At 27.7% G+C, this 100,217-nt stretch carries 107 protein-coding genes, 2 pseudogenes, 2 riboswitches and 2 other annotated features (1 of these 113 only partly in view); of the genes and pseudogenes, 91 read left to right on the plus strand and 18 right to left on the minus strand.

Annotated elements, in window-relative coordinates; genetic code table 11:
• Both QOZ84_RS10845 and hcp read left to right on the plus strand, forming a co-directional pair.
• Positions 1–122, plus strand: the end of a protein-coding gene (locus QOZ84_RS10845) for a vWA domain-containing protein (protein ID WP_284132986.1). The gene continues 1,633 nt to the left of window position 1, outside the view; 122 of the gene's 1,755 nt are visible here — the last part of the coding sequence; its start codon lies off the left edge, out of view; its stop codon occupies positions 120–122.
• A 107-nt stretch (positions 123–229) separates the two neighbouring features.
• On the plus strand, positions 230–1,885 hold the full coding sequence (hcp, locus tag QOZ84_RS10850; RefSeq protein WP_284132987.1) for a hydroxylamine reductase: 1,656 nt from the start codon (positions 230–232) through the stop codon (positions 1,883–1,885).
• A gap of 190 nt (positions 1,886–2,075) precedes the next feature.
• Here the strand turns inward: hcp and QOZ84_RS10855 are convergent, their stop codons facing one another.
• Positions 2,076–3,098 (minus strand): hypothetical protein, encoded by a 1,023-nt coding sequence (locus tag QOZ84_RS10855; protein ID WP_284132988.1) that lies wholly within the window; start codon positions 3,096–3,098, stop codon positions 2,076–2,078.
• 186 nt (positions 3,099–3,284) lie between these two features.
• On the opposite strand from QOZ84_RS10855, the gene QOZ84_RS10860 reads away from it, so the two are divergent.
• The 3 genes from QOZ84_RS10860 to QOZ84_RS10870 all read left to right on the plus strand — a co-directional run bounded on the left by QOZ84_RS10860 (position 3,285) and on the right by QOZ84_RS10870 (position 7,786).
• Entirely contained in the window at positions 3,285–4,196 is a 912-nt protein-coding gene (locus QOZ84_RS10860; protein WP_284132989.1) for a hypothetical protein, read from the plus strand.
• Between the two features lie 262 nt (positions 4,197–4,458).
• Positions 4,459–6,051, plus strand: a complete 1,593-nt coding sequence (locus QOZ84_RS10865) for a hypothetical protein (RefSeq protein ID WP_284132990.1) — start codon at positions 4,459–4,461, stop codon at positions 6,049–6,051.
• A gap of 163 nt (positions 6,052–6,214) precedes the next feature.
• Complete coding sequence (locus tag QOZ84_RS10870) at positions 6,215–7,786, plus strand: IS1182 family transposase (RefSeq protein WP_416390351.1); 1,572 nt, start codon at positions 6,215–6,217, stop codon at positions 7,784–7,786.
• A 178-nt stretch (positions 7,787–7,964) separates the two neighbouring features.
• Here QOZ84_RS10870 and QOZ84_RS10875 read toward each other — a convergent pair whose 3' ends face one another.
• Both QOZ84_RS10875 and QOZ84_RS10880 read right to left on the minus strand, forming a co-directional pair.
• Positions 7,965–8,735, minus strand: a complete 771-nt coding sequence (locus QOZ84_RS10875; protein ID WP_284132992.1) for a CotA family spore coat protein — start codon at positions 8,733–8,735, stop codon at positions 7,965–7,967.
• A gap of 295 nt (positions 8,736–9,030) precedes the next feature.
• Positions 9,031–9,693, minus strand: coding sequence for a CotA family spore coat protein (locus QOZ84_RS10880; protein WP_284132993.1), 663 nt, complete (start codon positions 9,691–9,693; stop codon positions 9,031–9,033).
• Between the two features lie 206 nt (positions 9,694–9,899).
• Between QOZ84_RS10880 and QOZ84_RS10885 the strand changes: the two genes are divergently transcribed.
• The 34 genes from QOZ84_RS10885 to QOZ84_RS11045 all read left to right on the plus strand — a co-directional run bounded on the left by QOZ84_RS10885 (position 9,900) and on the right by QOZ84_RS11045 (position 37,642).
• A complete protein-coding gene (locus tag QOZ84_RS10885; RefSeq protein ID WP_284132994.1) occupies positions 9,900–10,832 on the plus strand; it encodes a DUF362 domain-containing protein in 933 nt (310 codons plus the stop codon).
• Between the two features lie 99 nt (positions 10,833–10,931).
• Positions 10,932–11,159, plus strand: coding sequence for a hypothetical protein (locus tag QOZ84_RS10890; protein ID WP_284132995.1), 228 nt, complete (start codon positions 10,932–10,934; stop codon positions 11,157–11,159).
• A 150-nt stretch (positions 11,160–11,309) separates the two neighbouring features.
• A complete protein-coding gene (locus QOZ84_RS10895; RefSeq protein WP_284132996.1) occupies positions 11,310–12,440 on the plus strand; it encodes a 1-propanol dehydrogenase PduQ in 1,131 nt (376 codons plus the stop codon).
• A gap of 211 nt (positions 12,441–12,651) precedes the next feature.
• Complete coding sequence (eutS, locus tag QOZ84_RS10900) at positions 12,652–13,002, plus strand: ethanolamine utilization microcompartment protein EutS (RefSeq protein ID WP_026901044.1); 351 nt, start codon at positions 12,652–12,654, stop codon at positions 13,000–13,002.
• A 2-nt stretch (positions 13,003–13,004) separates the two neighbouring features.
• The gene (locus QOZ84_RS10905) at positions 13,005–13,433 is read left to right on the plus strand and encodes a EutP/PduV family microcompartment system protein (RefSeq protein WP_284132997.1); all 429 of its coding nucleotides are present in this window, start codon (positions 13,005–13,007) and stop codon (positions 13,431–13,433) included.
• Between the two features lie 56 nt (positions 13,434–13,489).
• Positions 13,490–14,065: an ANTAR domain-containing response regulator gene (locus tag QOZ84_RS10910; RefSeq protein WP_284132998.1), complete on the plus strand. Its 576-nt coding sequence runs from the start codon at positions 13,490–13,492 to the stop codon at positions 14,063–14,065.
• Positions 14,058–15,473 (plus strand): sensor histidine kinase, encoded by a 1,416-nt coding sequence (locus QOZ84_RS10915; RefSeq protein ID WP_284132999.1) that lies wholly within the window; start codon positions 14,058–14,060, stop codon positions 15,471–15,473. Before QOZ84_RS10910 ends, QOZ84_RS10915 begins: the two co-directional genes overlap by 8 nt.
• A 182-nt stretch (positions 15,474–15,655) precedes the next feature.
• Complete coding sequence (eutA, locus tag QOZ84_RS10920) at positions 15,656–17,089, plus strand: ethanolamine ammonia-lyase reactivating factor EutA (RefSeq protein ID WP_284133000.1); 1,434 nt, start codon at positions 15,656–15,658, stop codon at positions 17,087–17,089.
• Between the two features lie 16 nt (positions 17,090–17,105).
• Positions 17,106–18,470, plus strand: coding sequence for an ethanolamine ammonia-lyase subunit EutB (locus QOZ84_RS10925; RefSeq protein ID WP_026901049.1), 1,365 nt, complete (start codon positions 17,106–17,108; stop codon positions 18,468–18,470).
• A gap of 12 nt (positions 18,471–18,482) precedes the next feature.
• Positions 18,483–19,364, plus strand: a complete 882-nt coding sequence (gene eutC, locus QOZ84_RS10930; protein ID WP_284133001.1) for an ethanolamine ammonia-lyase subunit EutC — start codon at positions 18,483–18,485, stop codon at positions 19,362–19,364.
• Positions 19,365–19,384: 20 nt separating this feature from the next.
• Positions 19,385–20,038, plus strand: a complete 654-nt coding sequence (gene eutL, locus QOZ84_RS10935; RefSeq protein WP_284133002.1) for an ethanolamine utilization microcompartment protein EutL — start codon at positions 19,385–19,387, stop codon at positions 20,036–20,038.
• Between the two features lie 9 nt (positions 20,039–20,047).
• Complete coding sequence (locus QOZ84_RS10940; protein WP_284133003.1) at positions 20,048–20,632, plus strand: BMC domain-containing protein; 585 nt, start codon at positions 20,048–20,050, stop codon at positions 20,630–20,632.
• A gap of 2 nt (positions 20,633–20,634) precedes the next feature.
• Positions 20,635–22,104: an acetaldehyde dehydrogenase (acetylating) gene (locus QOZ84_RS10945; RefSeq protein ID WP_284133004.1), complete on the plus strand. Its 1,470-nt coding sequence runs from the start codon at positions 20,635–20,637 to the stop codon at positions 22,102–22,104.
• Between the two features lie 64 nt (positions 22,105–22,168).
• Positions 22,169–22,456 (plus strand): ethanolamine utilization microcompartment protein EutM, encoded by a 288-nt coding sequence (eutM, locus tag QOZ84_RS10950; protein WP_026901054.1) that lies wholly within the window; start codon positions 22,169–22,171, stop codon positions 22,454–22,456.
• Positions 22,457–22,595: 139 nt separating this feature from the next.
• Complete coding sequence (locus QOZ84_RS10955) at positions 22,596–23,363, plus strand: cobalamin adenosyltransferase (RefSeq protein ID WP_284133005.1); 768 nt, start codon at positions 22,596–22,598, stop codon at positions 23,361–23,363.
• A 13-nt stretch (positions 23,364–23,376) separates the two neighbouring features.
• Entirely contained in the window at positions 23,377–24,003 is a 627-nt protein-coding gene (gene eutD, locus QOZ84_RS10960) for an ethanolamine utilization phosphate acetyltransferase EutD (protein ID WP_284133006.1), read from the plus strand.
• Between the two features lie 19 nt (positions 24,004–24,022).
• A complete protein-coding gene (locus QOZ84_RS10965; protein WP_284133007.1) occupies positions 24,023–24,697 on the plus strand; it encodes a TIGR02536 family ethanolamine utilization protein in 675 nt (224 codons plus the stop codon).
• Between the two features lie 13 nt (positions 24,698–24,710).
• Entirely contained in the window at positions 24,711–24,983 is a 273-nt protein-coding gene (locus QOZ84_RS10970; protein WP_284133008.1) for a EutN/CcmL family microcompartment protein, read from the plus strand.
• Entirely contained in the window at positions 24,976–25,524 is a 549-nt protein-coding gene (locus QOZ84_RS10975; RefSeq protein ID WP_284133009.1) for a BMC domain-containing protein, read from the plus strand. The genes QOZ84_RS10970 and QOZ84_RS10975 overlap by 8 nt, the downstream gene beginning before the upstream one ends.
• Before the next feature lie 14 nt (positions 25,525–25,538).
• Positions 25,539–26,630 (plus strand): ethanolamine utilization protein EutH, encoded by a 1,092-nt coding sequence (gene eutH / locus QOZ84_RS10980; protein ID WP_284133010.1) that lies wholly within the window; start codon positions 25,539–25,541, stop codon positions 26,628–26,630.
• 1 nt (position 26,631) lies between these two features.
• Positions 26,632–27,105 carry a cupin domain-containing protein gene (locus QOZ84_RS10985; RefSeq protein ID WP_026901061.1) on the plus strand — a complete coding sequence of 158 codons (474 nt, stop codon included), beginning with the start codon at positions 26,632–26,634 and terminating at the stop codon, positions 27,103–27,105.
• A gap of 196 nt (positions 27,106–27,301) precedes the next feature.
• Entirely contained in the window at positions 27,302–28,285 is a 984-nt protein-coding gene (locus QOZ84_RS10990) for a sulfurtransferase (protein WP_284133011.1), read from the plus strand.
• 8 nt (positions 28,286–28,293) lie between these two features.
• Entirely contained in the window at positions 28,294–29,010 is a 717-nt protein-coding gene (locus tag QOZ84_RS10995; protein WP_331496564.1) for a TVP38/TMEM64 family protein, read from the plus strand.
• A gap of 55 nt (positions 29,011–29,065) precedes the next feature.
• Entirely contained in the window at positions 29,066–29,887 is an 822-nt protein-coding gene (locus QOZ84_RS11000) for a heterodisulfide reductase-related iron-sulfur binding cluster (RefSeq protein WP_284133012.1), read from the plus strand.
• A complete protein-coding gene (locus QOZ84_RS11005) occupies positions 29,880–30,533 on the plus strand; it encodes a TVP38/TMEM64 family protein (protein WP_284133013.1) in 654 nt (217 codons plus the stop codon). Before QOZ84_RS11000 ends, QOZ84_RS11005 begins: the two co-directional genes overlap by 8 nt.
• 16 nt (positions 30,534–30,549) lie before the next feature.
• The gene (locus tag QOZ84_RS11010) at positions 30,550–31,134 is read left to right on the plus strand and encodes a CDP-alcohol phosphatidyltransferase family protein (protein ID WP_284133014.1); all 585 of its coding nucleotides are present in this window, start codon (positions 30,550–30,552) and stop codon (positions 31,132–31,134) included.
• A 250-nt stretch (positions 31,135–31,384) separates the two neighbouring features.
• On the plus strand, positions 31,385–31,888 hold the full coding sequence (locus tag QOZ84_RS11015) for a QueT transporter family protein (RefSeq protein WP_284133015.1): 504 nt from the start codon (positions 31,385–31,387) through the stop codon (positions 31,886–31,888).
• 29 nt (positions 31,889–31,917) lie between these two features.
• Positions 31,918–32,664 carry a cell division protein gene (locus tag QOZ84_RS11020; RefSeq protein ID WP_284133016.1) on the plus strand — a complete coding sequence of 249 codons (747 nt, stop codon included), beginning with the start codon at positions 31,918–31,920 and terminating at the stop codon, positions 32,662–32,664.
• A 69-nt stretch (positions 32,665–32,733) separates the two neighbouring features.
• A complete protein-coding gene (gene yqeC / locus QOZ84_RS11025; protein ID WP_284133017.1) occupies positions 32,734–33,465 on the plus strand; it encodes a selenium cofactor biosynthesis protein YqeC in 732 nt (243 codons plus the stop codon).
• A gap of 2 nt (positions 33,466–33,467) precedes the next feature.
• Positions 33,468–34,046, plus strand: a complete 579-nt coding sequence (gene mocA / locus QOZ84_RS11030) for a molybdenum cofactor cytidylyltransferase (RefSeq protein WP_284133018.1) — start codon at positions 33,468–33,470, stop codon at positions 34,044–34,046.
• Positions 34,033–34,200, plus strand: a complete 168-nt coding sequence (locus QOZ84_RS16595) for a hypothetical protein (RefSeq protein ID WP_331496565.1) — start codon at positions 34,033–34,035, stop codon at positions 34,198–34,200. Before mocA ends, QOZ84_RS16595 begins: the two co-directional genes overlap by 14 nt.
• 15 nt (positions 34,201–34,215) lie before the next feature.
• Positions 34,216–35,052 (plus strand): molybdopterin-binding protein, encoded by an 837-nt coding sequence (locus QOZ84_RS11035; protein WP_331496566.1) that lies wholly within the window; start codon positions 34,216–34,218, stop codon positions 35,050–35,052.
• 119 nt (positions 35,053–35,171) lie between these two features.
• Complete coding sequence (locus tag QOZ84_RS11040) at positions 35,172–36,800, plus strand: ABC-F family ATP-binding cassette domain-containing protein (protein ID WP_284133019.1); 1,629 nt, start codon at positions 35,172–35,174, stop codon at positions 36,798–36,800.
• Between the two features lie 290 nt (positions 36,801–37,090).
• On the plus strand, positions 37,091–37,642 hold the full coding sequence (locus QOZ84_RS11045) for a hypothetical protein (RefSeq protein ID WP_284133020.1): 552 nt from the start codon (positions 37,091–37,093) through the stop codon (positions 37,640–37,642).
• A 115-nt stretch (positions 37,643–37,757) separates the two neighbouring features.
• On the opposite strand, the gene QOZ84_RS11050 is transcribed toward QOZ84_RS11045, so the two are convergent.
• Complete coding sequence (locus tag QOZ84_RS11050; protein ID WP_284133021.1) at positions 37,758–38,015, minus strand: hypothetical protein; 258 nt, start codon at positions 38,013–38,015, stop codon at positions 37,758–37,760.
• A gap of 219 nt (positions 38,016–38,234) precedes the next feature.
• Here QOZ84_RS11050 and QOZ84_RS11055 point away from each other — a divergent pair, with 219 nt between their 5' ends.
• The 4 genes from QOZ84_RS11055 (at position 38,235) to QOZ84_RS11070 (ending at position 42,016) form a co-directional block, all read left to right on the plus strand.
• On the plus strand, positions 38,235–38,369 hold the full coding sequence (locus tag QOZ84_RS11055) for a hypothetical protein (RefSeq protein ID WP_284133022.1): 135 nt from the start codon (positions 38,235–38,237) through the stop codon (positions 38,367–38,369).
• A gap of 422 nt (positions 38,370–38,791) precedes the next feature.
• Complete coding sequence (locus tag QOZ84_RS11060) at positions 38,792–39,406, plus strand: YitT family protein (protein WP_284133023.1); 615 nt, start codon at positions 38,792–38,794, stop codon at positions 39,404–39,406.
• Positions 39,407–39,613: 207 nt separating this feature from the next.
• The gene (gap, locus tag QOZ84_RS11065; protein ID WP_284133024.1) at positions 39,614–40,645 is read left to right on the plus strand and encodes a type I glyceraldehyde-3-phosphate dehydrogenase; all 1,032 of its coding nucleotides are present in this window, start codon (positions 39,614–39,616) and stop codon (positions 40,643–40,645) included.
• 198 nt (positions 40,646–40,843) lie between these two features.
• Complete coding sequence (locus tag QOZ84_RS11070; protein ID WP_284133025.1) at positions 40,844–42,016, plus strand: CD0519/CD1768 family membrane protein; 1,173 nt, start codon at positions 40,844–40,846, stop codon at positions 42,014–42,016.
• Positions 42,017–42,113: 97 nt separating this feature from the next.
• Here QOZ84_RS11070 and QOZ84_RS11075 read toward each other — a convergent pair whose 3' ends face one another.
• From QOZ84_RS11075 to QOZ84_RS11085, 3 genes are read right to left on the minus strand one after another with little or no spacing between them, the layout of a single operon-like run.
• Positions 42,114–42,443, minus strand: coding sequence for a tyrosine-type recombinase/integrase (locus QOZ84_RS11075; protein ID WP_284133085.1), 330 nt, complete (start codon positions 42,441–42,443; stop codon positions 42,114–42,116).
• On the minus strand, positions 42,421–42,618 hold the full coding sequence (locus tag QOZ84_RS11080) for a tyrosine-type recombinase/integrase (protein WP_284133026.1): 198 nt from the start codon (positions 42,616–42,618) through the stop codon (positions 42,421–42,423). Before QOZ84_RS11080 ends, QOZ84_RS11075 begins: the two co-directional genes overlap by 23 nt.
• Positions 42,615–43,217 (minus strand): N-terminal phage integrase SAM-like domain-containing protein, encoded by a 603-nt coding sequence (locus QOZ84_RS11085; RefSeq protein ID WP_284133027.1) that lies wholly within the window; start codon positions 43,215–43,217, stop codon positions 42,615–42,617. The genes QOZ84_RS11080 and QOZ84_RS11085 overlap by 4 nt, the downstream gene beginning before the upstream one ends.
• Positions 43,218–43,367: 150 nt before the next feature.
• Between QOZ84_RS11085 and QOZ84_RS11090 the strand changes: the two genes are divergently transcribed.
• From QOZ84_RS11090 to QOZ84_RS11115, 6 genes are all read left to right on the plus strand, one after another.
• On the plus strand, positions 43,368–43,547 hold the full coding sequence (locus QOZ84_RS11090; RefSeq protein ID WP_284133028.1) for an AbrB/MazE/SpoVT family DNA-binding domain-containing protein: 180 nt from the start codon (positions 43,368–43,370) through the stop codon (positions 43,545–43,547).
• A gap of 131 nt (positions 43,548–43,678) precedes the next feature.
• Complete coding sequence (locus tag QOZ84_RS11095) at positions 43,679–43,825, plus strand: hypothetical protein (RefSeq protein WP_284133029.1); 147 nt, start codon at positions 43,679–43,681, stop codon at positions 43,823–43,825.
• Between the two features lie 82 nt (positions 43,826–43,907).
• Positions 43,908–44,216 (plus strand): hypothetical protein, encoded by a 309-nt coding sequence (locus tag QOZ84_RS11100; protein WP_284133030.1) that lies wholly within the window; start codon positions 43,908–43,910, stop codon positions 44,214–44,216.
• A gap of 266 nt (positions 44,217–44,482) precedes the next feature.
• Entirely contained in the window at positions 44,483–45,154 is a 672-nt protein-coding gene (locus tag QOZ84_RS11105; protein WP_284133031.1) for a helix-turn-helix domain-containing protein, read from the plus strand.
• Complete coding sequence (locus tag QOZ84_RS11110) at positions 45,154–45,462, plus strand: IS3 family transposase (protein ID WP_284133032.1); 309 nt, start codon at positions 45,154–45,156, stop codon at positions 45,460–45,462. Before QOZ84_RS11105 ends, QOZ84_RS11110 begins: the two co-directional genes overlap by 1 nt.
• Before the next feature lie 6 nt (positions 45,463–45,468).
• A complete protein-coding gene (locus QOZ84_RS11115) occupies positions 45,469–46,041 on the plus strand; it encodes an IS3 family transposase (RefSeq protein WP_284133086.1) in 573 nt (190 codons plus the stop codon).
• A gap of 106 nt (positions 46,042–46,147) precedes the next feature.
• Here QOZ84_RS11115 and QOZ84_RS11120 read toward each other — a convergent pair whose 3' ends face one another.
• The 5 genes from QOZ84_RS11120 to QOZ84_RS11140 all read right to left on the minus strand — a co-directional run bounded on the left by QOZ84_RS11120 (position 46,148) and on the right by QOZ84_RS11140 (position 48,702).
• Positions 46,148–46,315, minus strand: a complete 168-nt coding sequence (locus QOZ84_RS11120) for a DUF1540 domain-containing protein (protein WP_284133033.1) — start codon at positions 46,313–46,315, stop codon at positions 46,148–46,150.
• Between the two features lie 349 nt (positions 46,316–46,664).
• Entirely contained in the window at positions 46,665–46,925 is a 261-nt protein-coding gene (locus QOZ84_RS11125) for a hypothetical protein (RefSeq protein ID WP_284133034.1), read from the minus strand.
• A 311-nt stretch (positions 46,926–47,236) separates the two neighbouring features.
• Positions 47,237–47,488: a hypothetical protein gene (locus QOZ84_RS11130; protein WP_284133035.1), complete on the minus strand. Its 252-nt coding sequence runs from the start codon at positions 47,486–47,488 to the stop codon at positions 47,237–47,239.
• 297 nt (positions 47,489–47,785) lie between these two features.
• Positions 47,786–48,187: a hypothetical protein gene (locus tag QOZ84_RS11135; protein WP_284133036.1), complete on the minus strand. Its 402-nt coding sequence runs from the start codon at positions 48,185–48,187 to the stop codon at positions 47,786–47,788.
• Between the two features lie 2 nt (positions 48,188–48,189).
• Positions 48,190–48,702, minus strand: coding sequence for a hypothetical protein (locus QOZ84_RS11140; protein ID WP_284133037.1), 513 nt, complete (start codon positions 48,700–48,702; stop codon positions 48,190–48,192).
• Between the two features lie 337 nt (positions 48,703–49,039).
• Between QOZ84_RS11140 and QOZ84_RS11145 the strand changes: the two are divergent.
• Positions 49,040–49,293 (plus strand): annotated as a pseudogene (locus QOZ84_RS11145) (hypothetical protein); the annotation flags it as partial.
• Positions 49,294–49,374: 81 nt separating this feature from the next.
• Here QOZ84_RS11145 and QOZ84_RS11150 read toward each other — a convergent pair.
• Positions 49,375–49,539: a hypothetical protein gene (locus QOZ84_RS11150; protein ID WP_284133038.1), complete on the minus strand. Its 165-nt coding sequence runs from the start codon at positions 49,537–49,539 to the stop codon at positions 49,375–49,377.
• Positions 49,540–49,704: 165 nt separating this feature from the next.
• Here QOZ84_RS11150 and QOZ84_RS11155 point away from each other — a divergent pair, with 165 nt between their 5' ends.
• The 7 genes and pseudogenes from QOZ84_RS11155 to QOZ84_RS11185 form a co-directional block, all read left to right on the plus strand.
• A complete protein-coding gene (locus QOZ84_RS11155; protein ID WP_284133039.1) occupies positions 49,705–51,300 on the plus strand; it encodes a Na/Pi cotransporter family protein in 1,596 nt (531 codons plus the stop codon).
• Positions 51,301–51,513: 213 nt separating this feature from the next.
• On the plus strand, positions 51,514–55,755 hold the full coding sequence (locus tag QOZ84_RS11160; RefSeq protein ID WP_284133040.1) for a 2-hydroxyacyl-CoA dehydratase: 4,242 nt from the start codon (positions 51,514–51,516) through the stop codon (positions 55,753–55,755).
• A gap of 126 nt (positions 55,756–55,881) precedes the next feature.
• Complete coding sequence (locus QOZ84_RS11165) at positions 55,882–57,180, plus strand: hypothetical protein (protein ID WP_284133041.1); 1,299 nt, start codon at positions 55,882–55,884, stop codon at positions 57,178–57,180.
• 75 nt (positions 57,181–57,255) lie between these two features.
• Positions 57,256–57,517 (plus strand) — a binding site (T-box leader).
• 116 nt (positions 57,518–57,633) lie between these two features.
• Positions 57,634–58,431, plus strand: coding sequence for an amino acid ABC transporter substrate-binding protein (locus tag QOZ84_RS11170; protein WP_284133042.1), 798 nt, complete (start codon positions 57,634–57,636; stop codon positions 58,429–58,431).
• Positions 58,432–58,458: 27 nt separating this feature from the next.
• A complete protein-coding gene (locus QOZ84_RS11175) occupies positions 58,459–59,073 on the plus strand; it encodes an amino acid ABC transporter permease (protein WP_284133043.1) in 615 nt (204 codons plus the stop codon).
• A gap of 5 nt (positions 59,074–59,078) precedes the next feature.
• On the plus strand, positions 59,079–59,738 hold the full coding sequence (locus QOZ84_RS11180; protein WP_284133044.1) for an amino acid ABC transporter ATP-binding protein: 660 nt from the start codon (positions 59,079–59,081) through the stop codon (positions 59,736–59,738).
• A 106-nt stretch (positions 59,739–59,844) separates the two neighbouring features.
• A pseudogene (locus QOZ84_RS11185) lies at positions 59,845–60,156 on the plus strand (Spx/MgsR family RNA polymerase-binding regulatory protein); the annotation flags it as partial.
• A gap of 57 nt (positions 60,157–60,213) precedes the next feature.
• Here QOZ84_RS11185 and QOZ84_RS11190 read toward each other — a convergent pair.
• Positions 60,214–60,441, minus strand: coding sequence for a hypothetical protein (locus QOZ84_RS11190; protein WP_284133046.1), 228 nt, complete (start codon positions 60,439–60,441; stop codon positions 60,214–60,216).
• Between the two features lie 141 nt (positions 60,442–60,582).
• Here QOZ84_RS11190 and larE point away from each other — a divergent pair, with 141 nt between their 5' ends.
• From larE to argH, 10 genes are all read left to right on the plus strand, one after another.
• On the plus strand, positions 60,583–61,392 hold the full coding sequence (larE, locus tag QOZ84_RS11195) for an ATP-dependent sacrificial sulfur transferase LarE (RefSeq protein WP_284133047.1): 810 nt from the start codon (positions 60,583–60,585) through the stop codon (positions 61,390–61,392).
• Between the two features lie 9 nt (positions 61,393–61,401).
• Positions 61,402–62,547, plus strand: coding sequence for a THUMP domain-containing class I SAM-dependent RNA methyltransferase (locus tag QOZ84_RS11200; protein ID WP_284133048.1), 1,146 nt, complete (start codon positions 61,402–61,404; stop codon positions 62,545–62,547).
• Between the two features lie 69 nt (positions 62,548–62,616).
• Positions 62,617–63,390: a hypothetical protein gene (locus QOZ84_RS11205; RefSeq protein WP_284133049.1), complete on the plus strand. Its 774-nt coding sequence runs from the start codon at positions 62,617–62,619 to the stop codon at positions 63,388–63,390.
• A 138-nt stretch (positions 63,391–63,528) separates the two neighbouring features.
• Positions 63,529–64,152, plus strand: coding sequence for an HD domain-containing protein (locus QOZ84_RS11210; protein ID WP_284133050.1), 624 nt, complete (start codon positions 63,529–63,531; stop codon positions 64,150–64,152).
• A gap of 10 nt (positions 64,153–64,162) precedes the next feature.
• The gene (locus tag QOZ84_RS11215) at positions 64,163–65,557 is read left to right on the plus strand and encodes an FG-GAP repeat domain-containing protein (RefSeq protein ID WP_284133051.1); all 1,395 of its coding nucleotides are present in this window, start codon (positions 64,163–64,165) and stop codon (positions 65,555–65,557) included.
• Between the two features lie 22 nt (positions 65,558–65,579).
• A complete protein-coding gene (gene walR, locus QOZ84_RS11220) occupies positions 65,580–66,278 on the plus strand; it encodes a cell wall metabolism DNA-binding response regulator WalR (protein ID WP_284133052.1) in 699 nt (232 codons plus the stop codon).
• Positions 66,279–66,280: 2 nt separating this feature from the next.
• Positions 66,281–67,711, plus strand: coding sequence for a sensor histidine kinase (locus tag QOZ84_RS11225; protein ID WP_284133053.1), 1,431 nt, complete (start codon positions 66,281–66,283; stop codon positions 67,709–67,711).
• 163 nt (positions 67,712–67,874) lie between these two features.
• On the plus strand, positions 67,875–68,612 hold the full coding sequence (gene truA / locus QOZ84_RS11230; RefSeq protein ID WP_284133054.1) for a tRNA pseudouridine(38-40) synthase TruA: 738 nt from the start codon (positions 67,875–67,877) through the stop codon (positions 68,610–68,612).
• A gap of 80 nt (positions 68,613–68,692) precedes the next feature.
• Positions 68,693–68,904, plus strand: a binding site (T-box leader).
• A 331-nt stretch (positions 68,905–69,235) separates the two neighbouring features.
• On the plus strand, positions 69,236–70,459 hold the full coding sequence (locus QOZ84_RS11235) for an argininosuccinate synthase (RefSeq protein WP_284133055.1): 1,224 nt from the start codon (positions 69,236–69,238) through the stop codon (positions 70,457–70,459).
• Positions 70,460–70,471: 12 nt separating this feature from the next.
• Entirely contained in the window at positions 70,472–71,788 is a 1,317-nt protein-coding gene (argH, locus tag QOZ84_RS11240; protein ID WP_284133056.1) for an argininosuccinate lyase, read from the plus strand.
• A gap of 176 nt (positions 71,789–71,964) precedes the next feature.
• On the opposite strand, the gene QOZ84_RS11245 is transcribed toward argH, so the two are convergent.
• Positions 71,965–72,345, minus strand: a complete 381-nt coding sequence (locus QOZ84_RS11245) for a DUF4363 family protein (protein ID WP_284133057.1) — start codon at positions 72,343–72,345, stop codon at positions 71,965–71,967.
• Between the two features lie 20 nt (positions 72,346–72,365).
• Positions 72,366–73,022, minus strand: coding sequence for a DUF421 domain-containing protein (locus QOZ84_RS11250; protein WP_284133058.1), 657 nt, complete (start codon positions 73,020–73,022; stop codon positions 72,366–72,368).
• Between the two features lie 193 nt (positions 73,023–73,215).
• On the opposite strand from QOZ84_RS11250, the gene miaB reads away from it, so the two are divergent.
• The 18 genes from miaB to QOZ84_RS11340 all read left to right on the plus strand — a co-directional run bounded on the left by miaB (position 73,216) and on the right by QOZ84_RS11340 (position 92,689).
• A complete protein-coding gene (miaB, locus tag QOZ84_RS11255) occupies positions 73,216–74,649 on the plus strand; it encodes a tRNA (N6-isopentenyl adenosine(37)-C2)-methylthiotransferase MiaB (protein WP_284133059.1) in 1,434 nt (477 codons plus the stop codon).
• Between the two features lie 417 nt (positions 74,650–75,066).
• Positions 75,067–76,989 carry an OPT family oligopeptide transporter gene (locus QOZ84_RS11260; RefSeq protein ID WP_284133060.1) on the plus strand — a complete coding sequence of 641 codons (1,923 nt, stop codon included), beginning with the start codon at positions 75,067–75,069 and terminating at the stop codon, positions 76,987–76,989.
• Complete coding sequence (locus QOZ84_RS11265) at positions 76,982–77,326, plus strand: hypothetical protein (RefSeq protein ID WP_331496570.1); 345 nt, start codon at positions 76,982–76,984, stop codon at positions 77,324–77,326. Before QOZ84_RS11260 ends, QOZ84_RS11265 begins: the two co-directional genes overlap by 8 nt.
• 174 nt (positions 77,327–77,500) lie before the next feature.
• Positions 77,501–77,601: riboswitch (TPP riboswitch) on the plus strand.
• A gap of 90 nt (positions 77,602–77,691) precedes the next feature.
• Positions 77,692–77,982: an MTH1187 family thiamine-binding protein gene (locus QOZ84_RS11270; RefSeq protein WP_026901102.1), complete on the plus strand. Its 291-nt coding sequence runs from the start codon at positions 77,692–77,694 to the stop codon at positions 77,980–77,982.
• Positions 77,957–78,721: an ABC transporter permease gene (locus QOZ84_RS11275; RefSeq protein ID WP_284133062.1), complete on the plus strand. Its 765-nt coding sequence runs from the start codon at positions 77,957–77,959 to the stop codon at positions 78,719–78,721. The genes QOZ84_RS11270 and QOZ84_RS11275 overlap by 26 nt, the downstream gene beginning before the upstream one ends.
• Positions 78,722–78,731: 10 nt before the next feature.
• Complete coding sequence (locus QOZ84_RS11280) at positions 78,732–79,733, plus strand: ABC transporter substrate-binding protein (protein WP_284133063.1); 1,002 nt, start codon at positions 78,732–78,734, stop codon at positions 79,731–79,733.
• Complete coding sequence (locus QOZ84_RS11285; RefSeq protein WP_284133064.1) at positions 79,714–80,460, plus strand: ABC transporter ATP-binding protein; 747 nt, start codon at positions 79,714–79,716, stop codon at positions 80,458–80,460. Before QOZ84_RS11280 ends, QOZ84_RS11285 begins: the two co-directional genes overlap by 20 nt.
• 196 nt (positions 80,461–80,656) lie before the next feature.
• The gene (locus tag QOZ84_RS11290) at positions 80,657–81,721 is read left to right on the plus strand and encodes a hypothetical protein (RefSeq protein WP_284133065.1); all 1,065 of its coding nucleotides are present in this window, start codon (positions 80,657–80,659) and stop codon (positions 81,719–81,721) included.
• A 301-nt stretch (positions 81,722–82,022) separates the two neighbouring features.
• A riboswitch (cobalamin riboswitch) is annotated at positions 82,023–82,193 on the plus strand.
• Positions 82,194–82,355: 162 nt separating this feature from the next.
• Positions 82,356–83,381, plus strand: a complete 1,026-nt coding sequence (locus QOZ84_RS11295; protein WP_284133066.1) for a FecCD family ABC transporter permease — start codon at positions 82,356–82,358, stop codon at positions 83,379–83,381.
• A gap of 4 nt (positions 83,382–83,385) precedes the next feature.
• Positions 83,386–84,141 (plus strand): ABC transporter ATP-binding protein, encoded by a 756-nt coding sequence (locus tag QOZ84_RS11300; RefSeq protein ID WP_284133067.1) that lies wholly within the window; start codon positions 83,386–83,388, stop codon positions 84,139–84,141.
• A 17-nt stretch (positions 84,142–84,158) separates the two neighbouring features.
• Positions 84,159–84,809: a Dph6-related ATP pyrophosphatase gene (locus QOZ84_RS11305; RefSeq protein WP_284133068.1), complete on the plus strand. Its 651-nt coding sequence runs from the start codon at positions 84,159–84,161 to the stop codon at positions 84,807–84,809.
• A gap of 209 nt (positions 84,810–85,018) precedes the next feature.
• The gene (locus tag QOZ84_RS11310) at positions 85,019–86,413 is read left to right on the plus strand and encodes a 5'-3' exonuclease (RefSeq protein WP_284133069.1); all 1,395 of its coding nucleotides are present in this window, start codon (positions 85,019–85,021) and stop codon (positions 86,411–86,413) included.
• A gap of 161 nt (positions 86,414–86,574) precedes the next feature.
• Positions 86,575–87,147 carry a beta-class carbonic anhydrase gene (locus QOZ84_RS11315; protein WP_284133070.1) on the plus strand — a complete coding sequence of 191 codons (573 nt, stop codon included), beginning with the start codon at positions 86,575–86,577 and terminating at the stop codon, positions 87,145–87,147.
• 186 nt (positions 87,148–87,333) lie between these two features.
• A complete protein-coding gene (locus tag QOZ84_RS11320) occupies positions 87,334–88,806 on the plus strand; it encodes a protein adenylyltransferase SelO (RefSeq protein WP_284133071.1) in 1,473 nt (490 codons plus the stop codon).
• 167 nt (positions 88,807–88,973) lie between these two features.
• The gene (locus QOZ84_RS11325) at positions 88,974–89,687 is read left to right on the plus strand and encodes a M48 family metallopeptidase (RefSeq protein ID WP_284133072.1); all 714 of its coding nucleotides are present in this window, start codon (positions 88,974–88,976) and stop codon (positions 89,685–89,687) included.
• 15 nt (positions 89,688–89,702) lie between these two features.
• On the plus strand, positions 89,703–90,167 hold the full coding sequence (locus tag QOZ84_RS11330) for a hypothetical protein (protein ID WP_284133073.1): 465 nt from the start codon (positions 89,703–89,705) through the stop codon (positions 90,165–90,167).
• Between the two features lie 109 nt (positions 90,168–90,276).
• Positions 90,277–90,810: a hypothetical protein gene (locus tag QOZ84_RS11335; RefSeq protein ID WP_284133074.1), complete on the plus strand. Its 534-nt coding sequence runs from the start codon at positions 90,277–90,279 to the stop codon at positions 90,808–90,810.
• 253 nt (positions 90,811–91,063) lie between these two features.
• A complete protein-coding gene (locus QOZ84_RS11340) occupies positions 91,064–92,689 on the plus strand; it encodes a Na/Pi cotransporter family protein (protein WP_284133075.1) in 1,626 nt (541 codons plus the stop codon).
• Positions 92,690–92,734: 45 nt separating this feature from the next.
• Here the strand turns inward: QOZ84_RS11340 and ytaF are convergent, their stop codons facing one another.
• The gene (ytaF, locus tag QOZ84_RS11345) at positions 92,735–93,358 is read right to left on the minus strand and encodes a sporulation membrane protein YtaF (RefSeq protein ID WP_284133076.1); all 624 of its coding nucleotides are present in this window, start codon (positions 93,356–93,358) and stop codon (positions 92,735–92,737) included.
• A gap of 158 nt (positions 93,359–93,516) precedes the next feature.
• Here ytaF and QOZ84_RS11350 point away from each other — a divergent pair, with 158 nt between their 5' ends.
• The 3 genes from QOZ84_RS11350 to QOZ84_RS11365 all read left to right on the plus strand — a co-directional run bounded on the left by QOZ84_RS11350 (position 93,517) and on the right by QOZ84_RS11365 (position 95,502).
• Complete coding sequence (locus QOZ84_RS11350) at positions 93,517–93,990, plus strand: L,D-transpeptidase (RefSeq protein WP_284133077.1); 474 nt, start codon at positions 93,517–93,519, stop codon at positions 93,988–93,990.
• Between the two features lie 297 nt (positions 93,991–94,287).
• Positions 94,288–94,479, plus strand: a complete 192-nt coding sequence (locus QOZ84_RS11355) for a hypothetical protein (RefSeq protein ID WP_284133078.1) — start codon at positions 94,288–94,290, stop codon at positions 94,477–94,479.
• Positions 94,480–94,857: 378 nt separating this feature from the next.
• On the plus strand, positions 94,858–95,502 hold the full coding sequence (locus tag QOZ84_RS11365; RefSeq protein WP_284133079.1) for a pentapeptide repeat-containing protein: 645 nt from the start codon (positions 94,858–94,860) through the stop codon (positions 95,500–95,502).
• Positions 95,503–95,571: 69 nt separating this feature from the next.
• Here QOZ84_RS11365 and QOZ84_RS11370 read toward each other — a convergent pair whose 3' ends face one another.
• On the minus strand, positions 95,572–95,742 hold the full coding sequence (locus tag QOZ84_RS11370) for a hypothetical protein (protein ID WP_284133080.1): 171 nt from the start codon (positions 95,740–95,742) through the stop codon (positions 95,572–95,574).
• A gap of 228 nt (positions 95,743–95,970) precedes the next feature.
• Here QOZ84_RS11370 and clpB point away from each other — a divergent pair, with 228 nt between their 5' ends.
• The 3 genes from clpB to QOZ84_RS11385 all read left to right on the plus strand — a co-directional run.
• A complete protein-coding gene (clpB, locus tag QOZ84_RS11375) occupies positions 95,971–98,565 on the plus strand; it encodes an ATP-dependent chaperone ClpB (RefSeq protein ID WP_284133081.1) in 2,595 nt (864 codons plus the stop codon).
• Positions 98,566–98,697: 132 nt separating this feature from the next.
• The gene (locus QOZ84_RS11380; RefSeq protein WP_284133082.1) at positions 98,698–99,690 is read left to right on the plus strand and encodes a catalase family protein; all 993 of its coding nucleotides are present in this window, start codon (positions 98,698–98,700) and stop codon (positions 99,688–99,690) included.
• Positions 99,691–99,856: 166 nt separating this feature from the next.
• A partial coding sequence (locus QOZ84_RS11385; protein WP_284133083.1) for an SH3 domain-containing protein occupies positions 99,857–100,217 on the plus strand: 361 nt, incomplete at its 3' end.

Genomic DNA, 100,217 nt, shown 5'->3' on the forward strand with positions numbered 1-100,217 from the left:
GCAAAGAAGAAGATTTAGAAGCAGAGAAGCTTATATACGGAAGAGATTTTGTTTATATTAACAATATAGATAGATTTGCAGATGTTATATCAATGTATCTAAAACGCATAATAGAGGTTTAAAACTAGGCTAGTAAATAGCTTAGTTTTTTTGTTTGTAATAAATATTAATCATAAATTATGGAAATGATATTAAATGTAAGATACTTTGTATGTAGAGGAGAGTTAAAATGGAAAATTCAATGTTTTGTTATCAATGTGAACAAACAGCGGGAGGTAAGGGCTGCACTAAAATGGGGGTTTGTGGAAAAACACCAGAAATAGCAGGACTTCAAGATTTGCTTATATATCAATTAAAAGGTATAAGTTTTTATGCTAAGAAACTTATAGAAAAAGGCGAACAAATAGATAAAGAGATAGTTAAGTTTGTAGAAAACTCTTTGTTTACAACTTTAACTAATGTAAACTTTGATGCAGAAGTTCATGTAGAGATGCTAAAAAAATCTCAACAAATAAAAGAAAAAATAAAAAATACAGTAGGACGTTGTAGTGATGAAACTGAACAAGCTACATATAAGTTAAGTAACACTAAAGAAGAAATGTTAGTTGATGCTAAAAAAGCAGGCATAATGTATGACCAAAATATAGATGCAGATATACGTTCTTTAAGACAAACAATTATATATGGACTTAAAGGAATAAGTGCTTATGGTCATCAAAGTAGAGAAATGGGATATTATAATGACCAAGTTGATGAATTTTATTTTAGAGGATTAGAATGTACTACTAATAATAACTTGTCACTTGAAGAAATGATACAAATGACTATGAGAACAGGGGATATGAGTGTTGCCGTAATGCAAAAGCTTGACGAAGCTAACACTAATATTTACCAAAATCCATCACCTCAAAAGGTAAATGTAAATATTAAAAAAGGCCCATTTATAATAGTATCAGGACATGATTTAAAAGACCTTGAAATGCTATTAAAGCAAACACAAGGTATGGGAATAAATATATATACTCATGGTGAAATGATACCTGCACATGGATATCCAGAACTTAAAAAATATACTCATTTAGTAGGTAATTTTGGTGGTGCTTGGCAAGATCAACAAAAAGAATTTGATAATATACCTGGATGTATACTTATGACTACAAACTGCCTTATGAAACCAAGAGATAGCTACAAAGACAGAATATTTACTACGAGTGTCGTTGGTTGGGACGGACTTAAACATATATGTAAAAAAGAGAATGGAGAAAAAGATTTTAGCGAAATGATAAATAAAGCCTTAGAACTTGGTGGATTTAAAGAAGATCAAGATACTAAAGAAATACTGGTTGGATTTGGTCATAATGCAACATTAAGTCATGCAGATACAATAGTAAATGCAGTAAAAGATGGTAAGATAAGACACTTTTTCTTAATCGGTGGATGTGATGGAGCAAGACCAGGCAGAAATTATTTTACGGAATTTGCTACAAAAGTTCCAAAAGACTGTGTGATACTTACGCTAGCTTGTGGTAAATATAGATTTAACAAACTAGACTTTGGTGAAGTAGCAGGGCTTCCAAGATTATTAGATGTAGGTCAATGTAATGATGCATACTCTGCTGTTAGGATAGCTTTAGCACTTGCAGATGCATTTGATACTGATGTTAATGGATTGCCATTATCAATAATATTATCTTGGTATGAACAAAAAGCAGTAGCTGATTTGCTTGCACTTTTATCATTAGGAGTAAAGGGGATATATTTAGGACCAACACTTCCTGCATTTATAACACCTAATGTACTTCAATACTTAGTTGATACATTTGATATAAGACCTATAAGTAATGCAGAAGAAGATTTAAAAAGTTGTTTACAACAAGGTATATAAAACTAATCTATACTTTTATTAGATGAGCATTTTATCAAGTTATATGCTAAATAAATATTATAATTAGAGTTTACGAGAAGGAAATTATCCTTCTCTTTTTTTATTAACTATTTAAAGTGATTTTTTATAAACTCAGCATTTATTTTATATTACAGGGAAAATATGAATTTATATAAAGATAGTATAAGTTTTAGTATTTAGGTATTAATTTATCTATTTCAAAATAATCTTCAAAAGTAAACAATGAGGATAAATTGTATATTCTATCATCTTTAAAATTAGATTTAAACTGATATATTAAAGCAGGTGATATTGATAAATGTCTTGAAGCGATAGGTTGGGTCCATGTTTTACCATTGTCAATAGACTTGCAAGTGTATAAATTAAAATATTCAACCCATTGAGCATATAAAATAGAATTATACTCAATTAGGTTAGGAAATAAACACATTATATTAGAACTTATGTAAATATGATTGTATACTTTAAAGTTGTCACATCTAATATATGCGTTTAAATAAGCGCAATAATATTTACCATCGTTATTTTCAGAAAAAACTATATGATAAAAGTTTTCATCATTATTTATAACAGATAAATAGATTTTATTTTTTTGTGAATTTGTCATTTGAATAGGATTAAGCCATTTAAATTCATTTAAATCATAAGTACAAAAAAACAATTCTTCAAATCCATTTATAACTTTGAAATAAAATATTGTTGGAATGTTATTATCCCAAGTTACTATAAAATTAGTAAGTATATTATAATTTATAAGATCAATTGAGTTTTTTATGCATATATTATCATGCATATATATATGAACTATAGTTGTTAAATTTGAATTATTTTTATTCATTGAATAATAAATAGCATGAGTTTCGTTTGATATTATTTTTATAAAAGGAAATTTAATAAAGAAGTTTTTATAATCGTACTTTAAAAGAGTATTTTCTTCTATATTCTTATCTTTGATATTAATATAAAGTAATTTACCTTTTTTATTATTTAAAATTCCATATATATTATCACTACTGTCTATTTCAAACCAAACATCTACAAAAGAATAATCGCCATCTATTATATTAATAGAATATAAATTATTAAAATTAGAATCCATGGTATTACAAATGATAGATTTATCAAAATTTAGTATATTTATAGTTTCATCTAGTTTCCTAATAAATATATATGTTTTATTAAAAAAAGACATAACATCCCCCCGAAAATTACTTATACTAATATTTATATTTTAAAATAATACATTTTATACATTAATAAAAAAAAAAATAATAAAATATATACTCAAACAGTAACAGGTAGATATGAATATCCATATATTTTAATAAGAAGAGAAAGTAGTCTTTTCTAAAATAATTAACAGGAGTGGATATTTGACATGGAAGAAATGAGATGTAATCAAGAAAAAAATTGCTGCGAAGAATGCGAAAATACGCCTTCTAAACCAAAACCAAATAAGTGTACAAATCAATGTTGTGAACCAATAGAATTAAGATGTCCTGCAGATATATCAAATGCAATATGTATACCAGTTCTAACAGAAAGAATATATGATTATGTATGCCTTAAATCAGGAACTATGAAATTAATAAAGGACTTAGTATTTAAAGTAAAGGAAAGACGTGGGGCAAAATACGGAGCTAATGAAATATGCGTAAAAGATGTACTTGTAGAATTTGATTTTATAGGGTTAATGAATGAGGACAAAGAACCAAGATTAAAATCATATATAGATAAAAAAGAAGTTAAATTTATACCAGATGAATGTTCACCAGAGTTTGAATGTGGAGATGTTAGTCTTTACAACTCATATAAAAACAAATACAATATAGCAACAAGTTCTAGTTGTTGTGAAAAAGGTAAAAAGACTAGAATTGCTCAAATAGGAGTAGAATTCTATGTATGTAATTTAGTTATAACAGTAAGAGGGAAAATAGGATGTGAGGATTTTGAAGCTTGTACAACATATAGTGGGCCAATATTAAATATAATGGATGGAAAAACAACACCTCTAGATTTTATAGGCGAAATATGCTTACCTTCAGATGAGTTCTGCTTAAATATGAAACTTAAATTTGATGGATGTATAGATGTTGATTGTGTATCACCACAAGAAAAATTCAATCCAGACTCTTGTACTAATCCAAACAGAGAATTTAAAGCAGATATATTCTCTTCTCTTTTAGTTACTGAAAAAATTTATGCTATAGTTAAAGAAGAATTAGTAGTATACACATCACCAAGTTGTATAAAATGTAGCGATGGAAACATAACATCAACTAAATGCTAATAATTTAAAAGCAGCTTTTTATAAAAAAAATAGCTGTAAATAAAAAATGAACTCTAGTATTAGAGTTCATTTTTTTATTGTATTAGATGGGATCTTATCTTGATTAAATAGCGTTTAAGAGCCTCTATCTTAGGCTATAGCAAATTATATTAAGGTGCTATTTAAAGTTCTAAAAAGGTAATAACAATGTGTTTTTACACATAAATATAAGAATAGTGTTTATATTTATGTAGTTTATGTAGTTATGGAAGGGGATTATTAAATGGAAAAATATTATAAAAAGTCTATAGTAGAAATATTTATAAAAATTAATGATATGATAACTAGTTTATATGATGAATATGATTGTTTTGTACAGTTGGAAATAACGACACTAGATGGAATTGTAACATATATGGAACTATCAAACAATGAAGAAAAAAATATAAACATAAGTAAAAATATGATAGTATATGACAACGTAGCAATCGCAATAAGTGATATAGTGAAAGTGAAAATATTAACTGATAATGAAATTAAAGATGAACTAATTATGGAATTTGAAAATACGGATGTATTTACTTCAAGAAGTACATACAATAAAAATTACCAAAGAAGATATAGCAAGAAAATGAATGATAAAAATATTGAAGATTATATAAAAGAAAACTATAAAAATATAGATTCAATAAAATTTAACAGTATTGTAGATGAAAATCATACAAAAGGTAGAGCATACGAAAAGATAATAAAAGAAGAGGTTTTAAGTGATGAAACATATTTAGATTCAAAACAAGTAGACGTTTTACAAAGTGTAAATATAGATGTACAAAAAACTGAGGCTATTAACTATATAAAAACACATCCTCAAGAAATAATAACTAATATAGAGGTTGAAGAAAAAAAAGTTTTAACAAATAATGCACAAGAGGCAGAAGTAGCTAGACCGGTACAAACAAAGCCTGTAAAAGTAATAACTAACATAGATATAGATGATTGCGATGTAGTAGTAGCTCAATCCACTACAAGGGCTATAAAAGATATAAAACAAAATCAGTCTGGCGTTGTTATAGATTTAGCACCTGATTACATAGGCGGAGTTATAGGGAATATAAATACTACAGATAATATAATTAAATCAAAAACTATTGATATTTTAAGCTTAGAGCCATTAAATAAACAGGTAAGCAAAGATGAGGTAAGTTCAAAATCACTAATGTTAGATCCTACAGGAGACGGATATGTAGGAGTTGTGTTAGATGATGGGACATTTGAACCATTAAAAATAGAATTAAAGACAATAACTGTATTAGAAGATGATTCTAATAACTTATTAGGAAATATAGATATTAATAAACAAATAGGTAAAGTTGTTAAAGATATTGGCCAGCATAAAGCAAACTTAATAGAATCATTAGATATTGAATATGCCGATAATTTAGTAGAATATAAATCAGAAAATTTAGAGTCTATAAAAAATATTATAAACACGTCAAAAGATATTGTAAATTCTATAACTAATAAATACGATACCGTTAATGTTGTTACAAAGGAAGAAACAGAATTGATAAATGATATAATAAATATAAGTGGAAACTCTATACAACAAATAGAAGATATAAAAACAACACCAGTTATACAATCAATAAAACCGATAAATGATTATAAAAGCGTTACAGAAAATATTAAATTAAGCAAAGTAAATGTAAATGTAGTTAAGGATATAGAAACTGTTGGTAAGGATGATTTTAACTTATATAAAGAAAATATAAATGGAAGTATAGAATATGTTGGGGATGGAATAATGATTGTTAATAATGGTGATTCAGATATAACTATTTATTCCACAGAAAATATTAATTCTGTGAATTTATAAGATGTATGCAAAAACTTTATATTTAAAGATAAAGGGGCTGTCTCAAAATAAAATAAGGATAGTCCGACAAAAAAATGAACTCTAGTGACTAGAGTTCATTTTTTATGTACAGAATTAATTTATGCTAAAAAACAAAACTATACATAAAGATTATAACCAAGTTATAAATACTAATAACCAATTATCGATAAAAACTTTAGAAGAAATAATACCACATAATGATTCGGTTAGGATACTAAGCCAAATAATGGAGGAATTAAATTACGAAAAATTAATGAAGGCATATTCCCCGAAGGGAAGAAATCCAGTGGTCTCACCGAAGGTATTATTTAAAGTTTTAGTATATGCTTATATGAATAACATTTATTCTAGTAGAAAAATAGAAAAGGTATGTCGCAGAGATATTAATTTTATGTGGCTTTTACAAGGAGAAAAAACTCCAGATCATAATACGATATCTAGATTTAGAAGTAATAGAATTTCAGTAGCAGGAGAAGATCTATTTTATCAATTAATTAAAAAGTTGTTAAAGTTAAAAGAGATTAAATTTGAAAATATATTTATAGACGGAACAAAAATAGAGGCTAACGCCAATAAATATACTTTTGTATGGAAAAAATCAACCGATAAATCTGAAGTTAAATTACAAGAAAAACTTAGAATATTAATAAGAACTCTAAATGATGAGTTGAATATAAATTATACAATTTATACAGTTCAAGATAAAATTACAGTGCAACAAGTATCTGAAATTCTAACAACTTTAAATAAAATTAAGATTTCTGAAAATATAGAATTTGTACATGGAAAAGGTAAAAGAAAATCAAAACTACAAAGATTTATAGAACGATTTGACGAATTAGCTCATAGACAAGGAAAATATGACAATTATAACTCTATATTCGATGGTAGAAATAGTTTTTCTAAAACAGATAAAGATGCTACATTTATGCATATGAAAGAAGATCATATGAGAAATGCTCAACTTAAACCAGGATATAATGTACAAATTGGGGTTGAAGGTGAATATATAGTTGGACTAGATATTTCTAGTGAAAGATCTGATCAATTGACTCTTATACCATTTCTTAAAAATTTAAAATTAAAATTACATAAAACATACAAAAATGTAGTTGCCGATGCAGGATATGAAAGTGAAGAAAACTATGTATATTTACTAGAAAATAAGCATAATTCATTTATAAAACCTCAAAATTATGAGTCTAGAAAGAAAAATAAGTTTAAAAATAATATTAGCAAAAGAGAAAATATGCATTATGATGAACAAAATGATTGTTATATATGTTATAACCGTAAGGTTTTGATGCCTATCGGCAGAAAATCAAAAAAATCAAAATCAGGATATAAATCCATATTAACTATATATGAATGTGAAGATTGTAATGGTTGTGAGTACAAGGATAAATGTACTAAAGCTAAAGGAAATAGACAGATACATGTTTCAAAAAAATTTATAGATTTAAGAGAGAATTCACTAACTAATATAAAAAGTGCCGGAGGCATATTACTTAGAATGAATAGATCTATACAAGTTGAAGGTACATTTGGAGTTTTAAAAGAAAATTATGGATTCAGACAATTTCTAACTAGGGGCAAAGAGAATGTAAAGTGTGAATTTTTACTCCTAACATTTGCATTTAATATAAATAAATTGCATACTAAAATGCGTAAAAATAAGTTAGGTGTATCTTTTTTCATAAAAGATATAGCTTAAGAATATTAAATCAATAAAAAAAAGAGATTTGGAAAATCTTGTTTTTGTGATGCACAAATAAGGTTGATTTTTCTTAAATAGAAAAAAAGAAGGTGCCTCGTCTAATGATTTCTAAAAATCATTTTGAGACACCCCCTTTATAAAATAGATTTAATTTTTAAATGAAAATTTGAGAATCTTAATAATTTAAAAATTCTATAGAATCTAAGCAAACAAAGTATATCATATTTACAGTAGTAGTAGTATTAGAAAGAACTAAAACATTTCCTACTCTACCTAAAACTTTAACGTTTTGTAAAGCTAACCATCCACCAGTTAAGCTAACTATATTTGAACTAAATGAGTTGAAAATTGAATTGAAGACACCTTCGTTACAACAACAGTCCTCACATTTAATAGAACATTTTTCGTGAGAATCATCAAGTAATGCAATTAAATTAGCTTCAAATTCACTTCTAGTAATAGCTGTAGTGTTATATGTGAACGCTACAGCCTGTATGTTGCATAAAGAAGCATGGTTTATATTTAATGCTAGAGAAGCAGAGCCAGGTACAGGATAAAATACCTCAGTAGTAGGTGTCAATCTTAAAGAACTACAACTACAAGATTCAAAACCACTAAATGTAGCATCTGGCACAGATATATTATCACCATCAGTTATTGCAGCAGTAAGTTGAGCTCCTGCTAAGAGATGTTTTCCTATAAATCCAAATTGATTAAAGTTAACATAAGGATTTACTGTTGGACAAGTTAATAGTTCTAAAGATTTTTTCATACTATCTTTGCAACAACAAGTTTCTTTTTTATTATTTTCATGTTTATTATCTTTAGATTCACAGTAACAAGGCTCTTCCTTTTTACTGTAGCAAGGATCTTCTTTTTTATCATAGCAGTTACATTTAGAATTACCGTCTTTCCAACCATTTCTATTTGATTCACAATTAGGCATATTATCATACTCCTTAAATTACATAATTCATAGGCGATTTTATAACCTACGTACTTATAATATATTTAAAATTATAGAAAAAAGTTACATATAACATAAAAAAATATTTATAATATTTATGCATAAACATAACTTAGTAAATTTAATATGAATTTAGTTTTTTTTATAAATACAATAAATTAAAAAGCTTGATTCTAAATGTATATCAGAATCAGACCTTTTTAATTTATTGTATTTTTTAGATTGTCTAATACACAAGGCATTAATCATACAGTCGTAATCTATATAAATTATATTAATAATTTAAAAATTCTACAGAATCTAAGCAAACAAAGTATATTGTATGAGAAGAAACATTATTAGAAAGAACTAAAACATTTCCTACTCTACCTAAAACTTTAGCACTCTGTATAGCTAACCATCCAGCAGTTAAGCTATTTATATTTGAACTAAATGAGTTGTAAATTGAATTGAAAACACCTTCATTACAACAACATTCTTCACATTTAATAAAACATTTATCATGAGAATCATCAAGTAATGCAGTTAAATTAGCTTCAAATTCAGCTTGAGTAATAGTTGCAGTGCTATATGTGAATGCTATAGATTCTACATCACATAAAGATGCATGATTTGCAGTTAATCCTAGAGTTGCAGTATCTGTAATTACAGGATAGTTTATATCGGTAGTAGGTGTTAACCTTACAGAACTACAACTACAAGATTCAAAGCCACTAAATGTAGCAGCAGGTGAAACTATATTGTCACCATCAAGTAATGTAGCAGTAAGTTGAGTTCCTACTAAATAATGTTTTCCTATAAATGCAAAGTTATTAAAGTTAACATAAGGATTTATTGTTGAGCAAGTTAATAGTTCTAAAGCTTTTTTCATGCTATCTTTGCAACAGCAAGTTTCTTTTTTATCATGTTTATCATCTTTAGATTCACAATTAGCCATATAATTATACTCCTTAAATTACATAATTCATAGATAATTTGATAACCTATGTACTTATAATATATTTAATAATATAGAGAACAGTTACATATAAGACAAAAAATATTTATTAATAAACATAAATTAAAGCGAATTTAATATGAAATTGAATTTTTAAACAAATAAATGTAAATAATTTAAATGAAAAGAATAAGGAAGGTGAGCAGATGATAAAAGAACGTAAAGTAAAAGAACCAATTGTTGCAATAAGTAAAGCAATTAGTGAAGGAAAATCTTTAGAAAAAGCACTAGACTTATTACCGATGGATAAAGTAATACAAAAAGGGGATGTTGTAATAATAACTCCAAATTGGGTAAAAGATAAAAAGCCTAAAGATGGAGTAGTGGTAGGCCCTAAAACACTAAAAAAACTTATACAATATGTAAAATCTAAACAACCAGGTAAGATATATATAGCAGTTGGCTCAGCAGGCGCTAAAACACCTGATGTTATGAAAAAAGTAGGATATGATAAGGTAATACAAGATGAAGAAGTAGAATTTATTGATATGAATTATGGACCATACATAAACTTAGAACTAAATCATAAAATAATAAAATCTACACCCATTAATAAAGTAATAGATGAAGCTGATGTTATAATATCATTTACACAATTAAAACAACATGAGGAAGCAACAGTAACAGCATCTATAAAAAACATAGCAATGGGATGGCCACCAGCAGAAATTCATGGATATCCTAAAAAAAATACAGGTATACATGAAGACTTACATGGATTTATAAGAAGTTTTGCAAATAAAGTGCCTATAGATTTAAGTATAATAAGTTGCGATAAAGCAATGATAGGAACAGGGCCTACTAATGGTATGGCAGTAGATACTCCAGGGCTTATAATAGCATCTACAGACCCTCTTGCAGCAGATGCTATAGGTGCAAGATTACTTGGGTTCTTACCACAAGCAGTATGTTATTTATATGGGTTATACAAAGATGGTATAGGAGAAGTTAAACCTGAGAATATGGATATAAAAGGAATAGATTTAGTAGAAGCTGAAAAGATATTTAGCAAGGCAGCTTATGGAAAAAGTGATGTTATGGTTGATAAAGAAAAATTTAAAGATATACATGGACAATAAAAAATTAAATAGTCTAAAAATATGAAAATTTTTACAAGAATTTTAAAAAGTAATAAGTGTAATAATAACAATAGAAATAAATCAAAAGGATGTGGCAGTATGACTCATAAAAAACAAGAAAATATAAAAAAAATGCAAAACTATCAAAAAGAAAAATTAGAAATAGCAAAAGAGTTAGGTATAAATGGTGCTAATAGTAGTGAAGTTAATGTTAAAATAGCATCACAAGGAGAGCCTGAACACAGTAATAAAACTATGACTAAGCAAAGAAATATGCAAAGTAAGCAAAAAACAGCAAGAGAGAAAAATGAACTTGTAATAAGATAAGTTAAATTTTATTGACAATATTTTATACAAATAGTATATTAAAAATAATACACAAAGGCGTGTTTAAAGAGCAAAGGAGCTCCATAGGATTATATCTATGGAGTTTTTTTGTTTTTACACAAACACTATATTAAAAAGGGAGAGATAAAATTGTATAATTTTGAAATTAAAACAAAGATAAAATTCGGAAAAGGATCATTAGAGTCAATTAGTGAAATCAAAAATAAGAAAATACTAATAATAACAGATCCGTTTATGATTAAATCTAAAATGATAGATAAAATTTTAGAACATATTAAAGAATCTAGCTATGAGATATTTAGTGATATAGTTCCAGATCCACCAATAGAACTTATAGTTAGCGGAGTAGAAGTGTGTGATAGAGTAAAGCCACAAGTTATTATAGCTTTGGGTGGAGGGTCTGCAATAGATGCAGCCAAAGCTATAATGGACTTTTCAAAAAAAATATTAAAAACACAAGAAATAGAATTTATAGCAATCCCAACTACAAGTGGAACAGGATCAGAGGTAACATCTTTTTCTGTAATAACAGATAACCAAAAAGGAGCAAAATATCCATTAGTGTCAGATGAACTTCTTCCTGATATAGCCATACTAGACCCTGAATTAGTAAAAACAGTGCCTAACTTTATAACAGCAGATACAGGTATGGATGTACTTACTCATGCAATAGAAGCTTATGTATCAACTAATGCAAATGATTTTTCTGATGCACTTGCTGAAAAAGCTATAAAGTTGGTGTGTAAATATTTAATTAAAACATATAAAAATGGAGAAGATCTTGATGCTAGAGAAAAAATGCATAATGCATCATGCTTAGCAGGATTGGCTTTTAATAATGCATCTCTTGGTGTAAACCACTCTATAGCACATGTACTAGGTGGTAAATTCCATGTACCTCATGGAAGAACAAATTCAATTTTACTTCCTCATGTAATAGAATATAATGCAGATATAGTAGGATATAATAATACAGACTATTCTTTAGCTGCAAAGAAGTATGCAGATATAGCTAGTTTTTTAGGGTTGAATTCATCTAATATAAGAGTTGGGGTGAAAAGTTTAGTTAATGAAATTAAAAAAATGCAAAAAGAAATGAATATGCCAACTAAGCTAAGTGAGTGTAAGATAAATATTAACGATATAACTGATTTAGAAAAAGAAATAGCAGCTTTAGCAATAAAAGATGCATGTACTAAAACTAATCCTAAACAGCCAACAGAAAAAGAAATAATAAACATATTAAATAAAATCAAATAGCGACATAAAGTGTCAAGGAAAATGTTTGTTATAAAAGATAAAATAAATATTGACAAATATAAAACGAAAAATTATAATAAAAGTATCACAAAGGCGTGATAATTTATAAAAAAGCAATGAGGCTTCTTAAAGGATATGTTTTTATGTGTCTTTTAGAAGCCTCTATTTATTTAATAGCAACTAAAAGTTAGTAAAGAAAGCAGGGAATAAATTGACACAAGATACTAAACAAAGAGTTATTCAAGAATATGTGCCAGGTAAACAAGTTACACTTGCTCATATAATAGCGAATCCAAATGAAGAAATATACAAGAAATTAGGTCTTATAATAGATAAAAAAGATGCAATTGGAATACTTACAATAACTCCCAGTGAAGCGTCAATAATAGCAGCAGATGTGGCAACAAAAGCATCGGGAGTATCATTAGGGTTTATAGATAGATTCAGTGGATCTTTAGTGGTTACGGGTGATGTAAGCTCTGTAGAGTCTGCACTTGATGAAGTATTACAAGTTTTAGGAAATATGCTAAACTTTACATCTACTAAGATAACGAGGACTTAAAAATGAAAAATGTAATTTTTATGGGAAAGACAGGTAGTGGAAAAACAACTTTATGCCAAAAGCTAGATGAGTTAGAGCTTAAATATAAAAAAACACAATCAGTAGAAATTTACAATAATGCAATAGACACTCCTGGTGAGTATATGGAAAACAGATCATTATACAATGCTTTAATAACAACAGCAGTAGATGCAAAAGTTATAGCGATAGTATATGACTGCACACAAGAAGAAAATTATATAGCACCAGGTTTTGCAAGTATATTTTGCAAAGAAGTAATAGGTATTATAACTAAGATTAATAATGCTGATAGTGAAAACGATATTAACATAGCACAAGAAAGATTAGAAATGGCAGGCGTTAATAAAATATTTAAAGTAGACACTATTGATAATATAGGTATAGAGGAATTACTTAAATATCTAAGTTAATTTTAAAACACATATTAATAAAAGTGTTGTTAAGACCTTTAAGTGAGGTGGAATATATGGCTAAAAAAATATTGTTAGTGGATGACGAGCCACTTATAAGAATGGATATAAAAGATTTATTAGAAGAGCGAGGATATGAAATAGTAGGAGAAGCTTGCGATGGATTTGAAGCTGTTGAAAGTTGTAAGAAATACAATCCAGACTTAGTAATCATGGATATAGATATGCCAATACTAGATGGAATAAAAGCAGGAAAAATAATAGCTAAAGAAAATTTAGCTGGAGGAGTGCTTTTACTAACTTCTTTTGAGGATAGTGAATATATCGAAAAAGCTAAAAGTATTGGTGCATTTGGATACTTAGTAAAACCTGCTAATGAAAAAGTACTTATACCTACTATAGAAATGTGCTTATCGAAGGTAAATGAATTTGAAAAAATGAAAAAAGATTTAGATAACATAAATTCTAAATTGGTAGAAAGAAAAGTAATAGAAAGAGCAAAAGGCATACTTACTAGAGAATTTAAAATAGGTGAAGATGAAGCTTATAATAGAATTAGAAAACTTAGTATGGACAAAAGAACTACTATGCTTGAGATAGCTAAAATGATTATTATTGGATATGATGAATAATACAATAAGCAAAATATGTATAGAAAACACCTATTTGAATGAAGAGCAAGTTGAAAAAATTATAGAGGTTTCAAAATCATTAGAACTGATGGCAAATTTCTATGAAAGTGATGTTTTTATAGATGTGTTAAGCAAAAATAAAAATGAAGCTTTAGTAGTGTGTCATGGTAAACCACAAAACAAGTCACTTTATAGTGAAAACGTCGTAGGTAAGAAGGCATTAAATGAAAATGAGCCAGGAGTAATAAAAACTCTAAATTTAGGAATTACAACAAGGGATATAAAAGCTCTAACTCAAGAATACAAGTTAGTACAACAGACAATTCAACCAATAGCCCTAGAAAATGAAGTTATAGGAGTATTGATTGTAGAAAAAGATATAAGTAACGAGTTAAAAAATGAATTTGATATAAATCAAAATAACAAAACTCAAAGTGAAAAGTCACATGAATTTATAAACTTAATAAAAAATAATAATTTTTTAACTGATAATTTAAATTCTGCTATACTTATATTTGATAAAAATGGAACACTAAAGATAAAAAATAAAAATGCAGTTCAAATGTATAAGAAACTAGGATTCATATGTGATATACAAGATATGCATTATAATGATTTATATATAGAACATGAAAAGTTTGAACAAATTTTATTGAATGAAAACTATGATGAGACTAATGAGGTTTGTATAGACACATTATTTTTCAAAATAAAGACAATCCATATCAAAGATGATGAGTTTAAGATTGTAAAAATAATAGAAGACATAAGTGACTTAAAACAAAAGGAAGCTGAACTTGTGCTTAAATCAGTGGCTATAAGAGAAGCACATCATAGAGTTAAAAATAATCTTTATACAGTTATATCGCTGCTTAAAAAACAAAGTAGGATATCTAATAATGAAGAAGTTAAGAATTGCTTAGACAATATAACTAATAGAGTATTTGCAATATTATCAACACACCATTTATTATCTAAAGAACTTGATAATAATATATCTGTGATAGATGCTATAAATTTATTAGTAAGCAATATCCAAGGTGGCTATTGTGATAATAAAGATATAAATATCTATATAAGTGGTGAAGATTTTAAAATAAGTGGAGAAAAAGCAACTGCGCTTTTGTTAGTCATGAATGAGGTTATACAAAACTGTTATGATCATGCGTTTTTAGATAAGGAAAAAGGCAACATACAAATATTAATAAATGAAGAAGATGAATATAAAAACATAGCAGTAATAGATAATGGAATAGGATTTACCAATGAAAATTCAGATAAAAAAAGTCTAGGAACTTTTATAATAGATAGCTATATGAATCAAGTATTAAAAGGTAGTATTGAAAGACTATCAAATGAAAATGGTACAAAGGTTTTACTTAAAATACCATCACAAATCAATATTTAAAACTAATAACTTAACTACGAAGTAGTAGTATTAATTGAGCAAAGAGGCTTAAGGTTGTTAATAGAGTAAGTGAATTTAAAAGAAATTATATTAATTTATAATTTGAATTTCACTTATATTTATTATAACTTTGAGCCTCTTTGCTTGTTTAAAACATACTTTAAATCTTAGGAGGTGAAAAAATGAGAGAAGAGTTATTAAGTGTTGGAATTGATATTGGAACAAGTACTACTCAATTGATTTTTTCTAAATTGATAGTAGAAAACACTGCATCTAGTTTTTCAGTACCTAGAATAAGTATTGTAGATAAACAAATAATTTACAAAAGTGAAGTTTACTTTACTCCTCTTATTTCAAACAATGAAATTAATGGAGAAAAGATAAAAGAGATTGTTGAATTTGAATATAAAAAAGCAAATATAAACAAAAAAGATATACATACTGGAGCAGTTATAATAACTGGTGAAACAGCTAGAAAAGAAAATGCTAATGATGTATTGCATACCTTAAGTGGATTTGCAGGAGATTTTGTAGTTGCAACAGCAGGACCAGACCTTGAAAGCATAATATCAGGAAAAGGTGCAGGAGCACATATATATTCAAAAGAACATTCAACAACTGTTGTAAATGTAGATGTAGGCGGTGGAACTAGCAATATAGCATCATTTAAAAGAGGTGAAGTAATTGATACTGGATGCCTTGATATAGGTGGAAGACTTATAAAAGTGGATAAAAGTAGTAAAAAAATTACTTATATATCGCCTAAGATAGAAAAAATTATAAATGATAAAAATTTAAATCTTCAAATAGGAACTATAGCTACTATTAAAAATACAAAGCCAATAATAGACATGATGGTTGATTTGCTTATACAAAGTATTGGACTTAAGGAAAAGGGTAACTTGTTTGATTTTATAGTAACTAATAAGTCTATAAAATTAAATGATGAAATAAAAAATGTTTCATTCTCAGGTGGAGTAGCGGATTATGTTTACTTTGATGGAGTAATAGATGACTATTTTAAATATGGAGATTTAGGTGTTTTACTAGGTCAAGCTATTAAAAATTGTGAGGCACTTAAAAGAGTAAATGTAATTAAGTCATTAGAAACGATAAGAGCTACTGTAGTAGGTGCAGGGTCTCACACTACAGAAGTAAGTGGAAGTACTATAACCTATACACATGAAGCTTTTCCTATTAAGAATTTACCAGTTTTAAAGCTATCATTAGATGAAGAAGCTGGAAGTTCATTACAAATAAGTGAGGCTATAAAAAATAAACTTAGTTGGTTTAAATTAGAAAATGATCTTCAAAAAGTTGCGATTGCTATACAAGGTAAGCCAAATCCTACTTTTTTAGATATACAAGAATATGCTAGTGGTTTTGTAAATGGAATGAAAGAACTTATAGAAAATGAATTACCATTTATAGTAATAGTTGAAAGTGATATGGCAAAAGTTTTAGGACAAGCCATATATGCACTACTAAATTATGAAAAAGATATTGTTTGTATAGACAGTATTAAAGTTGAAAATGGTGATTACATTGACATTGGAAAACCAATAGCTGAAGGAAAAGTTTTACCAGTGGTAATAAAAACATTAGTTTTTAATTAATAGAGGAGGTAAGTAAATGATTTTAAAAACAAAATTATTTGGACGTACTTATCAGTTTAAAGGATTATATGATGTAATGGCCAAAGCTAATGAAGAAAAATCAGGAGATAAATTAGCAGGTGTTGCTGCTGAATCTGCTGAAGAAAGAGTTGCAGCTAAAGTTGTTTTAGCTGAGATAAAATTAGAAGATATAAGAAATAACCCAGCTGTTCCTTACGAAATAGATGAGGTAACTAGAATAATACAAGATGATGTTAATGAAAAGATATATGAAGAAATAAAAGACTTTACAGTGTCAGAATTTAGAGAGTGGATATTAGATAGCAATACTACTACTGCTGATTTATCAAGAATATCAAGAGGTTTAACTTCTGAAATGATAGCAGCAGTTACTAAGCTAATGTCAAATATGGATTTAGTATATGCAGCTAAAAAAATAGTAGTAAAAGCTCATTGTAATACAACAATAGGAGAGCCAGGAACTTTATCTGCAAGACTTCAACCAAATCATCCAACAGATGACCCAGACGGAATACTTGCATCATTACTTGAAGGATTAACTTATGGTATAGGTGATGCTGTACTTGGACTTAATCCAGTTGATGATTCAGTTGAGAGTGTAAATAAAGTACTTAAAAGATTTGATGAGGTTAAACGTAAATTTGATATACCAACTCAAATATGTGTACTTGCACACGTTACAACTCAAATGGAAGCAGTAAAACAAGGTGCTCCAACAGACCTTATATTCCAATCTATAGCGGGTTCTGAAAAAGGAAATGAAGCTTTTGGATTTAATGCACAAACAATAGAAGATGCTAGACAATTAATGTTAAAGCAAGGAACTTGTACAGGACCAAATGTAATGTACTTTGAAACAGGACAAGGTTCAGAATTGTCTTCAGAAGCTCATCATGGAATAGACCAGGTTACTATGGAAGCTAGATGTTATGGATTTGCAAAGAGATTTAGCCCATTTTTAGTTAACACAGTTGTAGGATTTATAGGACCTGAATACTTATATGATGCAAAGCAAGTTACAAGAGCTGGACTTGAAGATCACTTTATGGGTAAATTAAGCGGATTACCAATGGGTGTTGATGCTTGTTATACAAACCATATGAAAGCAGATCAAAATGATATAGAAAATTTAGCAGTATTATTAACAGCAGCAGGATGTACATACTTTATGGGAATACCTCATGGAGATGATGTAATGCTTAACTACCAAACAACTGGATATCATGAAACAGCAGCTTTAAGAGAAATGTTTGGTTTAACTGCAATAAAAGAGTTTGATGAGTGGATGGAAAAGATGGAATTCAGTAAAAATGGTAAGTTAACTGAAAAAGCTGGAGATGCATCTATATTATTAGGATAGGAGATCTGATTTATGAATGAGAAAGATTTAAAAGCATTAGTTGAACAATTAGTTGGTCAAATGGTTGGCCAAGTTGATACAGATTCTATAAAAGAGGTTGCAACTAAAGTTAGTGAAAGTATAGTTGATAACAGTGCTTGTATAGACGATATAACAGAAATAGATATAAAGAAGCAATTATTAGTTGAAAATCCAGCTGATAAAGAAGCTTATTTAGATATGAAAGCTAAGACTCCAGCAAGATTAGGAACTGGAAGATGCGGAGCAAGATATAAAACTATAACTGCGCTAAGAGTAAGAGCTGACCATGCAGCAGCACAAGATTCTGTATTTTCTTATGTGAGTGAAGACTTCATAAAAGAAAATAATTTGTTTGCAGTAGAAACACTATGTAGTGATAAAGATGAATATTTAACAAGACCAGATCTTGGTAGAAAATTCTCTAGAGAAACAATGCAAACTATAAAATCTAAATTTGGTACTAACCAAAAGGTATTACTTATGATAGGAGATGGATTAAGTTCAGCTGCTATAGAAGCTAACTTAAAAGATTGCGTTCCATCTATAAAACAAGGTTTAAAGATGTATGGAATAGAAGCTGGAGAGTTGTTATTTGTTAAACATTGTAGAGTAGGAGCTATGGATCATATAGGTGAAGAATTAGACTGCGATGTTGTATGTATGTTAGTTGGAGAGAGACCAGGTCTTGTTACTGCTGAGTCTATGTCAGCATATATTGCATACAAACCAAAGTTAGGAATAGCAGAAGCTAAGAGAACAGTTATATCAAATATCCACAAAGGTGGAACAACTGCTGTTGAAGCAGGGGCTCATATAGCTGAACTTATAAAAACTATGTTAGATAAAAAAGCTTCAGGAATAGACCTTAAATAATTAAGTGGAGAGTGTAAATTATGAAAAATGATGTAATTCGTCCTAATATACTAGGAGTTAAAATAATTTCAAATATAAGTCCAGAAATGGCACAAAAGTTAGAATTGCAACCACATCAAAAAAGTTTAGGATTAATAACTGCGGATTGTGATGATGTAACTTATACTGCACTAGATGAAGCAACAAAAGCATCTGAAGTTGATGTTGTGTATGCAAAATCTATGTATGCAGGAGCAGCTAATGCTTCAACTAAGCTTGCAGGAGAAGTTTTAGGTATAATAGCAGGACCAAGTCCAGCTGAAGTAAGAAGTGGATTAAATGCAGTAATGGATTTTATGGAATATGGTTCAACATTTATAAGTGCTAATGATGATGATTCAATAGCATATTATGCACATTGTGTATCAAGAACAGGAACATACCTTTCTAAAGTAGCAGGAATAAAAGAAGGTGAAGCACTAGCTTATTTAGTAGCACCACCACTTGAAGCAATGTATGCACTAGATGCAGCTCTTAAAGCAGCGGATGTATCTATGTGTGAATTATTTGCACCTCCAACTGAAACAAACTTCGGTGGAGCATTACTTACAGGTTCTCAGTCAGCTTGCAAAGCAGCATGTGATGCTTTTGCAGAAGCAGTAAAAGCTGTTGCAGATAACCCAACAGGATTCTAGGATAAATAAATGATTAATGCATTAGGTTTAGTAGAAGTAATAGGTTATGTTGCTGCGATAGAAGCGTGTGATGTTTGTTTAAAGTCTGCTAACGTACACTTAGTTGGTATTGACAAGGTTGGAAGTGGGATTGTGACAGTAAGTGTAACAGGTGATGTTGGAGCAGTTAAGTCAGCAGTAGAAAGTGCCCAAGCATCTGTATCTAGAATTGGAAGCCTAAGATCAACTCATGTTATACCACGATTACATCAAGATGTAGTTGAGGCTTTATTTAAAAAAGAGGAAAATAAAGAAAATTTTAGTGAAGAAGATACTACTCAAATTAAAATAAATGAAGCAATTTTACTTAAAGAGGATCTTGAAAAAGAAATTCAGAGTGAAGTTTTAAATAACGAATTAGAAAATATAAATGAAAATAAAACAAATGAAAATAACACAAATGAAGATAAAGATGATTTATCTAAAATGAGTGTTAAAGAACTTAAAACCTTAATTAAAAAATTAGATAATTCAATTACTCATAAGAATTTAAATTCTTTAAGAAAAGAAGATTTAATAGATATGGTTGAAAAGTTTAACAGAGAGGATAAATAATTATGACACTTCTAGATAAAGATTTAGTATCTATACAAGAAGTTAGAACTCTTGTTAGAAAAGCAAAAGATGCCCAAAAGATATTAGCTAATATGAACCAAGAACAAATAGATAAAATTGTTAAGGCGATAGCTGATGCAGGGTATGAAAATGCAACTAAGTTAGCAAAAATGGCTAATACAGAAACAGGATTTGGAAAATGGGAAGATAAAATAGTAAAAAATACTTTTGCATCTAAAGTAGTTTATGAAACTTTAAAGGATACAAAAACTGTTGGAATAATTTGTGAAGATAAAGAAAATAAAACTGTTGACATAGCTACACCAGTTGGAGTTGTTGCAGGAATTATTCCTTCAACAAACCCAACATCAACAGTTATATATAAGACTATGATATCTATAAAGTCAGGAAATGCAATAGTTTTTTCACCACATCCAAACGCAAAAGAATGTATACTTGAAACTGTTAAGTTAATATGTGAAGCTGCAGTAAATGCAGGCTGTCCAAGTGATGCTATAGCATGTATTACTGTACCAAGTTTACAAGGAACTAATGAATTAATGAAGCATAAAGATACTAACTTAATATTAGCAACTGGTGGAGAAGCAATGGTTAAAGCAGCTTATTCATCAGGAACACCAGCAATAGGTGTTGGACCAGGAAATGGACCAGCTTTTATAGATAAAAGTGCAGATATCAAATTAGCAGTTAAAAGAATATTAGATTCTAAAACTTTTGATAATGGTACTATATGTGCATCAGAACAATCAATAATAGTAGAAAAGTCTATGGAAGAAATTGTTGTAGATGAACTTAAAAGTCAAAATGCTTATTTCTTAAATGAAGAAGAAAGTAAAACTTTATCTAAGTTTATAATGAGAGCAAATGGAAGTATGAATCCACAAATAGTTGGTAAAAGTGTTCAAACAATATGTGAACTAGCTAAGTTAAGTAATGTACCTAAAAATAGCAGAGTTTTAATAGCTAGAGAAAATAAAGTTGGGCATAATGTAGCTTATTCTAGAGAAAAGCTTACACCAATTCTTGCGTTTTATATAGAAGAAAATGTAGAAGCGGTAATGAGTAGAAGTAAAGAGATATTGTTAAATGAAGGTGCAGGACATACTTTCTCAATGCATGCAAATGATGAATCACTAGTAAAGAAATTTGCACTTAATATGCCAGTATCTAGAATACTTGTAAATACTCCGTCAGCACTTGGTGGAATAGGTGGTTCAACTAATTTAATACCAGCTTTAACATTAGGTTGTGGAGCAATTGGTGGAAGTTCAACTTCAAATAATATAGGACCACTAGATCTTATAAATATAAAAAAGATTGCATATGGAGTTAAAGAAATAGAACAACTTAGGGGAAATGAGCCTAAGATTGAAGCGTCAATGTTTGAATCAATGGATAAAGAAGAATTAATAAACTTATTAGTAAAAAAAATAGTACAAGAATTAAATTAATAAAGTATACAAGTTATAGTGAAGAATTAAATAATATTAATATAAAATTTTGGAGGTAATTGTTATGGCAAACGCAAACGCATTAGGAATGATAGAGACTAAAGGATTAGTAGGAGCAATAGAAGCAGCAGATGCAATGGTTAAGGCTGCAAATGTTCAACTAGTAGGAAAAGAGCAAGTAGGTGGAGGATTAGTAACAGTAATGGTAAGAGGAGATGTTGGAGCTGTTAAAGCTGCTACAGATGCAGGAGCTGCCGCTGCTGAAAGAGTTGGAGAATTAGTATCAGTTCACGTTATACCAAGACCACACTTTGAAGTAGATGCTATATTACCAAAAGTATCTGCTGAGTAATTAAAAAAATAATATATAATTTTATTTCATTAAATCATATAAAAATAAAAATTTCTAAATGATAGTGAAGTTAATTTTGATAAAAATGTGCTACCAAATACGGTAGCACATTTTATCCATCTGATAGGAGATGTGATAAATGGGTGTTTTAACAGAAAATGAGATAAGAAGAGTAATAGGTAAAAATAGAGATGAAAAAATGACTGAATTTTGCATTCAAAGAGGACAAATAATAACTCCTTCAGCAAAATCTTACTTGTCAGAAAAAAACATTGTTTTAAAATATGTAGATGATATTTTAAATGAAAATAATGATACTGTAAAGGAAGTTATAAAAGAAGTTATAAAAGAAAAAACATACAAATATACTACAGTATTTGGGGCTAATTTAGACGAAAAACCAGAACATATGACACATTTAAAAGGAAATTTATTAGTATTTAAAGATCATAAACGAATAGTACTAAGAGGTAAAATAGATTCTTTAGAATCTGAAATTTTAAAATCTCAAATATTATGTCAAAAAAATGATATGCCTAAGCTAGTAAAAGACCTACAAGAAATATTAGATTTTGTAAGAAATATAATGAGATGTGAAGTATTAGAAAAAGACTTAGATGACTTTACTCTTTTAGGAATGACTCCTAAAGAATTAAGAGAAAAGTCTCATAATCCTAAAAAATACTTTGGAATAGATCATGAATTCCCAACATATGAAATGGGAGAAGTTGCAATTTGTATAAATAGCATAAGAAGTAATACTAGAGAAGTTGAAATTGCAGCGTATGAAGCATTTAAAGGGGAATATGGACAGGTCGAAAGAGAAGATTTAATAAGAGCATTAAATAGATTATCATCAGTGTTCTGGATTATGATTTATAAAGTAAGAACGGGCAAATACAAGTAATTGGAGGACATTTATGCAAAATCTATTAAATGAAGTGGTAGAAGAAGTAGTAAAGAGAGTTAAAAGAGAAGCGTTTATAGAAGTAGAAGCATCAGGAAGACATGTGCATTTAAGCGAAAAAGAAGTAGAAAGTTTATTTGGAAAAGGTTATACTCTTACAAAGTTAAGAGATTTATCTCAACCAGGACAATATGCTTGTAAAGAAAGAGTAACAATATCTGGGCCTAAAGGAAGTATAAAAAATGTTATAGTTTTGGGACCTTGTAGAAAAGAAACGCAAGTAGAAGTATCCTTAACTGATAGTTCATCATTAGGATTAAAGGCTCCTATAAAGCAAAGTGGAGATTTAAATGAAACATTAGGAATAAAAATTTCTACAGAACATGGAGAAGTAATTTTAGATAAAGGTCTTATGATTGCAAAAAGGCATATCCATATAACACCACAAGATGCAACTAAATTTGATGTATGTGATAATGAAATAGTTCAAGTTAAAGTATTTGGATGCAGACCTCTTATATTTGATGATGTAGTTGTTAGAGTAAATGAAAACTTTAAAACTAATATGCATATAGACTATGATGAAGCTAATGCTTGTGGATACACTAAAGAGAGTATCGCGAAAATAATTAAAAAATAACCTCTAGGGAGGAAAAATTGTGAACTATGATAATGTTGTAAATCTTATAGTAGAAGAGATATACAAAAAATTAAATAATAATGAAGTTCCTAACAAACCTAAAGCTGTTTTACTATGGGAAGATAATAAAGCTAAATTTGATATGTTAAATAATGAATTTGATATAATGAATTTTGATAAAAATGTAAAAAGTTGTGAAATACTTATTGTATCTAAGCTTTGTATGAGAGGTCTTTGTAATTTGGCACTTGGAAATTCTACATCAGATGAAGAAAGATTTATATTGAAAATGCTTATGAAAGGCAAAAAAGTTTATATCTTAGATGAAGGAATAGAATACAAAAGATATAAAGAAACTGCACCTAAAGCTTTATACAATAAATACTTAGCTTATGAAGATGAACTTAAAAAGTTTGGGATAGAAATTATAAAAGATTTAAATTGCATAACTAGTAAAAAAAATAATTTTATTCAAAATGAAGAAATAAAAAAAGATGATTGCAAAACAGAAATCTTTAAGATAGATGACGAATTTAGTTTAGATTTAAAAAATAAAAAACTAATATCTGAATCTGATTTGAGAAAGCCTCAAATGAATGGAGTTAAAAGTATTATAGTTAGCAAAAGAAGTATAATAACTCCATTAGCTACAGATTTCATAAGAATACATCACTTGAAATTAAAAAGAATATAGTGGAGATAATTTTATGGAAATAGGAAAAGTAGTAGGAAATGTATGGGCAACAAGAAAAGATGAAAAACTAAATGGACAAACATTTTTAATTGTAAAGCTTCTAGCAACTAAAGATACCTACAAAGATGGTTTTTTAGTTGCAGCAGATAATGCAGGTGCAGGTAATGGTGACTTAGTCCTTATAAGCAAAGGATCTGCAGCAAGAGAGTCATTAGAAAATAAAAATACTCCAGTAGATGCAACAATTGTTGGAATAGTTGATTCACTTGAGGTTTGCGATGAGTAAGAGTATAGGAGCTATAGAGTTTAAAAGTATAGCAAAAGGAATAGAAATATCTAATGATATGGTAAAAAAGTCTTTTGTTGAGATTTTATATTTAAAAAGCATATGTCCAGGGAAATTTTTAATAATAGTAGCTGGAGATACATCTCAAGTAAAAGAGTGTATAAACTATGGGGTAGACAGCGGTATTGAATATATAGTTGATAACTTTATAATAAATTCTGTACACGAAGATATAGTAAATGGATTTAAACATAAGTATAAACCAATAGATAACATAACATCCATTGGAGTAATGGAAAGCACTAAAGTATGTGCTGGGATAAAATCACTAGATAAAGCTTTAAAATCTAGTGATGTAGTTCTCATAAAGCTACAATTATCTTTTGCAATAGGAGGTAAACTAGTATACATAGTAGCTGGAGAGTTAAGTAGCGTAGAAGTAGGTATAAATGAAGGTGAAAGTATACTAAATCCTAAAGAAATAGTAAATATATCAATAATACCGTCAGTAGATAAGCAAATAATTAAAAAATTAATATAATAGTGGAGGTAACTATGACTATAAATGAAATTATAATTTGTGTAATGGCAGTATTTATGGCAGTTGGAGCTATAGATAAATGCCTAGGAAATAAATTTGGATTAGGTGAACAGTTCGAAGAAGGTATAATGGCTATGGGATCATTGGCAGTTGCTATGGTTGGAGTTATATGCTTAGCACCGGTTTTAGCAGATGTATTAAGACCAGTAGTAGTACCAGTATTTGATATGTTAGGAGCAGACCCTGCTATGTTTGCAGGAAGCTTACTTGCTAATGATATGGGTGGAGCACCACTTGCAATGGAACTTGCAAAAGACCCTCAAGCTGGTCTATTTGGTGGACTAATAGTAGGAGCTATGATGGGACCTACTGTAGTATTTATAATACCAGTAGCCCTTGGAATAATAGAAAAAGAAGATCAAAAATTCTTAGCAACAGGAATACTTGCAGGTATAATAACTATCCCAGTAGGAGCATTTGTAGGAGGATTAGTAGCAGGGTTCCCAGTTATGATGATTATTAAAAACTTAGTACCTATAATAATATTTGCAGTTGTAATAGCACTAGGTTTAATGAAATTTGAAAATACAATGATAAAAGGATTTACATACTTTGGAAAAGGTGTAGTTATAGTTATAACTCTAGGACTTGCAGCTGCAATAATTGAAGCATTAACAGGCGTAGTTGTAATACCAGGTATGAAACCAATAGATGAAGGAATAGCAATAGTTGGAGATATAGCAATAGTATTAGCTGGAGCATTCCCACTAGTATTTGTTATAACTAAAGTGTTTAACAAACCTTTAATGGCTTTAGGAAAATTACTTGGAATGAATGATATATCAGCAGCAGGATTAGTTGCAAGCTTAGCTAACTGTATACCTATGTTTGGTATGATGAAAGATATGGATGATAGAGGTAAAATAATAAATGTAGCATTTTCTGTATCAGCAGCATTTGTATTTGGAGATCATTTAGGATTTACAGCAGGATTTAATCCAGAGATGATGACTCCAATGATAGTTGCAAAATTAGTTGGAGGAATAAGTGCAGTAGCATTAGCTATGGTTATTGCAAATAAGACATTAAAAAAGGAGAATGCTTAAAATGGATATAAAAAATATAGATAAAGAACTTCTAGAAGTATTAGTAAGACAAATACTAGAAGAAAAAATAAATGGAGTTAAAGATAGTGTGGATTTCGTAAGAAATAAAGATATAAGTGGAGTAACATCTGTAAAACTACCTACTGTAAAAGTTGATGAATCAAATAGATTAGATACAGGAAATCCTGATGATGTAGTTTATACTAAGGACTTATTCTCACTAGATGAAAGTAAAAGATTAGGTTGCGGAATAATGGAAATGAAAGAAACAACTTTTGATTGGACACTAGACTACGATGAAATAGATTATGTAATAGAAGGAACATTAGATATAATAATCGATGGAAGAAAAGTATCTGCATCTGCGGGTGAATTAATACTTATACCAAAAGGAAGTAAGATACAATTCTCAGTTAAGGACTATTCTAGATTTATATATGTAACATACCCAGCTGATTGGTCATCTCAAAATTAAATATAATAAGATAAGGACTATAGCATTTTTTAGCTATAGTCTTTATTTATAAATATATGTAATAGAAAAAATCTATATATGAAGTTAGAATTATACAAAATAACTATAGTTGGATATTGAAGTAGACATAATAATTTTTAGCAAATTATGATACAATATGTAAGAAATGATAAAATGAAATATTATGGAGGACATAATGCATATAAAAAATAATAAAAAAATATCTATAATAGTAGCTATGTTAATGATAGGAAGTACATTTGTAGGATGTGCAAAAGACAAAAAGGAATCAGCAACTACATCAGAGCCTAAAAAAAATGAACAATCGGTAAAATTAAGCACTAAAGATGATTATACATACGAAAGTAATGATTATTTTACAAGTATAAGTTGGTTAGAAAAAAATATTGAAAAAAATAAAAATTTAGTAATAATAGATGCGAGAAGTGAAGAAGATTATAAAAAAGGTCACATACCAGGATCTATAAATGTAGCATGGCAAAGCCTAGCACAAATGGAAGGTAAAGCTGGAGACAAAAATTGGGGTACGTTATTAGAAAAAGATGCTTTATCTAAAGCACTATCAGAAATCGGAATAACTAAAGATAGCCAAGTATTAGTTTATGCAACTAAAGGTGCTTGGGGAGAAGACGGAAGAATAGTTTGGTGTCTACAAAGAGCAGGAGTAGATGCAAGAATGTTAAACGGCGGATTTGATTTATGGAAATCAGAAAATAAAGAAGTAAGCAAAGATATTTCTAAAAATGAAGTAAGTGACTTTAAAGTTGAAAAAATAACTAACCATAATAATATAACTACAGATGAACTTAAAAAAGAAATTAAAGATGTGAAATTAATAGATACTAGAGAAGAAGACGAATATAAAGGTGCTACTAACTTTGGTGAAGCAAGAGGAGGACATCTACCTAACGCTATAAATATAACATTTAATAAGCTTTATAATGAAGATGGAACTATAAAATCAAATGAAGAAATAGAAAAGGTAATGAAAGAAAACAAAATAGAAAAAACTGATAAAATAGTTACATACTGTACAGCAGGAATAAGATCTGCTCATATGGGACTAGCTCTTAAAAATGCAGGATATGAAAACGTTAGAAATTATGACGCATCATACTACGAATGGGCAGCAGACAAGAATAATGAAATAGTTAAGTAATTTTAGGAGTGATTAAAATAAAAGATAAAACAAAAAAAATACTAATAAAGATAGGTGTGGTACTAGTTATTTTAAGTACATACTTATTTGTGCCACAAGTCAAACAAAATATAAATCAAATGGTATTTTATTTAAGTATGCTTAACTTAGATGCAATAAAAGAATACATACTTTCTTTTGGAGCTTGGGCTCCAATAATATCATTTTTATTAATGTTACTTCAATCAGTAGTAGCACCACTTCCTGCATTTTTGATTACATTTGCAAATGCAGCTTTATTTGGATGGGTATACGGAGCTATCTTATCGTGGGTTAGTGCTATGGCAGGTGCGGCATTATGTTTTTATATTGCTAGATTTTTAGGAAGAGAAACAGTAGAAAAACTTACTAGTAAATACGCACTAGATAGTGTAAATGTATTCTTTGAAAAATACGGAAAACATACTATATTAATAGCTAGGTTACTACCATTTATGTCATTTGACTTAGTAAGTTATGCGGCTGGATTTACCTCTATGAGTTTTATATCGTTTTTTGTAGCAACAGGATTAGGACAACTTCCAGCTACAATTATATATTCATATGTAGGAGATATGCTAACTGGATCTGCTAAGTTTGTTATGATGGGAATTATGATACTATTTGCTTTAAGCGTATTAGCCTTTATGTTAAAAAAGATGTACAATGAAAAAAATAATAATTCTATAGATGTTAAATTAAAGTAATTATAAATGTGGATTGGCTTATGTCAATCCATATTTGTTAGTTGGAGGAAATTAAATGGGTAAATCGTCTTTTAAGTTTCATCAAATAAATAGTAGTAAAAAAATATTCAATAAAAGTTTTATAAAAGAAAGTAGTGAAATAATTTTTATGCCAGGGTGTAGTTTAAGTGGGTATAATGAAGAATTGATTTTAAACATATATGACTATTTACGAAAACACATAAAAAATATAGGTATAACTTTCTCTTGTTGTTATAGACCAAGCCTTATGATAAATGATGATAATTCTTTTAATAAATATTATAAAAAATTAAATGAAACTTTAACAAGTAACAATATAAAAGAAATTATAACAGCATGCCCTAATTGTTATAAAACAGTCAAAGCGAATAGTAAAAATGTCAAAGTTACATTTTTATTAGATGTAATAAAAGAAAAAGGATTAGATGAATTTTTATTAAATCACTATAAAGATTTAGATATAAAATTTGCTATACAAGATTCATGTGCTATAAGAGGTGAAAATTCGATATATGAAAGTTCAAGGTATATATTAGATAGTCTTGGTATTGACTATGTAGAATTTGAAAAAAATAGAAAAAATTCGAATTGTTGTGGTGCAATATTTGTAGATGATACAAAAAAAATCGGTCAAATAAATAGAAGGTGTTCACAAACTAATGAAAAACATGTAATATGTTACTGTGAAACGTGTACAAAATCAATGATACAAGGAAATAAACAATCTATTCATATATTAGATTTAATTTTTAATAAAGAAGTCATAAATAAAAATTACTTTAGTCAAAAAAATCAATCTGCTATGCAGTCGTGGAAAAATAGATATAAACTAAATAATAGGAGAAAATATGAATAATAAGTTAAAAAAATTGATATTGATACTTTTTGTAGGTATAGTAATACTAATAGGAAGTAAATTTATTAGTAAAAATTTAGATATATACGATTTACAAAAATATATAAGTTCGTTTGGAATTTTAGCACCTATAATATATATAACAATGTTTTCTATAGTACCCTTAACATTCTTCCCCGATTCAATACTAGCTATAGCATCAGGGCTTGTATTTGGGTTTTACAAAGGGTATATATACACAACTATAGGAGCTTTAATAGGTGGTAGTATTGCATTTTTTATAGCTAGATATTTAGGACACAATTTAGTTAAAAAAATTTCTAATGACAAGCTATCTAAAATAGAAAGACTAATAGACAACAATGGCTTTTATATAATATTTTTATTAAGGTTAATACCACTTTTCCCATTTGATGTGATAAGTTATGGTGCAGGTCTTACAAGCGTTAAATATAAACATTTCATAGGAGCTACTTTACTTGGAACTATACCAGGTATAGCAGTGTTTACAAACATAGGAGCAAAATCAGTAAATATAAGTACAACAGGATTTTATGCATCAATAGCAAGTCTTATATTGCTTTTTATAATATCTATAATACTTAAAAATAAATTCTTAAATAAAAAATTAAAAGAAATTGACTAAAAAGAAAGGAACAAATATGTTAGATACACATGCAAGAAAATATGTTAGCCCATTTATAGAAAGTGGAGCAAACTTTTTTATAAAATTAAAACTTAGTGCTAATGATGTAACAACATTAGCTTTAATACTTGGAATAATATCATCTATATTTTTGTATTTTGATAAAAATGTACTTGCAGTAGTTATATTATGGACATCAGGATATTTAGATGCAGTAGATGGAGCTATAGCAAGAAAAACAAGCACTTCTTCAAGTTTTGGAACTGTACTTGATATAACATTTGATAGAGTTGTTGAGATAGGTATAATACTTGTTATAGGACTTAAATTTGCAGATACTAGATTAAGCTTAATAGTGTTATTAGCATCGATTTTGTTATCTATGGTAATATTTTTAACTGTGGGTGCAGTTAGTGAGAAAAATGGTGTAAAGTCATTTTATTATCAAGCTGGAATGGCTGAAAGAAGCGAAGGTTTTATAATGTTTTCACTTATTATGTTAAGCCAAAATTATGTTAATATTATAATAAATATATTTTCAATTATAATACTTATAACAGCATTTCAAAGAATATATGAAGCTAAAAAAATTTTAAAGTAAATACAACTAATACTATATTGTAAAAAGTTTGAGTTTAATCGTATTTTGATATATAATATTTTAGTAAACTTAATGAGACAGTTCGTAAGCCTCCTGTCTAAAAATAAAACTACGGTGAAAAACATTTATACAATGTTGTAATTGTTGTTCAAAAAACCGTAGATATAGGCTACGGTTTTATTTTTTTGTATAAATACAATTTTTCCTAGTCATATAGGCTCAAAAATAATTAATATTAGGAGAAAAAAATATGAAAAGTAACACAAAGAAAATAGTAAAACTAGGATTAGTTTCAGCGATGTATGCAGCACTTACTATAGCATTAGGGGCTATAAGCTATGGTCCTATACAATTTAGGATAGCTGAGGTTATGACTCTACTTCCTTTAATAGGAAAGGAATATATAATAGCTTTAACTATAGGATGCTTCTTGTCTAATATAGTAGGAGGATTTGGATTACCTGATATAATATTTGGTACGTTAGCTACGTTTATAAGTGTATACTTAGTATATTTAACTGGCAAGACTATGAAGGGTAAACGTGGGTATATATTAATCGCGTCATTGTGGCCAACCATAGTAAATGCTATAATAATAGGTGGGGTTGTATTGCACTTATTTATGGGACTACCATTAATTCTTTCTGTATTACAGGTAGGATTTGGTCAATTTGTGGTAATAACTATAATAGGTGTTCCTTTATTTAAATTTTTCAACAATAAATATGCAAAATTGCTAAAGGATATATCTTAATATATTTAGCTAATTAGTAAGGAGATAATATGAACGAATTAGAAAAAGCACAAAGTGCTAAAATAATAGGTGTAGGTGATGATGGTATAAAACTATTAGATTCTATAACTGAAAAAATAGAGCATAACATGGATTTAGAGAAAATAAATATAAATCAAGAAGTAGATAAAGATTATGTGAGAAATTTATTAGATGGAGTAGATATATTATTTTTAACTTATAACAGTGAAGATAAAAAAGCAATTCAAATAGTAAATGCTATTGGATATATGGCAAAGGAGAGAAGAGTTTTAAATATAGGACTTGATTTAGCAGTAAAAGAAAACAATGATGAAATAAGTTTAAACAGAGAATTTAAAATAAATGATGAAAATTTAGATACTTTGTTGAATATAATAAATATGCTACTTGATTCTATATCTGATTCTTGTATGATAAATATAGATTTAAGTGATCTTAAAGAAACTTTATGCACAGAACAAGGTATAAAATATTCATACTGTGAATTTGATAAAACTATAAAGAATGATGACATAATAAAAGAATTATTAGAAACTACTGTAAAAACGACTAAAGAACTTAGTGGTAAAAAAGAAGTTATACTTGTGGAAATGGATTCAAATTACTGTGAAAATGAATCAGAGATGCTTGTAAGTTTAAATGAATTATTACTAAAGATACAAGATAATAGAGAAGATACTTATGAAGGTATATTCTCATTATATATAAGAGAAAAGAATGAAGGAAAAATAAAAATAGGATTAGTTTATAACTAGTATATGTAAGTCCCTAGAATGATGATATAATATTTCTAGGGGCTTTTATATTGAGGAGAATAAAAAACAATGGATTTTGTTGATATACTTAAGCTAAGCAAACACGAAGTTATAAGCGTAGTTGGAGCAGGAGGAAAAACGTCTCTTATAAATTATATAGCAAATAGATATAGATATAATAAAAAAGTACTAATGACTACAACTACTAAAATTTATATACCAAATAAAGATGTATATGATGATATGTATATAGTAGGTGGAAAAGTTGGGATAACGATACCAAAGACTGTGGGAGTAACAGTAGTGGGCAAATATATAAGAAAAGAAAAAATAGTAGGGGTAAATTTTGAAGATTTAAGAGAACTAATACCTAATTTTGATTTAATTCTCATAGAATCTGATGGTTCGAGAAGAAAAAATCTTAAAGGATGGAATGATAAAGAGCCAGTAGTTTATTATAATAGCACAAAAACTATAGGGGTGTTAGATATAACATCTTATGGTATGTCTATAAATGATAATAATATACATCGCTTAGAAGAGTTAAAAAAAATAACCGATATAAACAATATTAAGATAAATATAAAAAATTTAGTAGATGTAGTTTTAAACGAAAATGGATTGTTTAAAAATTCATATGGAGAAAGAATATTATTTATAAACAAAGTTGAAAATAAAGAAAATGAAGAAATAGCTAAAATTTTAACACATAAAATAAATGAGCATAAACACAATTTAAATATCGTTTATGGAAGTATAAAAGATGATTATTTTAAAATAATTAAAAAGAATGGAAGATAAAAATGATTACAGCTATAATAATGGCATCAGGATTATCTACGAGGATGGGTACGAATAAACTTTTATTAAAGTATAAAAATAAGTTGATTATAGAATATACATTTGAACTTATAAAAGAGTTGAATTTTGAACAAGTAATAGTTGTAAGCAAATATGATGAGATAATGAAATTATCAAAAATCTATAATTTTCAATATGTATATAACGAAAATGCAAACTTAGGTCAAAGTGAGTCTATTAAATTAGGTGTATTACATAGTGAAAATAGCGATGGTTATATTTTTTTCGTAGGAGACCAGCCATTTCTAGAGCTGAAGTACATAAAAGAAATGATTAATACATTCAACAAGGATAAACAATATATAATTATACCAAGGCATAATTATATAAATGGAAATCCAGTGATATTTCCATGGGGGAAAAGAGAAAAATTGTTGAAGTTGAAAAATGATGAAAAAGGTAAAATGATTATAAGTGAAGCTGATAAAATTAAGTATGTGAGTGTTTCAAAAGATATGTTAATTGATATTGATACAAAAGAAGATTATAAAAAATTAGGGGTGCAAAATGAAAAAAATTAAAACTGTAGATAGTATAGGGCATGTATTATGCCATGATATTACACAAATAATACGTGGGGAATTTAAAGGAAGAATTTTTGAAAAAGGACACATAGTAAAAAAAGAAGACATAAAATTGCTTTTATCTTTAGGTAAAGATAATTTATACGTTTGAGAGCAAGAACAAGGAATGATTCATGAAAATGATGCCGCCTTGTTTTTAAAAGATTTAACGGGTGGAGATAACTTAGAGTTTAGTGAAATAAAAGAAGGTAAAATAGATTTTATATCTAAAGTAGATGGCATTTTAAAAATAGATGTAGATGATTTACTAAAATTAAATTTAATTGACGATATAATGTTATCTACACTACACAACAACTTTGTAGTTAAAAAAGGACTTAAAGTTGCAGGGACAAGGGTAATACCTTTATTAATAGATGAAAGTAAATTAAAAGAAGCTAAGGAAGTTATTGGAAATAAAAAGATTATAAACGTTTTGGAGTTTAAAGCTAAAAAAGTTGGAATAGTCACAACTGGAAATGAAATTTATTACAAAAGAATAGCAGACAAATTTGGACCGGTAATAAAAGACAAATTAGAAAAGTTTGGATGCGAAGTTATAGGACAAGCTATTTGTGAAGATAATAAAGAAAGTATAAAAAAGGCTATAAATGATTTTGTAAATCAAGGTGCACAACTTATATGTTGCACAGGTGGAATGAGTGTAGACCCAGATGACGTCACACCAAGTGCTATAAAAGAAACTGGGGCAGCTCTAGTAACATATGGATCACCTATTTTACCTGGTGCTATGTTTTTACTTGCCTATTATGGTGAAGTACCTATAATGGGTATACCAGGATGTGCAATGTATAATGAAATTACTGTATTTGACATTATTTTACCTAGAATATTAATAGATGAAAAATTAACAAAATTAGATATAGCGAAATATGGACATGGAGGGCTTTGCATGAATTGTGATGTATGTACATACCCTGCATGTAACTTTGGAAAGATATAGGGGATAAAAGGTATGTAAATAACTGCATACTTAGTTGACTAAAATAAATATTTGTTATATTATAAATAATGTTGTATAATAGAAAAATTAAATTAGAAGTAAGAAAGGAAAATACACGAATGTTACAAGTTACAAATATTGGTCTTAGATTTGGTGAAAAAGAGTTATTTAAAGATGTTAACTTAAAATTCACTAAAGGTAATTGTTACGGAATAATAGGTGCTAATGGAGCAGGAAAATCAACTTTCCTAAGAATATTAGCTGGAGATATAGAACCAAATACAGGGAATGTTTCTATAACTGATAAAGAAAGAATGTCAGTACTTAGACAGGACCACTTTAAATATGAGGAAGAAACAGTATTAAATGTAGTTATAATGGGTCATGAAAGACTTTCTGCTATAATGAAAGAAAAAGATGCATTATATATGAAAGAAGATTTTTCAGAAGAAGATGGTATAAAAGCTGCTGAACTTGAAGGTGAATTTGCTGAACTTGACGGATGGGATGCAGAAACTAACGCAGAGAGAGTATTAATGGGTCTTGGTATAACTAAAGACTTACACTTTAAGCAAATGAAAGAATTAACTGGTGGGGAAAAGGTTAAAGTTTTACTTGCTAAAACTTTATTTGGTAAGCCTGAAATATTAGTAATGGATGAGCCTACTAACCATTTAGATTTCCAATCAATAAACTGGTTAAATAATTTCATAATGGATTTAGAAGATTCTATCGTTATAATAGTATCACATGATAGACATTTCTTAAATCAAATATGTACAAACATAGTTGATGTTGATTTTGGTAAAATCCAAATGTACGTAGGTAACTACGATTTCTGGTATGAGTCAAGTCAATTAGCATTACAATTAGCTAAAGATCAAAACAAAAAAACTGAAGAAAAAGCAGCTCAACTTAAAGACTTCATAGCAAGATTCAGTTCAAATGCATCTAAAGCTAAACAAGCAACATCAAGAAAGAAACAATTAGAAAAATTAGAATTAGAAGATATACAACCATCAAGAAGAAGATATCCATTTGTTGGATTTACTCCTGAAAGAGAAATTGGTAATGAAGTTTTAGAAGTTGAAGGATTAACTAAGGTTATAGACGGAGTTAAGGTTCTTGACAATGTGTCTTTCAGATTAGATAAAGAAGATAAAGTAGCATTTATGGGTGATGAGATAGCTATAACTGCATTATTTAACATATTAATGGGAGAAGACACACAAGACAGTGGAACTTTCAAATGGGGAGTAACTACTTCTCAGGCTTATCTTCCTAAAAATCATAACAAATACTTTGATGGTATTGAATACTCATTAGTTGATTGGTTAAGACAATACTCTGAAGAAAAAAGTGAAAGCTTTATAAGAGGATTCTTAGGTAGAATGTTATTCTCTGGAGAAGAAGCTTTAAAAGAAGCTCAAGTTTTATCTGGAGGGGAAAAAGTTAGATGTATGTTATCTAAATTAATGCTTGCAAACTCTAACGTATTAATATTAGATGACCCAACAAATCACTTAGACTTAGAAAGTATAACATCTGTAAATAAGGGACTTGAAAGTTTTAGTGGAGTAATGTTATTTAATTCTCATGACCACCAAATCATTCAAACTATTGCAAATAGAATAATTGAAATAACTCCAGCGGGACTTATGGATAGAAAAACTACTTTAGATGAATACTTAGAAAATAAAGATATACAAAAGCAATTAAAAGAAATGTATGGAGATAAAAAGAAATAGTAATTAAAATATCCTCTAAGTAAAAGGAAAGATTAGAAATAAATCTTTTCTTGAACAAGGAGGTATTTTTATAATACAAAGTAATTATAAATTATCTGATTATAGATAATTGTATCTTTGAGTATGATTTCAATAAAATCATCATTTGAAATACTTATAGCAAAATATTTACAGGAGATTTTGTTATACTTTATTTATATTTTTGAAAATAGTAAACTATGTATGATAAGGTACATAAAACATAAAATATAAGAATAAAGTAATACAAACAAATTAAGGAGATTATAATGATGAAAAGGTTGAACTTAGACAATAAAACAATAACTCTTTTGACAGCACTAAGCGTTGTGTACGCTGCTTTAGAAAAGAACGTAGTATTTTTAACACCTATACTTACTATAGGTATAGCTTATAGTTTAATGAAATATAAAGATGATACTAAATATAAACTAAATCAACAAATATTAACTAATTTATTTTTATTTAACTTAGTTACTTTTATGCTTGTGTCTATTGTAAGTAAAAATATGAATCTAATAATATTTGATATAATTATTAACATTTTTGTTGCATTTATTTACTATAAATTAGTTTCTATGCTACAAAAGAAACAAGAAAATGTATATAAAAATCCAGAAATAATATATGAAAAGATTAATAAACGAATTTATGTATTAGAAGCTTTAAGTTCTAAAATGGAAGAAGAAATGGAAAATGCAGAGACTGAAAAAGATAAAAATTCAATTAAAGTAAAAATAGAATCTGTAAATCAAAAAATAGATCAATATAAAGCACAACTAGAGATAATTAAAATAAACATAAATTCAAAAAATAATAATTAAAAATAGAGTCTACTAAGTATTTAAATACTCAGTGGACTCTATTTTTTTATAGTACTTTCTATATTTTAAAAAATAATATTTAAACAAATTTATTATCTGATTTGCTTAAGAGTGTTTATTTCATATTGTTTCTTATTATAGTATCTATAATTATATCTAAGTTTAGATTATTAGTATCCAAATTTTCTAGTTCGATTATGTAATCCTCAAACTCAACTTCTACATAAGTGCAATGTTCATTTTGCTCATTTATATAGTCTACTACGTTATATTTTTGTATTTCATCTTGGAAATATTCTTTTAGTTCATTGTATTCATCTTGGTCTATTTGTACCTCTTTAGATTTACCACATTTGCAGTTAGGGCATGACATATTAAACAACTCCTCGCTATATATACTTATTATATTTTAACTTTACAAATGTAATTTGTAAAGAGCAATATTAAATATTATAACCATTATGATTGATTGAAACTCTGCTAAATTTAATAAATTTAATGCAATAAAAATAAGTTTTCTAAAATGAATTGACTTTATAAAGTATATTGTATACAATGTACTTATGATAATAAAATAAAGGGAGAGATAAATATGATATTTTTAAATAAATTAGCAACAACATTAAAGGGAATAAGCAACTACTTACTAGTAAATGAAAGAATAAACAGTCAAAGATGTTTAGGTAAAGATATAGATACTACAAGAACTATAATAGACAACAAATAAAAAAATTTATAATAAAAAAGACATTATCTAAAACAGATAATGTCTTTTTTACTATAAAATTATAAAGTTATTATTTAGATAATTTTATATAAATAATATTTGTAAAAAGAATTAGGTAAAATGGTTTTTTGTTTGAAAATTAGGAATAGTATTTGTAAACAAATAAAAAAAATATATAAACAACTATTTATGTATACTAAATTGTAAAAGTAGCAAATATAAACTTTCTAAAATTAGTTTGTATTTGCATAGCTTGAAAATACTGGGGTTGAAGTAATAAATAAAAAAACTGAAAAAAACAACAAAAAAAGTATTGAAAAAAAAATAAAAAAAATGTATAATTTAATATTAAAAAATCGCAGTATACAAACAATTATTTATAGAATATAATGTAGTAAATTAAGAAAAAAGGAAGGGATATCATGGCCAGGCGGCGATTTTTAGAAAGTTTAGTAAGTATATTATTAGGTTCAGTTATATTAGCCTTTGGATTTTACAATTTTTATTATTTAAATAATATAACAGAAGGTGGAGTGTTAGGACTTTTACTACTGTTAAAGAATTTGTTCGGTATACAGCCCTCTATAGCAAATATTATAATTGATGGTGCACTTTTATTAATAGGATATAAGTTTTTCGGAAAAAAATTCTTTATTTATTCTATAATTGCATCTATAAGTTTTTCATTTTCTTATGAATGCTTTGAATATATAGGACCTATACTACCTAATATACAAAGTATGTTGATATCTACTATATTAGCAGGTATTAGTGTAGGTATAGGAGTAGGTATTATAGTAAGAGCAGGAGGAGCGGCTGGAGGAGACGATGCTTTAGCATTAGTGATTGCTAAGACTACATCTTTAAATATAGGTATGGTGTATTTATTAGGTGATGTTGTAGTTTTACTTTTATCACTTTTTTATCTATCAGCATATGATGTGTTTTATTCACTAATAGCAGTTACTATAAGTGGAAAAATAATAGATTTTATATATTATCATAGTAATAATAACAAAATTATTGAAAATGTATAGAAAGTATATTTTCAGTATTATACAACTAAAAATTAATTTGTTAAATAGTGTGGATTATTTCCGCACTATTTTTATATTTACATATAATAAAAAAGGTGGTAGTATATAAAGTGTACACTAAATAAATCATTAATGTATACTTTATAATAAAAAATGATTCATTGAGACGTACAAAATAAAAAAATTATAATGATGGGGGATTTACATATGAAGATAAAAGTAGGAATTAATGGATTTGGAAGAATAGGAAGATCAGTTTTAAGAATAGCAGGAAGTAATTTAGAGAGTAATGTTGAGATAGTAGCTATAAATGCTAGAGCAGATGCGGAGACTTTAGCACATTTATTTACGTATGATTCATGCTATGGAAAATTTAAAGGAGATATAAAAGTTAAAGATAACGATACTCTATTAATTGATTCTAAGGAAATAAAGATATTAAGACATAATGACCCAGCGCAAATACCTTGGGGAGAATTAGGTGTAGATATAGTAATAGAATCTACAGGATTATTCACTCAAAGAGAAAAAGCTCAAAAACATATAGATGCAGGAGCTAAGAAAGTAATAATAACAGCACCTGGATCGAATGAAGATTTAACAGTAGTTATGGGTGTTAATGAGGAAAAGTATGATAATAACATACATAATATAATATCGAATGCATCTTGTACTACAAATTGTTTAGCACCATTTGTTAAAGTTTTAGATGATACTTTCGGAGTAGAAAAAGGATTAATGACAACTATACATTCTTATACAAATGATCAACAGATATTAGATAAGAATCATAAAGATTTAAGAAGAGCAAGAGCTGCTGGAGAGTCGATGATACCAACTACTACAGGTGCAGCAAAGGCTGTAGCGAAAGTGCTACCTCAATTAGAAGGAAAATTAAATGGGTTTTCAGTAAGGGTTCCAACACCAACAGTTTCTTTAGTTGACTTAGTTTGTCAATTGAAAAAAGATGTTACTGTTGAAGAATTAAATAATACTTTAAAGAACGCTTCAGAAACGAGCTTAAAAGGAATATTAGGATATAGCGATAAGCCATTGGTATCTATAGACTATAAGCAAGATTCAAGATCATCTATAATAGATGGATTATCAACTATGGTTTTAGAAAATAATATGGTTAAGGTAGTTTCTTGGTATGATAATGAGTGGGGATACTCAACAAGAACTGTTGACTTAGTAAGCTATGTGGCTAAAAATATGAGCCTATCTTACAATAAATAAAATATAAATATATTAAATTATAAATTTGATTTTAATAGAAAAAGAATGACAAAAAATAAACAAATTAAGCGTTTATTGTAGAATAATATTTTTTTTTGTTATATAATATTGTAATCATAGGAAATATTTATTAGCTTAAGTATAGTGTATTGGCTTATAAATAAGATGAAAAATACAATATTTTACAAGGAGAATTTTATGACGCAGGAAAGGCTTACAAAGAGAAGAGTTAAACCTATAGGAATAGAAACATTTGTATTTATAACAATTTTAATAGCTGGGTTTAGCTATATAGCTAATATTATGGGTGCGGGTATAATGTTTAAAGTAATAATGAATACGGCACATGATTTACTTTTAAACACAGTATTTTTAATAATGGCGATGGCTGTGCTTGCAGGTGCTTTAAGTGCATTGCTTTCAGAATTTGGAGTTATAGAACTTCTAAATAAAGTGTTTGCAATTTTTATGAAACCTCTATATGGATTACCTGGAGCTAGTATAGCTGGAGCTGTAACAACTTATCTATCTGATAATCCAGCAATAATATCTTTTAGTAAAGACAAGAGCTTTACTAGGTATTTTAAAAACTACCAAATACCAGCATTATGCAATTTAGGAACATCTTTTGGTATGGGACTTGTAGTAACAACTTTTATGATATCACAAGGAAGTCAATACGTATTACCAGCAGTAATAGGAAATATAGGAGCTATAATAGGTAGTATAATTAGTGTTAGAATAATGCTGCATTTCACTAAGAAGTTTTACAAACAGGATGATAAAAAAGACACTATAAAAGCTGAAATAAATAAAGATGAAGATTATAGAGAAATTAGAGATGGAAGTGTATTCCAAAGAGTATTAGATGCTATGCTAGAAGGTGGTAAATCAGGGGTTGATTTAGGACTAGCTATAATACCAGGGGTTTTAATTGTATGTACATTAGTGATGCTATTAACTTTTGGACCAACAATAGATCCAGAAACAGGTAAATCTGCGTATACAGGTGTTGCATATGAAGGAATAGCTCTTTTACCTGTAATAGGAGAAAAACTTAGTTTTATATTAGAACCATTATTTGGATTTACATCACCAGAGGCAATTGCATTTCCAATCACTTCTTTAGGAGCTGTTGGGGCGGCAATGAGTTTAGTACCTAAATTCATAGTAGATGGAGTTGTAACGCCTAATGATATAGCAGTATTTACAGCTATGGGTATGTGTTGGAGTGGATATCTAAGTACACATGTAGGTATGATGGATGCTTTAAATGCAAGAGAATTAACAAGTAAAGCAATCTTTTCACATACTATAGGGGGGATTTGTGCTGGAGTAGCATCTCACTTTATATTTATGCTTGTAGGATAATATATTACATAAAAAAGTGATAATAATCAGTATACGAAATAAAATTATTTAATTGTCAATTGACATCCTTTTTAGGGTGTCTTTTCTTTTGAAATTATTATAACACAGATTCTTCAAATATATTAGCAGTATTTTTTTTGATTTCATCTGTAGTCTTCACATAGACGTTTAATGTAAATACGGTGTTACTATGCCAAAGACGTTGGCTAATACCCTTTAGATTGGTATTCTCTTGGCATAAGAGTGTACCATGCAAGTGTCTTATATCATGCAATCCTATGTGTATTTCTAATTCATCTTTTATTTTTTTTAATATGTTTGCAACATTATGTTTCTTCATCCAATTACCCTTTGTATTTATATTTACAAAGTTATTATTATTGGATTTTATTTTAGTAAACTCTTTATGATTTTTTAATAATGTCACCAATAATTATATCTCTAACACCAGAACTAGATTTAGGCTCTACTAATTTAACGATGCCACCAGTTAAAACTTGTTGTTGGTGTCTAACATTTATAATTTTATTATCAAAGTTTATATCATTCCATGTAAGTCCTAGTATCTCACTTCTACGCATTCCAGTATGCCATGCAATCATAAATAATACTCATAATTATTTTCTTTAAGGAAATCTAAAACTTCATACAACTGTTCTTTTGTTAGATTTCTTTGTTTCTTGTAATCAAACTTATAATTTAATCTAGCTTTAGAGAAGGTATCTTCTTTAATAAAACCGTATGGATGTATAGCCATTCCTAAAGAATGTTTTAGCAATGTTATATAAAGCTCCATTGTGCTTTTGGCATATCCTTCTTTGTATTTTATATCTAAAAAGTTTTGTATCGTCATAGAATCAATATTTCTAATATAGTAGTGTCCAAAATAAGGTAGTATGTGTTTGTTAATAACTTCTTGATATCTTTCAATAGACCTAGCTTTACATTTAAGCTTAACGTATTTATCCATGTAATATTTCATATATTCAGACATACTAATATTCGTATCTTTAAAAACTGTACCTTTATTTTCAAATTCATCTAAAGCATCTTTAAGAGCTTTTCTACAATCTTGTTCAGTAGAGAATCCTGATTTACTAATTTTTTTCCGTTTAGGATTACCATTTTTATCAATTACTTTTCCTACATCAAAGTAGTATTCCCATTTGCCGTTTTTCCTTAATCTTACACTTCCTTTCATAGAATCACCTCATAAATATTTTTAAACTAATTAGTATTGTATGTCAAGTTAATAATTATAAACTGTTTAATTTATTTGTCGATATTTATATTACGAAAGTTGGAATATTTATATTGACGTTACGTTATAATTATATTAAGAAATGAGGTGATGAGCATGAAAGAAAAAAGAACATTGAATGTATCATTTAATAAATCTGGATCCGGTTCTATTTCTACCAAACTAAACATTCCTATAACATGGATGAGAGAGTTAAGTGTAAGTCCAGAAGATAGAGAAGTAGAAGTAACTTTAGAAGATGATAAAATAATTATCTCTAAAAAGAAGTAAAAAAATAAGGCACTACAGTATATATAACTTATAGCACCTATCCGCAAATAGATTATAACTTATATGTATTGTAGTGTCAATAAAAATGGGAGATTATACAAATGAGAAAACAATAAATATGGGAACAAAACTTGGTTGATTTAATGAATGATTATTTAGTGTATGAGTTAACTTGCAAGCCATTAATAAATGCTTATGAGGAAGAAGATAGAGTATGGGAACTAAATAGAAGTAAAGCTAAATGTGTAGATTATGAATTTGAAATAGATTTCAATTAATTTGAAGGAATATGGATGTTTATGTAGAAATATAGTATTGAATATAAATTCCCCATATGTGGGGAAAGAGGAGAGTAATATTATGAATGAATTAGAAATGGAAGAGTTAAAGGATAGTATATTAAGAATACTTAAAGTAGGTATATTAAAACCTATAAAATACAACAAAGCATTTAGTTCATTGTCTTTTAATAAAACAACACAAGAAAAAAAGAAAATGTATAAAGAGGCTATGATAAATTTAAAAGAATGTGGATACATAAATTTCGATGAAGAATTAACAACAATGTTCCAAAATAAACAACAAGATATTGATTTTATAAATGTAAGAATAACTGAAAAAGGTATAGCTTATTATGAAGCAAATGAATCAGCTATACAACAAAGTTAAATAACTTAATAGCAAATAAAGATTGAATTATTTTTAGACCACAAAATGTCGAGAACATATAAGTAAAAAAAAGGTAGACTAGAATTAATTTTCTAATCTACCTTTTCTATTTTCTAAGCACCCAAATGCGACTAAGAGTGCTTTTAGCTTTATATTACTTATAAAAACAATTTGATTTAATTAGTATAAATTAAGAGAATATGATATGCTCCCTTTATGGAGACAGTTTAAATAATAAAAACTGATACTATGAAGGGAGTTTTTTTATGGGAATAAAAATCAGTTTTGAAGAAAAGTTAAATACTGTATTAAAGTATATTAATGGAGAAAAGGGCGTAAGACAATCATCTTATGATCTTGGTGTTTCAGAAACGGCTATTAGAGATTGGATTAGAATATATAAATCTATTGGAATTGAAGGCTTAAAAGGTAATTCTGAAAACAAAAATTACTCTATTGAATTTAAAATATCACCAGTAGAAGATTATCTATCTGGAAGATACTCACAGTGTGATGTATGTAGCAAATATAAAATATCTAGTAGAAGAGTTTTACAACGTTGGGTTAAAAGTTATAATAATCATAATATAACCAAATCTCACAATACTAAGGAGAATGTAATTATGATTAAAGGCAGAAAGACAACATTTGATGAAAAAATTGAAATAGTAGGATTTTGCATAGCTAATAATTTAGATTATCAGCTAACTTCAAATAAATATAATGTATCATACCAACAAGTTTACACTTGGATTAGAAAATATAAATCTAACGGATATACTGGTCTTGAGGATAGACGTGGAAAAACTAAAGAAGTTGAATCTTTAACGGAAAAGGAAAAATTAGAAATGCAGATGAAACTTCTAAAAGCCGAAAATGAAAGACTTAAAATGGAGAATGATTTTTTAAAAAAGTCGGAAGAAATAGAAAGGAGATGATGCTTCATACTATAAAAAAAGAGAACCTATATACTGCGATAAAAGAATTAAATCAAATTGGTTATCCAGTTGTTTTATTGTGTAAATTTTCAGGTATTGCAAGAAGTTCATACTATAAATGGTTAAATAAAATTGAGTCTAAAAGAGAACTCGAAAATAAATTTATTGTAAATCAAATAATTGAAATATATGAAGAAGTAAAGGGAATCTATGGATATAGACGTATTACCATGAACCTTAATCGAAGATTAAATAAGAAATATAACCATAAAAGAATATATAGATTAATGAAGTCTATAAATTTATAGGCTGTTATTCGAAGAAAAAGAAAAAGATATGTTAAATGTTCACCACAAGTAGTCGCGGAAAATGTGTTGAATAGGGATTTCAAAACAGATAAACCTAATGAAAAATGGTTAGCAGATGTAACTGAATTTAAAATAATGGATGGAACTAAGGTATATTTAAGTGCAATATTAAATTTAGGTGATAATAGTATTGTTTCGTATGTAGTAGCTACTTCAAATAATAACAAATTAGTATTTGATACGTGGGAGTTGGCAGTAACTAGTAATCCAAAGGCGAAGTCATTATTTCACAGTGATAGAGGATTTCAATATACTCATAAAGATTTTAAAGCTAGGCTGGATAAGCAACATGCTATTCAAAGTATGTCAAGGGTTGGTAGATGTATAGACAATGGACCAATGGAAGGATTTTGGGGCATCCTTAAGTCTGAAATGTATTATTTAAATAAATTTAACTCTTTTGAAGAACTAAAAATAGCAATAGACGATTACATAAAATTCTATAATGAAGTAAGAATACAAAAAAAATTAAATGGCCTGGCTCCGTTAGAATATCGAAGCCAAGCCATGGTTACTTAGTTTTATTATTTCCACTGTCTACTTGACAGGTGGCAGTTCAAATAGAGACTAGCTCCTTTTCTCTTTTTTGCATGAAAAATTATAGTTTCATAAATAATTTTTAATTCTAATTCTGTTTTTCAAAGCTTCCACAATCTGTACATTCTTTAGTTGTAGCATTCTCTTCATGCTTAACTACTTTAATCTCATTAAGACTACATTTTTCAGCTGTTTGAGCATGATATTTACATTCATGTACAGTACATCCAATACTAGGATTTATATTTTGATGCATATTAACACCTCCTTTAAATCAATCTAAAAATATTATTAGCATTTTTAGATTGATTTATTCTAATAAAAAATTTTATAAGATAGCATTAAATTGGTAAAATATATTTATTTTACCAATATTTAAGAACGCTAACGCTTATTTATTCACTTGCTTGATATACCTGTATATTAAATTGTGTATGTACTCACATAAAACTTGAATTTCATAGTATGGATTATTGGTAACTCTTTTTGAGTAATCAATACATAATCCGTATTTTCTAAAGTGCATGTACCCACTTTTGATATACAACATTTATTACTATCGTTTAGACCGATAACAATTCGTGTACAAACTTCTCCTGCATTGTTTAATTTTCGGAAGTCGAGAAACTCGACACCCAAATTTTAAATGGGTATTGATCTGATGTTTCGCCTACTATGCCCTTTAGTCTTTCTTCCCATTCACATAGCATATCATTAACCAATTCACATTTACCTAAATATAAATTTAATTTTTCATTTGTATGTTTCAACTCTAACTCAGATTTATTGACTGATTCATTTATTCTTTTAATTTCTTGCTTGTAAAAGTTGACCTCATTTTCGTATTGTCTTCTTTCAGAGCTCATTGATTTAAAAAGTCTTTTTCTGAATCTGTTTTTATATTCTATTCTTATTACCTCCTAAGTGTTTTTCTTGATTATAGCACCTAATTTTATAAATTAACATTCTTGACGCGTTATAATAAAGTATGATGTTTTACTGAGCTTAAAAATAAGCTTAGTAAATATTTAACCACACTACTTTTATTAATCCAAGGTCACTAGCTGTTACCTTAATATTTAATTGTCATGGTAAAACTCCACAACAATTTCAATATGTATATTATTAAAACAAATGGAGTTTTACCATCTGTTTATAGCTTAACTCGTCACATTTATTAACTTAATTTTATTAGCAATGAATCTATTTGTCTAATTTCATTCTTTGTCATACTTGCTCCTTTAAGTGTAAAAGGTACAAACACTAAAGGTAAAATAAATATTCCAAACAGAACAAAAATAGAAGTAAGCATAACACATCTGTCTTTTTCATTTACTAATTGATTCTTCATTTTAAGTATTTCAAATTTCTTTAAGTTTAAATCCATATTAGAGTTAGCTATATGTGAAGCCATTTCATATTGGTTCATTTTAATTTCCTCCATTGGTTTATAATATTTGTTATACATTACTAAGTTCAGGTATGCATGACGTGCATATCCGAAAATGACGTCCTTAAAAATAAGGTGAGTGAAAACTTACTGACAACCAAATGGGGTGTGGTTGAAAACTTATAATTAAGCTATCAGATAATTTAACGAGCTTAATTATAAGGCGGTTAAATTATCGGACACATCCAAATGGTGGAGTCCTAATATTTAACAACACCAATTTTAGATTTAGTTAAGAATGACCACTTTTATTAATCCGAGATCACTAGCTGTTACCTAAATATTTGTAACAGGTTTAAATTTATTCTTTTGACTTTCTTGAAGTATTTTTTCAAGTTCATCTGGACTATATTTACTAAATGATTCATTTATATTATGGAATCTAGTTTTAACAGTTGGAGCTTTACTTTTAGAATTACTTTCACTGAGTTGCTTAGTACAACCTGTTTTTTTATTCTTATATTCTTCTATGTATACATCGTACTGAATTATAGTTGATATATTTTTCTTAACTATTTCTTTAATAGTTTTTATGAAGTATGAGTCCTTCTTAGATACATTATTATTATTAATCACTTCTACAAGTATCCTTTCAAATAAATCTATATCTATATTACTATGTACATTCTCTATAAGTTTTTTAACTTGATTTGTAATGACTAGATGCTTTTCATACATACTTACATACAATAAGTATTATTTAAATCAGTATTACTTATATTACCCCCATTTAGCATAGGGTGTTTTTTGGGGTATATGGTACTTTCACCATTACTACCTTTTTGGGGTGTATGGTCACTTTGCCCATTTTCCAACGTTTTAGATTCATTATTGGAAGAAAAGCTACCATCTAATTTTAAATTTACTAAACTTGGAGTATCAGTATTAGGTGCATCTAATAAGTCATATTCATATTCGAATCTACCTTTATTTTCACTTGAAGGTATTCTATAAATTTTTAAATATCCATTATCTTTTAATTCATTCCACCCGCCATCAAATGCTTTTATACCTTCTTTACACTTTGATATAAGAAAATCTTTATATATTTTAAAAGTTTCTAATGTTACATAGCTTTGTATTAAAGAATATAAACCTCTTGCTTTCAAACTTAAATTCTCATCTCTTAATGGAATATTACTTATTTGTGAAAAGTTAACCTTCTTAGCTCTAAATCTTCCTGAATTATTCATTGTAGTTCCTCCTAGTTATTTACATAGAAGAAACCTTAAAGCCAACATACAAAATTTATACTTGAATAATTTATCTAACTTTTGATATAATAGTAGTATAAAGTTAATTATCACATCAACTTAGATTATTCAAGTTATCTGTTTTTTTGTGTGGTGGCTCTTATCTATTGTCAGTAGATAAGGGCTTCTTCTATGTTCACCGTTATTTATTTGAGGGCTCTTAAATAATTTTATTTCGTGTCACCATCTTGTCACCAAACACATATTACACAATGTCATATTAGAAAAAACTAATCCATCAACACTAGCAACTTCAACAAACTATGGCTTTAACTCAATAACTTCTTTAGGAGCTGTTGGGTGGCAATGAGTTTAGTACCTAAATTCATAGTAGATGGAGTTGTAACGCCTAATGATATAGCAGTATTTACAGCTATGGGTATGTGTTGGAGTGGATATTTAAGTACACATGTAGGTATGATGGATGCTTTAAATGCAAGAGAATTAACAAGTAAAGCAATCTTTTCACATACTATAGGGGGGATTTGTGCTGGAGTAGTATCTCACTTTATATTTATGCTTGTAGGATAATATATTACATAAAAAACAGACTTAAAGATTATGTTTAAGTCTGTTTTTTTATATTGTTTTTTATATTGAATGTAAGTTTAGTTATTTTTTTCTAGGTTTTATAGGTTTAGCAGTATTTTGACTAACAGAACCAGTTTTAGATGGTCTTAGTTGTGGATCGATATTAAGCTCTTCTGCAATTTCTAAGTTTGAATTAGCTACATTTTTAGATTTTTTTGGTTTTTTTAAACTTTTATTCTTTGCCATAATTCCTCCTAAATAAAATATTATCTAGCAATTATATCTTAACCAAAGTAAACAATTAATATTCTTCATTAGAGTATGTTATAAATTAAAAACTAGCAATGTATTATAAAGGGAAAAATAGATAATGATATATCTAGATTATTTAAGTGTTAAGGAGGGATAAATTTGGATATAGCGATAAATCTTATTGGAGGTTTAGGACTTTTTCTATATGGAATGAGTCTTATGGGTGATGGATTACAAAAATCAGCAGGAGATAAATTAAAAAAAATAGTAGAACTTTTAACTAGTAATATAATAATAGGTGTTTTTGTAGGTGCCTTAGTTACAGCGGTAATACAAAGTAGTAGTGCGACAACTGTAATGGTAGTGGGTTTTGTAAATGCTGGAATAATGCAACTTTCTCAGGCAATTGGGGTTATAATGGGTGCTAATATTGGAACGACTGTTACAGCTCAATTGGTTAGTTTTAATTTAGATGGACTAGCACCAATAACATTAGGAATAGGTATAGTGTTATATCTTTTTGCATCAAATGGGAAAATTAAAAATATAGCAGAAATATTATTAGGATTTGGGATTTTATTTACAGGTATGGAATTTATGAAAGATGCAGTAGAGCCATTGGCAGAATTTAAAGGCTTCACAGATGCACTTATAAGTTTTGGTCAAAGACCTTTATTAGGTTTACTCTTAGGAATTGGTATAACGGCTATTGTACAAAGTTCTAGTGCATCAATGGGTATACTTATAGCACTTGCAGCTCAGGGTATTATACCATTATCATCAGCACTTCCTATACTTTATGGACAAAATATAGGAACTTGCGTTACTTCATTAATATCTAGCGTTGGAGCTAATAGAAATGCTAAAAGAGCAGCTATAATGCATTTATTATTTAATATAATAGGAACAGTAATATTTTTGATTTTCTTAAATAAACCTATTATAGCTATAGTTACTAAGATAGATCCTAGCGATGTGGCTAGACAGTTAGCAAATACTCATACATTATTTAATATAGTTTCAGTAATAATTCTTTTACCATTTGCTAAATTTATAGTGAAGTTATCTATGATGATAATACCTGAAGGAATGGAAGAAAAGAAGGAGGAAACTTATCTTGATGAAAGGATTTTAGAAACTCCCTCTATAGCATTTGGAAATACTGTAAAAGAAACTTTGAAAATGGCTAATTTATCTAAAGAATGTCTAAATAATTCTATGAATGGTTTTTTAAACAAATCACAAAAATATATAGATAAAACAATTGAAAATGAAAAAAGTATAAAAAATTTACAAATAAATTTACTTAGCTATCTCTTGAAACTATCAAAAACATCTATTACTACTGAGTTAGTAGAAGATGTAGATAATTTATTCAATACAATAAATGATTTAAAAAGAATAGGTGATCATTGTGAAAATATATCAGAACTCGCAGAAATTGCAATTCAAAAAGATGCAGAAATCTCAGAAGATGGGGTAAAGGAGATTTATGAGATGTATGAAAAAGTAAAACAAAACTGTGAAGATATTATTAATGTAATAAAAGATAAAGATACAACTATAGCAAACAAAATAATACACACGGAAGAACAAGTTAATAAAATAGAAAAATCAATAAGAAGAAATCATATATACCGATTAAATAATGATGATTGTAAAATAGATGCTGGAATTTTATATTTAGATTTGATAACTAATTTAGAGAGAATTTCAGACCATTGTGCGAATGTAGCAAAAAGAGTATTAAATTAATATAAAAAGCGTGTTTTAAACACGCTTTTTTGTTGCAAATATAGTACGTATTAAAATGTATAAAAGATATTATATAACCTTATGAAAATAGATATGATGCAAATTATACAACATATAAATATACATTAAGGCATAAATGTTAATAGTAAGAAATTTACTTCTTTAAATATTAAAATAGCCAAAAATACATATGCATTATGGGGGGAATATGTAATGGAAGAAATATTTCATATAGGAATTGATATCGGATCAACGACGGTAAAAATAGTAGTATTAGATAGTAATGATGAAATAGTATATAAAGAATATAAAAGGCATTATTCTGATATAAAAAAATCTGTAAAAGAAGCCTTAGTAAATATATATAACAGTATTGGAAATTCAAAAATTAAGGTTGTAATAACTGGTTCAGGTGGAATAGATATATCTAAAAATCTTAATGTAAAATTTATTCAAGAAGTCATATCATCTACAAGGGCTATAGAATATTATTATCCTCAAACCGATGTGGTTATAGAACTTGGTGGAGAAGATGCAAAGATAACTTATCTAAGTGGTGGAATAGATCAAAGGATGAATGGCATATGTGCAGGTGGTACGGGAGCTTTTATTGATCAAATGGCATCGCTACTACAAACAGATGCAGTAGGTCTTAATGAATTAGCAAAAGAATATGAGGTCATTTATCCAATAGCATCAAGATGTGGGGTATTTGCTAAAACTGATATTCAGCCATTAATAAATGATGGAGCAAAAAGATGTGATATAGCTATGAGTATTTTTAATGCTGTTGTTGTTCAAACTGTTAGTGTATTAGCTTGTGGAAGAAAAATAAAAGGAAAAGTTGCTTTATTAGGAGGACCGCTATATTTTTTATCACAACTTAGGGTAGCTTTTAAAAACATATTAAATTTAGATGAAGACGATTTAATACTTCCTAAAAATGCTCAACTATACATAGCGATGGGAGCAAGCCTACTATCAAAAGATGAGAAATGTATAAATTTAAACACATTAATAGATAAAATACAAAATTTAAATAATGATGGTATGCTTAATGTAAATAAGTTAGAGCCATTATTTAAGGATGAAAAAGAATACAATGGCTTTAAAATAAGACATGAAAAAAATGATATAACTTACAAAGACATAAAAAACTTCAAAGGTAATTGTTTTTTAGGAATTGATGCAGGATCTACAACTACAAAAGCTATTTTAATTGATAAATTTGGGAATTCACTTTATTCTCATTATAGTAGCAACGAGGGGAGTCCATTACAAACCATTATAAAGGTAATGAAAAATGTGTATGACGTATTACCGAATGAATGTAGTATAGTTGCATCGACAGTTACTGGGTATGGGGAAGGTCTTATAAAAAAGGCTTTAAAGGTAGACTACGGAGAAATAGAAACGATAGCCCATTATAAGAGCGCAAAATTTTTTAATGAGAATGTAGATTTCATATTAGACATTGGTGGGCAAGATATGAAGTGCCTAAAAATAAAAAATGGTGTTATAGATAGCATTATTTTAAATGAGGCATGCTCATCTGGGTGTGGTTCGTTTTTAGAAACTTTTGCAACATCATTATCTATGGACATAAAAGAATTTACAAGTAAAGGAATCTATTCAAAATCTCCTGTAGATTTAGGTTCGAGATGTACAGTATTTATGAACTCTAGAGTTAAACAGGCTCAAAAAGAAGGGGCTAGTATTAGTGATATATCAGCAGGACTGTCTTATTCAGTTGTAAAAAATGCATTGTTTAAGGTTATAAAAATAAGAGATATAAATGATATGGGTGAGAATATAGTAGTTCAAGGTGGAACTTTTTATAATGATTTAGTTCTTAGGAGTTTTGAAAAATTAATAGATAAAGAGGTTACAAGACCGTCTATAGCTGGAGTAATGGGAGCTTTTGGAGCCGCATTAATTTCTAAAGAAAGATATAAAGAAGGGAATAAAACTAAACTTCTAAATAAAAATCAACTGGAAAATATAAGTATTAGTGTAAATATCAGCAGATGTGGTGGATGTTCGAATAATTGTTTGTTAACTATAAATAAGTTTGCTGACAGTGAAGTATTTGTATCAGGGAATAGATGTGAAAAGGGCCAATTAATATATGATAATGAGAGCAGACTAAATAGTAATAAAAATATAAATTTATTTAAATATAAATATAATAGGTTATTTAGGTACAAATCATTATCTAAAAAAGAAGCTATAATGGGTGAAATTGGGATACCAAGAGTTTTAAATATGTATGAAGACTATCCTTTTTGGCATACATTTTTTACACAATTAGGGTTTAGAGTAGTACTTTCAGATAGGTCGTCAAAGGAAATTTACCAAAAAGGAATAACATCTATAGCCTCTGAAACAGTATGTTATCCAGCTAAGCTTGTGCATGGACATATAGCAAATTTAATAGAAAAAAATATAAATTACATATTTTATCCATGTATAACTAACGAAAAAAAAGAAGACTTATCTGCAAATAATAATTATAATTGTCCTGTAGTAATATCTTATTCAGAAGTTATAAAAAACAATGTTGAAGAAATACAAGAAAATAATATAACTTATATAAATCCATTTATAAGTTTAAATAATAAAAATAAATTAAAAGAGAGATTATATGAAGAGCTTTCAGTATATTTCAATCAAATATCAAAGAAAAATATAGCACAAGCTGTAGACAAAGCAAGCTATGAACAAGATCAGTTTAAAAAAGATATCCAGGAACAAGGAGAAAAAGCTCTTGCAAAAATAAATGAAAAAGGATTAAAGGGGGTAGTTTTATGTGGTAGACCTTACCATTTAGACCCAGAAATAAATCATGGAATACCGGATGTTATAAATTCTCTAGATTTGGCAGTTTTAACGGAAGATTGCGTAAGCCATCTGGCAAATCTAAAGAGGCCTTTAAGAGTTGTGGATCAGTGGGTATATCATTCAAGACTATATAAAGCTGCAAGCTTTGTAAAAGAAACTAAAAATTTAGAATTAGTACAATTAAATTCTTTTGGATGTGGTATTGATGCAGTTACAATAGACCAAGTTCAAGAGATATTAAATGAAAGCTCAAAGATTTATACAGTTATAAAAATAGATGAAGGTAACAATTTAGGAGCTGCAAAAATTAGGCTAAGATCTTTAAAAGCTGCAATGATACAAAGAGAATTAAACAATATACAAATAAAAAATACAGAAGATAAAAGGATAGAATATAAAAAAGGAAGGTTAAGTAAGAAGCATACTATTTTAGCCCCACAAATGTCTCCGTTCCATTTTCAATTTTTTGAAAAAGCAATTAATCTAAGTGGATTTAATATAGAAATTTTAAATAGTACAGATAATAGAATAATAGAAGAAGGGCTACGATATGTAAATAATGATGCTTGTTATCCTGCTATAATTGTAATAGGGCAAATGATAAGTGCATTAAAATCTGGAAAATATGATTTAGAAAATACATCTGTTGTAATAACTCAAACAGGTGGAGGATGTAGGGCTACAAACTATATAGGTTTTCTAAGGAAAGCATTATATGATGCTGGCTTTAAAAATATACCTGTAATATCTTTAAGTTTAAATGGGATTGAAAATAATGGAGTCATAAAAAGTATAACTTTGAAATTAATAAATAGAATTTTTATGTCAATAATATATGGTGATTTACTTATGAAAGTTCTACATAAAGTAAGACCATATGAAAGAGACATTGGAAGCAGTAATAGACTTTATGAAAAATGGGTTCAAAAGTGTAAAGATTCTTTAGAAAAAGCTAGTATATATGAATTTAGGAAAAATATAAAAAGTATAATTGAGGATTTTGATAATCTAGAAGTGTTAGATATTAAAAAACCAAAGGTAGGGCTAGTAGGGGAAATCCTAGTTAAATTTCATCCAGTTGCAAATAACAATTTAGTAAATATTATAGAAAGCGAAGGCGGAGAAGCTGTAGTACCAGAACTTATAAATTTCTTTTTTAGTTGTTGTTTAAATACAGCATACAAGTATAAATATTTAGAGGGAAAATGGATAAGTAAAGAACTAGGTAAAAGTGCTATATACATTATGGAAATTTATCAAAAGACATATAAAAAAGAACTTAGTAAGAGTAAAAGATTCACATCACCTAAGAGTATAGATATATTAGCTGAAAATACAGAAAATATAATATCTATTGGGAATCAGACTGGTGAAGGTTGGCTATTGACAGGAGAGATGATAGAGTTAATAGAAGATGGCGTAAATAATATTATATGTATGCAACCATTTGGATGTTTACCAAATCACATAACTGGAAAAGGACAGATTAAAGAATTAAAAAGAATTTATAAAAAAGCAAATATAATCCCAATAGATTATGATCCATCAGCTAGTGAGACTAATCAGTTAAATAGAATAAAATTAATGCTTTCAACTGCATTTAAAAATAATTAAGCTCCTAGTTATTTTAACAGGAGCTTTTACTTTTAATAAATAATTAAATATTTATTAAATTAGATATTGTTTAACCTATTATGATATAATGAAATAGTATTATATGAAAGTAAAGGTGGGCTAGTTATGAAGGTAGTTAACAATGCTATATCGTCGGATTATTTTAGGTATAAAGTAGACGAAGATATCAGTATTTATGAAGGCAGATTTTGCATTTATTTAGACAAAAAGTATAAATGTAGTGGAATTATATATTACAAAATGACACCTCCAGTATCTATAAATTTTAAAGCTCAGATAGTATCGGTTGAAGATGAAGAGATCGATTTAGAGTTAGATTATGATAATGCTATACTTGAAATGTATGGGTATAAGCCTATGTCTATAACAGTAAACTCCATAAATGATTTTAACATAGAAGGATACACAAATGATAATTATATAAAATCTAAAAATTCTTACGTAGAGTATATTGATTTTCATATAATTAATTTGGACAAGTTTCCAGGAACACTTATAAAACACGTGGATAAGTTGTTCGCAGGAAGAATACAATTTGATATAAATGATTTTACTATAATAATAGATAAAAGATATGATTATAGAAAAGAGCTAAATGAAGAGCTAAAATCAAAATCGGGTACTATAATAACCCATATCGGAAGAATTAAAAGGAAAGATAATAAGTTATTTAGAACTAATAACATGATAGATTTTATAGACCGTATATCGTATGCACTTAGTTTTATGTGTGGAAGATACGTTGGAATTTGTTTAGTAAAAGGATATCAAAATAATAACAATGTATTTAGGCTTTGGACTGAAAATATAATAACTCCATTTAAGTTTGTTCCTACATGGACAGATACACTTTCTAACCATCATAATATAGAAAAATATATGTCGCTTATGTGCAAAAAACTAGAAGATGGATATTGTGGACCGGCAATAAAACATGTTATAGATTGGTATATAGAATCACTTGGGGATATTACAATAGAAAATAACATAATATCTATACAAATTGCTCTAGAAACTTTATCATATATTATTTTAGTGGAACAAGAAAATTTATTATCTGATGAGGACTTTGACTTAAATAGTGCATCTAAAAACATTAAAATAGTTTTAGATATATGTAAAATTCAATATGGAAACGATGAATTAGAATTGTTTGATGATTGGATAAAATCTAGGTTTGATGATGGTGTAGATTTAGTTATTTATTTTAGAAATAAAATAGTTCACCCAACAAGAAGGGATAATAGAGCTACCCTAAATGTTGAGGATATGTGGAATATAATTCAAATTGGAACTAAATATGTAGAATTGATATTATTAGCTTTTATAGGATATAAAGGTGAATATTCAAATAGACTTAGTGAAAGATGGTTTGGAGAAGTAGAAGTAGTACCTTGGAATTAAATGGAAAGATTAAAAAAATATTGACATACATTGTTTAATACTCTATAATTTGTTTTTATAATAAAGAATTATATAAAAAATGTAATGATAAGAAAGAGTAAAAGTAAAAATCTTAAAAAGAGAGTTTCCGGTTGGTGAGAGGAGCATTAGATTTTATTTTGAACACATCTTTGAGCAGAACACCGAAAGAATTATATTTTAGTAGGCTGTTTCCGGAATCCCTGCACCCGTTATAGTGCTAGAGTATAAACATTTATTTGTCGTACTCAAAGAGGTTAGTGCTGTGAGGTACTAATAAAAAAAGGTGGAACCACGAGAGTTAGCTCCCGTCCTTTAGCTATTAAGCTATAGGCGGGAGCTTTTTTAATGTAATTCTTTACGCGCGCGAAGACTTTATATTAATAAATAAAACTTTACTAAATATAAATTGAACTAAAAAATGGAGGAAAAGATATGAAAAATATATTAAAAAAAATGGCTGTAATTTCAATGATTGCAGTATCTACATTTGGAACAATAGGATGTGCAAAGGAAAATAAAAGTGGAGATAATACAAATTCTAAAAATAAACAACAAGTTATAGTAGGACTAGATAATACCTTTGTTCCAATGGGATTTTCAGATGAAAATGGAGAATTAGTTGGATTTGATGTTGATTTAGCAAAAGAAGTATTCTATAGGTTAAACATTAATGTTAAATTTCAACCTATAGATTGGGCAATGAAAGAAACTGAACTTAATTCAGGTAATATTGATGCTATATGGAATGGATACTCTTTATCAGATGAAAGAAAAAAAGTTGTAACATATACAAAACCATATTTAGAAAATAAACAAGTTATAGTTACAATGAAAGATTCTAATATAAAAACAAAAAAAGATTTAAAAGGTAAAAAATTAGGAATTCAGCAAGGATCTAGTGCATTAGAAGCTATAGAAAAACAAGCAGACTTTGTTAATAAATTAGATAATAAAGCTCCAATACTTTATGATACGTATGACAATGCTATTAGAGATTTAGAAGTAGGAAGAACTGATGCAATAGTATCTGATGAAAATTTAGTTAGATATTATATAAGCAAGAAGGGGGATCAAAAGTACAATATACTACAAGATAATTTTGGAGAAGAAAGTTATGTAGTAGCATTTAAAAAAGACAACTCTAAACTTAGAGATAAGGTTGATATGACACTAAATGATGTAAAAAATGATAGATCTTTTGATAAAATTTATAGTAAATGGTTTAAATAATATAAGCATATGGAGGAGTGATAAAAAATGATTGAAGGAATTAAAATAGTTTTATCAGTGTTTGTTTTGACACTAGTAATTTCAATACCACTAGGCATAATAATTTCTTTTTTAAGAAATTCTAACAATAAATTAATAAGTGCAATTAGCAAAGGATATATACTTATAGTGAGAGGAACACCTTTACTATTACAATTAATTTTTATATTCTTTGGTTTACCAATAGTAGGAATAGTGTTTGATCGATTTGCTGTAGCAGTAATTGCGTTTTCTTTAAATTATGCGGTATACTTTGCTGAGATATTTAGAGGTGGCATACAGTCGATAGATAAAGGACAATATGAGGCATCTTTAGTATTAGGTTTTGATAAATTTAATATGTATAAAAGAATAATATTCCCTCAGGCTATAAAGAGAATACTTCCGGCAATGACAAATGAAGTTACTACATTAGTAAAAGATACGTCATTAGTTTATATACTGGGTCTTAATGATATTTTAAGAGTAGCGCAAATAGCATCTAATAGGGATGTTAGTTTAGTTCCTTTAATGCATGCAGCACTAATATATCTTTTATTTATAGGTATTATTACTCAAGTGTTTAAAGTTATTGAAAAAAAATATTCATATTATAGGGGGTAGTAAATATGCTAAAAGTTAGTAATTTAAATAAATCATTTAATAAAAATAAAGTTCTTAATAATATTTCATTTGAATTAAATAAAGGTGAAATAGGAGTTTTACTTGGTAAGTCAGGTGCAGGTAAAACTACGATACTTAGATGTATAAATGGGCTTGAAAATTTTGATAGTGGACAAATTATAGTAGATGGAAAAATTATAGATACCTCTAAAGATATATATAAGTTAAGGGGAAAGGTAGGAATGGTATTTCAAAATTTCAATTTATTCCCTCATTTAAATGTACTTGAAAACATAATACAATCACCTGTAAATATATTTAAAATAAAAAAGCAAGAAGCTATAAAAAGTGCAAAAGAACTTTTGAAATTAGTAGATTTAGAAAATAAGATAGATTCATATCCTTGTGAGTTATCAGGAGGGCAACAACAAAGAGTAGCAATAGCAAGAGCATGTGCATTAATGCCAAAAGTACTTTGTTTTGATGAGCCAACTTCAGCACTAGATAAAGATACTATAAAAAATGTTGTCAATATAATGAATAAACTAAAATCAAATGGCATGACAATACTAATAATTACACACGATGTTGATTTTGCAAATGAAGTATGTGACAAAATAATAAATATTAATAATGGAGAAATTGAAGTAGTTATTTCTAAATAGGTTTGATTAAGAAAAACAAAGGTGGGTATAAATAAAACATAATAAATAGCAAAGGATGATTGAAATGATAAAAATTTATGGATACTCAAAATGATCTACTGTTAAAAAAGCTAAGGATTGGCTTAAAGAAAATAATTTAGAATTTGAAGATATTGAAATGGTAAAAATACCTCCTACTAAAGAAGAACTTAATGAAATGTATAAAATTAGCGGATATGATATAAAAAAATTCTTTAATGCTAGTGGAGTTAGATATAGAGAATTAGGCTTAAAAGATATAGTTAAAAGCGAATCTGATGATAAGCTTTTAGGTATATTATCTAGTGATGGTATGCTTATAAAAAGGCCTATAGCATTTGATGGCAAAAATGTTGTTATAGGATTTAAACCAGAGGAGTGGGCAAAAAAATTGTTATAAACATGTAAAATACGATTTATATGAATCAATAGCGTACTTAAATGTACGCTATTGATTTTATTTGATATATATTTTAGGTATATAAATAGTTATACCTTCTAGGTCTAGGATACTTTCATAAATAAGTTTACTATATTTAGTTAAATCACTAGACTCTAATTCTAAAGTTAATATTACTTCAGTATAAAGTAGCACATCTAAAATAGTACTATCTCCCCTAAATTTTAATTTTAAATTTTTGTTACATCTAAGTAAGTTTTGTAAGATGTCGTAATTAATATTCATTGTCATCACCCCTAATTAATTATATAATACAATAATTACCCATAAATTTCAATTTTGAACACTGTCTATAAATTTAAATTTGATTTATAGCCATATATTTTATATAATTAGCTTATTATGCTTTTTTGGAGGTTAAATATTATGGAAGTAAGTAAAAAACTAGAAAAACTTAAGGCTAGACTATTAGAATTAGAAAGTATAGCAGTTGCTTACTCAGGTGGGGTAGACAGTAATTTCTTACTTAAGGTAGCAAAAGATACACTAGGAGATAATGTTGTTGCAGTAACCCTTCATGCTATGATGCACTCACAAAGAGAGATTGAAGAAGCTAGACAATATGCTAAGGAATTTGGGGTTAATCATATTGTAGTAAATGTTGAAAATTTTGAAGTGAAAGAGTTTATAGAAAATAATATACAAAGATGTTATTACTGTAAAAAAACAGTATTTGAAAAAATAAAATCAGTAGCAAAAGAACATAATATAAAATATGTAGTAGATGGAACTAATTTAGATGATTTAGGAGACTATAGACCTGGACTTAAGGCACTAGAAGAACTCAACATAATTAGTCCATTAAAAGAGTGTAATTTAACTAAAGAAGATATAAGAATATTATCAAAAAAAATGAACCTTAAAACATTTAATAAACCTGCTTTTGCATGTCTTGCAACTAGAATTCCATATGGAACAAAAATTACAAAAGAAGTGCTTAGAAAAATAGAAAAAAGTGAAGAATACTTAATAGAACTAGGGTTTGAACAATTCAGAGTAAGAATTCATGAAGATATAGCTAGAATTGAAGTAGGCAAAGATGAAATACATAAATTCTTTAGTGAAGATAAATTAAATAAAACGAATAATAAATTAAAAGAAATCGGATTTAAATATGTTACCTTAGATATGGCAGGATACGAAATGGGTAGCATGAATAAAGCGATACAAAAATAGGAGGACGACATGAAAAACTATACATTATTATCACCTTGCTTTTTTGGTATGGAAAAGATGTTAGCAAGAGAAATAAAAGAATTAGGATTTGAAATACTAAAAACTGAAGATGGAAGAATTACATACAAAACAGGCGAAGATGGTATAGCAAAAGCTAACATGTGGCTTAGATGTGCAGAAAGAGTAAATCTTAAAGTTGCAGAATTTGAAGCTAAAAGCTTTGATGAACTATTTGAAGGTACTAAAAGAATTGACTGGTCAAAATATATTCCTTATGGAGCACAATTTCCAGTATCTAAGGCATCTTCAATAAAATCAAAGTTATATAGTACATCGGATATACAATCAATTGTAAAAAAAGCTATAGTTGAAAGTTTAAAGAAAAGTTACTTAGAAGATGGACTTATAAAAGAAGATAAAGAGAAGTATCCAGTATATGTTTTTATACATAAAGATAAAGTAACAATATCTATAGATACAACAGGAGATGCTCTTCATAAAAGAGGATACAGAGAAAAAGCTAATAAAGCACCTATAAGAGAGACTTTAGCTTCAGGGATAATGTACTTAAACCCATGGAGACCAGGTAGAACACTAGTTGATCCTATGTGTGGATCAGGAACTCTTTTAATAGAAGCTGCTATGATGGGAATAAATATGGCACCAGGCCTTAATCGTAACTTTATATCTGAGAAGTGGAGAACTTTAGATAAAAAAATTTGGTGGGATATAAGAAAAGAAGCTTATGATAAGATAGATGAAGATGTAGAGTTTAAAATATACGGATATGACATAGATGAAGAAGCTATAGAGATAGCAAAGGAAAATGCGGAAATAGCGGGTGTAAGTGAATATATAGAGTTTAATGTAGCAAATGCCCTAGATTTTAAAAGTGATGAAGAATATGGATTTATAGTTACGAATCCACCATATGGAGAAAGACTTGAAGATAAAGAAACAGTTCAAGCTCTTTATAAGAATTTAGGCTACACATTTAGAGAACTTAAAAACTGGTCTTACTATCTGATAACTTCATACGAAGAATTTGAAGATGAATTTGGAAGAGAAGCAGACAAAAGAAGAAAATTATACAATGGTATGTTAAAAACTAACTTGTATCAATATATAGGATCAAGGCCTCCTAAAAAAATTTAATAAAATGATGATATTTACCCCCTTAATATAATATATATAATAGAAAGAGTATTTTAAGGGGGTGTCGTTATGTTTAGAATGAATGGCAAAAATAGAAAAAAGGCATCTAAAGAAAAAAAATTAGCAAGTAAAACCAAATACCAAGAAGATTTTAATGAAATAATATTAAATGACTTAGTACCTGAAGAAAAGAGACATGATTTTGGATTAGAAAGCAAAGAACAATCAAAACCTAAATCTAAAAAATCATCTGGAATAAAACTAAACTTAGGATTAGGTGGTAAAAAATCATCTTCCAAGTCAAAACCTAAAAAAGATAGCAAAAATTCTCAACAAGAGAATAAACAAAACAAAGGCAATAGCCACGAAGATATAAAAAACAACAGCAAAGAAAAAAATAAGAAACATAGTAGCGAAAAGCAGGCAAGTGAAAAAGTGTCAAATAAAAAAAATAATAAGAATACAAAAACAAACAAAACAAACAAGTTAAAAAAAGCCTCACAAAGTAACATAGAGGAAACTAAAGAAAATTCAAAAATAGAAGAAAATAGCAAGCTAATTAAAAGTAATAAAAACTCAAGCTTGGGATCTAAGAAAAAAAGAGTTAGACCTTCTAATAAAGAAAATAGCAGTGAAGCAAAGAGAATCATAGAACAAGATAGTGAAACAAATTATACCACTGAAGATGATTTTAATGCTGTTACATTTAGAAACACTGAAGATGCACAAGAAACACAAATAAAAAAAGCACAAGAAATAAAAGAAGAAAAAGAAGTTGAAGAAAAAGTGAAAAATAAGTTTGAAAATTTAATTTGGTCAGAAGATAAATTTCCTAAAAACTAAATAAATTAACTAAATAGTGAGAAAATATAAAATAAAAGCTTAGTAAAAATACTAGGCTTTTATTTTGCATAAATATATGAGAAAATAGATTTAATAAGTAAAAAATATCAAAATAAAACCAAAGAAGAGGTAAAATATATGAAATCTAATGAAATATTTAATGAAGTTAACGAAATTTTATTGAAAAGTATGAAACCTTCTGAGGATATTAAGCGTCTAATAAAGGAAGGTAAATTTGATAAAAAGCCTTTCAATGATATAAAAAGCTTAGGACTGATAGATCAAAACCCTAAATTTCATCCTGAAGGTAGTGTTTTAAACCATATATTATTAGTAGTAGATATGGCAAGTGAGGTAAAAGAATTATCAAGAAATAAAAAAGTATTTATGTGGTCAGCATTACTTCATGATATAGGAAAGTTGACTACAACTAAAATAAGAAAAGGTAGAATTACATCTTATAATCATGATGTAGAAGGAGAAAAAATAGGATTAAACTTTTTGAAATCACTAACAGAGGATCAAGAATTTAATGAAAAAGTTTCTAAATTAATAAGATGGCATATGCAACCTTTATTTTTTGATAAAAATCTTCCATTTTTTGAACCACAAAACATGTTAAATGATGTAGAATATAAAGAAGTGGCACTACTTTCATTTTGTGATAGATTAGGAAGAGGTAAATTGAATGAACAAGGTATTGAAAAAGAAAAACAAAATATTGAAAAATTTGAGGAGTACTGTAAACAAGAGATGGAATAGGAGATAATAGATGAAATTATTTAAGTTAATAACCTGTGCTAGTTTGATAGTACTTTTAACAACTGGGTGTAGTATTAATTCAGAATCTCCGGAAGAGCTTATTAAAGATAAACCTATTTGTGATGAAAATAATGAAATACTGTACAAAGGAATAAAACAGCTACTTCCACAAAATTCTTCATTAATCTTACCATCTAATTCAAGTGAAGTTGGTAAAATAAATGAAGTAGATTTAGATGGAGATGGAGTAAAGGAGTTAGTAGCCTTTGAAAAGAAAGAAAATTTAAGTGAAAATAAAAATGAAGTAGGATTTGTAGTTTTAAGCAAAAACAAATATGGGGCTTACACAGATAAAGGCAATATATTGCAAAGTGGAGATTCTATAGAATATGCTAATTTTTATGATTTAAATAATGATGGATATAAAGAAATAATATTGTTAATTAAAGATGTAAATAAAACAAATATGCATATATATTCTTTTAAAAACGATGAAATTAAAAAAATATATACTTTAGACCCAACGTGGATAAAAGAAAGAGAAAATTTATTAGATTTAAAAATAAAAATTGGATATATTGATGATGATGATAAACTAGATATTTTATTACTTCACTATGACTCTAAAAGTAGTAAGGTATATACAAGTTTAGCAAATTTCACAAAAGAATTACAATTAATAGATTCTACAGAGTTTGAGGATGTAAAAGGATTAAATAATTTATATATTACAATAGGAACTATCTCAAAAGAAAAAATAGGAGATGTTACAAAAGAGAAAAAAGGTGTAATACTAGATATACCAATGATTCAAGATAATAATTACATGACGCAGATAATATATGTTAAGGATAAAAAAATAAACAAAGCATTCAATTATAACGATAAAAATTTAACCAAGCCATATTATATACCAACAGAAGATATTGATGATGATAATGTAGTGGATATACCGATAGTAAAGGGAAGTGGAAATATTTATACTCAAAAGACATCAGCTCAAATAAGTTGGTATAAATGGAATGGGAAAGAAAAAGAAAAATCAGGATTAGTGTTTATAAGCCAAATATATTATAATTATCAATATAATTACAAAGTATTTATACCTAATAACCTAGCAAATAAAATTGATGTACAACAGGCACCACAAAACAAAGGAAACGAAGTATTGTTTAAATTTTATTATTATGATGTAGTAAGCGGAGAATCTAAAAATTTATTTACTATATCTGTAATAAATAAAAAGCTTATAGAAGATAAAAAAAATTCATCAACTTCAAATGGTATTCTACTTAAGGAAACTGATGAATATAACTTTGTTTTATATCAAGATGATTTACAAGAATTAAAAAAATTAAAAATAAATACAGAGGCGTTAAGAGAAAATTTCTCATTAATATACTAATATTTATTGGGAGGATTAATAAATGAAGGAAAAAATATTAATATTAGAAGATGAAATAGGAATTAGAAGTTTTGTAAGTATAAACTTAAAAAGAGAAGGTTATGAAATAATAGAAGCAGGAACTGGACAAGAAGCTATAGAAAAAATGACTAGTGAAAAAGATATAAAACTAGCACTACTTGATGTAATGCTTCCTGATATGAGTGGAATAGACGTATGTAAATTTATAAGACAAAATTTTGATCAAGTTGGAATAATAATGCTTACGGCAAAGGCTCAAGAAGACGACAAAATAGAAGGGTTTATATCTGGTGCAGATGATTACATAATAAAACCATTTAGCATAAAAGAACTATTAGTAAGAGTATCAGCGTTACTTAGAAGAATTAAAAAAGATGAAAACAATACAAAAAGTAGTGAAATAGTATCAGCACCCTTTGTATTAGACTTAGATAAGAGAAAATTATTTAAAAATAGCAATGAAATAGAGCTTACTCCAACTGAGTTTTCAATAGTAAAATATTTAATGACAAATGCAAAACAATCATTAAGTAGAGACCAAATACTTGATGAAGTTTGGGGAACTAACTATCTATATGATTTTAAAATAGTAGATGTAAATATAAGAAGAATAAGAAATAAAATAGAAGATGACCCATCAAAACCTAAATATATACAAACTATTTGGGGGTATGGATATTGTTTTAGAAAGGAAGACTAATATTGTTACATTTTGAAGGGTTAAGAAAAAAGATAATTAAAAATTATTTTACAATAATTATTATAACAGTAGCATTATTTGAAGGTTTATTTATATTTTATATTCAAAATTACTACTATGACTATGTAAGGCAAAGTTTAAAAGGTCAAGTGGATTACACAACTGCAGTGTATAACACTATAACACAAGAAGGTAGTAGTTTTGAAATAAAAGCAAAGAATATAATTGATAAAGAAAATGTAGGGTCTAAATCTAAATATGCTATTCAAATAATAGATAAAAATAAAAATATAATATTAGATTCATATGGTTTTAAAGTGAAAGAAAAAGCTGACTTTGAAGATGTAGAGAGGGCTTTAAATGATACTAAAGAGTTAACGCCACATACGTACAGAATAGCATCTACAAAGGAACATGTAATGAGTATATCTGTTCCACTTAAGACAAATAATATAATAGAAGGTGTTGTAAGGTATACAGTATCTTTAGATAAAATAGATACCACGATATTTAAATTAACATTAGGTCTTATATTAGCAGGTATATGCATTTTACTTATAGCTATATCTTTAAGTCTTAGATTTGCAGAAACTTTAATTCAGCCACTTAGAGAGTTAAAACAATTTGCAAATGAGTTAGCACATGGAAACTATAGTATAAAACTTAAAAATACAAATATATCAGACGATGAAATTGGAGATTTAGCTCAAACCTTTGAACATATGGCAGCGGAAATTGATAAAAGTGAGAAATTAAAAGAAGAATTTATATCTTCTATATCTCATGAACTTAGAACACCACTTACATCTATAAAGGGATGGAGTGAAACTTTAGCGTATGAAGGTATAACACAAGATGAACTAGATTTAGGTCTTGGAATAATCCAAGATGAAACGGAAAGGCTTATAAAGCTTGTAACAGAATTACTAGACTTTTCACGTTTGTCATCTGACAGAATTAAACTTCAAATAGATATGGTTGATATTAAAAACTTAGTAGTAAGTGTTGTAAACCAGCTTAAAGTAAAATCAGCAGAAAAAAATATAAGTTTGAGTTGTGAATTTGAAGATGAAGCTATTGAAAATGTACAAGGTGATAAAAATAGATTAAGACAAGTTTTAATAAACTTAGTACAAAATGCTATAAAATTCACTAGTGAAGGTGGATATGTAAAACTTGTAGCATCTCAAGGTGAGGAATTTACAACTATAAAAGTTATAGATGATGGTTGTGGAATAGAAACTGAAAACTTAGATAAAGTATTAGATAAATTTTTCCAAGAAGATTATAATAAGGCTGGAAGTGGATTAGGGCTTGCAATAAGTCATGAAATAGTTAAACTTCATGGTGGGAATATGATATTACAAAGTCAAAAGGATATAGGTACAACTATAACAATTACTATAAAAAATAAATTAATTGAATCAATATAGTATTAAATTGTAGAAAAATAGGATATACTGAAAAGAGTATATCCTATTTTGTAATGTAAAAACTACATAATATAGGAAACTTTAGTTGCAAAAATAAAATATAAAAATAATATATTATAAAATAAGATTTATAATGAATAGTTATTAGTAGAAAGAGGACTAGATGAGAAATATAAAAATGACAATTAAATACGATGGATCAAGATACAAAGGATTTCAAAGGCTTCAAGATAATGATATGACAATACAAGGAAAAATAGAAAGTGTACTTAGAAAGATGACTGAAGAACCTATAGAAATAGTAGGTTCAGGAAGAACAGATATGGGAGTTCATGCTTATGGTCAAGTTGCAAACTTTAAAACAAATACTGAATTATCTTTAAAGAAAATTAAAACTTACTTATATGAATACTTACCAGAAGATATTGTTGTAACAAATTTAGAAGAAGTTGAAGAAAGATTCCATTCTAGATACAATGCAAAATCAAAAGTATATTTATATAAAATATACAATAATGAAGCTCATGACCCATTTGCTAAAAAGTATACTACTCATATAGCAAGAAAATTAGATGTGAATTTAATGAAAGAAGCTAGTAAAGAATTAGTTGGAGAGCATGACTTCACTAGCTTTGTTTCATCAAAATCTAAGAAAAAATCTAATATGAGAAATATACATTCAATAGAAATACAAGAAAATAATAACACAATAGAAATTTATGTTGAAGGTGATGGATTCTTATATAACATGGTAAGAATTATATCTGGAACATTAATTGATGCTGGATTAAGAAAAAAGAGTGTTAATGATGTGAAGTATATGTTAGAAGCTAAAGATAGAACTGTAGCATCTGAAACAGCACCTGCAAAAGGTTTATATTTATATAAAGTAAAATATTAATTTATATAAATATAAAAAATATAGTTGACATTTTAAATGAACTAAGTTATTATTTAAAAAACAAATCAAATTTAAATAATTTAGATTCTATGAAAAAGAAAGTAATTTAAATAAATTTTATAGAGAGCTGGGGATGGTGGAAGCCTAGTAAAAATATTTAAGTGAAGAGAACTTTGGAGAATACTGCAGGAAAATTATAGTATGGCAGTAGGATAGTCTCGCCTTAAGAGAAAGAGTGGATAATTAAATTTTATCAACTAGAGTGGTAACGCGGATAATATTCGTCTCTTGGTTTTAACCAAGAGGCGTTTTTTTATATTTTTATTTAGTGTTATTTGCTATATTTGAAAGGATTATTATCAATAAGAGTGGTACCGCGGAAATTCGCCTCTTAGTATTTTATACTAAGGGGTTTTTTGTATTCATAATAATATTAGAATGTTAATTATATTAATTAATGATTAAGATAAAAGTAATTACTTATTGAATACAATATGCAAAATACTATATCGATTTGCGCAAATCATATAAAAATTAATTAGAGTTGAAGAAACCGTTTTTTTTATAAAAAATAATAAATTATAATAGCATTTTAAAAAATAAAAATTTTGGAGGACTAAATAATGAAAGAGAAAGTTGTATTGGCATATTCAGGAGGATTAGATACATCTATAATAATACCATGGTTAAAAGAAAACTATGATATAGAGGTAATAGCAGTATCTGTAAATGTAGGTCAAGAGGAGAATATGGTAGAAGTTTATGAAAAAGCTTTGAAAAGTGGCGCAGCAAAGGTATATGTAGATGATTTAAGTGAAAAATTTGTAACAGAAACTATTTTTAAAGCAATAAAAGCTGAGGCAAAATATGAAGGAAAGTACTTGCTTGGAACATCATTAGCAAGACCAATAATAGCTAAAAGATTAGTAGAAGTGGCACATTTAGAAGGTGCAAAATATATATGTCATGGATGCACAGGGAAAGGAAATGACCAAGTGAGATTTGAAGCTTCAATAGCGGCGCTTGACCCGACTATAAAGATTATAGCACCATGGAGAATATGGGATATAAAGTCAAGAGAAGATGCTATAGAATATGCAAATAAGAACAATATTCCTATAACTGTAACTAAAGAAAAAATATATTCAGTCGATGCAAATCTTTGGCATACATCTACTGAAGGTGGAGATATAGAATATCTAGAAAATGAACATCAAAATCATGTATATAAAAAATGCTTACCATTAGAAAAAGCAACCAATACACCTGAATATATTGAAATATATTTTGAAAAAGGAATTCCAACAAAAATAAATGGCAAAAAACTTTCACCTGTAGAAATAGTAAAAGTCTTAAATGAGATAGGTTCAAAGCATGGAATTGGAGTAATTGACATAATTGAAAATAGATTAGTTGGAATGAAATCAAGAGGAATATATGAGACTCCAGGAGGTACAATACTTTATGAAGCACATAATATATTAGAAAGTGCAACTTTAGATAAAGAGGCTCTACATTTTAAACAGATGGTGTCATTAAAATATGGAGAACTTATATATAATGGTTTATGGTATTCAAAGATAAGAGAGGCAATAGATGCATTTATAGACGAAACACAAGAGAATGTATCTGGAACTGTTAAAATGAAACTTTACAAAGGATTTATAAAACCTGCAGGTATATTTACAGAAAATGCTCTTTATGATTATTCTATATCATCATTTGGAGATAGCGAATTATATGACCATAAAGATGCACAAGGGTTTATAAATTTATTTACATTACCTCTTAAAATTAAAGCTATGAAGAAAATAAATAAAGAAAATAAATATGAAGATATAAGTTAAGAGGTGATGAATATGAAACTGTGGGGCGGAAGATTTAGAAAAGAAGAAAATAAACTTATGGAAGAATTTAATAAATCATTTGATTATGATCATATTTTATATAAAAAAGATATTGAAGGAAGTATAGCACATGTATATATGCAAGTTCATTGTAACCTATTAACAGAAGAAGAAGGGATAACTATAATTGATGGATTAAATAGTATACAAGAAGATATATATAATGGAGTAATAAAGTTAGAAGGAAATTATGAAGATATACATAGCTTTATAGAAATAAATCTAATACAAAGAGTTGGTGAAGTAGGTAAAAAACTTCATACAGCACGTAGTAGAAATGATCAAGTAGCAACCGATATGAGATTATATGCGAAGGAAAAAACTATTAGTTTAATAGAATTGATTTCAAACCTTAAAAAAACTGTAAAAATAGTTGCAGATAAAAACTGTGTAATTATGCCGGGGTATACACATCTTCAAAGAGCTCAAGTGGTTACTTTTAAACATCATTTTATGGCATATTATAATATGTTTGATAGAGATGAAAAAAGATTGAAAAATGCACTAGAAATATTAGATGAATGCCCTTTAGGATGCGGTGCTTTAGCTGGAACTACTCATAATATAGATAGAAATATAACTAAAGAAAAACTAGGATTTAAAAGAATAGTAGAAAATTATATGGATGGAGTAAGTGACAGAGATTATTTATTAGAGCTTATGAGTGATTTTTCTATAATAATGATGCATTTAAGTAGATTAAGTGAAGAGTTAATTTTATGGAGTAGCCAAGAATTTAGATTTATAGAAATAGATGATTTGTATACGACAGGAAGCAGTATAATGCCACAGAAAAAAAATCCTGATGGTGCAGAATTGATAAGAGGAAAAACTGGTAGGGTATATGGAAATTTATTTGGGTTACTTACAGTCATGAAAGGGTTACCGCTTGCTTATAATAAAGATATGCAAGAAGATAAAGAAGGATTCTTTGATAGTATAAACACAATAGAAATGTGTATTTCAGTTATGGAAAAAATGATATCTACTATCACAGTGAATGAAGTCAATATGAAAAAAGCCGTAAGTCATGGTTTTTTAAATGCTACTGAAGTTGCAGACTATTTAGTTAAAAACGGTGTAGCTTTTAGAGATGCACATGGTATTGTTGGAAGTATTGTAATTTATTGTGAAGATAATGATAAGGCTATAGATGAGTTAAGTTTAGATGAATTATATAAATTCTGTGAATTATTTAAAGAAGATATATATGAGTTTATAGATTATAAAAATATTTTAAATAAAGGTATAAAAAAATATATATTATAAAGAAATAATAAGAGCTAAGTTAAATATATCAATTTTAAAACTAAACATAAAAATTTAATGAAATATAACATTATTAGTAATTAAAATAAATAGCTTATATTATAGGAATTGATTATTTTCAGTAATATAAGCTATTCAAGATTATATTTATAAAACTATGTACATTTATTATAAATTTAGAAAATATGGTTCAAATCACATTTTTCACTTTCTAGTATATTATTTAAAGTTTTTCTTATATGAACTAGTTGCTCAAGAGACATAGATTTGTCATTACAAAAAACGGAATTATCTAAAATATCTAAGTATAAACATATATTATCAAAATACTCATGATGTAGTATTTTATACCATCTTTCCTTTTCTTGATGAAAGTCTTCATGATATTTTTCTAATTCAATTCTTGTATTTTCCCAATCATCTTTTTTTATATAAGTTGTTATACTCTCAGCTCTAGATGTATATATATCTGTAAATTCTTGAATTTCACTATTTATATGTAGTCCAAATACTACAAACAAGAATGTAAATATTAATGCGTAAATTAAAGACTTCAAAATGTTCACCTCAGTATATTTTAAATTTTCTTTTTTTGAATAGCAACTTTATCATTTTCATCTATAGTTAAAAGAAGAACATCTTTAACATTTTCAATTTGATTAGAATTTAAAACTTCAAATAGCCAATTAATATCTTTATTAATAATCTTAATGTTATTATTTATAATTTGACCGTCTATTATTAAGGATAGAGGGAGATGATTAAATTCACAAGCAGGAGTACTATTATATGAAGAACTTGGAAGCACACTTAAATTACCATCAGTTTCAAGTATTGCATATTGAACATCTGAAATTTTAAAATAACCTAAAATTCTAAGTTGTTCTAGTAGTTCATCAATTGTAACTCTTTCCTTTTTTAGTATTTTAAAGTTTATTTCACCTTTTTCAATTAAAATAGATGGTTTGCCAGATAAAAATACTCTAACGGTTCTACTTTTTAAAGCTAGATATGAAATTACTATTTGCATAAATACAAGTCCAGTAACAGCAGCTATACCGTTGACTATAGGTATGTTGTTGTTTTCCATAGGTACAGCAGCTACTTCAGCAATTAAAAGTGTTATAACTAAATCGAATGAGTTCATTTCAGCTATCTCACCTTTTCCCATAATTCTTAAGCCTATTAAAACGACTATGTATAGCAAAATACTTCTTATTAATACTACAATCATTATTAGCATCCTTTCAAAATCATATAATAAATTAGTATGGCCTATATATAAATATTGATGCACAAAACTTAAACTGAATATCTTTAAAATTTGATGCAAATTTGATATAATAAGCTTTAATACTATATTTAAGTAATATAAAATAATTTAAGTAATATTTAATGTAAACAAAGCAATAATGGGGGGAAGATAAATGAGTAAAAGAAAACAAGTACAGGTTCCTATAGAAAAAATCCAAGAACAAGATAGATTTATAGAAGCAATAGCAGAGCAAAATTCAAGATATTATGCTATACATAGTTCTAAACCAAGATATTTAATACAAACATTTGGATGTCAAATGAATGAACATGATTCTGAAAATTTATGTGCAATGCTTGAGGAGATGGGATATGAAAGAGGAATTACTGCTGGAGAATGTGATTTAATAATATACAATACATGCGCAGTAAGAGAAAATGCAGAACTTAAAGTTTATGGAAACCTTGGACAATTAAAACTTGAAAAAAGAAAAAATCCTGATCTGAAAATAGCTGTTTGCGGATGTATGATGCAACAGCCTCATGTGGTTAAAGAATTAAAATCAAAGTATAGACATGTAGATTTAGTTTTTGGGACACATAATTTATATAAATTTCCTGAATTATTAACAAATTCAATGGATACTAAAAAAATGTTAGTAGATGTATGGGATGTTGATGGTGAAGTTGTAGAAGGTCTTAGAAGTACTAGAAAATTTGAACTTAAAGCTTTTGTAAACATAATGTATGGATGTAATAATTTTTGTACTTATTGCATAGTTCCTTATACAAGAGGTAGAGAGCGAAGTAGAGCATCTGAAGACATAATAAGCGAAATAAAAGAATTAGCGGCAAATGGAACAAAAGAAATTACATTATTAGGTCAAAACGTTGATTCTTATGGAAAGACCTTAGACGAGTCTATAACATTTGATAAACTTTTAAGAATGGTAAATGAAGTACAAGGAATAGAAAGAATTAGATTTATGACATCTCACCCTAAAGATATATCTGATGAAGTTATATATGCAATGAGAGATTGTGATAAGGTGTGTGAGTATCTACACCTACCAATTCAATGTGGAAGCACTCCGTTACTTAAAAGAATGAATAGACATTATACTAAAGAATATTATTTAGATATAATAGAAAAGGCTAGAAATGAAGTTAAAGATATTGCATTTTCTACAGATTTAATGATAGGTTTCCCTGGAGAAACTGAAAACGATTTATTAGATACTATAGATGTAGTAGAAAAAGTAAGATATGACTCCGCATTTACATTTATATACTCAAAGAGAAAAGGTACTCCTGCTGCACAGATGCCAGATCAAATACCAGAGGATATAAAACATGAAAGATTTAATAAAGTATTAAATAAAGTAAATGAAATATGTGCAGATATAAATAAAAATTATATTGGAAAATCAGTTGAAGTATTAGTTGAAGGGAAAAGTAAAAATGATAATACTAAATTTACTGGTAGAACGAGACAAAACAAGTTAGTAAACTTTGAAGCTGACGAAATAGAATTAGCAGGAAAATTAGTTATGGTAAACATAACTAGTGCTAATACATTTTCATTAAATGGGTTAATAGTTAAGTAAAAAACAAAAAAGGTGTAGATAATTTATTTGAAAATAAATTATCTACACCTTTTTATTTGAATAAAATAGTTGATTAATATAAAATTTATATTTCTACAAAACGATAAAACAAGTGTATAAAGTGAAAAAGTTAAACACATAATAAACATATATATTAAATGATATATGTAAGAATCTGCTAATATAAGCTTACTTACTTAAAATATTCGGATAATTATTTTAAAATTAAAAATATTCGAAAAATGTTGATTTATGTCGAATAAAATAGTATTATATAAAAATAGTATTATATAAATATAAAAAAATCCTAAGAAAACGCTGTATATCACTGTTTATAAATAATAGGCGTTTGAATGATACATTATTCGTAAATTCTCCTATTGTCTAATTATTAAATAAATGAATGGAGGGATTTAAATGAAGAAAAAATTACCTAAAGAGGCGTATGGTGGTGTACATGGAAAAGATTATGTTCCATATATAACTGACAAGTCTAAAACAGGTGGAAATGTAGCTGTATTAATTATAGGTATTATTTTAGCAGCTGTCTTTGCAGCTTCAACAGCTTATTCTGGAATGAAATCAGGACTTACAGTTGCAGCAGGAATACCTGGAGCTATAATAGGTTCAGTATTAGTTGGAGCATTTGCAAATAAAAAAGGCCTTCTTGGAAAAAATATAATCCAAGGTATGTCAAGTGGGGGTGAATCCATTGCGAGTGGTATGATCTTCGTATTACCAGCTGTTATTTTAATTGGTAGTCAATTTAGCTTCATTGAAGGCGTAATTGTTGGTGTTGGTGGTGTTCTATTTAGTATAGGGTGTTCAACATTAGTTTACAATTACTTAATTATTGAAGAACATGGTAAGCTTATGTATCCAGAATCTATGGCTATATCGGAAACACTTGTTGCTTCAGATGCTGGTGGAGATGCTATAAAATTCATGGGAATTGGATTCGGAATAAGTGGAATTATTAATTTATTGACTAGTTCATTCCTAAACGTGATAAATAACGTTATGACTGCTGTTGGAAGCACATTTTATAAATGGAAATTTTCAATAGAAGTAAATCCTCTTCTTTTAGGAATTGGATTCATAGTAGGTCTTGAAGTATCTTTAACGATGTTTGCAGGATCTATATTTGCAAACTTTGGTGTAGCTCCTTTAATAGGTTATTTTACTGATATGGCTGCTGATGGAGCTACAGTATGGAATAATACTTCCATGGCTCTTAATCAAATGGATGTTAATGTAATTTCTAGTAGTTATGTAAAATATATAGGTGCTGGTATGATGCTTTGTGGAGGTATAATAGGTGCAATTAAACTTATACCAACTATTGTAGTATCATTAAAAGAGACACTTAAAGCAAAATCGAATGGTGGAGATGGTGGAGAAAATTCATCTAGCCACATGATAATTTTATTAGGTGGAATTATACTTGGGTTTGTAGCAGCATTTTTATTCTCTGAAAATATTATGATGGCTATATTAGGAGCTATTGTTTCAATGTTATTATCTTTACTATTTGTTATAGTAGCAGGACGTTTAACTGGTACAATAGGTACATCAAACCTACCAGTTTCAGGTATGACAATAGCATCTTTAGTTATACTAACATTGTTATTTGTTGTAATGGGATGGAAAAGTAATGCTGACAACAAATCATTACTTTTATTTGCTACTTTTATGGTTGTTGCTATAGCTACAGCTGGTGGATATACTCAATCTCAAAAGGTAACTTATATAGTTGGAGGTAGTAAAAGTGAAATGCAACGTTATTTCACAATTGCTAGTATAGTTGGAGTAATAGTGGTTATTGGTACAATATTAGTACTTTCTAACCAACTTAAAGTTACTGGGGCAGATGCACAGTTTGCATTACCACAAGCTAACTTAATGTCAACATTAACTTCAGGTATTATGTCAGGAGATTTACCTTGGGTTATGATTATTGCTGGTGTGTTTATGGCATTTGTACTTTATTTATTAAATTTACCAATTATGACTATTGCTATAGGTTTTTACTTACCAATTGCAACAACTTCAATAATATTAGTTGGAGCTTTAATACGTGTATTAGTCGAAAAAATGTCTAAGAATACAGAATTAAAAGAAGCTAGAGTTGCAAATGGTATAAGTTTATCTTCTGGTCTTGTTGCTGGTGGTTCTATAATAGGCTTAATAGGAATCATATTACAAGTAACAGGGATTATAAAACCAAATGCACCAGTTGGATTTGCAGCAAGTAATACTATGGCTATAATTTTACTAATAGTGTTAGCTGTATCTACAACAGTAGCTATCCTTTCATCTAAGGTAAAGCATGATGAATAATGATGAAGTTTTAGGTATAGTATTTAAAATTTCTAATAATATTGAATATGAAATAAATAAAGACGGAATTGTCACTATATCACAAAAACAAAACTACAGGATTCAAAAGTTCTTTAGAAAATTAAAAATTAATATTCCAATGTATAAAAAAATGGAACTAGATAAATATAGTAGTACTGTGTTTTCACAAATTGATGGGAATCAAACTGTCAAGGCGATTGGTGAATATTTAGAACTTAAATATGGTGATGAATGTCACCCTCTTTATGAAAGATTACTAATATTTTTAAATCATATTGAAGTTAATTGTAACTATATCGAAAGAGTAGATGTATAAAAAATATACTTTAAAAGTGAAATAATACCCTGAAGAATAGATAATAAAAATCTATTGTTTAGGGTATTTTTATTATAATAAAAAATATATTTAGTAATCGTTAAAAAATACAAGTTGCTATAAAAATATAATAATTGCTAAAATTTGATAATTATAGTACAATTAACTTGAAAATACATAATTCAGGGGAGCAAATTAGCTGAGAGGAGATTTAAATCTCGACCCTTTAAACCTGTTTGGATAATGCCATCGTAGGGAGAGTAAGCAAGCTTATATATAAATTATAAGGTCTTATCCTAGAAGGGTAAGGCTTTTTTAGTATGAGTATAATTTATTGGTTATAAAACATGAGGAGAGTGAAAGAATTGGTAATAGCAGATGTAGCAGTAATGCCATTAAGACCTTTTGAAGGCGAAGAAGAAATGTACAAAGTAGTAGATGCATGTATAGAAGAGATACAAAAGAGTGGTCTTAAGCACGAAATAGGTGCAATGAGCACAACGATAGAAGGCGAATTTGATGAAGTATTTGATCTTTTAAAAGTAGTTCATAAAATTCCATTTAATCTTGGGTGCGAAAGAGTTATAACAATAGCTAGGATAGACGAAAAAGCTGGGGGAATAACTATAGATGACAAACTTAAAAACCATAGATAAAATTAAAAATAGTTTATATCCTATATTAACATTTTTGATTTTATTAATTATATGGCAATTAGTCGTAGTAGTAAAAGATATACCTCAATATATATTGCCAGCTCCTAGTGATATAATAGGTGTATTTTATAATGATTACTTAAACCTATATACTAACGCGGTAACAACTTTAAACGAAGCAATAATAGGATTTATAGTAGCTATAATAATAGCTTTGACTATGGGGATACTTATGGATTTTATACCTATATTCAAAAAGTGTGTATATCCAATAATGGTTGTATCGCAAACGATACCAACTATTGCAATAGCACCACTTCTAATAATTTGGTTTGGATTTGATATATTACCTAAGGTAATAATGGTAACTATGACTTGTTTTTTCCCCATACTTATAAGTTTTGTAGATGGGATAGATAATATAGATAAAGACTATTTGAACTTATTTAAAACAATGAATAGTAGTAAAACATCTATATTTATACATCTTAAATTTCCAATGGCAATGGACAAATTTTTCTCGGGGCTTAAAATATCTGCAACTTATGCTGTAGTCGCAGCAACAGTAGCAGAATGGTTGGGTGGAACTAATGGACTAGGCGTCTATATGGTAAGAGCAAAGAGTTCATATGCGCTAGACAAAGTTTTTGCTTCAACTATACTGGTAATAATATTTAGTTTGGTATTTGTAGGAGTAATACAATTTATCAAAAAAATAGCTTTAAGGCATAATAAATAAGGGGGACTTTATGAAATTTAAAAAATTAGTTAGTTTAGGTCTTGTAAGTATGCTTACAATGAGTGTACTTAGTGGTTGCTCAAGTAAAAGTAATAAAAATGAAGTTAAAAATGAAAAGATTACAATGGTACTAGATTGGACACCAAACACTAATCACACAGGACTATTCGTAGCACTGGAAAAAGGATATTTTAAGGAACAAGGAATAGATGTTGAAATAGTACAACCACCAGATGGTGGAGCGTCAACTTTAGTTGCTACGGGAAAAGCTGATTTTGGAATAAGCTACCAAGAAGAAGTAACTTTTGCTAAAACTAGTGAAGACCCACTTCCAATAAAAGCGATAGCAACTATTATACAACATAATACTTCTGGTTTTGCTTCTCCTAAGAGTAAAAATATAACTTCACCTAAAGACTTTGAAAATAAAACTTATGGTGGATGGGGATCTCCTTCTGAGAATGCTATATTAGATGCGGTTATGAAAAATGAAGGTAGAGATTTTAATAAACTAAAAGTCGTAGATATTGGACAAGATGATTTTTTTAGTGCAACAAGTAAAAATATAGATTTTGCATGGATATTTGAAGGCTGGGATGTTGTAGAAGCTAATAGGAGAGGAATTGATTTAAACTTTATACCTATTGGAAAAGTTGACAAAAGACTTGATTATTATACGCCGCTTATAATATGTAATGAAAAATTATTAAAAGAAAATCCTGATGAAGCTAAGAAATTTTTAGAAGCTACAGCTAAGGGCTATGAATATGCAATAGAAAATCCTACTGAAGCTGCTAAAATATTAGTAAAACATGCTCCAGAAATAGATGAGGAATTAGCTATAAAAAGTCAAGAGTACTTAGCTAGTAAGTATATAGATGATGCCGATAGATGGGGAGAAATGAAAGATGATGTGTGGAATAATTATACACAGTTTTTAAAAGAATATAAATTAATAACTAAAGACTTAAAACCTAGTGAGGCTTACAGTAATGAATTCTTGCCAAAATAGAAAATTAAAAATAGATATAAAAAACGTAAATAAAAGCTATAATGAAGTAGAAGTATTAAAAAATATAAGTATAAATGTTTATGAAGGTGAGATTGTAAGTATATTAGGCCCTAGTGGATGTGGAAAAAGTACTATATTTAACATAATTTCAAATTTAATAGACTATGACAGTGGAAAGATAAATATAGATGGAAAGTTAAGCTATATGTATCAAAAAGATTTATTGCTTCCACATAAAAATATAATAGACAATGTTAGTTTGCCACTTACATTGATAAAAGAAAAGAGTCATAAAAATAAATTCTTAAAGAAAAAAGAAGCTCGTAAAAAAGTTGAAAAATACTTTGATATATTTGGTTTGACTGGATATGAAAATAAATACCCAAGTGAATTATCAGGGGGAATGAAACAAAGAGCTAATTTTTTAAGAACGTTTGTAAATTCTAATGATATAATGCTTTTAGATGAACCCTTTGGAGCACTAGACTCTATTACTAAAGCATCTATGCAAAAATGGTTATTAGAAGTTAAAAGTAAGGTGAATTCTACTATACTTTTAATAACTCATGATATTGACGAGGCTATAAATTTATCTGATAGAATTTATGTTATATCAAAAAAGCCTGCAACTATTAAAGATGAATTTATAATAGATAAAAAGTATTGCAATGACGATAATTTAGAAAAAATTATAAAATTAAAAAAAGACATAATTAGTTTATTGTAAGTATGAAGCATATGAAATTAAATTTCATATGCTTTTTTATGTAAAAAGACTAAGTTAGTATATATAGTCTTGCAATTTTAACTATTATTACTTTAAAATGGAAACTTAAGTGAAAAATATCACTAAGTATTATAATTCATGTTATAATTATAAATGACTTCAAGTTTAAACTTATAAAATGGTAAGGAGTAGCAAAATGATAGAAGACACTGTAGTAGAAGATATAATAAAAGAAAATGATTATAATTTATGCGTAAAAGAAAATGACATTTATATAAATATACCAAAATCAATCTTAAGGAAAGATGTAAACTTAATGAATGATTATATTAGAATATATAGCAATATAGAAAAATTAAAAGAAAATATAAATGAGTATTTGTTTGATAAAAATAGTATAATTACTAATGATTCTATAAATAAGCAACTTATAAAAATAAAAAGTGAAGAAAATTTAAAAGAGGTAATTCAATATATTGATACAGATATAAATAAAATAGAAGAAAGACTAAAAAATATATGTGCTTGTTTTTGTGTCACAATAGATGAAGTAAATTCTATTAAAGAAGAACTAATAAATAATTATGTAAACAATTCACACAACGATGATGTTGTGGAAAAGGATTACGTAAATGAAGTAATACAGCACATTAAAAACTCTAGTATGTATTCTTTAAACTCAAAATCTAGGTATGGTAGCTTATCTAGTGAATACCAACTTAAAAATAAAGAGAATATAAATGATTTTAATGACGATGAAATTAATGGAGAATATAGTCCAATACTTGTAATTCATAGACCTGCAAAATATCATAGAGGGGAATATTTACTTGAAAATACTTGTTATGTATACATAAAAAGACAACCTTTAGAAGCTCTTATAAAACAAGAAAAACTAGAAGAAAAAGGTATAGACTCTATGGGGGCTATAAGCTATATGAAACTTAAGCACAGTCTTAGTAATGAAAATTTACAAGAAATCTTAGCAGAAATATATGTATATGCTCATAAAAATGATGCTAACTTTGGAAATATTAGACTAGCAGATATTAGTTGCAATAAGGTATGGATGACTGCAGATAAGCTAAAAAAAGAATTTAAAGAGCTTAGATATTACCATAAAAATTTAACTCAAAAAGTAAAAGAGATATATGATTCTACAGGAACCTATTATACACAGATAGGTGGCAAATATATATTTAATAGTAGAGAATTATTGCATAGCTATAAGACATATAAAAGTAAAGATATAAATAACTAGGCATGCTTTAAAATTTAGAGTTAAGAATATGTAAACTATATTAAGATTATTTAAAATATGATACATTTCATTAGCATAGAGCATATGTTTATAAAAAGTAAGAGAAATGAAATTATAAACATATTATTATACTAATAGGAGATGATTAAAAATGACTACAACAGCGTGGATATTTATGGGTGTAGCTTGGACTATAATAATAGTTACAATTGGTTTGTCGCTTAATAAAATACTCAGATAATTTGTAGTTATAATAAAAGTTGATGTATATATATTTATTATATATAATAAATGTATAATAAAAATTAAATATATATTAGGTGTCGATGACTTAATAGGGAATTAGATTGAAAGTCTAAGCTACCCCAGTAACCGTAATACTGACGAAATCTTATATACCACTGAGCAATCGGGAAGGTAAGAAAGTAGAGTGAAGTTGAGCCGGGAGAACTGCCTAATATTTAACTAGTACCTTCTGAGGGTGGGACTACTAGGATTTTACTTAATGAAACAAAAGCATACTCTCAAAAGTATGCTTTTTTTAGTACATAGTAAATTAAAGACAAGCCTTCATACAAAAACTTAGACAAACAAAAGGAGAAGTAGATAGCTAGAGCTATTTATAAAAGGGAGAATGAATAAAAATAAAAATTTAATAATTTTAACTATACCGACAGTATTTTTAATTATATGTCTTGGAGTTTCAATAGGAAGCTCAAATATTAATATATTAGATACAATTAATATATTACTAAACAAAATGCTAAATATTCCTTTAAAAGAAAGTATAAATCCAAAAGACATATCTATAATATGGAGTATTAGATTACCTAGAGTTTTACTTGCATTTATGGTTGGTGGGTGCCTGGCAGTCAGTGGAGCAGTAGTTCAGTCTATACTTAAAAATGAATTAGCATCACCATATACGCTAGGTGTATCTTCTGGAGCTTCATTAGGTGCTGGACTTGTTATAGTTATTGGGATATCAATACCATTTTTAGGAGGACTAACATTACCTATAGTTGGATTTTTATTTGGACTTTTAACAGTATACTCAGTTATTACATTTAGTGCAAAGATAGATAAGACTATGTCAAATAACACTATAATACTTGCAGGTATGGTATTTTCACTTTTTGTAAATGCAATATTAACAACTATAACTGCTTTATTTAGTGAAGATATACAAAGTATTACTATGTGGCAAATGGGAAGTTTCTCTATGAAAGGGTGGTCATACGTTAAAGCGCTTGCTCCGTTTTTAATAATTGGTATTATAGGAGTATTAAAATATAGTAAAGAAATGGATATCTTAACTTTTGGAGAAGAACAAGCAAAAGCTGTAGGAGTAGATACCACTAAAGTTAAAAAGCGTTTGTTTATATTTTCAACAACATTAACAGGTTCAGCAGTAGCTTTAAGTGGAACAATAGGTTTTGTTGATTTAATAGCTCCTCATATAGTTAGAAAAATATTTGGTTCAAAACATAGTTATGTCATACCAATGTCCTTTTTATTTGGTGGATCGTTGATGGTTATCACTGATTTGATATCAAGAACTATAATATCACCATCAGAATTACCAGTAGGAGCAATAACAGCCCTTATAGGAGCACCATTCTTTGCATATGTATACTTTAAGTCTAAGAAAGGAATATAAAACTATGTTAGAAATTAAAAATCTTTATTGCGGTTATGATGAAGTTGATATTATAAAAAATATTAATATAAAGGTTGAAAAAGGTGAAAATCTTTGTATAATAGGTCCAAATGGATGTGGAAAAAGTACGCTTTTAAAATCTATTGCAAATATTATAGAATATAAAGGAAATATAAAAATAGACAATAAAGAAGTTTCTTCTTATAATAGGAAAGAACTGGCAACTAAGGTGGCTTTAATGAGCCAAATATCACAAATTTATTTTCCATATACTATATATGAAAGTGTAGCTCTCGGGAGATACGCTTATTCTAAGAGTGTATTTAATTCGATTAGCGGTGAAGACAAAGAAATAATACTAGATAGTCTTGAAAAAGTTGGTCTGTATGATATAAAAGATAAAATGATAAGTGAACTATCGGGTGGACAATTGCAAAGAGTGTTCTTGGCAAGAACTTTTGCACAAAATCCAGACATAATCCTTTTAGATGAACCAACTAATCATCTTGATTTAAAACATCAAATAGAACTCTTGCAACATTTAGTTAGTTGGGCTAGAGATAATGAAAAAATTGTAATAGGGGTACTTCATGACTTAAATTTAGTTCAGTATTTTTCTGATAAAGTAATTATGTTAAGCGACGGTGAAGTTGTTTCATATGGGAGTGCTAAAGAGGTTTTAGAAAGTGAAAAGCTTAAAAATGTTTATGGAATAGATATTAAAAAATTTATGGTAGAAGTGTTGGAAAAATGGCAATAAGCTTAGGAGGAGAAAATATGAGTAAAAAATTTGTTATGTCGTTTAGCGGGGGAAAAGATAGCACTTTAGCACTTTATAAAATGATTAAAAATGGATATACACCTATTGGATTACTTGTAACTGTAAGAAAAGATGCAAATATTTCATGGACACATAGTATAACTAAAGAGTTATTAAACAAAGTTAGTGAAAGCTTAGAAATACCACTAATGCTAGTGGAATGCGAAGTTAGTGAGTATGAAACTAAATTTATAGAAACTCTTAAAAAAGCTAAAGACATGGGCGCTACTTCTTGTGTATTTGGAGATATAGATATACTAGACCATAGAAGATGGTGTGAAGACAGGTGTAATGAAGTTGGAATGGAGGCGATACTTCCTCTATGGCAAGGTGACAGAGAAGATTTAGTTTATGAATTTATAGATAGCGGATTTAGAACCGTTATAAAGACTGTTAATTTAAAACATTTACATAGTGATTTTTTAGGAAAAGTTTTGAACTATGATATAGTTAAACAAATAAAAGAATTGGGATGCGATGTATGTGGTGAAAATGGAGAGTATCATACATTTGTTGTAGATGGACCTTTGTTTAAGGAAGAAATAAAGATTAAGAAAAAAGGTATAGTAATAAATGAAGATTATGGGAATTTAGATATATCTATTTAAAAAATACATAAATACAAAAACACCTTATAAAGAGTAAAATAAAAACTACTTTGTAAGGTGTTTTTGTATTTAGTAAATAAAATTAAATCATCAGAGTAGATTATTTTTAGTGTGTACAATTATTGATAAATAACATAAAATAGAAGTTGTTACAAAAAATAAAATAAAGCTTAAAATTATTAATGCATAAGCAACAAAAGGAGTAATTCATGGAAAATTTATTTGACTTTTTAGAAAAAAAAATAAAAATAGAAAATGGAACAGAAAATGAAATTCAAATTACTGAAGAAGTAGTAGAAACTGAAGTATTTAATATAGAAATAGCTAAAAAAGAAATAGACGAAAAGCACTTAAAATACTTGCAAGAACTAAAGGATGCATTAGTAAACGAAGAAACTGTAAAGTCATCTGGGTTAGAAAAAAGAGATTATATAAGGTTAAATAGTTACGTTGGGTCTAGGCTTGATACAGATTTAAGAGGGAAAAGCAGTGCAAGAAAAAATATAGAAGCTGAATTAGAATCTAATAAAACACAAGCATTTTCAATAGATCAATTAGAAGCTGTATCCATTGATGAGGATATTTTTGGTGATAAAGAAGATAAGTTTCTAATAGTAGACGGATCATCACTTTTATCTACTAGTTTTTATGCAACTGCTAGAGATTTATTATTTGCAAAAACTGATGAACAGAAAGAATTTGCGTATACAAAACTAATGATGTCTCCAGATGGAGAATATACAAATGGAATATATATGTTTTTTAAAACGTTGCTTCCTTTATTGAAAAATCAAGATATAACGCATTTAGCTGTAGTAATGGATAGAAGTAGAGACACATTTAGAAGAGAAATAGACTCGCAATATAAAGCTAACAGAAGTGAAACACCTCATCCACTAAAAAGTCAATTTAAGTTGTTGACAGAGTTATTACAAGAAATAAACATTCCGGTATTTTCTCACTGTAATTATGAAGCAGATGATTTTGCTGGAAGCTTGGTTAAAAAATTTGAAAAAGATATACCGATATTTCTTCATACAAAGGATGAGGATTATATCCAATTAGTTTCACAGTATACAAGGTTATGGATGGTTACAGGTAAAGCAGAAGATATGTATAGTGAAATTGGAATAGATAGAACAAATTTAAATGTTCCAAGAGGTGTATTTGAATATACACCAAATTATGTCAAGCACTTTAAAGGAATAGAACCTATTCAAATAATAGATGCAAAAGCCATAGAAGGTGATAAATCAGATAATATAAAAGGTGTTAAAAATGTAGGACCTGTATCTAGTAGGCCACTTATTGCACATTATGGATCTATAGAAGAAATATATAATAATATAGAAAATCTTGATTCTAAAAGTGAAAAAGAACTTTTGGTATTCTTTAAAGAAACACTAGGTATAAAAAGATCTCCATTAAAAAACTTATTATTATACAAAGAGGATGCTTTTATAAGTAAAAAATTAGCAACTATAAAAACTGATATTGAGGAAGTTCAAGATTTACATTTAGCTAAATTAGCTTTAGATATAAATTACAATATAATGAATAAAAGATTTGAAAATTTAGGGATGAATAGTTTAATAAAAAAATAAGTAAAAGCTATACTTTTAGTACATATAAACATGTGTTAAAAAGTATAGCTTTAATAAAATAAGTAAATTAAATAATATAATACCGTTGATAAATACTATAAACTGTAAATACTAAATCTAATGAAATTAAAAATAATTAGTTTGAAAGGAAATATAATATTATGAAAAATAAAATAAGAAAATTAGATAAACTATTAAAATACAACAAGTCATTTGTTGAAGGTAAAAAATATGAAAAATATGAAACTTCAAAAGATCCAGATAAAAAAATTGTAATATTATCATGTATGGATACAAGACTAACAGATCTATTACCAAAATCTATGAATCTTAAAAATGGAGATGCTAAGATAATTAAAAATGCAGGAGCAACTATAATGCATCCGTTTGGTAGTATAATGAGAAGTATTATTGTCGCAATTTATGAATTTGAAGTTGATGAAGTACTTATAGTTGGTCACTATGGATGTGGAATGTGCAACTTGAATACAGAAGACTTATTGAATAAGATTTTACAGAGAGGGATACCAGCAGAGACGGTAACTACACTTTCTAACGCAGGTATAAATATATTGAAATTTTTACATGGATTTGAGTCAGTAGAAGAATCTATACAAGATAGTGTAAGTCTTGTTAAAAACCATCCACTAGTTCCTAAAGAAATTATAGTTCATGGTCTAGTTATGTGTCCTGAAACAGGAAAAATAGATGTTGTAGTTGATGGATACAAATAATATCTTATATGATTATTATATAAATTAAATTCAGAAAAATATCCTAGTAGGAATAAAAATACTATAAATACAAATAAAATTATTACAAAGCTTTAGTAAGGGTATACTAATTAAATATAAAGAATATGCTAAAAAATATAAAACGGGAAAAATTTTATCTGTACAAGGACTAAAAAAGGAGAAAAAATGATTGATAAAAAAGAAATTTTAGAAAGTGGGTTAAACTTAGATAATAGCTATAATAATTTGCCTAAATTACTTTTTAGTAAAGTTAACTTAAATACAGTGCCCTCACCAAAGATAGTTGTTTTCAATGATTCTCTAGCAAAATCATTGGGACTAAATATTGATGATTTTAAAAGTGAAGAAGGAGTGTCATTACTTGCAGGAAATAAAAGAATAAAAGAAGGTGTATTTATCGCTCAAGCATATGCTGGACATCAGTTTGGAAACTTTGCAATACTAGGAGATGGAAGAGCATTATTAATAGGAGAGCAAATAACACCTTTGGGTGAAAGATTTGATATTCAGCTTAAAGGATCTGGTAAAACACCTTACTCTCGTGGTGGGGATGGTAAGGCTGCTCTTGGTCCAATGCTTCGTGAATATATAATAAGTGAAGGTATGCATGGTCTTGGTATTCCAACTACACGTAGCTTGGCAGTAATTAAAAGTGGTGAATATGTATTTAGACAAAGCAGAGAAGAGGGTGCGATATTAACTCGTATAGCATCTAGCCATATTAGGTTTGGCACATTTGAATATGTATCTCATATGGGCAGTTATCAGGAACTTAAGGAACTTGCAAATTATTGTTTGAAAAGACATTTTCCATATGTAGAAGATAATAATGACAAGTATCTTAATTTACTTAATGAAGTAATAAAGGTTCAAGCAAGTCTTGTTGCTAAATGGCAAGCTGTTGGATTTATACATGGTGTTATGAATACAGATAATATGACTATTAGTGGTGAGACTATTGATTATGGTCCCTGTGCTTTTATGGATAATTATAATCCAAATACTGTATTCAGTTCTATTGATATTCAAGGGCGTTATGCATATAAAAATCAACCTATTATGGCAGAGTGGAATTTATGTAGATTTGCTGAAACTTTATTACCTTTATTAGATCAAGATAAAGAGCGAGCTATAAATATAGCTCAAGATGCTATTTCAAATTTTTCTGATTTGTATTATTTTAATTGGATATCGAAGATGAGATTTAAGCTTGGTATATTTAATGAAGAAGCACAAGACAAAGCTATTATTGAAGATTTACTTAGTATTATTGAAAAGTATAGTGAGGATTATACTAACACTTTTATTTCATTAACTTTTGATAATTATAAAGATAGGGAGATATTCAATAGTAAAGAATTTAGTAATTGGTATAAAGTATGGCAAGAAAGACTGAAAAGGCAACCAGAGTCAAAAAAAACAGTAGCTAAGTTGATGAAGGGATCTAATCCTGCGGTAATACCAAGAAATTATAGGGTAGAAGATGCAATAGAAGCAGCTAATAGAGGTGATTATGATGTAATGAAGAAACTTCTTGATGTGGTTTCAAGACCATATGAACACTCCAAAGATCAAGAAGAGTATTCTAAACTTCCTAAGGTTTCAAATCATAATTATAGAACTTTTTGTGGGACATAAGATAAGTATTAAGTTAAGACTAGGACAATATTCTAGTCTTTTTTGTTTGTAATTACAGATAAACAAAATTAAATATGTTAAAATAGAACTATTAAAAGTTAAGTAAGAAATACGAATATACATATGAAGTTAATAAAAATTATGCAGTTATAGATTAGAGGTATGTTATGAAAATAGTATTTAAACATATAAATGAAGACATTAATTTTAACTTAATATATAAAAAAAGAAAAACATTGAGTATACAAGTTAAATTAAATGGAGAAATAGATGTATTATCTCCATTTGGTGTTGAAAAAAAATTTATTTTAGATAAAGTTAAATCTAATGCTAGTTGGATAATTAGAAAGCAGAATGAAATAAATTCAATACAAAATAAAAAGGTTAAGAGAAGTATTGTGAGTGGTCAAGCTTTTATGTACTTAGGAAGAAACTATTCTTTGGAGGTTGTATATAATAACGATATTTCAAGCATCGATGTTAAGTTATTTAGAGGAAAGCTTATAGTTAATACTTACACTAGTGATGAAGTAATTATAAAAAAAGCGCTTGAACTTTGGTATAGAAAAAAAGCTTTAATTAAAATTAAAGAAAAAATAGATTATTATCAATCATATTTTGAACATGAAGTTGGGAATATCAAGGTGAAAGAACAAAAAAAACGATGGGCTAGTTGCACTTTTAAAAATGATATTTTATTTAATTGGAGGTGTATAATGGCTCCTAGTGATGTAATTAACTACATTGTAGTTCATGAAATGTGTCATATGAAACATAAAAATCATTCGAAAGATTATTGGAAAAGTGTGTATTCAATACTGCCTGATTATGAATTAAGGCATAAGTGGCTTAAAGAGAATGGAATTAAATTAGATTTATAAATAGGAGAGAGTAATATGAAATTAATGCAGTTAAAGCAATATAGTATAAATGAGTTTGACAAATCTATAATAGATAGAATGTGTAAAGATAGTGATCTAAACTTAAATAAATATGTAATAAATGTAATATGTGATTTACTACGACATATACCAATGGAAGAAACTTTGAAAGTTAATGCAAAAAATAACATAAATACATATGATGAAAAAAGCATTGGTGAAATAGCAACTTATATAAGCTTAATACCATATGTACAAATAAAGCTTAAAGATAAAGATGATGGAGTTATTTTAACGAGTTCACTTATAGAGATGCTTATAAGTTATATAGTAGGCTATGTAACAAAAGAAGCATTTAATAAGAATCTTTTCGAAATAAAAAGCACCTTACAACTATCAGAGGTTTTTTATTGTAAGCTTGTAAATTATTTTACCTATAATAGAAAATACTTAGTTGAAGAAATAAACAAGATAATTTAATAAATTATATATTTGAATTGTAGATAAAAAAATGTTTATTGTTTTAAATTATACATATAGTTATAATATTAAAGGCAATTAATATATCATATAAAAAAAGGAGAATTAAATGACTAATCAATTTTTAAATAAAGAAAAATTATTCGTAAATACTAGTAAACTAGCAGAGGTAGTGTTTGCCAGTAATGGATATGAAGAATTTCATAAAAATATAGTAGAGCAGAATATAGAATTTGATAAACAAAAAACATATGAAATAGCTGGAAGTAATTTTTTTGACTTTAACCAAGAATTATACGAAGACATAAACCATATGAACTCTATAAGTTCAGGGTTATACTGTGAAATGTCTTTAATAACATATAGGATATTTATCTGGAGTTCAAAAGGAGAGGGATTTGAAATTTTTAAACATGTTCTAAGAGGTGAAGAAATAAACAATTTAAAAAATGAAGAAGATTTAAAAGAATATGTATATATACATTTAAATGAACTAGAACAAGGTGTATTGAAAACATATAGTAAAGAGATTAAAGTAAGTTTTAAACAATTTGGAATGGCGATAGAAACTAGAGCATTACCCCTACAGAGTATACTTCAAAGTTTAAGTATAGAAAATAATATCAAGGATTTTAGAAAGTAAACAAAAGCCCTATATACTTAGGGCTTTATTATAAATACAAATAAAGTTCCTAGTAGGAATAAACACTAACCAAATAAACCGACTAAAATTTAACTTAATTTTAAAGATTTATTAATACAATTTTAATATTTAACATTCACTTAACATGGTTTTAACCTTGGTTTAACACTATATGACATTTTCTTTGATAGAATTATTTTGTAATAATAAATAATAAAATAAACATGCTTATACTTTAAGGAGGAAATAAAACGTGGAAATAGCAATAAATTTAATGGGTGGTCTAGGATTATTCTTATATGGTATGAACCTAATGGGAGATGGACTACAAAAATCAGCAGGTTCTAAACTAAGGCGAATAATTGAACTTTTAACTAGTAATGTGCTTATGGGTGTTATAGTAGGTGCTTTAGTTACAGCAATAATACAAAGTAGTAGTGCAACAACTGTAATGGTAGTAGGATTTGTTAATGCAGGTATAATGACTCTACCTCAAGCAATAGGTGTTATAATGGGTGCTAATATAGGTACAACTATAACAGCACAAATTGTATCGCTAAATTTAGTAGGTCTTGCTCCAATAGCTTTAGGAATAGGTATAATATTTTACTTATTCTCAGCTAAACCAAAAACTAAAAATGTAGCGGAAATATTAATAGGATTTGGTATATTGTTTACAGGTATGGATTTTATGAAAGATGCAGTTAAGCCTTTAACTGAATTCCCAATATTTGTTGAGGCATTAAGTAGTTTAGGCCAAAATCCAATACTTGGAGTATTATTAGGATTTGGTATAACAGCAATAGTTCAAAGTTCAAGTGCTTCAATGGGAATGTTACTTGCAGTTTCATCAACGGGGGCAATCGGATTAGGAGCAGCATTACCTATATTATACGGGGAAAATATAGGTACTTGTGTAACTTCATTAATATCTAGTATTGGTGCTAGTAAAAATGCAAGAAGAGCAGCAACAATGCATTTGATATTTAATATAATTGGAACTATGGTATTTATGTTAATATTAACTAAACCAATAACTATGTTAGTAACTCATCTAGATCCAACAGATGTTAGTAGACAGATAGCAAATTCACACACTTTGTTTAATATAACAAATGTAATATTATTGCTGCCTTTCTCTAAGCTAATAGTTAAACTTACTATGAAACTTGTACCAGAGAGAGAAGATGAAATCGAAGATAAGAAAACAGTTAAATATATAGATGAAAGAATGATGGAGACTCCATCAATAGCATTATCTAACACAGTTAAGGAAACTTTAAGAATGGGCAATAAAGCTAAAAATGCACTTATCAATTCTATGGAAGGTTTATTAGAACAATCTGAAAATAAGATTAAGAAATCCTTAGAAGAAGAAAAGGTAGTAAACAATTTACAAAAATTAATATTAAACTATCTATTAAAATTATCTAAAGTATCCTTAAATAATGAGTCTAGAGAAAATGTTGATGCATTATTCAATACTGTAAATGATATTGAAAGAATAGGAGACCATGCTGAAAACATAGCTGAATTAGGCGAAATAATTTTAGAAAAACAATTAAGCTTATCTAAAGAAGGTACTGAAGAATTAACTCAAATGTATGAGAGAGTTGTTTCTACTTATACTTATGCACTTAAATGTATGGAAAACTATGATATTGATTTAGCTTGTAGAGTTATTAAAATGGAAGAACAAGTAAATATGATGGAAAAATCATGTCGTGAAAATCATATGAGACGATTGAATGAAAATTTATGTACTATAGACAATGGAGTTATATTCTTGGATATAGTAAGTAACTTAGAAAGAGTATCTGACCATTCTGTAAATATAGCACAAAGAGTTATCAAATTATCAAATGGAAACATAGCATAAATAAAAAAGATCTTATCTCTTTATTTGAGATAAGATCTTTTTTATTTAAAAATATCTTATTAGGGCTAAAAATATAAGAATAGCTCCAGATACCCATGATAAATTTATATCTACCTTTTCAATAAATCTACTTCCTAAGTATGAACCTAAGAGTAGTGAAAAAATACCAACTATTAATGAAAGTACCAGTACTTCTACATAACGAACACTTCCTAGGCTACTGCCAAACCCAACAGCTAAACTATCTAATGAGAGAGCAATTGCTAGGTAAAAAGCTTCTTTACTATTTAATAACTTTGATTTATCATAATCAGCTTTAGTCTCATTAGCGTAAATTTCAAGAACAAACTTAAAATCAAAGAGCTTAAAAGTTAAGGGAACTTGTTTATATGAAAATTTATTAATATAATTTTTAAAAAAAGATTCAAATAACCTATAAACTCCAAGTAGTAATAGTAAATAAAAACTCATTGTAGAAGCTATATTTGAAGACAATGTATCTTTAAATGATGATCCCAGAAATAAAGAAACCCCTAAAACTGAAGAACAGACCCCATTTATAATAAGAGCAGAAGTAAAAGGTATTTTAATTTTATCGCTACCATAAGCAATACTAGCTACAAAAGTATCAATGCATAGTGAAAGTACTAGAAGTAAGGATTGTAGCACGATGACACCCCCTAATTTAAATAGCTAATATTATCGTATTAAAAATATCGGATTTAGTTACTAATATGTAAAAAGTATATATAAACTATCACCTTATAGAACAACCTTTCATAAATAAAAATATAAGATTTTTATTTATGAAAGGGGCAATATTTAATATGAAATTACGCAAAATAAAAAGAAATAAAGATTCTATAAATTATGAAAAATTCGATTTAGACATGACATCATTTGTTAATAGTAACAATATAAAAAGCACAACTAATTATTTAATAACAACATCAATTAATAATAAGTTTATTTATATATATGAGAAAATTAATGATTTGTGGGATTTGAAATTTAAATTTAGCTGCACAGTTGGAAAACCTCAAACCCCAACCATAAAAGGTGTGTTTGAAGTGGGTGAAAAATACCCATCTATAGGAGATGAGAATTCTTCTGTTAAGTATGCAATTAACATTACTGGTGAATATTATTATCATTCAATAATTTATGATGCAAAGGGAATTAATGTAAAGGACGATAGACTAGGAGTAGCAATAAGTCATGGATGTATAAGAATGGCAACAAACAGCGCTAGATGGGTTTACGACAATGTACCAAAAGGAAGTACCATAATTATAAATTAAATAAAAAATAGAGAATTTATAACTTAAACTTTACAACAATAAATTCTCTATTTTTATTTGTAGTTATATGTTTAAAAATATAATTTTTTAATATATAAAACAGTTTTTTAATTATGCAAAGATTTAACGAATGTTAAAAAAACTTAACATTGTTAAAAACGTTTAATTTAGACTTTTTAAAATAGGGTTTTATGTATCCTGAATTATATAATTAAATCAGACAAATGTATAAATAAAAAAGACACTTATGATATACACTTAGTTAACCTACTAAAATCAACCAAGGGAGTATCGCAAATGTCTTTTAATCATATTATTAACATAAATCAACTAACAAATCTAGAAGTAAATTATTATCTATGTGTAAATGCAAGAGCTTGCGCTCAAAGAATTAAAATAGGTAAAGATAAAGTTTATAGATATTACAAATTATTTTCCAATGGGCTTACAGTACATGAAATTTACAATCAATATCAAGTGAATAAATGAAAATGTGGCAGAAAAAGTATTGTACTTAACAAAGAAAATTTAGAAAATTCAAATGGAATAGTTAGAAAAGATTTACCTAAGTCTACAGATTTATATATTTATTCTCAAGAATAACTAAATATAATTGCATCTAAATGGAATTCAATTCCTAGAAAATCGTTAAATTATCAAACACCAAATGAGGTTATTAAAAAAGCAACTGGTTTTGAAAGTTTACTACCAGTTGATTAAAGTATCATAGTTGCTTTGTCTCATTTAAATTGACAATTTAGGAAATAATAAATTAATATTTGAATTCAATTGATATCTATAATAGAATTAATACGTACAAAACAAATTTAATAAAAATTAACTTTAATACATTAAGGGTGGTAAAATATGAATAAACTAAGTAAGCTTCAAAGACCTAAAATAATAGGCACTTTGGAAAAATTAGAAGACGTTGTTAGTGAAATCTATAATGAAAACTCACTGTCAAATAAAATTATAGAAAATGTAGTTATAAGTGGACTGGAGGATATAAGAGTTAGTTTTGATAAGTGTGTATTTAAAAATGTTACTTTTGAATATTGTGATTTAACAAAAGTAGATATGATGGATGTTATATTTGAAAACTGTAACTTAGCTAACATACCTTTTAGCAAAGGTAGTATATATAGAACAGAGTTTACAAAATGCAAGATAACAGGTACTAGATTTGATGAATGTTTAATGAAAAATGTACTATTTGAGAGTTGCGTTGGAAAGTATGTAAACTTAGCATATACTAAGTTTGATGGTGTAAATATAATTGAAAGTGAATTTCTAAGTGCAGTATTTCAAGAAGTTGAAATAAAAAAAATGGTATTTGAAAATACAAATTTAAGTAATGCTATATTTTACAATAGTAAATTAAATGGAATTGATTTAAGTACTTGCAATATAGAAGATATACAACTTGGCATAAATGACATATCTGGGGCAAATGTTAGTGTAGTACAGGCACTTGACTTAACTAGACTTATGAATATAAAAATCAAATAGTAAATAAACATAAAAATTACATAAAAAAAGACACGGTATATAGTATTGTTTTTTATACCGTGTCTTTTCTTAATAAATATCATCTTCTTCAATATCTATTAAACCTTTAGAGTCTAAAAATTCTTCTTCATAATCTAATATAACTTTTATAGCTTCATGAGATAACTTATATCCATTTGCAATACATTTTCCATGAATATAAGTTATCATTTCTTCAATAGAGATAACTGGCTGATTCATAAGTGTCACCCTTTCGTAATTCTGTGTTACTACTATTATATAACATCAGTTATAAACTAAAATAGTAGTTTTATTGATAAAAATATGTTCTTAAAAAGTCTTGACAAAAATTATTTATAGATATAATATTTATATAACAACTTAGCACTCGACGATACAGAGTGCTAATAAAGATATTAATTTTATTAAAATAATAATTTTATAAAGCTCATTAATGGAGGGATTAAAATGGATATAGAAAAAATGACAGTAAGAGTACAAAAAAGTTTAAATGATGCTTATAGTATCGCTGTAAAAAACCATAACCAACAAGTTGATATAATTCATCTTTTTAGTAGCTTAGTAAACCAAGAAGATGGACTTATTCCAAATATATTAGAAAAAATGAATGTGTCTGTAGACTCATTAAGAAATAGTATAAATTTAGAACTAAATAAATTACCTCAAATACATGGGCAAGGAATAAGTGCACAAGGTGTTACGGCTACGAGAAGAATAAATGAAGTATTAATTAAAGCCGAAAGTATTTCTAAAGAATTTAAAGATTCTTATATTAGTGTAGAACATGTTATGTTAGCCATTATGGATATGGAAAGCAGCACTGCTTTAGGAAAAGTATTAAAACAATACAATATAAACAAAAGTGATTTTTTAAATGTACTATCACAAGTAAGAGGAAGTCAAAGAGTAGAAACTCAAGATCCAGAAGGAACTTATGAAGCTTTAGCTCGCTATGGTACAAATTTAGTAGAGTTAGCTAAAAAACATAAGTTAGATCCAGTTATAGGTCGTGACGAAGAAATAAGAAGAGTAATAAGGATTTTATCAAGAAGGACTAAAAATAATCCTGTACTTATAGGAGAGCCAGGTGTTGGTAAAACTGCCATAGTTGAAGGACTAGCAGAAAGAATAGTAAGAGGAGATGTTCCAGAGGGTATTAAAGATAAAATTGTATTTTCATTAGATATGGGTTCTTTAATTGCTGGGGCAAAATACAGAGGAGAATTTGAAGAAAGGCTAAAAGCAGTACTAAAAGAAGTACAAAGCTCACAAGGGAAGATAATATTATTTATAGATGAAATACACACTATAGTTGGAGCTGGTAAAACTGATGGAGCAATGGATGCTGGTAACTTAATAAAACCAATGCTTGCTCGTGGTGAGTTAAACTGTATAGGTGCAACTACATTTGATGAGTATAGACAATATATAGAAAAAGATAAAGCATTAGAGAGACGTTTTCAACCGGTCATTGCTGATGAACCAAGTGTAAGTGATACAGTATCTATACTAAGAGGTCTTAAAGAAAGATTTGAAATACATCATGGAATAAGAATTCATGATAGTGCTATAGTAGCCGCAGCTAAATTATCAGATAGATATATACAAGATAGGTTCTTACCTGATAAAGCAATAGATTTAATAGATGAAGCAGGAGCGATGATTAGAAGTGAGATAGATTCATTACCTACTGAACTAGATATGGTAAGAAGAAAATTATTCACACTAGAAACTGAAAGAGAAGCACTTCTTAAGGAAAATGATGAAAAAAGTAAATTAAGACTAGAGAAATTAATAAAAGAAATTTCAGAACTTAAATCTAAAAATGATGAAATGAGTGCTAAATATGAAAACGAAAAAAATCAAATACTTCATATTAAAAACTTAAAAGCAGAACTTGATGAAGCAAAAGGAAATGTAGGAAAATATGAAAGAGAATATGACTTTAATAAAGCATCTGAAGTTAAGTATGGAGTGATTCCAAAACTTGAAGAACAAATACAAGAATATGAAATTAAAATAGCAAAAAATTATGATAATGCATTATTAAAAGAAGAAGTTACTGAAGATGAAATATCACAAATTGTTGCTAAATGGACTGGAATTCCTGTAACAAAATTAGTTGAAGGCGAAAGAGAAAAGTTATTAAAACTAGAGGATGAGCTTCACAAAAGAGTAATAGGTCAAGATGAAGCAGTAACGGCTGTATCTAATGCAGTAATACGTGCTCGTGCAGGACTTAAAGATGAAAATAAACCAATAGGTTCATTTATATTCCTTGGGCCTACTGGAGTTGGAAAAACAGAACTTGCTAAAACTCTAGCACGTAATTTATTTGATAGTGAAGATAATATAATAAGAATAGATATGAGTGAGTATATGGAAAAACACGCAGTATCTAGACTTATAGGGCCTCCTCCAGGATATGTAGGATATGAAGAAGGTGGGCAGTTAACAGAGGCGGTAAGAAGAAATCCATATTCTGTAATATTATTTGATGAAATAGAAAAAGCACATGAAGATGTATTTAACTTATTCTTACAAATATTAGACGATGGAAGACTTACTGACAATAAAGGTAAAACTGTGGACTTTAAAAATACGCTTATAATAATGACATCAAATATTGGTAGTGGATATCTATTAGAAGCTGGTGAAAATATAAATGATTCTACTAAAGATTTTGTTATGAATGAAATGAAGTATAAATTTAAGCCAGAATTTTTAAATAGAGTTGATGATATTATAATGTTTAAAACGTTAGATAAAAAAGGAATCAAAAAAATTATCGATATATTTATGTCTTCTTTAAGAAATAGATTAAAAGAAAAAGATATAAGTATAGAGATAAGTGAGAATGCTAAGGATTTACTTGTAAAAGATGGTTATGATCCAGTATACGGAGCCAGACCATTAAAGAGATATATAAGCAACACATTAGAAACTATAATAGCTAAGAAAATGATAGCTGGAGATATTTATAGTGGATGTAATGTAGTAATTGATTCAGACAATGAAAATATAAATGTATCTGTAAAATAATATAGCAGATTATCCCCCTATCACATTAGGTACTTGTACAAAATGTGATAGGGGGATTTTATATAAATGTATAAAGGTCCTTTTTATTGTTTAAAATTTAAATATATATTAAAAACAAAAGGAGGGCTTTACTTGCCTAAATATACTCAACAACAATTAACTCAAAATATTATAAACATGCTTAAAGAAAAACTACAAAAAGATTATTCTCCAGGAAGCACAAAACGAGATGCACATCCTAAAAGTTTAGGATTATTAAAAGCATATTTTATAGTAGAAAAAAACTTACCACCGAAATATAAAGTAGGTATATTTAAAGAAGAAAAAACTTATTCAACATTTATTCGTATATCAAATTCTAGTCCTAAAATAAACAGTGATAAAATGAAAGATTTTAGAGGTTTTTCTTTGAAATTATTAGATGTACATGGTCCAAGATGCAGTAAAGATGAAAAAACAACACAAGATTTCTTATTTATAAACAATGAAACAATGCCAATTGGGACTCTGAAGCTTTTTCATGATGCCATTTATTATACAACTAAATCTAATCCATTTATATTCGGAGTTAAGCTTCTTTTTAGTGGTAAGATAGGAATATTAAAAGACATAAGACAAAACCAAAAACATGATAGTAGTCCTCTTGATATAAGATATTTTAGTACTACTCCATATATGTTTGGAGAGAAAAAGGTTAAATATAGCTTAGTACCAAGATCTATATACAAAAGTAAACTACCAAAAGATATGAGTTCGACATATTTAACTAATAATATGAAGACACACCTAGATAATCATGAAGCTGTCTTTGATTTTATGGTACAATTTCAAACTAAAGGAATGCCAATAAATGATGCTTCTGTTAAATGGAGTGAAAGTAAGTCTCCATTTATAAAATTAGCTACTTTAAAAATACCTATTCAAGAATTCACAACCAAAGAAAGAGAAGAACTAGGTGAAGTACTTTCTTTCTCTCCTGCTCACTCTTTAGTTAGTCATAGACCTATTGGAGATATAAATATAGCAAGAATTAAAATATATGAAGAAATGTCTAGGTTTAGGCATGATAGAAATAAAGAAGAGCTTTTTGAACCTAATGAAAAAAAATTTAGAAATATAAACTAATAATACAAATAGATAAGTTTTAAAACTATCTCCTAAAATGTAACATATTTGTAACTTATTTGTAACTTATTATTTACAAAGGTGATTATATGTAGTACTATTAAAATAAGAATTAATTGTCGAAAAAGCAATTTTTTTGAATTAATAATTGAAATGGAGGTAGTGTATGATTAAAAAAAGTATAGTAGTGTCAGTTGGAGTAAGTACTATGGCACTTGCAATGGGATGCATAGATTCATATGCAGCAGAAAAAGGGATAGTTAATACTGATGTACTGAATGTGAGAAGCGGAGCAGGCACAAATCATTCTGTAATAGGTAAATTACATAAAGGTAATACAGTCGAAATAATACAAACTTCAGGTGGATGGTATAAAGTAAAGCTATCAAATGGACAAACAGGATGGGCTAGTGGAAATTATATAAGCAAATCTAGCAACCCCGATTCTGGTGGACAAACTGAATCTGGATATGGATTTATAACAACTAGCACTCTAAACGTAAGAAGTGGCGCAAGTACAAGCCATT

This window comes from Romboutsia sedimentorum (assembly GCF_030131845.1).
Lineage (GTDB): Bacteria > Bacillota > Clostridia > Peptostreptococcales > Peptostreptococcaceae > Romboutsia_D > Romboutsia_D sedimentorum.

Excerpts from the sequence above, each read along its gene's own strand:
- hcp (WP_284132987.1), top strand. The coding sequence starts at position 230 with ATGGAAAATTCAATGTTTTGTTATCAATGTGAACAAACAGCGGGAGGT.
- QOZ84_RS10855 (WP_284132988.1), bottom strand. The coding sequence starts at position 3,098 with ATGTCTTTTTTTAATAAAACATATATATTTATTAGGAAACTAGATGAA.
- QOZ84_RS10860 (WP_284132989.1), top strand. The coding sequence starts at position 3,285 with ATGGAAGAAATGAGATGTAATCAAGAAAAAAATTGCTGCGAAGAATGC.
- QOZ84_RS10865 (WP_284132990.1), top strand. The coding sequence starts at position 4,459 with ATGGAAAAATATTATAAAAAGTCTATAGTAGAAATATTTATAAAAATT.
- QOZ84_RS10875 (WP_284132992.1), bottom strand. The coding sequence starts at position 8,735 with ATGCCTAATTGTGAATCAAATAGAAATGGTTGGAAAGACGGTAATTCT.
- QOZ84_RS10880 (WP_284132993.1), bottom strand. The coding sequence starts at position 9,693 with ATGGCTAATTGTGAATCTAAAGATGATAAACATGATAAAAAAGAAACT.
- QOZ84_RS10885 (WP_284132994.1), top strand. The coding sequence starts at position 9,900 with ATGATAAAAGAACGTAAAGTAAAAGAACCAATTGTTGCAATAAGTAAA.
- QOZ84_RS10890 (WP_284132995.1), top strand. The coding sequence starts at position 10,932 with ATGACTCATAAAAAACAAGAAAATATAAAAAAAATGCAAAACTATCAA.
- QOZ84_RS10905 (WP_284132997.1), top strand. The coding sequence starts at position 13,005 with ATGAAAAATGTAATTTTTATGGGAAAGACAGGTAGTGGAAAAACAACT.
- QOZ84_RS10910 (WP_284132998.1), top strand. The coding sequence starts at position 13,490 with ATGGCTAAAAAAATATTGTTAGTGGATGACGAGCCACTTATAAGAATG.
- QOZ84_RS10915 (WP_284132999.1), top strand. The coding sequence starts at position 14,058 with ATGAATAATACAATAAGCAAAATATGTATAGAAAACACCTATTTGAAT.
- eutA (WP_284133000.1), top strand. The coding sequence starts at position 15,656 with ATGAGAGAAGAGTTATTAAGTGTTGGAATTGATATTGGAACAAGTACT.
- QOZ84_RS10925 (WP_026901049.1), top strand. The coding sequence starts at position 17,106 with ATGATTTTAAAAACAAAATTATTTGGACGTACTTATCAGTTTAAAGGA.
- eutC (WP_284133001.1), top strand. The coding sequence starts at position 18,483 with ATGAATGAGAAAGATTTAAAAGCATTAGTTGAACAATTAGTTGGTCAA.
- eutL (WP_284133002.1), top strand. The coding sequence starts at position 19,385 with ATGAAAAATGATGTAATTCGTCCTAATATACTAGGAGTTAAAATAATT.
- QOZ84_RS10940 (WP_284133003.1), top strand. The coding sequence starts at position 20,048 with ATGATTAATGCATTAGGTTTAGTAGAAGTAATAGGTTATGTTGCTGCG.
- QOZ84_RS10945 (WP_284133004.1), top strand. The coding sequence starts at position 20,635 with ATGACACTTCTAGATAAAGATTTAGTATCTATACAAGAAGTTAGAACT.
- eutM (WP_026901054.1), top strand. The coding sequence starts at position 22,169 with ATGGCAAACGCAAACGCATTAGGAATGATAGAGACTAAAGGATTAGTA.
- QOZ84_RS10955 (WP_284133005.1), top strand. The coding sequence starts at position 22,596 with ATGGGTGTTTTAACAGAAAATGAGATAAGAAGAGTAATAGGTAAAAAT.
- eutD (WP_284133006.1), top strand. The coding sequence starts at position 23,377 with ATGCAAAATCTATTAAATGAAGTGGTAGAAGAAGTAGTAAAGAGAGTT.
- QOZ84_RS10970 (WP_284133008.1), top strand. The coding sequence starts at position 24,711 with ATGGAAATAGGAAAAGTAGTAGGAAATGTATGGGCAACAAGAAAAGAT.
- QOZ84_RS10975 (WP_284133009.1), top strand. The coding sequence starts at position 24,976 with ATGAGTAAGAGTATAGGAGCTATAGAGTTTAAAAGTATAGCAAAAGGA.
- eutH (WP_284133010.1), top strand. The coding sequence starts at position 25,539 with ATGACTATAAATGAAATTATAATTTGTGTAATGGCAGTATTTATGGCA.
- QOZ84_RS10985 (WP_026901061.1), top strand. The coding sequence starts at position 26,632 with ATGGATATAAAAAATATAGATAAAGAACTTCTAGAAGTATTAGTAAGA.
- QOZ84_RS10990 (WP_284133011.1), top strand. The coding sequence starts at position 27,302 with ATGCATATAAAAAATAATAAAAAAATATCTATAATAGTAGCTATGTTA.
- QOZ84_RS11000 (WP_284133012.1), top strand. The coding sequence starts at position 29,066 with ATGGGTAAATCGTCTTTTAAGTTTCATCAAATAAATAGTAGTAAAAAA.
- QOZ84_RS11005 (WP_284133013.1), top strand. The coding sequence starts at position 29,880 with ATGAATAATAAGTTAAAAAAATTGATATTGATACTTTTTGTAGGTATA.
- QOZ84_RS11010 (WP_284133014.1), top strand. The coding sequence starts at position 30,550 with ATGTTAGATACACATGCAAGAAAATATGTTAGCCCATTTATAGAAAGT.
- QOZ84_RS11015 (WP_284133015.1), top strand. The coding sequence starts at position 31,385 with ATGAAAAGTAACACAAAGAAAATAGTAAAACTAGGATTAGTTTCAGCG.
- QOZ84_RS11020 (WP_284133016.1), top strand. The coding sequence starts at position 31,918 with ATGAACGAATTAGAAAAAGCACAAAGTGCTAAAATAATAGGTGTAGGT.
- yqeC (WP_284133017.1), top strand. The coding sequence starts at position 32,734 with ATGGATTTTGTTGATATACTTAAGCTAAGCAAACACGAAGTTATAAGC.
- mocA (WP_284133018.1), top strand. The coding sequence starts at position 33,468 with ATGATTACAGCTATAATAATGGCATCAGGATTATCTACGAGGATGGGT.
- QOZ84_RS16595 (WP_331496565.1), top strand. The coding sequence starts at position 34,033 with ATGAAAAAAATTAAAACTGTAGATAGTATAGGGCATGTATTATGCCAT.
- QOZ84_RS11035 (WP_331496566.1), top strand. The coding sequence starts at position 34,216 with ATGATTCATGAAAATGATGCCGCCTTGTTTTTAAAAGATTTAACGGGT.
- QOZ84_RS11040 (WP_284133019.1), top strand. The coding sequence starts at position 35,172 with ATGTTACAAGTTACAAATATTGGTCTTAGATTTGGTGAAAAAGAGTTA.
- QOZ84_RS11045 (WP_284133020.1), top strand. The coding sequence starts at position 37,091 with ATGAAAAGGTTGAACTTAGACAATAAAACAATAACTCTTTTGACAGCA.
- QOZ84_RS11050 (WP_284133021.1), bottom strand. The coding sequence starts at position 38,015 with ATGTCATGCCCTAACTGCAAATGTGGTAAATCTAAAGAGGTACAAATA.
- QOZ84_RS11055 (WP_284133022.1), top strand. The coding sequence starts at position 38,235 with ATGATATTTTTAAATAAATTAGCAACAACATTAAAGGGAATAAGCAAC.
- QOZ84_RS11060 (WP_284133023.1), top strand. The coding sequence starts at position 38,792 with ATGGCCAGGCGGCGATTTTTAGAAAGTTTAGTAAGTATATTATTAGGT.
- gap (WP_284133024.1), top strand. The coding sequence starts at position 39,614 with ATGAAGATAAAAGTAGGAATTAATGGATTTGGAAGAATAGGAAGATCA.
- QOZ84_RS11070 (WP_284133025.1), top strand. The coding sequence starts at position 40,844 with ATGACGCAGGAAAGGCTTACAAAGAGAAGAGTTAAACCTATAGGAATA.
- QOZ84_RS11080 (WP_284133026.1), bottom strand. The coding sequence starts at position 42,618 with ATGATTGCATGGCATACTGGAATGCGTAGAAGTGAGATACTAGGACTT.
- QOZ84_RS11085 (WP_284133027.1), bottom strand. The coding sequence starts at position 43,217 with ATGAAAGGAAGTGTAAGATTAAGGAAAAACGGCAAATGGGAATACTAC.
- QOZ84_RS11090 (WP_284133028.1), top strand. The coding sequence starts at position 43,368 with ATGAGCATGAAAGAAAAAAGAACATTGAATGTATCATTTAATAAATCT.
- QOZ84_RS11100 (WP_284133030.1), top strand. The coding sequence starts at position 43,908 with ATGAATGAATTAGAAATGGAAGAGTTAAAGGATAGTATATTAAGAATA.
- QOZ84_RS11105 (WP_284133031.1), top strand. The coding sequence starts at position 44,483 with ATGGGAATAAAAATCAGTTTTGAAGAAAAGTTAAATACTGTATTAAAG.
- QOZ84_RS11110 (WP_284133032.1), top strand. The coding sequence starts at position 45,154 with ATGCTTCATACTATAAAAAAAGAGAACCTATATACTGCGATAAAAGAA.
- QOZ84_RS11120 (WP_284133033.1), bottom strand. The coding sequence starts at position 46,315 with ATGCATCAAAATATAAATCCTAGTATTGGATGTACTGTACATGAATGT.
- QOZ84_RS11125 (WP_284133034.1), bottom strand. The coding sequence starts at position 46,925 with ATGAGCTCTGAAAGAAGACAATACGAAAATGAGGTCAACTTTTACAAG.
- QOZ84_RS11130 (WP_284133035.1), bottom strand. The coding sequence starts at position 47,488 with ATGAACCAATATGAAATGGCTTCACATATAGCTAACTCTAATATGGAT.
- QOZ84_RS11135 (WP_284133036.1), bottom strand. The coding sequence starts at position 48,187 with ATGTATGAAAAGCATCTAGTCATTACAAATCAAGTTAAAAAACTTATA.
- QOZ84_RS11140 (WP_284133037.1), bottom strand. The coding sequence starts at position 48,702 with ATGAATAATTCAGGAAGATTTAGAGCTAAGAAGGTTAACTTTTCACAA.
- QOZ84_RS11150 (WP_284133038.1), bottom strand. The coding sequence starts at position 49,539 with ATGGCAAAGAATAAAAGTTTAAAAAAACCAAAAAAATCTAAAAATGTA.
- QOZ84_RS11160 (WP_284133040.1), top strand. The coding sequence starts at position 51,514 with ATGGAAGAAATATTTCATATAGGAATTGATATCGGATCAACGACGGTA.
- QOZ84_RS11165 (WP_284133041.1), top strand. The coding sequence starts at position 55,882 with ATGAAGGTAGTTAACAATGCTATATCGTCGGATTATTTTAGGTATAAA.
- QOZ84_RS11170 (WP_284133042.1), top strand. The coding sequence starts at position 57,634 with ATGAAAAATATATTAAAAAAAATGGCTGTAATTTCAATGATTGCAGTA.
- QOZ84_RS11175 (WP_284133043.1), top strand. The coding sequence starts at position 58,459 with ATGATTGAAGGAATTAAAATAGTTTTATCAGTGTTTGTTTTGACACTA.
- QOZ84_RS11180 (WP_284133044.1), top strand. The coding sequence starts at position 59,079 with ATGCTAAAAGTTAGTAATTTAAATAAATCATTTAATAAAAATAAAGTT.
- QOZ84_RS11190 (WP_284133046.1), bottom strand. The coding sequence starts at position 60,441 with ATGAATATTAATTACGACATCTTACAAAACTTACTTAGATGTAACAAA.
- larE (WP_284133047.1), top strand. The coding sequence starts at position 60,583 with ATGGAAGTAAGTAAAAAACTAGAAAAACTTAAGGCTAGACTATTAGAA.
- QOZ84_RS11200 (WP_284133048.1), top strand. The coding sequence starts at position 61,402 with ATGAAAAACTATACATTATTATCACCTTGCTTTTTTGGTATGGAAAAG.
- QOZ84_RS11205 (WP_284133049.1), top strand. The coding sequence starts at position 62,617 with ATGTTTAGAATGAATGGCAAAAATAGAAAAAAGGCATCTAAAGAAAAA.
- QOZ84_RS11210 (WP_284133050.1), top strand. The coding sequence starts at position 63,529 with ATGAAATCTAATGAAATATTTAATGAAGTTAACGAAATTTTATTGAAA.
- QOZ84_RS11215 (WP_284133051.1), top strand. The coding sequence starts at position 64,163 with ATGAAATTATTTAAGTTAATAACCTGTGCTAGTTTGATAGTACTTTTA.
- walR (WP_284133052.1), top strand. The coding sequence starts at position 65,580 with ATGAAGGAAAAAATATTAATATTAGAAGATGAAATAGGAATTAGAAGT.
- truA (WP_284133054.1), top strand. The coding sequence starts at position 67,875 with ATGAGAAATATAAAAATGACAATTAAATACGATGGATCAAGATACAAA.
- QOZ84_RS11235 (WP_284133055.1), top strand. The coding sequence starts at position 69,236 with ATGAAAGAGAAAGTTGTATTGGCATATTCAGGAGGATTAGATACATCT.
- argH (WP_284133056.1), top strand. The coding sequence starts at position 70,472 with ATGAAACTGTGGGGCGGAAGATTTAGAAAAGAAGAAAATAAACTTATG.
- QOZ84_RS11250 (WP_284133058.1), bottom strand. The coding sequence starts at position 73,022 with ATGATTGTAGTATTAATAAGAAGTATTTTGCTATACATAGTCGTTTTA.
- miaB (WP_284133059.1), top strand. The coding sequence starts at position 73,216 with ATGAGTAAAAGAAAACAAGTACAGGTTCCTATAGAAAAAATCCAAGAA.
- QOZ84_RS11260 (WP_284133060.1), top strand. The coding sequence starts at position 75,067 with ATGAAGAAAAAATTACCTAAAGAGGCGTATGGTGGTGTACATGGAAAA.
- QOZ84_RS11265 (WP_331496570.1), top strand. The coding sequence starts at position 76,982 with ATGAATAATGATGAAGTTTTAGGTATAGTATTTAAAATTTCTAATAAT.
- QOZ84_RS11275 (WP_284133062.1), top strand. The coding sequence starts at position 77,957 with ATGACAAACTTAAAAACCATAGATAAAATTAAAAATAGTTTATATCCT.
- QOZ84_RS11280 (WP_284133063.1), top strand. The coding sequence starts at position 78,732 with ATGAAATTTAAAAAATTAGTTAGTTTAGGTCTTGTAAGTATGCTTACA.
- QOZ84_RS11285 (WP_284133064.1), top strand. The coding sequence starts at position 79,714 with ATGAATTCTTGCCAAAATAGAAAATTAAAAATAGATATAAAAAACGTA.
- QOZ84_RS11290 (WP_284133065.1), top strand. The coding sequence starts at position 80,657 with ATGATAGAAGACACTGTAGTAGAAGATATAATAAAAGAAAATGATTAT.
- QOZ84_RS11295 (WP_284133066.1), top strand. The coding sequence starts at position 82,356 with ATGAATAAAAATAAAAATTTAATAATTTTAACTATACCGACAGTATTT.
- QOZ84_RS11300 (WP_284133067.1), top strand. The coding sequence starts at position 83,386 with ATGTTAGAAATTAAAAATCTTTATTGCGGTTATGATGAAGTTGATATT.
- QOZ84_RS11305 (WP_284133068.1), top strand. The coding sequence starts at position 84,159 with ATGAGTAAAAAATTTGTTATGTCGTTTAGCGGGGGAAAAGATAGCACT.
- QOZ84_RS11310 (WP_284133069.1), top strand. The coding sequence starts at position 85,019 with ATGGAAAATTTATTTGACTTTTTAGAAAAAAAAATAAAAATAGAAAAT.
- QOZ84_RS11315 (WP_284133070.1), top strand. The coding sequence starts at position 86,575 with ATGAAAAATAAAATAAGAAAATTAGATAAACTATTAAAATACAACAAG.
- QOZ84_RS11320 (WP_284133071.1), top strand. The coding sequence starts at position 87,334 with ATGATTGATAAAAAAGAAATTTTAGAAAGTGGGTTAAACTTAGATAAT.
- QOZ84_RS11325 (WP_284133072.1), top strand. The coding sequence starts at position 88,974 with ATGAAAATAGTATTTAAACATATAAATGAAGACATTAATTTTAACTTA.
- QOZ84_RS11330 (WP_284133073.1), top strand. The coding sequence starts at position 89,703 with ATGAAATTAATGCAGTTAAAGCAATATAGTATAAATGAGTTTGACAAA.
- QOZ84_RS11335 (WP_284133074.1), top strand. The coding sequence starts at position 90,277 with ATGACTAATCAATTTTTAAATAAAGAAAAATTATTCGTAAATACTAGT.
- QOZ84_RS11350 (WP_284133077.1), top strand. The coding sequence starts at position 93,517 with ATGAAATTACGCAAAATAAAAAGAAATAAAGATTCTATAAATTATGAA.
- QOZ84_RS11355 (WP_284133078.1), top strand. The coding sequence starts at position 94,288 with ATGTCTTTTAATCATATTATTAACATAAATCAACTAACAAATCTAGAA.
- QOZ84_RS11365 (WP_284133079.1), top strand. The coding sequence starts at position 94,858 with ATGAATAAACTAAGTAAGCTTCAAAGACCTAAAATAATAGGCACTTTG.
- QOZ84_RS11370 (WP_284133080.1), bottom strand. The coding sequence starts at position 95,742 with ATGAATCAGCCAGTTATCTCTATTGAAGAAATGATAACTTATATTCAT.
- clpB (WP_284133081.1), top strand. The coding sequence starts at position 95,971 with ATGGATATAGAAAAAATGACAGTAAGAGTACAAAAAAGTTTAAATGAT.